The sequence below is a fragment of the Streptomyces sp. NPDC048338 genome (genome assembly GCF_043201055.1).
In the GTDB taxonomy this organism is placed as follows: domain Bacteria; phylum Actinomycetota; class Actinomycetes; order Streptomycetales; family Streptomycetaceae; genus Streptomyces.
In genome coordinates, this window is the sequence record NZ_JBICYQ010000012.1 from 115,343 (window position 1) to 215,568 (window position 100,226).

Here is a 100,226-nt window from a genome sequence, read left to right on the forward strand (position 1 = left end):
CTTCTTACCGGACGAACAGCACCGCCGACGAGTCCATTCTGGCGCGGTGATGCGACTCATATGGACGCAGGGGCACCCTGTACAGACACGGCGCGTCACTGGATTTCCGGACAAGTTCACCCGTACACCGGATCGGGTCGTTCGTGTCGTCCGAATGGCGAGACCTGCCGGAGAATTTCCGGCCGAACCGAGGTATCCCTGAAGAAGGTCCGGCCCTGAAGGACCGGCTCGTCGGGATCCGGGGGTCACCCGTTACCCGATTTTGACATGAAGGGCCGTCTGTTTGAGGCGGTCCGAATGGCAAGATGCCGTAATCACACGAGGTCGCGACACTCGAAGGTGCGTGCGCGACCTATGGCAACTCCCTCACACGCCGGAGGAACTCGACCATGACCGCACGCTCCACGCGCTGTACGACTGCCGCCAAGACCCGCACCTCCCGTCTTGCCGCGGTCGCCGCCATCGCGGTCGCCGGCTCGATGCTGCTGACCGCCTGCGGCGACCAGACCGAGGGCGGCTCGACGCCCGAGGGCGGTACGAAGACCGGCGCGGCCTCCACGGCCCCGCTCTTCTCGAAGCTCCCCGAGGACATCCAGAAGGCCGGCGTCATCAAGGTCGGCACGGACGCCACCTACGCCCCCATGGAGTTCAAGCAGGGCGCGACGATCGTCGGTGTCGACCCCGACATCGCCGCGGCGCTCTCCAAGCAGCTCGGCGTGAAGTTCCAGTTCGAGAGCGGCACCTTCGACACGCTGCTGACGGCCCTGCCGACCGGCCGCACCGACATCGTCATGTCCTCGATGACGGACACGAAGGCCCGCCAGGAGGGCCTGGACGACAAGGGCCAGAAGACCGGCACGGGCGTCGACTTCGTCGACTACTTCACCGCCTCCACCGGCATCCTGGTGAAGAAGGGCAACCCCGAGAACATCAAGTCGCTCGACGACCTGTGCGGCAAGAAGCTCGCGGTCCAGCGCGGCACGACGTACGAGCAGGCCGCCAAGGACCAGGCCGAGAAGTGCAAGAAGGACGGCAAGCCCGCCCTCACCTTCGAGTCCTTCCCGACCGACGCCGAGGCCCAGACCCGCGTCAAGGCGGGCGGCGCCGTCGCCGACCTGAACGACTCCCCGGTCGCCGCGTACATCGCGCAGACCGCGGGCGGCGGCAACGACTTCGAGGCCATCGCGAACAAGACCGACGCCGGCCTCTTCGGCATCGCCGTCGACAAGAAGAACACCCAGCTCCGTGACGCGCTGAAGGAAGCCCTGGACGCCGCCATCAAGGACGGCTCCTACAAGACCGCCCTCGAGAAGTGGAACGCCGGTGACGGCGCCATCCCCGCGGCCAAGATCAACGGCGGCTCCTGACTTCCCCGCACCACTGAAGGGCAGTCGTTGTGACTGACAAGTTCGACAAAGACAAGGTCGACAAGGTTCCCGCCGGGGCGTCCCCCGCCCCGGCGGAGATCCCGCCGGAGGCCATCAAGGCCATTCCGGTCCGCCACTACGGTCGCTGGGTCGCCGGCGTCGTCGTGGTGGCCCTGCTGGTGCTGCTCGGTGTCGCGTTCTCCCAGGGCGATGTCCGCTGGGCGACCGTTCCCGAGAAGCTGTTCGACCCGAGCATCCTCGAAGGCCTGGGGAACACGGTCCTGATCAGCGTCGCCTCGATGGCGCTGGGTCTGGTGCTCGGCGTGGTCTTCGCCGTCATGCGCCTGTCCAAGAACCCGGTGACGAGCACCGTCGCCTGGCTCTACATCTGGGTCTTCCGCGGCACCCCGGTCTACGTGCAGCTGCTGATCTGGTTCAACCTCGCCCTGATCTTCCCGATCTTCAACATCGGGTTCTACAAGGACGAGATGACCGATGTCATGACCCCCTTCCTGGCCGCCCTCCTGGGTCTCGGCCTCAACGAGGGCGCGTACATGGCGGAGATCGTCCGGGCCGGCATCCAGTCGGTCGACGAGGGCCAGACGGAGGCGTCGCACGCGCTGGGCATGAGCCAGGCGAAGACGATGCGGCGCATCGTGCTCCCCCAGTCGATGCGGGTGATCATCCCGCCGACGGGCAACGAGTTCATCAACATGCTGAAGACCTCGTCCCTGGTCGTGGCGGTGCAGTACCCCGACCTGCTGCGGGCGGCTCAGGACATCGCCTCGACCTCGTTCGCGGTGATGGAGATGTTCTTCGTCGCCTCGATCTGGTACCTGATCCTGACCTCCGTCTTCAGCGTCGGCCAGTTCTACCTGGAGAGGCACTACGCCCGCGGGTCGCTGCGCTCCCTGCCGCCCACCCCGTGGCAGAAGATCAAGGCGAACCTCTCCCGATTCTCCAACCGTGAGGCGGTGACCCGATGACCGCCATGGTGAAGGCCGAGGGCGTCCACAAGTCCTACGGCGCCGCGCACATCCTCAAGGGCATCGACCTCGAGGTGAACAACGGCGAGGTGTTCTGCCTGATCGGCCCGTCCGGTTCCGGCAAGTCGACCTTCCTCCGGTGCATCAACCACCTGGAGAAGATCAACGCCGGCCGGCTGTACGTCGACGGCGAGCTGGTGGGCTACCGCCAGAAGGGCGACAAGCTCTACGAGCTGAAGGACAGCGAGGTCGCCGCCCAGCGCCGCGACATCGGCATGGTCTTCCAGCGCTTCAACCTGTTCCCGCACATGACGGCCCTGGGCAATGTCATGGAGGCGCCGATCCAGGTGAAGGGCGAGTCCAAGGCCGTGGCCCGCGAGCGCGCCGAGCGGCTGCTCGACCGGGTCGGCCTGGCCGACAAGGCGGGGAACTACCCCTCGCAGCTCTCCGGCGGCCAGCAGCAGCGCGTCGCCATCGCCCGTGCTCTGGCGATGGAACCGAAGCTGATGCTCTTCGACGAGCCGACCTCGGCGCTCGACCCGGAGCTGGTGGGTGACGTCCTGGACGTCATGCGCGACCTCGCGGAGTCCGGCATGACGATGGTCGTCGTCACCCACGAGATGGGCTTCGCCCGCGAGGTGGGCGACTCGCTCGTCTTCATGGACGGCGGCGTCGTGGTCGAGTCCGGCCACCCGCGCGAGGTCCTGGGCAACCCGCAGCACGACCGGACGAAGGCGTTCCTGTCCAAGGTGCTGTAGGACGCGCGACGGCACGACACGGAGGGGCGGTACGGGCATCCCGTACCGCCCCTCCGTCCGCGTCGGGCTACTTCACCGCCAGGACCAGCGTGTCCGACGGCGACGCCCACACCGGGCGGGCCTCGGCGAAGCCCGCCGCGCGCAGGATCTCGGCGTGGCGGCGCGACGAGGGCATGTCGCCGTCCGCGTGCTCGCCGTAGATCTCGAAGCGCCGGGCGGTGGGCTCGGCGAGCACGGGGTCGGCGGCGGCCACCGCCCACCAGTCCGCCCAGTCCAGCGCCCCGTCCGTCCGGGCCCGGTCCATGGCGGCGTGGCGGTGGGCGCGCTCGGCCGCGTTGATGCGGGGGGTGGTCTCGTCGATCATGTGGTCGGCGTTCATGAGGACGCCGCCGTCGCGCACCAGTCCGGCCAGCTGCCCGTAGAGGGCGGTGAGGGGCTCGGTGTGGAGCCAGTGCAGCGCGGTGGCGGTGAGCACGGCGTCGTACGAGTCGTGCGGCAGGCCGTCCGTCCAGCGCGGGTCCTTCAGGTCGGCGGTCACGAAGGTCACGCGCTCGTCGCCGGCGAAGTAGCCCTCGGCGATGGCGAGCAGCGCGGGGTCGAGGTCGACACCGACGCTCGTCGCACCCGGGAACCTCCGGAGCAGCCGATCCGTGATACTCCCTGTACCGCACGCCAGGTCCAGGACGCGGGGCTCCGGTCCCACCACGGCCTCGACCATGTCGAGCATCACGCGGAACCGGTCCTCGCGGTCCGGCATGTACCACTCCTGCTGGCGGTCCCAGCTCCGCTGCCAGGCCGTCCAGTCGGTTCCGGTGGTCGCCGCGTCCGTCATCGCCGTACCTCGCCCTCGTCGTAATACCCTTAAAGGGGAAACAGCTGTTACCCCTCCCGCACCCGACCCTAGACTGCCAGCGTAAGGACTACAAGTGGAACTGGCCCATTACTCTGACTACGCCGTGCGTCTGGTCAACACGGAGGAGCCCGCACGCAACAAGGACTCCCTGACCTCGGTCGAGGTGATCCGCGAGCTCTTCGGCGCCGCGTCCCAGATGGCCCGGCGGGCCACCGACGCCGACATCACGCGCTTCCGCTCGGTACGCGCCCGGCTGCGGGCCGTCTTCACCGCGGCCGACGAGGGCGAGCACACCCAGGCCGTGGACCTGCTGAACTCGCTGCTGCTGGAGTTCCCGGTCAGCCCGCAGATCTCCGGCCACGACTACCTGGACGAGGAGGGGCGCCCGCGCTGGCACATGCATCTCGCCGACCACCCCTCGAACGCGACCGCGGGTTACGCGGCGATCGCCGCGATGGGACTCGCCTTCCACCTCACGGAGTTCGGCGCCGACCGGCTCGGCCTGTGCCAGGCGCCGCCCTGCCGCAACGCCTATCTGGACACCTCGACCAACCGCTCCCGCCGCTACTGCTCGGACCGCTGCGCGACCCGCGCCAACGTGGCCGCCTACCGGGCCCGCAAGCGCCTGGAGGCCGAGCGGACCGAGGACGCCGCGCCGGACGAGCGGCGGGACCCGACCGGACGGACGGACGAGAAGAGCCAGGACAGCAGCACGGCCGGCGAGCGCTGACGCCCCGGCGTGACGGGGCGGTAGCGCAGGCGCACCCGCCCGAGCACCAGCTCGGCGGGCACCGCCCCGAAGACCCGGCTGTCGCCCTCGGTGTCCCGGTTGTCGCCGAGCACCCACCAGGCGGGGCCCTGTCGCTCGGCCAGCCGCTTCACGATGAGCAGGTCCTGCTGGAGGGGATGACGCAGCACGGCGACGTCTCCCGGCCGCACCCGCGCCCCGTAGTGGACCAGCAACCGGTCACCGTGCAGCAGCGTGGGCACCATGGACACCCCCGTCACCTCGGCGATGCCGAACAGGGCGCCGGATCCGCGCCCCGCTTCCCGCCCCGACTCTGCCATCCGGCACCTCCCGGTCCGATCGTCCACGAGTCCCATGGTGACCCTGGACTTTTGTCCTAAGCCCCAGGGGGCGCTCGCGAAATCAGGCTTCTCACGGAGTAATGTCCCACCTGAGAAGACGATCACGAGGAAGGACAGCTGCATGCTCTCCCGCCTGTTTGCCCCCAAGGTGAAGGTCAGCGCCCACTGCGACCTCCCCTGCGGTGTCTACGACCCGGCCCAGGCCCGGATCGAGGCCGAGTCGGTCAAGGCCGTCCAGGAGAAGTACCAGGCCAACGAGGACGCGCACTTCCGCGCCCGCGCCACGGTCATCAAGGAGCAGCGCGCGGAGCTCGCCAAGCACCACATCTCCGTGCTGTGGAGCGACTACTTCAAGCCCCCGCACTTCGAGAAGTACCCCGAGCTGCACCAGCTCATCAACGACACCCTGAAGGCCCTCTCGGCCGCCAAGGCGTCGACGGACCCGAAGACGGGCGAGAAGGCTCTCGAGCTCATCGCCGAGGTCGACCGCATCTTCTGGGAGACCAAGAAGGCCTGACCTCCGGCCGGGCCGTCCGACCCGCACCCACGCGGGTCGCGTCGCCCACCTGTCCGCACCCGGTCCGCAGGCCGCCGAACACGGCGGCCTCGACGGCCCGGGTGCGGTCTTCTTTCTGCGCCGAGGCGGGGGCCCGGGCAGGTGGAGCCGCGCCCGTCAGTCCTCGAACGGTTCGTCGCTCCAGCGGAACCAGGCCTGGTCGCCGTCGACGTGCAGCAGGAACTCGGCCACCGGACCCGACGGGGACTCCAGCGTCACGGCGGCCCGTACGGCGTCGTACGCCGTCTCCCAGGCGTCGACCTGCTCGTCGGACGCCCCCTCCATGACCGGGCCGAGGAGCTCGATCTCGCGGGCGAAGAGGGACTTCACCGCGGCGAAGCCCGGGCCGGGGGCGAACGTGCCGGCGAGCCAGGGGAAGTCGGCCTCCTCGACGGCTATCTCGCCCACCGGGGTGTCCTCGCGGTCCCGCACGCGCCACACTCCGCCGGTCGCCGCGGACGCGTCGGACAGGGACTCCTCCGACGCGGTCACGGCGACTCCTCGACGGGGAGGAAGTAGCGGCGCTTCTCCAGGGAGGCGGCGCCCAGGCGGTCGTAGAAGCGGATCGCGCCCTCGTTCCAGACCGGGGTCTGCCACTGGATCTCGCTCAGCCCGAGCGCACGGGCCTCCTCGCGCAGGGCGGCCACGAAGAGCGGGCCGAGGCCCAGGCCGCGGTGGTCGGCCGAGAGGTAGAGGCAGTCCATGTGGAGGTACTCGGCGGCGTCCCAGGTGGAGAGTTCCGGGGAGCAGGTCGCGTAGCCCGCGAGGGTCCCGTCGGGGAGTTGGGCCACCAGGCAGCGCAGCCGGGCGGGTCCGGGCCCGAACAGCAGCCGCGCGAGCCGGTCCGCGAGCCCCGGCGCCGGAGGCGCGGACTTCTCGTACGCGGCGTGCTCCGCCGCCAGTTCGGCCACCCGGTCCAGATCGGCGGGAAGGGCGTGGCGGACGTGTGCGGCGCTCAACGCATCGCTCCCGCGCCGGTGTCCGCCGCCGGGGTCCGGAGCCGTGTGGCGGCCTTCCCGGTGCCCTCACGGCTGTGTCCGGAACGCAGCGCCGGGCGCCGTGCGCCGGGCGGGACGTTCCAGGCAGGGCCTCGTGCCGTCAGGGTGGCCGCGGCCACGGGATCCGTCATGCCGTCATCATGCACGGCCCCACCGACATCCCGTGGCGCCGCAGCCACTCGCGGTACGGCGCCGCCCGCAGTGCGGCCTCCTGGTAGGCCGCCGCGAGGTCCGCGAACAGCGGATCCAGTGGGGCCCCGACCCGGGCGTACAGCAAGAGGCGCACGCCCAGGGGGTCGTCGCGCAGGGGGCGGATCGCCATGTCCTCGCGGGGGCCCGAGGTGGGCTGACAGGGCGTCACCGCTTCGCCGAGCACGACCAGGGCGGCGGCCGTGTGGTAGTCCCCGTGCAGCAGCGGGGGGTCGATTCCGGCCTCGCCGAGGACCCGCCGCAGTCCGTCCCACTCGCCGTCCACGGTCGGATCGACCATCCAGCGGTCCTCGGCGAGCTCGGCCAGCTCCACGACGGGCCGGCGCGCGGCCGGATGGTCCCGGGCCAGGGAGATGAACTGCGGCTCCCGCTCGACCAGGACCCGCTCCTGGAGGCCGTGGGGGACGCGGAGCGGGCAGCCCTCGACCTCGTGGACGAAGGCCACGTCCAGCTGTCCGGCGGCGACCGACCGCAGCAGGGCGTTGGCGGAGACGTCCATGTGGAGCGCGATGTCGGTGCCGGGCCGGTTGTGGCGCAGCCGGCGCAGCCAGCCCGGCAGGGCCCGGCTCGCGGTCGAACCGACCCGCAGGCGCGGGCCGTCGCCGCCCGCCGCCGCGGCCCTGGTCTCGGTGATCAGCACGGCCATCTGGTCGACCAGTGGCCGGGCCCTGCTGAGGACCGCGCGGCCGAGCGGGGTGGGCCGGCAGCCGGTGCGGCCGCGCGAGAACAGTTCGGCACCCAGGGCGTTCTCGATCCGGCGCAGCTGCGTCGTCACCGAGGGCTGGGTCATGCCCAGCTGGCGTGCCGCCTTGTGCAGGCTGCCCGTGTCCGCGATGGCGCAGAGTACGCGCAGATGTCTGACCTCCAGGTCCATACGTCGAGCGTAGGACGGCGCCCTGAGTCGCACCAGACACCCATGTCACATCAATTCCCCGCCATTCGAAGGGAGTTGGGCATTCGTTTTCCTGACGGTGATGTGTTCGGACTATCCCCTGCTGCCATCATCCGCTGACCCCCGGGCTCCCTCCAGACTCTCCCCAACCCCACAGGAGGAGCCCCCCCATGACACACCCCAAGGTCCTCTCGACCACCCTGGCCGCCACCCTCGGCCTCGGACTCGCCATCGCCCTCGGAGCCGCCCCCACCGCCTCCGCCGCCTCCGCCGCACCGTCGTCCGGCTACACGGCCTACGCCGGCTCGCAGCAGGAGGCGAAGGCGAACAAGGCGTTCTACGAGGCCGTCATGAAGTCCGTGGCCGAGAAGCGGGCCGCCAACCCGGGCGCGCTCGCCGTCACCGTCGTGTACAGCGCCGCCAACGCCCCGTCGTTCCGCACGCAGATCTCGCGGAGCGCCCAGATATGGAACAGCTCCGTCGTCAACGTGCGGCTGGTCGAGGGCAGCAACCCCGACTTCCGCTACTACGAGGGCAACGACTCCCGCGGCTCGTACGCCAGCACCGACGGCCACGGGAACGGCTACATCTTCCTCGACTACCGCCAGAACCAGCAGTACAACTCCACCCGCGTCACCGCGCACGAGACCGGTCACGTCCTCGGCCTGCCCGACCACTACAGCGGTCCGTGCAGCGAGCTGATGTCCGGCGGCGGTCCGGGCACGTCCTGCACCAACGCCCAGCCCAACTCCCAGGAACGCTCCCGGGTGGACCAGCTGTGGCGCAACGGGATCGCCTCGGCCTTCAAGGTCTCCTGATCCACGGACCCGTTCCGTCGAGGGCCACCGGCAGCCGCTGCCGGTGGCCCTCGGCCGTGGGAGCGGGCGTGCCGGTGGACGTGCGGCGGCCGGCGGCTCCGGCGGGAACGACTGCCGCCGCCGGTCCGGGAAGAACGCGCCGAGGGCGAACATCCTTGGTGCGGAGCCCCGTTGCGTGAATCCTGGGTCGTGGAGCGCCCCGGCCGGGGTGTGTCCCACCGGGGCGGACGGCCCCGGCGCGCCTCGCCGCGCGCACTCGCACCCGAGGATCACGGAGGCGCACGATGACCGCCCAGCCAGAGAAGTCCCTGTACGAGGCGGTGGGGGGCGCCGACGCCCTGCGCCGGCTCTCCGACACCTTCTACGAGGCGGTGCTCACCGACCCGGTCCTCGCCCCGGTCTTCGCCGACTTCACTCCCACGCACGTGCAGCACGTCGCCGTCTGGCTCGCGGAGGTCTTCTCCGGGCCCGCGGACTTCACGGCACGCCTCGGCGGCCACCAGGCGCTGCTCCGCGCCCACCTCGGGCTCGCCATCACCGAGGAGCAGCGCCTGCGCTGGATGGAGCTGATGACGGTGGCGGTGGAGAAGGAGCTGCCGGACGACGCACTGCTGCGCCGCCGGGTCGTGGAGTACTTCGACTGGGGCACCCGGATCGCCAAGGACGTGTCGGCCTCGGCGCCGGGCACGGATCTGGGCGACCCGGGTCCGACCCCGCGCTGGGGGTGGGACGGCCTGGCCTGACGGGCCGCCGCGCGTCCCGCCCCCTGGCCGGGGCGGGGCGGACACGCCGACGCGGCCGGAGCCGCGGCGCGCCCGCTTCTCAGGCGGCCTGGAGGAGGCGGCGGGTGAAGGTGGCCCCGGACGGCAGTTGTCGCCGGAGCCGGTCGAGGGCCTCGTCGAAGTCGCCCCCGGCGATGCCGGATTCGTAGGCGGTGCCGCCGTAGTGGAGGGTCAGGCTCAGGTCGGCGCGCTCACCGAGCGTCAGCAGACAGCCGAGGGTGGCCTGTTCCGTCGCGCCGTCCGCGACGACGGGGAGCGGCAGGTCCCACTCCAGTACACATCCCGTGAGGGCTTCGACGCCCTCGCCGGCGGCGCGCAGGGCGTCGAAGGACGCGCCCGCGTACTCGATTCCCCTGATGCGGGTGGACACCCGCCTGCCGTCCGCCGTGATGACGATCGCTTCCGCGCCGCTGCGGTCCCGGTACCAGCCGGTCCAGACTTCCGTCGACTCCGATGACATGCGCGGACTGTAGCGGTATGACCGGCTCCGCCGCGCGGCCGGTCACCCCGTGGCCGGACTTCTCCCGGTCTCGCCGTTCTTGCCGGTCACGTGCGTGGTCGTGGCTTCCGCCCCCTCCTGTTCGACGCCGTGCGGCACCGCCGCGCCGGTGCTGTCGGCGGAGGGGGGCGCCGTGGCCTCCTCAGGGGCGTCCGGCTCCCCCTCGAAGAGGCTGCAGTCGCGGTTCCGGCACGGCTGCGTCTCCCAGATCGGCACCCAGACCCCCAGCGCCTTGTGCCGCCTGGCCGTCGTGCCGACGGGGCGGCCGCAGGCCGGACAGGACTGTTCGGCCCGGGGGTCGTGGGTGGTGCGACGCGCTTCGCTGCCCATACCTTCCAGGGTAGGGCGCGCCCCCTGTCACCGCTTCCTGGTGTACGTGCGGACGAGGACGCCGTTGTCGAAGGTGCGCACCTCGCCCAGCTCGAAGTCGCGGGGCTCGAAGTCGGCACCGAACATCGGCATGCCGGAGCCGTAGACCTGCGGGTAGGTCTTGATGACCAGTTCGTCGATCTCGTCGACGAGCGCGCCGGCGATGGTGGAGCCGCCGCAGAGCCAGATGCCGAGGGGGCCGTCCTCCGCCTTGAGGGCGCGGATCCGGCCGACCAGGTCGTCGGCGATCAGCTCGACGTTCGGATCGGGCGACTCGGTGAGGGACCTGGTCGCGACGAACTCCCTCAGGTGGGCGAACGGGCTGGTCACACCCACGTCCAGGGCGATCCGGTAGGACGCCAGCCCCTGGACGACGGTGTCGAAGTGCCGGTGGGGGGCGTCGATGCCGAGCGCCTCGCGCATGTGGGAGGGGGTCGTCTCCGGGTACTCGGCCCCCATCCACTCCAGGTACGCGGGGGTCGTGAACGCGTACAGGGAAGCGGCGTCGCCCTCGGGGTCACCGATGAAGCCGTCGATGGTGCAGGCGATGTAGTACGTGAGCTTGCGCAAACCGAACCTCTTCACTCTTCGGACGTGGCCGCGATCGCAACCACGACAGATATAGTGCTTCACTTGTAGTGGTTACGCAACCCCTATCTTCGACGAGCACGTAGAAATCACGGATGGAGCCCCAAGTGGCGAGAAACCCAGAGCGCCGCGCGGCACTGCTCGACGCGGCGATCGAGGTGATGGCGGACGAAGGCGCCCGCGGTCTGACCTTCCGGGCGGTCGACGCCCGGGCGGGCGTCCCCACGGGCACCTCGTCCAACTACTTCACCGACCGGGACCAGTTGCTCTCCCAGGTCGGGGAGCGGATCTTCGTCCGCCTGACCCCTGAGGCGGGCGCCCTGGACACGGCCATGCTCCCCGAGCCGAGCCGGGAGCTGGTGGTGGAGCTCATGCGCTGGCTCGCCCGGCGGATGGCCGCCGAGCGCAGCTGCTACCTGGGGCTCTTCGAGCTCCGACTGGAGGCCACCCGGCGCCCCGAGCTGCGCGGCCGGCTCACCGAGGTGCTGCGCGGGGACCTCGACGAGAACATCCGCCTGCACCTCGCCGCCGGGATGCCCGGCGACGAGGACACGGTCCTGCTGCTCTACTTCGCCCTCACCGGCCTGCTGGTGGACCACTTCACCGTGCCGGGCCTCCACGACGACCGGGAACTGGACACCCTGATCGAGACCGTGGTGAACCGCATCGTGCCGGCGGCCTGACCCCTCAGCGGCTGCGGCGGGTCACGAACTCCGCGAGGGCCAGCAGGTCGCCCGCGGCCGTGAGGTCCGGCACCGCGAGGGAGAGCTGGTGGACGGCCCGGGCCATCCGATCGGCCGCCTCGGCCTGCGCCCAGTCGCGGCCGCCCGCCCGCTCGACGGCCCCCGCCGCGGCGCGCACCGCGAACGCGTCGAGCGTCGGCCGGGCGTACAGCGCGGCCAGCTCCTCCCCCGCCGGTGAGCCCGAGGCCAGCGCCGCCACCACGGGCAGCGACTTCTTGTGCGCGGCGAGATCGGCGCCGGCCGGCTTGCCTGTGCGGTCCGGATCACCCCAGATCCCGATCAGGTCGTCGATCAGCTGGAACGCGAGCCCGGCCTCGCGGCCGAACGCGTCCATGGCCGCGACCTCCTCGGCCCCCGCGCCCGCGTAGAGCGCGCCCAGCGCGCACGCGCAGCCCAGCAGCGCGCCCGTCTTCGCGGTGGCCATCGCGAGGCACTCCTCCAGGGAGACCTCGCTCGGGGCACGCTGCTCGAAGGCGCAGTCCGCCTGCTGCCCGGCACAGATCTCGATCACGCAGGCGGCGAGCCGGGCCGAGGCCGCGGCGGACGCCGGGTGCCGGCCCTCCTCGGCGAGGAGCCGCAGGGCGAGCGCGAGCATGGCGTCGCCCGCAAGGAGGGCGTCCGGGACGCCGAAGACGGTCCAGGCCGTGGGACGGTGCCGCCGGGTCGGGTCCTCGTCGAGGATGTCGTCGTGCAGCAGCGTGAAGTTGTGCACGAGCTCCACCGCGGCGGCGGCCCGCGCCGCGGGCGCCGGTTCGGCGCCGAGCGCCCGCGCCGCGGCGAGCACCAGGGCCGGCCGGATGGCCTTGCCGGCGGCCCCGGCGGCGGGCGAACCGTCGGCGTGCTCCCAACCGAAGTGGTACATCGCCACCGAGCGCATGGAGCCCGGCAGGGACTCCACGGTCGAGCGCAGATGCGGGTCCACGACGGTGCGTGTCTGGTCGAGGAGTGCCACGGCGCCCTGGCCGTCGGTCGCGGCACCCGCGCTGGTCATGGTCACGGTCACCTCCGTCTCGTCCACCCCGAGCGGGCGCGTCGCGTGGCTCGACGGCCGCGCGCCCCCTCGGGTCGCTCGCTCTGTCACGGCGGATCCGGTGGCGACGGGGGCCGGATCGGGGCCCCCGTCGCCGGCCCGCCGGTTCAGCGCCAGCGACTGACCTCCACGTTCTCCAGGACGCCGAGGGCGTCCGGGACGAGCACGGCCGCCGAGTAGTAGGCCGTGACGAGGTAGGAGATGATCGCCTGCTCGTCGATGCCCATGAAGCGCACGGACAGGCTCGGCTCGATCTCGTCCGGGATACCGGTCTGGTGCAGGCCGATCACGCCCTGGTCGGCCTCGCCGGTGCGCATGCAGATGATCGAGGTGGTCCGGGCGTCGGAGACGGGGATCTTGTTGCACGGGAAGATCGGCACCCCGCGCCAGGTGGGGATCCGGTTGCCGTTGACCTTGATGGACTCGGGGACGAGACCGCGCTTGTTGCACTCGCGCCCGAAGGCGGCGATGGCACGCGGATGGGCGAGGAACATCTTCGATCCGCGGCGGCGGGAGAGCAGCTCGTCCATGTCGTCCGGGCTGGGCACGCCGTCGTGCGGCTGGAGCCGCTGACCGTAGTCGCAGTTGGCCAGCAGGCCGAACTCGCGGTTGTTGATCAGCTCGTGCTCCTGGCGCTCGCGCAGCGCCTCGACCGTGAGCCGCAACTGCTGCTCGGTCTGGTTCATCGGCTGGTTGTAGAGGTCGGCGACCCGGCTGTGCACCTTCAGCACCGTCTGGGCGACCGACAGTTCGTACTCGCGGGGCGAGGCGTCGTAGTCGACGTAGGTGTGCGGGACGACCGCCTCGCCGACGTGGCCGGCCGAGAGGTCGATCTCGGCCTCGCCGTACTTGTTGGTGCGCTGGTGGGGCAGGGCGGCCACGCCCGCGAGGTGGGTGGCGAGCGAACCGGCGCGCTCGGCGAGGTTGCGCACGTCGTCGCGGGTGAGTTCGAGGACCGTGCAGGCGGTGGCCGCGCGAGCGGTCCACGCCCACGTGGCGTCCGGATCCGTGAGCGCGTCGTCGCCGAAGTACGCCCCGTCGGCGAGGACTCCGAGGATCGCCTCGTCGCCGTACGGTCCCTCGCCCAGCTGCTCGACCTTGCCGTGGGCCAGGAGGTACACACGGTCGGCGCCCTCGCCCGCCGTGGTGATCACCTCGCCCTGCGCGAACTCGCGCTGCCGGCAGCGCTGGGCCAGCTCGGTGAGCGCCTCCTCGTCCTCGTACCCGCGCAGGGCCGGGAGTTCGCCGAGTTCGGCGGGGATGACCGCGACGCGCTCGCCGGTCTGCACGAAGGTGACGCGGCCGTCCCCCACGCTGTAGCTGAGCCTCCGGTTCACCCGGTAGGTACCGCCCTGCACCTGCACCCACGGCATCATCCGCAGCAGCCACCGGGAGGTGATCTCCTGCATCTGCGGGGCCGACTTGGTGGTGGTCGCCAGGTTCCGCGCGGCGGCGGTACCGAGACTCTGCTGCGGACCTGCCTGATCCGCGCGGACCTCGTCGCCAACCGAACCAACGGACATGGAACTCCCTCTCGATATGACTGAACTGCGAGAGGAAGCCTTTCAGCACGGAGAGTGCGCGCGCCATTACACAAATGAGTGGGAGTGGATCTCGTCCGGCTGGGCATGTCGCGCGCTTCCACTCGAACAGCCCAGCCGATCCCGTCACCTGGCGCAATGGCCTGATCGGCTCGCACACCCTCCGAACGGTGAACGGCGGAGCGGGACACTCCGTACTCGGGTGGGTCCCCCACCTCCCTCCCCCTCCCCTCCCTCGCAACCGATCCCCTCCCTCGCGCCCCTCCCCGCTCATCCCACTCCTCCTCTCCCCGTTCCGCTGATCCGAAGGAGTCGGTCGTGGCCTCACCCCTGTCCGCGAGCAGGTTCCTCGCCGCACTGCGCGACGAGGGCCTCTCGGTCGTCGAAGTCGGCAACTGGCGTACGCACAACCGCAACCACAAGGGCCCCTGGGGCCCCGTCCACGGCGTGATGATCCATCACACCGTCACCAAGGGCACCGCAAGCACCGTCCGGATCTGCCGCGACGGCCACGCCGCCCTGCCCGGTCCGCTCTGCCACGGCGTCATCGCCAAGGACGGCCGGGTCCATCTGGTCGGATACGGCCGCGCCAACCACGCGGGGCTCGGCGACGACGAGGTCCTGCGGGCGGTCATCGCCGAGCACCGCCTCCCCCCGGACGACGAGGCGACCACGGACGGCAACCGGCACTTCTACGGCTTCGAGTGCGAGAACCTCGGCGACGGGAAGGACCCGTGGCCCAAGGTGCAGCTGGACGCCATCGCGAAGGCGTCGGCGGCCCTGTGCCGGGCGCACGGCTGGACGCACCGCTCGGTGATCGGCCACCTGGAGTGGCAGCCGGGCAAGGTCGACCCGCGCGGCTTCACGATGGCCTCGATGCGGGACCGGATCTCCGAGCGCCTGCACGGGCGGCCCTGAGGCACCCGCTCGGGTCCGCACCGGCCCCTCCCGGCCCCGGTGAACCCGGCCCACCCGGCCACCGGCCGCTCCCGCCGATCGGCCGGCGGGGGCACGGCGGGCGCCCCCGCGCGGTGCGGCGGCGCCCGCGTCCGACAATGGACGCGTGAACGCGTCCGACCTCTCCCGCCTGCGGCCCCGGCTCCCCTCCCCCCTGGAACCGGTCGAGGACGAGCGCCTCGCCGGGCACGGCCTGCGCCTCCTGCTCAAGCGCGACGACCTGATCCACCCGGAGCTGCCGGGCAACAAGTGGCGCAAGCTCGCCCCCAACCTGGCCGCGGCGGACGGCCGCCCCGTGCTCACCTTCGGCGGCGCGTACTCCAACCACCTGCGCGCCACGGCCGCCGCCGGGCGGCTGCTCGGCTTCGACACGATCGGGGTCGTACGCGGCGACGAGCTCGCCGGCCGGCCGCTGAACCCCTCCCTGGCGCGGTGCGCGGCGGACGGCATGCGGCTGGTGTTCGTGGACCGCGGAACGTACCGCGCGAAGGACGATCCCCGGGTGCTGGCCGGACTGCTCGCCTCCTGCCCGCCCGGCACGTACGTCGTCCCCGAGGGGGGCAGCAACGCCCACGCGGTCCGGGGCTGCGTGGAACTCGGCCGCGAGCTGTCCGGCGCGGCGGACGTCGTCGCCGTCGCCTGCGGCACGGGCGGCACCCTCGCCGGCCTGGCGGCGGGGCTCGGCGAGGGCGCCCGGGCACTGGGCGTCCCGGTCCTCAGGGGCGGCTTCCTGGGCACCGAGGTCAGCACCCTGCAGTCCGCGGCCTTCGGTGGTCCGCGGGGCTCCTGGACGCTCGACGACCGCTTCCACTGCGGGGGCTACGCCCGTTCGACGCCTGCCCTGGAAGCGTTCGCTCAGGATTTCGAGGCGCGGCATGGACTCGCCATCGAGCGGCTGTATGTCGCCAAAATGCTCCTCGGGCTCCTCACCCTGGCGCAGGAGGGGGCCTTCCCCCGGGGCACCACCCTGGCGGCGGTGATCACGGGCGCCCCGGACGGGCCCGGCCGCCGGGACTGACCGCCGGATCCCGGACGGACCCACCGGGACGACCGCCGGCCCCCGGAGCCGTCGCCGGGACCGGGCGCCTCAGCCGCTCTCCTCCCGGTACGCCGCCGCCTCCTCCAGGTCCAGGCGGCGCAGCAGGGTGCGCATCATCTCGTCGTCGATCCGGCGCTCGTCGCGGAACCGGACGAAGACCTCGCGTTCGGCGTCGATCATCTCCCCGGCGAGCCTCCGGTAGGTGTCGTCGACCGTCTCGCCGGTGACCTCGTTGACGGCGCCGAGCCGTTCCCACACCGCGTTGCGGCGCCGCTCCAGGACCGTGCGCAGCCGGTCGGCCAGCGGCGGCGGCAGCGTGTTGCGCTCGTCCTCGAGCAGCGCGTCGAGGCGTTCCTCCGCGGCCTGGGACGCCTCGCTCTGGGCCTGGGCCTCGGCCAGGGTCTCGGCGTAGGTGTCGCGGCCCGGCAGCTTCAGGAACCGGATCAGCGGCGGGAGGGTGAGGCCCTGAACCACCAGCGTCCCGATCACCGTCGTGAAGGTGAGGAAGAGGACGAGGTTGCGGGCCGGGAACTCCTCGCCGTCGGTGACCACCGGGATCGAGAAGGCGATGGCGAGGGAGACCACCCCGCGCATGCCGGCCCAGCCGACGATCAGCGGTGCCCTCCAGTCGACCCCGGGTTCGCGTTCCCGGACCCGCTTCGACATCCAGCGCGGCAGGAAGGTCGCGGGGTACACCCAGACGAACCGCACCACGACCACGGCGACGAAGACGCCGGCCGCGTACCAGGCCGCCTCGCCCATCCCGTACTGCCCGAGCCCCTGGACCACGTAGGGCAGCTGGAGCCCGATGAGCGCGAAGACGGCGGACTCCAGGACGAAGGCCACCATCTTCCAGACCGCCTCCTCCTGGAGCCGGGTCGCGAAGTCGACCTGCCAGTTGCGGTGCCCGAGGAACAGGCCGACGACGACCACGGCCAGGACGCCGGAGGCACCGACCTCCTCGGCCGCCGCGTAGGCGACGAAGGGGATCAGCAGGGAGAGGGTGTTCTGCAGCAGCGCCTCGCCCAGATGGCGGCGCAGCCAGTGGATGGGGAGCATCAGCACCAGGCCGACGCCGATCCCGCCGAGCGCGGCGAGGGCGAACTCCTCGATGCCGCCGACCCAGCTCACGCCCTCCCCCACGGCCGCGGCGAGGGCGACCTTGTACGCGGTGATCGCGGTGGCGTCGTTCACCAGGGACTCGCCCTGGAGGATCGTGGTGATGCGGTTCGGCAGTCCGAGCTTGCGGGCGATGGCGGTGGCCGCGACGGCGTCCGGCGGGGCGACCACGGCGCCGAGCACCAGTGCCGCGGTGAGCGGCAGGTCGGGGACGAGGACGTAGGCGAGCCAGCCCACCGCGACCGTGGCGAACAGGACGTAGCCGACGGAGAGCAGGGCGACGGGACGGAGGTTCGCGCGCAGGTCCAGGTAGGAGGACTCGACCGCGGCGGTGTAGAGGAGCGGCGGCAGGATCAGCGGCAGCACGATGTGCGGGTCGAGCGTGTAGTCGGGGACTCCCGGGACGTACGAGGCGGCCAGGCCCGCCGCGACCAGGAGCAGCGGTGCCGGCACCGGTGTCCTGCGGGCGACGCCCGCCACCGCGGCGCTCGCCGCGACCAGTCCCACCAGCTGCAGTGCGTCCATGCCCGGTCCCCGTCTCGATCCACCACGTAGCCTGGCCATCATGACCGAGTGCCTGCACGTCGCCGAAATGCCGCGGCCCGAACCTCCGCCGCTCACCGACACCTGTCCGGAGTGCCTGAGCGCCGGTACGCATCCGGTGCAGCTGCGGCTCTGCCTGACCTGCGGGCACGTCGGCTGCTGCGACTCCTCGGCCGGGCGGCACGCCACGGGGCACTTCTCGACGACGGGGCACCCGGTGATGCGGACCTTCGAGCCCAACGAGCGCTGGCGCTGGTGCTTCGTGGACGGTTCGATCGTCTGACGGCTGGGTACGTCACCCCTCCGCGGCCAATCGACCGCCCGCCGCTCTCAATTGGGCCCCGCAGCCCTCTACCCACTGTGCGTGCTCATGGCCTTACCATGAGTGACGGACGCGGGAGGGGTCGTTGCCGGGGCCCACGGCGACAGGTCGGCGTGGATCGCGGTAGCGTCACGGCGGAATGCGCAACCGACTGCGTACCGCCCGGTTCGGGGGGCCTTCCCCCCGGGCCCCGAATGAGCTTGTGCCACCTTGGAGGTGAGGGTGTCCCAGATCGCAGGCGAGCCCGGGACCCAGGACTTCGTGGAAGTCCGGCTGCCCGCTGCGGGTGCCTACCTGTCCGTGCTGCGTACGGCCACGGCCGGCCTCGCGGCGCGCTTGGACTTCACCCTCGACGAGATCGAGGACTTGCGGATCGCGGTCGACGAGGCCTGCGCGATCCTGCTCCAGCAGGCCGTACCGGGGTCCGTCCTCAGCTGCGTGTTCCGCCTGATCGACGACTCGCTCGACGTGACGGTCTCCGCGCCGACCACCGACGGACGGGCGCCGGAGCGGGACACCTTCGCGTGGACGGTGCTGTCCGCGCTGGCCGGGAAGGTCGAGTCGTCCGTGGCGGAGGACCGTACGGTCTCCATCAGCCTGTACAAACAGCGCGGCGCGGGGCCAGGCCCGGCGTGAGGAGCGGGGACGCGACGGCCGGCATCCCTGAGCAGCAGGCGAGGCCGCATCCGGAGGTCGAGGTCGAGGTCGCTACGGAGCAGGCGGTCCACATGAGCGAGCACGAGCAGCACAACGCGGTTCCCGGCGTGCCCGGGGCCCCCGAGGACGCGCCGGGGCCCGAGACCCCCGTGGCGGTCGGGGTCGGCGAGGGCGCCGAGGTCCACGAGACGGCCGCGCCCGCCGAGGACCCCGAGCCGCGCGAGGCTCCGGATCCGCACGACCGGAGCGGGGCGCGTGCGCTCTTCGTGGAGCTGCGCAAGCTGCCGGAGGGTTCGCCGGAGAAGGCGGAGCTGCGCAACCGGCTGGTGCGGATGCACCTGCCGCTGGTGGAGCACCTGGCCCGGCGCTTCCGCAACCGCGGCGAGCCGCTCGACGACCTGACGCAGGTCGCGACGATCGGCCTGATCAAGTCGGTGGACCGGTTCGACCCGGAGCGCGGTGTCGAGTTCTCGACCTACGCGACGCCGACGGTCGTGGGCGAGATCAAGCGGCACTTCCGGGACAAGGGCTGGGCGGTCAGGGTGCCGCGCCGGCTGCAGGAGCTGCGGCTGTCGCTGACGACGGCGACGGCGGAGCTCTCCCAGCAGCACGGCCGCTCGCCGACCGTGCACGAGCTCGCGGAGCGGCTCGGGATCTCGGAGGAGGAGGTCCTGGAGGGTCTGGAGTCGGCGAACGCCTACTCGACGCTCTCCCTGGACGTCCCGGACACGGACGACGAGTCCCCGGCCGTGGCGGACACCCTCGGCGCGGAGGACGAGGCGCTGGAGGGCGTGGAGTACCGCGAGTCCCTCAAGCCGCTGCTGGAGGACCTGCCGCCGCGGGAGAAGCGGATCCTGCTGCTGCGCTTCTTCGGCAACATGACCCAGTCGCAGATCGCGCAGGAGGTGGGCATCTCCCAGATGCACGTCTCGCGCCTGCTGGCCCGCACGCTGGCCCAGCTGCGGGAGAGGCTGCTGGTGGAGGAGTAGGACGACGGAGAGCCCCGGCCGCCGGGCCGGGGCTCTCCGTCGTCCTCAGGCGCTGCTACGCGTCGCCGGGGCGCCGGATGCCGAGGGCCTGCGTCGTCGCCGGGCTCACCAGGAGCACCAGGCCCGTCACGGCGAGCACCGCGAGGGCGATGCCTGCCGGGATCATCGCGCTGTTCGCCTGGAGCAGCTGCCATGCGACCGGCAGTGCCAGGATCTGGGTGATGATCGCCGGGCCGCGGCTCCAGCCGCGGCGCAGCAGCAGTCCGCGGGCCGCCGCTCCGGGGATCAGGCCGAGCACGATCAGCGTCGCCCCGCCCATGACCGCCTGGGTCAGGTCGTCGGGGCTGCCCGTGAGACCGGTGACGAGGACGTACAGGCCGCCGGCCACCAGGGCCAGGGCCTCGATGCCGGCCACCGCGGCGGCGGCCGTCAGCCGGCCGGGACGGGACGGCTGCTCGGCGTTCTGCTCCGTACTGCTCATACCTGGCAGGGTAGCCGGGGCGGCCCTCCGCACTGTCCGCCAGGTGGCCGGGACTGGGCCCGGTACCGCCGGGTAGGTACCCTGGCGGCCATGCGCGCACTTCTCGTGGTCAACCCGGCAGCAACCACCACCAGTGCCCGCACCCGTGACGTGCTCATCCACGCCCTCGCCAGCGAGATGAAGCTGGAGGCCGTCACCACCGAGTACCGCGGACACGCCCGTGACCTGGGAAGACGGGCCGCCGAGTCCAAGGACGTCGAGCTGGTGGTCGCCCTCGGCGGCGACGGCACGGTGAACGAGGTCGTCAACGGCCTCCTCCACGCCGGACCCGATCCCGACCGGCTCCCGGGCCTCGCGGTGGTCCCCGGTGGGTCCACCAACGTCTTCGCCCGGGCCCTCGGTCTGCCGAACGACGCGGTGGAGGCGACCGGCGCGCTCCTCGACGCCCTCCGTGAACGCCGTGCACGCACAGTGAGCCTCGGGCTCGCGTCCGGCGCCCCGGGGACCGAGGACGAAGCGGTGCCGGCCCGCTGGTTCACGTTCTGCGCCGGCTTCGGATTCGACGCGAGCGTCATCGGCCGAGTCGAACAGCAGCGGGAGCGGGGCAAGCGTTCGACCCATGCCCTGTACCTCCGCCAGGTGTTCCGCCAGTTCCTGGAGGAGCCGCACCGCCGGCACGGCACCATCACCCTGGAGCGGCCCGGCGAGGACCCGGTCGAGGACCTGGTCCTGTCCATAATCTGCAACACCTCCCCCTGGACCTACCTGGGCAATCGCCCGGTGTACGCGTCCCCGGAGGCTTCCTTCGACACCGCGCTGGACGTCCTCGGACTGAGCCGGCTGTCGACTCCGGCGGTGGCCCGCTACGCCACTCAGCTGCTCACCTCGACGCCCGAACGCGGCCCGCACGGCAAGCACGCGAGGACTCTGCACGACCTGACCGACTTCACCTTGCATTCGAAGGTGCCGCTGCCCCTGCAGATGGACGGCGACCACCTCGGACTGCGTACGAGCGTGGCGTTCACAGGCGTACGCCGTGCACTGCGTGTGATTGTGTGAGTGGAAGGGCCCAAAGTCCTTTCACTCGAACGTTTAGGCTGCCATCCACCCCTTAGAAGTACGGCTGTGACCTAGCCGACACCGAGGAATCAAAAAAAACTTTCCGGAAGGGGTTGTATCCGCCGCCGAGGTTTGCGAATCTCTTCATGGCGATCGGGACGGCCCGCAAGACCGGCCTCCACTGAGAGCCAGAACCCCTCCTCAGTCTCAGGACCACACCAGTTCATCTGGCAGTCGGCCCTTCCGTTGCGGGGGGATTCGTGAAAGCGTTCACATTCACAAGCAACCTGCACGTAATACCAAGAGAGGTAGCAGCCATGGACTGGCGTCACAACGCCGTTTGTCGTGAGGAAGACCCCGAGCTGTTCTTCCCCATCGGCAACACCGGTCCTGCGCTGCTGCAGATCGAGGAAGCCAAGGCCGTCTGCCGCCGCTGCCCCGTCATGGAGCAGTGCCTGCAGTGGGCGCTCGAGTCCGGCCAGGACTCCGGCGTCTGGGGTGGCCTCAGCGAGGACGAGCGCCGCGCGATGAAGCGCCGTGCCGCTCGCAACCGGGCGCGTAACGCCAGCGCCTGACGCCACCCGCGACGAGCCTCAGGCAAGCGGCGCGTACATCGCGTACGCAATCACCGCCCTTGAGCCGCAGCGCGCAGCAGTAACCCACAGCATTCGAGCCCCGGACCGATCCACTCGGTCCGGGGCTCGCTGCTGTGCACACCGCGGAGGACCGCCGCCGGGTTCGGCGGGCTCTACTTCTGGGGCCGCACGGGGATGTCGAGGACGACCTTCGTGCCGCGCTCCGGGCCGGGCTGCATGTCGAACGTACCGCCCAACTCCCCCTCCACCAGGGTCCGCACGATCTGCAGACCGAGGTTGCCGGCACGCTGCGGGTCGAAGCCCTCGGGCAGACCGCGGCCGTCGTCCCGGACCGTGATCAGCAGCCGGGCGTCGGCCCGGGGCTCGCCCCGGACGGCCGCCACCTCGACCGTGCCCTGCTCGCCCGGCGCGAAGGCGTGCTCCAGGGCGTTCTGCAGCACCTCGGTGAGGACCATGGAGAGCGGGGTGGCGACCTCGGCGTCGAGGATGCCGAAGCGGCCGTTGCGCCGGCAGGTGACCTTGCCGGGCGAGATCTCGGCCACCATCGCGATCACCCGGTCGGCGATCTCGTCGAACTCGACGCGCTCGTCGAGGTTCTGGGACAGCGTCTCGTGGACGATGGCGATCGAACCGACCCTGCGCACCGCCTCGTTGAGGGCCTCGCGACCGCGGTCGGAGTCCATGCGGCGGGCCTGGAGGCGCAGCAGCGCCGCCACCGTCTGGAGGTTGTTCTTCACCCGGTGGTGGATCTCCCGGATGGTGGCGTCCTTGGTGATCAACTCGCGCTCGCGGCGGCGCAGTTCGGTGACGTCCCGGAGCAGGACGAGCGAACCGATGCGGGTGCCCTTGGGCTTGAGGGGAATCGCCCGCAGCTGGATCACACCGCCGTTGCCCTCGACCTCGGCCTCGCGGGGGGCGTAGCCGGAGGCCAGCTTGACCAGGGCCTCGTCGACGGGGCCGCGGGAGGGCGCGAGTTCGGCGGTGATCTGGCCGAGGTGCTGGCCGACCAGGTCGGCGGCGAGCCCGAGCCGGTGGTAGGCGGAGAGGGCGTTCGGCGAGGCGTACTGGACGATGCCGTCGGCGTCGAGCCTGATCAGGCCGTCTCCGGCGCGGGGCGAGGCGTCCATGTCGACGGCCTCGCCGGCGAACGGGAAGGAGCCGGCGGCGATCATCTGGGCCAGGTCGGAGGCGGACTGGAGGTAGGTGAGCTCCAGCCGGCTCGGGGTCCGGACCGTCAGCAGGTTCGTGTTGCGGGCGATCACGCCGAGCACCCGGCCCTCCCGGCGCACGGGGATGGACTCGACCCGTACGGGGACCTCCTCCCGCCACTCGGGGTCGCCCTCGCGGACGATGCGCCCCTCGTCGAGGGCGGCGTCGAGCAGCGGACGCCGGCCGCGCGGGACGAGATGGCCGACCATGTCGTCCTGGTAGGAGGTCGGGCCGGTGTTGGGCCGCATCTGGGCGACGGAGACGTAGCGGGTGCCGTCCAGGGTGGGAACCCAGAGCACGAGGTCGGCGAAGGAGAGGTCGGAGAGCAGCTGCCACTCCGAGACCAGCAGGTGGAGCCACTCGAGGTCGGACTCACTCAGAGCGGTGTGCTGGCGGACGAGGTCGTTCATGGAGGGCACATGTGCGAGCGTACCCGCGGAATTCAGGGGCGATGAACCTGGATCTCACGGCGTTCGTGTTGGAGGATGGGCCGGGAAGGACCCTGTCGATATGGATGGACAGACCAGAATGGTCTAGTCCACAATGACTGGGAGCATCATCAAGAGACCTCCACCCTCCCCGCACAGGAGGGTGGAACGAGGTACCCGGCGCTCTCTGCCCTGACTGCGTCGAGACCTCCTTCACGGCCGCGGGACCGCACACCCCCGGCCGGGCAACTCCGGGCTGCGGTGCCGGACGGGTTGAGGGTCCCGTCAGGCGCCGCGGCCCGCGGGTTTTTCCGGGCCCTCCCCCCTGGAGATACGGCCCCCGGGACCGATCCGCTCAACGCGCGCGGCCTTCCGCCGCCGCCTCCGGCCCCGGGACGGCGCCGGCCGCCCCGGACACCCGGGCACCGCCGGAAGCCCGCCCCGGGCCCTTCACGCCCCGTCGACGACGGCCCGTGCGCGAGGCCGCCTCCCGGTCCGGCGGGACGGCGCCGCGGGCCCGTGCGCGCGGGGCCCGGCCGGGTGGCTGGGCCGAGGGCGCCGATCGACCATGAGAAGAGGGTCCGTCCCGCGGACGGACCTGAGCGAAGGGCTCCCACTCTGCTAGATTGAAACTTAGATTGGTCTATACCACACAGGCCCCTCACCAGATCGGCAGGCACAGCGTGGAAGTTGTCATCGTCCCGGACGCCACGGCAGGCGGCGAGCTCATCGCGGACGGCATCGCCGGCCTCCTGCGCCGCAAGCCCGACGCGTTGCTCGGCGTTGCCACCGGCTCGACCCCGCTGCCCATCTACGAAGCCCTGATCGCCCAGGTCGCGGCCGGTTCCGTGGACGCCTCGCGCGCCCGGATCGCGCAGCTGGACGAGTACGTCGGGCTGCCGACCGGGCACCCCGAGTCCTACCGCTCCACCGTGCTCCGCCAGGTCGTCGAGCCGCTCGGCCTCTCCCAGGACGCCTTCATGGGCCCCGACGGCGCCGCCGAGGACGTCCAGGCCGCCTGCGAGGCCTACGACCGCGCCCTGGCCGCCGCCGGCGGCGTCGACCTGCAGATCCTGGGCATCGGCACCGACGGGCACATCGGCTTCAACGAGCCGTGCTCCTCCCTCGCGTCCCGCACCCGGATCAAGACGCTCACCGAGCAGACCCGGATCGACAACGCGCGCTTCTTCGAGGACGACATCGAGCAGGTGCCGCACCACGTCATCACCCAGGGCATCGGCACCATCCTGGAGGCCCGGCACCTGGTGCTGCTGGCCACCGGCGAGGGCAAGGCGGACGCCGTGGCGCAGACCGTCGAGGGCCCGGTGGCCGCGCTCGTGCCAGCCTCCGCGCTCCAGCTGCACCCGCACGCCACGGTCGTCGTCGACGAGGCCGCCGCCTCCAAGCTCAAGCTCGCCGACTACTTCCGCCACACCTTCGCCGAGAAGCCCGGCTGGCAGGGCATCTGACCGGAGCTCGAAACGACCCCCGGCACGAACCCCCGAGTACGCGAAGGAGGGCCGGTACCCCGCGGGGTACCGGCCCTCCTTCGCGTACTCGGGTCGCCCGGATCCGCACCGGCTCAGGCGCCGGCGATGACCTCCGCGGCCGCCCGGCCGCAGACCCGCGCGGCGCCGTGCGTGGCGATGTGCAGGGCTCCGCGGGGCGCCGCCTGGTTCAGGCCCATCTCCACCACGACGGTGTCCGGGCGGGCCGCCAGCAGGCCGTCCAGGGCCTCCGCCATCCACGGGTGCCGGTGGGCGTCCCGGACGACGGCGACGATGCGGCTCTCCCCCGCGGCGGCGAGCACGGCGTCCACCGAGGGCTCCGCGTACGAGCCGGTGCGCGTGCCGGGCAGCAGTCGCTCCAGCTCCGCGGCGACCCCCCACGGCGTCTCGTCGCCGACCGCGAAGTTGGCGACCGGGGTGAAGGAGGCCACGTAGGGAGCGCTGGTCATCGGCGTGTAGGGCCGCTCCCCCGAGGTCACCACCAGGGCCCGGCGGGCCGCGACGAGTCCGATGTCGGTGCCGGGCGCGGTCCCCTCCTGCACTGCCGCGCCCGGCCCCGAAACAGCCCCCCCGACCCGGTGCGCCTGGGTCCAGGACGCCAGGGCGCGCACGCGCGCCGCGGCGTCGGCCAGCCGTTCCTCGGGCAGTTCACCGGTCCGTACCGCGTCGACGAGGGCATCGCGCAGCCGCAGTACGGTGTCCTCGTCGGCCAGCCCGCCGCCGACGCAGATGGCGTCGGCGCCCGCGGCGATCGCGAGGACGGATCCGCGCTCGATGCCGTACGTCGACGCGATGGCCTGCATCTCCATGCCATCGGTGACGATCAGCCCGTCGAAGCCCAGCTCCTGGCGCAGCAGACCGGTCAGGATCTGCGGGCTCAGGGTCGCCGGACGGTTCGGGTCGAGCGCGGAGAGCAGAATATGCGCGCTCATGACCGCTTTGGAACCCGCTGCGATGGCGGCGCGGAAAGGCACCAGGTCACGGGCGTGCAGTGTGGCGAGGTCCACATCGATCCGGGGCAGCGCGTGGTGGGAGTCCACGTTGGTGTCGCCGTGCCCGGGGAAGTGCTTGGTGCAGGCGGCGACGCCGACGGCCTGGAGGCCCTCGACGTACGCCACGGTGTGACGCGCCACCAGGTCCGGGTCGGACCCGAAGGACCGGACGCCGATGACCGGGTTGTCGGCGTTGGAGTTCACGTCGGCCGAGGGGGCCCAGTTGAGGTCCACCCCGCACGCGGCGAGCCGGCGGCCGAGCTCCCGGGCGACGGCCCGGGTCAGATCGGTGTCGTCGACGGAGCCGAGGGCGTGGTTGCCGGGGAAGGAGGAGCCCTGCCGGACCTCGAGGCGGGTGACGTCCCCGCCCTCCTCGTCGATGGCGACCAGGACGTCGTCCCGCTCGGCCCGCAGCTGCGCGGTGAGCGCGGCGAGCTGCTCGGGGGTGTCGATGTTCCGGCCGAACAGGCCGACCGAGGAGAGTCCCTCCCCGATGCGGCGCAGCAGCCAGTCGGGCGCGGTGGTGCCGACGAAACCCGGCTGGAGCACCGTGAGTGCGTCGCGGGTCAGGGTGCCGGTGCCGCGTACGAGTGTGGTCATGGGCGGCTTTATCCCTTCACTGCGCCGGCCGTCAGACCCGCGGCCATCTTGCGCTGGACAAGGAGGAAGAGGATCACGATGGGGACGGCCATCATGGTGGAGCCCGCCATCATCGGTGCGTACTCGGTGCCGTTCTTGGTGATGAAGTTGCCGAGCCAGACGGTGGCCGTCTGGTTCTGCTGGCTCATCAGCATCAGCGCGTAGAGGTACTCGTTCCACGCCTGGATGAAGGCGTAGACGGAGGTGGCGACCATGCCCGGCGCCAGCAGCGGGAAGACGACCCGGAGGAAGGCGCCGGTGCGGGTGCAGCCGTCGACCTGGGCGGCCTCCTCCAGCTCCTTGGGGATGTTGACGATGAAGCCGCGCAGGGTCCACACCGTGAACGGGAGGATGAAGGTCAGGTACGTGATGATCAGGCCGGTGAGCCTGTCGTACTGGCCGAGGTCGTTGAGCAGCAGGAAGACCGGGATGATCATCGCGACGAGCGGCACCATCTGGACGGCGAGGATGCCGACGATCACGATCTTGCGGCCGCGGAAGGCGAAGCGGGAGATGGCGAGGGCGGCGAGCATGCCGACCGCGATGCCGATGACCACGACCACGAGGGAGACCACGAGGCTTCGGCCGACCGGGCCCCAGAAGTCCGCGATGTCCAGCGCGCGCCGGAAGTTCTCCAGCGTGAACGTGGTCGGGTAGAAGTGCGGGTCCGGGTCGATGGCGTCCTTGGACGGCTTGAACGCCGTGTTCACCATCCAGTAGACCGGGAAGCCGGCCGTGACGAAGACGAGCAGGCCGAGCAGGTTCCAGCCGAACTTGGACGTGCGGTGCGGCTTGACGGCGCGGGCCGCGGTGTTCGTGGTCACTCCACCTCTCCGATCTTCAGCATCTGGCGCATGTAGACGGCGACCACGCCGAGCAGCAGGACGACGGTGACGAGCGCGATCGCCGAGCCGGTGCCGTAGTCGTTGACGACGAACGCCCTGTCGAACGAGTACGTGGTGAGGATCTGGAACTCGGCCTCGGGGTGACCGTTGCGCATCACGTACACCTGCGGGAAGACGCCCATGTCCCAGATGACCGAGAGCGTCGTCAGCATGACGATGATCGGCTTGAGGATCGGCAGCGTGACGAAGCGGAAGACGCCCCAGGCTCCGGCGCCGTCGAGGCGGGCGGCCTCTTCGAGCTCCTTGGGCACCTGGGTGAGGCCGGCGCTGAGCGTGATCACGACGAACGGGACGGCGCCCCAGACGACGAGGAGCACGATCACGGCGAGGCCCTGCGGGCCGCTGGCGAACCAGTTGTGGCCGATCATGTCGACGCCGGGCAGCTTGTCGATCAGCCAGTTCAGGACGCCGTAGTCGGCGTCGAAGAGCCACTTGAAGATGGCCGTCGCGACGATGATGGGCATGCCCCAGCTCGCCACGAGGACGATGTTGACGAGCAGCTTGACCCAGCCGGAGACCTTCTGCAGCAGCAGCGCGATCAGCATGCCGAGGACCATGGTGAGGATCACGGCGGCGGCCGCGAAGACCACGGTGCGGAGCACGACGGTCCAGAACTCGGTGTCACCGAGGATCTTGGTGAAGTTGTCGAAGCCGGCCGACTGCGCTTCCTCGAAGCCCCAGAGCTGGGCCTGGCCGAAGTTCTGGAAGGAGAGGGTGACCAGGCGGACGAGCGGGTATCCCAGCACGAGCAGCAGGACGAGCAGGCATGGCGCGAGCAGCAGCCACGGCACTCCCGAGCCGTCCGAGGTCCCCTTCTTCCCCGGTCTCCCGGGCGTACCGGCTGCGGAGCCGGATGGTGGCGATTGCCGCACCGGCGGCACCTTCGCGGTGGTTGTGTCTGCGGCACTCATCCCGTGCTCCTCAGCGATCCCTCTCCTGCTTACGGGCGACAGGGCCCCGTCGCGGTGACGGGGCCCTGCCCACAGGTCACTTGGTGTTGATGACCTTGTCGATGGCGGCGTCCGCGTCCTTCGCGGCCTGCTCCACCGTCTTCTTGCCCTTGGCGATGTCGATGAGCAACGTCTTGAGGGTCTGCGCCTTCTCGACCTGACCCCAGCCCGGGGCGGTCGGGACGAACCAGCTGGACTCGGCCGCGGTGGCCGCGACCGCGGTGGCCGGGTCGCTCTTCAGCGGGGCGAGGTCCGTCTTGTTGTTCGGCAGGTTGCCCTTGCCGATCAGGCCCTTCTGGCCCTCGGGGCCGGTGAAGGCGGCGATCCACTCGGCCGCGACGCCCTGCGCCTTGGACTTGACCGGGATGGCCAGGTCCGAGCCGCCGAGGAAGACCGGGAGGTTCTTGCCGGACGGACCGGGGGTCACGAAGGTCTCCAGCTTGTCCTTCAGACCGCCGACCTTGTCGTTCTCGGGAGTGGCGGCGGTGCCACCCTCCCAGGCCGCCGAGAAGATCATCGCGGACTTGCCCTGGCCGAAGACGACGGGACGGTCGGACTCGTCCTTCGTCTTGTCGCCGTGCATGTACTTGTCGACGATGTTCTTGTACTCGGTGAGGCCCTTGATGGACTCCGGCGAGGACAGGTTCGCCTTCCAGGTCTCGCCGTCCTGCTTGGCGATCGAGCCGCCCTGCTCGTAGACGAAGGACATGGCCGCGTACCAGTCCGGCGACGGCTGGTACCAGGCGCTGAACTTGTCGCCCTTCTTCGCCTGGATGGCGTCCAGGGCGGCGGTCAGCTCGGCCCAGGTCTTCGGGGCCGCCTTGACGCCCGCCTCGGCGGCGACGTCCTTGCGCCAGGTGCCCACGCGGCCACCGGCGTAGTAGGGGACGCCGTAGGTCTTGCCGTTGTAGGTGACCGACTCCTTGAGGGCGTCCAGCCACTGGCCCGAGTTGTCGAACTTCGAGGCCTCGACCGGGGCGAAGGCGCCCTTGGCCATGTAGCTGATCATCTCGGAGTTGCCCATCTCGACAACGTCCGGGGCCTTGTCCGTGGCGAGCACCGCGTCGAGCTTGGTGTTCTTGTCCGGCCAGCCGTAGTACTCGTGCTTGATCTTGATGCCGGGGTGCTTCTTGGTCACCGCGTCGTCGGCCGCCTTGACCAGCTCAGGCCAGTTGTTCTGGGCGTCGACCGTCAGCCAGACGGTCAGCTCCTTGGCCTCGCCGCCGGCCTTGTCCCCACCCTTGTCGGCTCCGCCACACGCGGCAATGCCGACCATCATGCCCGCGACACCGATCGCCGCAATGAGCTTGCGCTTCACGCCACCCTCCTCAGGGATGCCTGCAAACCCTGCCCACCGCGCGAAGACATACGTCGAGTAGTGCTCGTGGGGCTGGGAGCTGGTCTTTAATGGTTTAGACCAGTACCCGGAGCTTGGCCTAGACCTTTAGGGGTGTCAAGGGTGTATAAGAAGGGCAGTCGGGTCCGTTATCGGACCGACACCTGAGGGAGGGCGACGACCCGTGACCGGTCCGTGCCACCATGTGAGCCGCTATAGACGGAGGAGCCGGTGACGGCAGCAACACAGGAGTCGGGAAGGCAGGCCATGGCCACGGACGCGGGCAACAGCGAGACAGAGGGCGGCGCCGCCACCCGCACCGCGCGCGTGCCCAAGTACTACCGACTGAAGCGGCACTTGCTCGACATGACGGAGACCCTGCCGCCCGGCACACCGGTCCCGCCCGAGCGCACCCTCGCCGCCGAGTTCGACACCTCGCGCACGACGGTGCGGCAGGCACTGCAGGAACTGGTCGTCGAAGGCCGCCTGGAGCGGATCCAGGGCAAGGGCACGTTCGTCGCCAAGCCCAAGGTCTCACAGGCGCTGCAGCTGACCTCGTACACCGAGGACATGCGGGCACAGGGCCTGGAGCCCACCTCGCAGCTGCTCGACATCGGGTACGTGACGGCCGACGACACGCTGGCCGGCCTGCTCGACATCGCCGCCGGCGGGCGGGTGCTGCGGATCGAGCGGCTGCGCCTCGCCAGCGGGGAGCCGATGGCGATCGAGACCACCCACCTCTCGGCCAAGCGCTTTCCCGCGCTGCGGCGTTCGCTGGTGAAGTACACCTCGCTCTACACGGCGCTCGCCGAGGTCTACGACGTCCACCTCGCCGAGGCCGAGGAGACCATCGAGACCTCGCTCGCCACCCCGCGCGAGGCCGGCCTGCTCGGCACCGACGTGGGCCTGCCCATGCTGATGCTGTCCCGCCACTCGCTGGACGCGAAGGGCGAGCCGGTCGAGTGGGTGCGCTCGGTGTACCGCGGCGACCGGTACAAGTTCGTCGCCCGGCTGCAGCGCCCCAACGGCTGACCGCCCGCGGACGACTCCCGGCCATCCGGCCGAAAGACTGAAAAGATTCCGCCACTTCGGCGTGAACCGGTGCCCCGACACATCCGTGAGGTGTGTCGGGGCACTGGCGTATCTCCGTGCGACGTCCATCGAGATTCGTCCGTTATCCGGACGGGGGTTCCATGGAGCGGACCAGTCCCCTAGATTGCACGCGCATTACCCGCGTGATCAACGGTGTTCAGCGAGGGGACGGAGTCGCCATATGTCAGAAGTGACGCAAGACAAACAACCGGTCGTGACACCGGTACGCGTGATCGTGGCGCTCTGTCTGGTCGCGCCCTTCGTGGCGATGCTCTGGGTGAGCTCGTACGCGAAGGTCGATCCGACCTTCATCGGCATCCCGTTCTTCTACTGGTACCAGATGGCCTGGGTCGTCGTCTCCACCGTGCTGACGATGGTCGCGTACAAGCTGTGGCAGCGTGACCAGCGCGCCCGCAAGGGAGGTGCGTCGCGATGAAGGACGGCGTGAACGGCGTCGCTCTGGGCGTCTTCATCTTCTTCTTCCTGGCCGTCACGGTCATGGGCTTCCTGGCCTCGCGCTGGCGCAGGGCCGAGAACGAGCACAGCCTGGACGAATGGGGCCTCGGCGGCCGTTCGTTCGGCACCTGGGTGACCTGGTTCCTGCTGGGCGGCGACCTCTACACCGCGTACACCTTCGTCGCCGTCCCGGCGGCCATCTACGCGGCCGGCGCGGCGGGCTTCTTCGCCGTCCCGTACACGATCCTCGTCTACCCGCTGATCTTCACCTTCCTGCCGCGGCTGTGGTCGGTGTCCCACAAGCACGGATACGTGACCACCTCGGACTTCGTCCGCGGCCGGTTCGGCTCCAAGAGCCTGTCGCTGGCGGTCGCCGTCACCGGCATCCTCGCCACCATGCCGTACATCGCGCTCCAGCTCGTCGGCATCCAGGCCGTCCTGGACGTGATGGGCGTGGGCGGCGGCGAGACGACGCACTGGTTCGTCAAGGACCTGCCGCTGCTCATCGCCTTCGGTGTCCTGGCGGCGTACACGTACTCCTCCGGACTGCGCGCGCCGGCGCTCATCGCCTTCGTCAAGGACACGCTGATCTACCTCGTCATCGCGGTGGCGATCATCTACATCCCGATCAAGCTGGGCGGCTTCGACGAGATCTTCGCCAAGGCCGGCGAGGCGTACGCCACGATCAACCCCGCCACCGACAAGCCGCGTGGCGCGCTGGTGCCGGGCGAGATGGGCCAGTGGGGCTACGCGACGCTCGCGCTCGGTTCGGCGCTGGCGCTCTTCATGTACCCGCACTCGATCACGGCGACGCTGTCCTCGCGCAGCCGTGACGTGATCCGCCGCAACACGACGATCCTGCCGCTCTACTCGCTGATGCTGGGCCTGCTCGCGCTGCTCGGCTTCATGGCGATCGCGGCGGGCGTGAAGGTGACCAACGGCCAGCTGGCCATCCCGCAGCTCTTCGAGAACATGTTCCCCGACTGGTTCGCGGGCGTGGCCTTCGCCGCCATCGGCATCGGCGCGCTGGTCCCGGCGGCGATCATGTCGATCGCCGCGGCCAACCTCTTCACCCGCAACATCTACAAGGACTTCCTGAAGCCGGACGCCACGCCGGAGCAGGAGACCAAGGTGTCCAAGCTGGTGTCGCTGCTGGTCAAGGTCGGCGCGCTGGTCTTCGTCCTCACCATGGACAAGACGGTCGCGATCAACTTCCAGCTGCTCGGCGGCATCTGGATCCTGCAGACGCTGCCGGCCCTGGTCGGCGGCCTGTTCACCCGCTGGTTCCACCGCTGGGCGCTGCTGGCCGGCTGGGCCGTCGGCATGGTCTACGGCACGGCGGCGGCGTACGGCGTGGCCAGCCCGACGCAGAAGCACTTCGGCGGCTCGTCCGCCGAGATCCCGGGCATCGGCGAGATCGGCTACATCGGCCTCACCGCCTTCGTGATCAACGTGGTGGTGACCGTCGTCCTGACGTTCGTCCTGAAGGCCCTCAAGGCGCCCGAGGGCGTGGACGAGACGTCCCCGTCGGACTACACGGCGGACGCCGGCGACGCGGGCGTGCAGACCGAGCTGCCGAAGGTGGGCGCGGGCCACTGACCCCGCCCGCAAGGTGACGAAGGCCGCCGCGCTTCCCCCGGGGAAGGCGCGGCGGCCTTCGCCGTCGTCACGAAAGGATGTGCGGATGAGAACCGGACCTCGCCTCTCCCTGCTCGTCCTGCTCCCCCTCGTGCTCGCCGTCACCGGCTGCGGCACCGAGGTCCCGGGCGGACCGGCGCCCGACCACGCGGAGCTGGAGGCGCGCGCCCACGCCGCGCAGACCCGCGTCGAGCACGTGTACGTCACCGAGGCCGAGGGGTTCCGGCCGGCCCTCCAGTCGGCCGGCGTCATCGGCGACGACGGCTTCCAGCTCACCTACGTCGGGCCCGCCGGCGAGCAGCTGACCCTCTCCGCGGAGCGGCGCCCCTTCACCGAGCGGGACTGCGCCGCCCCGCCGGCCGGCGACACCTGTGTGAGGGAGGGCGGCGGCTGGTACCGGCACTCCGCCGACCGGCACGCGTACCTGCGCAACGAGAACGGCCTGCGCGTCGAGCTGGCCGCCCCGCTGTCCGTGGGAAAGGACCTGCTGCGGGAGGCCGCCGCCGAGGCGCACCGCGCCGACGACGCCGAACTGGACGCGGTCCTGCCGCGGCGGACGAGCGGGAGCGGGCCCGTCGAGCGCGGCGACCTGCCACCGGTCGGCGACGGAGCCCCCGACAACGGAGTGGGCGCGAGCGGCTGAGCGCGGCACACTGCCTGGATGGACTTCACCATCAGGGCGGTACGGCCCGAGGAGTACGACGCCCTCGGCGAGGTCACCGCGCGGGCCTTCCTCGACGACGGGCACCTCGACTTCGGCGAGGACGACGACTACCTGCGCCTGTTGCGGAACGTGGCCCGGCGGGCCGCGGAAGCGGAGGTGCTGGTGGCGGTGGACCGCGCCGGCACGGTGCTCGGCGGCGTGACCTTCGTCGCCGGCGGGGAGTGGGCCGACATCGCGCGCGAGGGCGAGGCCGAGTTCCGGATGCTCGCCGTGGCGAAGGGCGCCCGCGGCCGGGGCGTCGGCGAGGCCCTCGTCCGGGCCTGCGTGGAGCGGGCGCGCAGGACACCGGGATGCCGGCGGCTGGTGCTCTCCACCCAGTCGCGCATGTCCGCCGCGCACCGGATCTACGAGCGGGCGGGCTTCGTCCGTACCCCTGACCGGGACTGGAGCCCGCTGGCCGACATGGATCCCCTGCACACCTACGCGTTGGAGCTCTGAGCACGGAACGACACAACATGTGGGGGGTGTCTCCAGGGGCGCCCCCCACATGTATGCTCGTGCTCGCTGTCGCCGCAGGGGAATCCGGTGCAAGTCCGGAACTGTCCCGCAACGGTGTGCTTATGGCGTTTTCATCCGCCAGGTGAGTCCGAAGACCTGCCGACAGTGCGCCCGGTCCGTCCGTTCCGGGTGTCACAGACGTCCGGGCCTCGCGGAGTGGGCCGGTGGCGCGGCGCACCCTGCGTACGGGTGCCCGGCTGCCCGCTTCCCCCGCCGGCCCCGAGCCGAGCGAGGGAGAGCCCCCACGTGACCATCGCGCCCGCCGATCCGGCCGCAGCGATCGAGAGCGACGGACCCGGGACCGTGCTGCTGCGGATCCTGACCGACCTCACCGCCGATCTCCCCGACACCGACCCCGGCAAGGTCGCCGCCGCCGCGCTGCGCGGCCGGAGCGCCGGCTCGGACGAGGCGGAACTGCGCGAGCTGGCCACCGAGGCGGCCGCCGGCCTGATCGCCGAGGACCCCGCGTACTCCCGGCTCGCCGCCCGGCTCCTGACGATCACCATCGCCGACGAGGCGGCGGGTCAGGGCGCGGTGTGCTTCTCGGCCTCCGTCGCCGTCGGCCACCGCGAGGGTCTGATCGCCGACCGTACGGCCGCGTTCGTCCGGCTGCACGGCGCGACGCTCGACGCGACGGTGGACCCGGCCGGCGACGACCGCTTCGGCTACTTCGGCCTGCGCACCCTGTACTCGCGCTACCTGCTGCGCCACCCGATCACCCGCAAGGTCGTCGAGACGCCCCAGCACTTCATGCTGCGCGTGGCCGCCGGGCTCGCCGAGGACAACTCGACGCGCGCGCTGGACGAGGTCACCGCGCTCTACGGCCTGATGAGCCGGCTCGACTACCTGCCCTCCTCCCCCACGCTCTTCAACTCCGGCACCCGCCACCCGCAGATGTCGTCCTGCTACCTGCTCGACTCTCCGCTGGACGAGCTGGACTCCATCTACGACCGGTACCACCAGGTCGCGCGTCTCTCGAAGCACGCGGGCGGCATCGGCCTGTCGTACTCCCGCATCCGCGCCCGCGGTTCGCTGATCCGCGGCACCAACGGGCACTCCAACGGCATCGTGCCGTTCCTGAAGACGCTGGACGCCTCCGTCGCGGCCGTGAACCAGGGCGGCCGGCGCAAGGGCGCCGCCGCCGTCTACCTGGAGACCTGGCACGCGGACATCGAGGAGTTCCTGGAGCTGCGCGACAACACCGGCGAGGACGCCCGGCGCACGCACAACCTGAACCTGGCGCACTGGATCCCGGACGAGTTCATGCGCCGGGTCAACGCCGACGCCCCGTGGTCGCTGTTCTCCCCGGCGGACGTGCCCGAGCTGGTCGACCTGTGGGGCGAGGAGTTCGACGCCGCCTACCGCGCCGCCGAGGCGAAGGGCCTGGCCCGCAAGACCATGCCGGCCCGTGACCTGTACGGCCGGATGATGCGGACGCTCGCCCAGACCGGCAACGGCTGGATGACCTTCAAGGACGCCTCGAACCGCACGGCCAACCAGACGGCGGAGCCGGGCCACACGGTCCACTCCTCCAACCTCTGCACGGAGATCCTGGAGGTCACGGACGACGGCGAGACCGCGGTCTGCAACCTGGGCTCGGTCAACCTCGGCGCGTTCGTGGACCTGGCGACCGGCGACATCGACTGGGAGCGGCTCGACGCGACGGTCCGCACGGCCGTCACCTTCCTCGACCGTGTCGTGGACATCAACTTCTACCCGACCGAGCAGGCCGGCCGGTCCAACGCCCGGTGGCGTCCGGTGGGCCTGGGCGCGATGGGCCTCCAGGACGTGTTCTTCCGGCTGAAGCTGCCCTTCGACTCCCCCGAGGCGAAGGCGCTCTCCACCCGGATCGCCGAGCGGATCATGCTCGCCGCCTACGAGGCCTCCGCCGACCTCGCCGAGCGCAACGGCCCGCTGCCCGCCTGGGAGAAGACCCGCACCGCCCGCGGTGTCCTGCACCCCGACCACTACGGCGTGGAGTTCACCTGGCCGGAGCGCTGGGCCGCGCTGCGCGAGCGGGTCGCCGCCGTCGGCATGCGCAACTCGCTGCTCCTCGCCATCGCGCCGACCGCGACGATCGCCTCGATCGCCGGTGTGTACGAGTGCATCGAGCCGCAGGTCTCCAACCTCTTCAAGCGCGAGACGCTGTCCGGTGAGTTCCTCCAGGTCAACTCGTACCTCGTCGACGAGCTGAAGAAGCTCGGTGTCTGGGACGCGCAGACCCGTGAGGCGCTGCGCGAGTCCAACGGCTCGGTGGCCGGCTTCACCTGGGTCCCGGCCGAGGTGCGCGAGCTGTACCGCACGGCCTGGGAGATCCCGCAGCGCGGTCTGATCGACATGGCGGCGGCCCGGACGCCGTACCTCGACCAGTCCCAGTCGCTGAACCTGTTCATGGAGACGCCGACCATCGGCAAGCTGTCGTCGATGTACGCGTACGCCTGGAAGCAGGGTCTGAAGACCACGTACTACCTGCGGTCCCGCCCGGCGACCCGGATCGCCCGCGCCGCCCAGGCGTCGACGGCCGCCGCAACCATCCCCGTCCAGCAGGTCGCCGACCCCGACGCGGTCGCCTGCTCCCTGGAAAACCCCGAGTCCTGCGAGGCCTGCCAGTAATGAGCGCGAACGAACAGAAGAACCTCCTCGACCCGGGCTTCGAGCTCACCCTGCGGCCCATGCGGTACCCGGACTTCTACGAGCGCTACCGGGACGCGATCAAGAACACGTGGACGGTGGAGGAGGTCGACCTCCACTCCGACGTCGCCGACCTCGCCAAGCTCACCCCCGGCGAGCAGCACATGATCGGCCGGCTGGTGGCGTTCTTCGCGACCGGTGACTCGATCGTCGCGAACAACCTCGTGCTCACGCTGTACAAGCACATCAACTCCCCCGAGGCGCGCCTGTACCTGTCGCGGCAGCTCTTCGAGGAGGCCGTGCACGTCCAGTTCTATCTGACGCTGCTCGACACCTACCTGCCCGACCCGGACGACCGCACCGCCGCGTTCGCCGCCGTGGAGAACATCCCCTCCATCCGGGAGAAGGCGCAGTTCTGCTTCCGGTGGATGGACTCGGTCGAGAAGATCGACCGGCTGGAGACGCAGGCCGATCGGCGTCGCTTCCTGCTGAACCTGATCTGCTTCGCCGCGTGCATCGAGGGCCTGTTCTTCTACGGCGCCTTCGCCTACGTGTACTGGTTCCGGTCGCGCGGCCTGCTGCACGGCCTGGCCACCGGCACCAACTGGGTCTTCCGTGACGAGACGATGCACATGAACTTCGCGTTCGAGGTCGTGGACACCGTCCGCAAGGAGGAGCCGGAGCTGTTCGACGACGAGCTCCGGGAGCAGGTCACCGCCATGCTGCGGGAGGCCGTCGAGGCGGAGCTCCAGTTCGGCCGCGACCTGTGCGGCGACGGCCTGCCGGGCATGAACACCGAGTCGATGCGCGAGTACCTCCAGTGCGTCGCCGACCAGCGCCTGACGCGCCTCGGTTTCGCCCCGGTGTACGGTTCCGAGAACCCGTTCGCGTTCATGGAGCTGCAGGGCGTCCAGGAGCTGACGAACTTCTTCGAGCGCCGCCCGTCCGCCTATCAGGTGGCGGTCGAGGGCTCGGTGGACCTCGACGAGGACTTCTGAGTGATCCGTACGCGGGTGGCGGCCGGCGCCGCCGCCCTGCTCACCGTCGCCGCGGGCCTGGGAATCAGGTCCGCGGCGTCGGGCGTCGTGGCGAAGTACGCGGGGGACGCCCTCTACACGGTGCTGGTGCTGACGCTGGTGGTGCTGCTCGCGCCGCGGGTCCGGCCCGCCGTGGCGGCCGGGATCGCACTGGGGTTCAGCGTGGCGGTGGAGTTCTTCCAGCTGACGGGGGTCCCGGCGGAGCTGGCGGCGCGCTCCGCGCTCGCCCGGCTGGTGCTCGGCACGTCGTTCAACGCGCCGGACCTGCTCTGGTACGCGATCGGCGCGGTGGTCGGCTGGGCCGTCCACCGCGCCGTGCGCCCGCGTGCCGACGCGGATCAGTCGTTGGCGACGACCGGGTAGCGCGGGGTGCCCTCGGCCATCTGGCGCAGGGCGTCCTTGCGGTCGCGCTTGGAGAGCCGGTCGATGTACAGGTAGCCGTACAGGTGGTCCGTCTCGTGCTGGAGGCAGCGCGCGAAGTAGCCGGTGCCGCGGACCTTGATCGGGTTGCCCTGGGCGTCCTGGCCGCGGACCACCGCGTAGTCGGGGCGGGCGAGTTCGGCGTAGGCCGTCGGCACGGAGAGGCAGCCCTCGTTGGACTCGTCCAGGGCGCGCAGCTCGGCCGGCAGCTCCTCCAGGACGGGGTTGCAGACGACGCCGACGTGGCGCACGCCCTCGTCGTCCATGCAGTCGTAGACGAAGACCTTGAGGTCCACACCGATCTGGTTGGCGGCGAGGCCCACGCCCTCGGCGGTCCGCTGGCTGGCGAACATGTCGTCGATCAGCGTCGCGAGCGCGTCGTCGAACTCGGTGACGTCCTTGCACTCCTTGTGGAGCACGGGGTTGCCCACGACCGTGATCGGACGCGACGTCCCCCGCTCGCGGTACGCGAGCTCGCGCGCCTCGCAGTCCTCCGTGTCGACGACGAACCCGTCGTTGATCTGCTCGTCAGTCTCCTGCTGCGCCATTCCGCCGCACGCCTTCCTCAGAACCCCAGTCGATGGTCGCGTACAGCCTACGGGCAGTGGTCAGCAGACTTCTTCGAGATCCCGCCACTCACGACTGTCGGGGCTGTCGGCGACCCAGCCGTCGAGCAGGCCGCGGACCAGTCCGGCCGGCGCGGCGATCCCGCACTCGCGCTCGGGGACCCACAGCTCGCCGGGCGAGCGGTGGCCGAGCGGCCCGGGGTGGCCGGGTTCGCTGTGGTCGTGCGGGTCGAGGTGCTCGCCCTCCCCCTCCGCGCTCGGCATCGTCGACTCGGAGCACGCGCGGCACAGCAGCCGTACCGACGAGGACCAGTCCTCGGCGGCGAAACCGGCGTCGGCGGCGAGCTTCTCCAGGGCGTCCCGGTCGTCCTCGGTGGCGGCCTCCAGGAGGACGACCCAGGTGGGGACGGGCGACGGCGCCCACAGCTCGATCTCGTCGAAGACGGGGTACGAGGGGCCGGCGCTGGTGGTCCGCTCGCCGTTGGGCACGCCGTCGTGGAGCACGACCTCGCCCCAGCGGCGGCCCGAGGAGGGCAGCGGGATGGAGAGCACCTCGATGCGGGCCGGGTCGAGCCGGCGGCCCCACACGACCTCCGCCTCGCCCTCGGGCGAGAGCCGTACGGCCGCGCTGCCCAGCTCCATACCGGCGGGCTCGCCCGTCCCGGCGGAGGCACCGGGGACCTTCAGCCCGTACGCCTGCCAGGCGCGGCGGGCGAGCGGCCAGTCCTGCAGGGCGGTGGCGGCGATGCCGACGTTCCACCAGTCGGGAGCGCCGGTCTCCTTGTCGAGCAGCGCGACGGCGCGCAGCCCCGCGGCCCGGGCCTGCTCCCAGTCGTGCCGGAACTTGTGCAGCAGCGCCAGGTTGAACCAGGACTCCGAGAGCCAGGGCTCCAGATCCGCCGCGCGTGTCAGCAGCGCGCCCGCGTCCTCGTACCGGCCGTCGCCGATCAGCGTGAACGCGCGGTCGGTGGCCTGCCGCCACGAGGCGGAGGGCCGATGCCGTACCTTCCCGAAGATCCTCACGATTCCCGCCTGCCGGTCGCTTCACCCTCTTGTTCGCATCCAACCATGCCCGGTTGCACGCGCGCTCATTACCCATGGGTTACCCAGGAGGAGCAGGAGCGACGCCGCCGCGCGCGAGGACTCTGGCGAGGGACTCCACGACCTCGGGGTGGTGGTCGCGGGCGGTGTCCAGCCGAAGGCGTTCGAGGGCCTTGAGGGCGCCGAGGGGGCCGGTGGCGGCGGATCCGGTGAGATCGTCGTACGCGTTGACGGTGCGGACGATCCGGGCGGGCAGGGGCTGGTCCCGGTACGGGTCGGCCTGGCGCTCCACGACCACGGCGACTTCGGCCGGCACCCCGGTCTGGCGGACGACGGCGCCGCCCAGGAGCGCGATCCGGCGCTGCTCCTCGGGCGCCAGCAGGGCGGTGGCGCCCTCGGGGACCGGGTCGACGAGGGAGAGCTGCCCGATGTCGTGCATGAGCGCGGCGTACTCCAGGACGGTCAGATCGGCCCCGGACAGCCCCAGCTCCCGCCCCACGGCCCCGCTCAGGGCGGCGACCCGGCGGGCATGCCCCGGTGGGGTGTACCCGGCGATCTCGGTGGCGCGGGCGAGGGAGGCGATGGTCTGCCGGTTCGTGGTCCGCACGGCCGCGTACCGCCGGAAGGACATCTGGGTCAGCAGGAGCGGCACGCAGAAGACGGGCAGCGCCCACAGCCCGGCGACGGCGACTCCGAGCGCCATCACGGCGCCGGTGGCGCACACCGCGGAGCCGATCCCGAGCAGGGCGCGCACCTCCTCGCGCAGCAGGGGGCCGAACGGGACGGGGGTGCCGCCGGTGGTGCGCGTGGCGGTGCGGGGGACGGTCCGCGCGCGGTGCATCAGGGCCGCGAGCACGGCGTCGCACAGCGCGGTGAGGACGAGCACGAGCAGCAGGAACAGGGCGTGCAGGGGACCCTCGCCGAGACGGCGGGTGAGTTCGCCCGTGTTGTAGAGGGGCTGGAAGCAGAGCCCGGCGAAGCCGACGGTGAGGATGCGCCGGGCCAGGTGGTCGAGGCCGGGCCCCCGGCCGGCGGCCACGTGCGGCACCACCCCGGCGAGCCCGCCGGCGACGACGACGGTCACGATCTGCGCGACTCCGTGCGTGGTGCCGGCCCCGGCGCTGGCGCCGAGCAGCGCGTAGGCGAGGGCACCGGCGGCGGCGAGCGGTGCGGGCTCCCTGCTCTGCGGCTCACCGGGGGCGGCGGCGGGGGTCCCCGCGCCCGCGGGGGCGCCCCAGCGGACGAGCTCGCCGAGGGCGATGAGGGTGCCGAAGGCGAGGGCGTGCGAGGGTTCGTCGATCCCCTGCCAGAGCGTGGCGGCGAACCCGGCGACGGTGAGCAGGGCCGCGGCCCCGTACACCGCCCCGACGGTGCCGGCCCCGGGCCTCATCGGCGGCCCCGGCGGCGGGCGAGCGCCTCGGAGCCGCCGCCGGACGCCGGACGCGGCACCGGGCCGGCCGCCCGGGTGCCGCCCGGCGCGGCGGACTTCGGCGGGGGCACGTTCTCCGCGGGCGGCACCGTCTCGTCCGCGGTGACCGCCGTCTGCCAGCCGTGCCGGTCCAGGGCCCGGGTCAGGGCGTGGACCATCCGGGGGTCGAACTGGGAGCCCGCGCAGCGCTCCAGCTCCGCCATCGCGGTCTCGACCGGGCGGGCCCGGCTGTAGGACCGGGTCGAGGTCATCGCGTCGAAGGCGTCCGCGACGGCGACCACGCGGGCGAACTCGGGAATCTGGCCGCCCCGGAGGCCGTACGGGTAACCGCTCCCGTCCATACGTTCGTGGTGGTGCAGGATCGCCGCCCGCGCCTCCCCCAGGAAGCCGATGCCCCGGACCATCTCGTGCCCGTACTCCGGATGCAGTTCGATGACCCGGCGCTCCTCCGGTGTCAGGGGGCCGTCCTTGCGCAGCACCCGGGTGGGCACACCGAGCTTGCCCACGTCGTGCAGGATGCCCGCGAACCGCACGACCTCCAGCCGCTCCTCGGCCATGCCGAGCTCACGGGCGATCAGCACGGAGGCCCGGCCGACCCGTTCGCTGTGGCCGCGCGTGTAGCGGTCCTTGATGTCGACGGCCTGGACGAGCGCGCGGATCGTCGCCTGGTGGGCGGCCCGCTCGCGGTGGTACTGGGCGAAGACCCAGCAGGAGAGGTACATGGGGAGCAGGACGAAGAGCGCGGCGACCGGTCCGTAGGTGCTGCGCCACAGGACGGCCATCATCAGTCCGGCGAGCCCGTGCACCGCGTGCGGGGCGAGCGCCCGGCCGTACTGGCCCTGCCAGGCGCCCCTCGTCGCGGCGACCCGCATGGCACCGTCGAGGACGGTCAGGACAAGGCAGAAGGTGAGGACCGAGGCCCCGGCGGGCACCAGCGTGTACGGGAAGTCGGGGGCGTGCGTCCCCCGGCCGAGCGCGGCGTCCGCTCCGAGGAGGCGGGCCACCAGTGCCGCCGCGCCGACGGCGAGGGCGAGCCGGGAGGCGCGCCACACCCGGCGGGGTCCGGCCGGGCGCTGCTCCACCCGGGCGAGCAGGGCCCCGGGCAGGGCGGTGAGCGCGGCGGCCGACGGCGGCAGGAGCAGCGCGGCGGCGAGCAGGACGGGGAAGAAGGGGCCGCTGCCCGTGGGGACCGCGCCGCCGAGCGCGCGGCCGAGCAGCCGGCAGCGGGCGGGCAGCTCGCACCCGGCGTACAGCACGGCGAGCAGCGCGACGGCGCTCCAGGGGGTCCGGGCGCCGGGGCCCAGCGCCGGCAGGACGCAGGCGGCTGCGCCGAGCGCGGCGCAGCCCACGTGGACGCGGGCCGCTCGCGGAATCACCATCACGGCCGTCACGCTAGCGACTTGCGCGGGGCGTGCGGGCCATCACCCGATGATTAGCACCATCGGGTGGTACAAGCTGATTTACGTCGGAGGGCCGCCGCGATCACTCGCGGCGGCCCTCTTCGTCCGTGCGTCCCGCACGGACGAGCGTCACTCCTGGGCGGTCGCCGTCACGTCCTGCTCGGGCACCGCGTGGCCCGAACGGATCAGGTCGATCCGGCCCATCACCTTGGCCCGCAGGTCGGTGGGCACGTCGTCACTGCCGCAGCAGCGCTTGACGAGCTTCTTCACCGCCTGCTCCAGGCCGTACTTCTCCAGACACGGGGAGCACTCCTCGAAGTGCACCTCGAACTTCGTGCAGTCACTGTCGGGCATCTCATGGTCGAGGAACTCGTAAAGATGATCCAGGACCTCTGAGCAATCCGTCTCGTGCGGCTCTCCGCAGCTCATGAGCCCGAGCCTTTCAGATCGTTCGACGACTCTCCGGCGCCCGCGGGTACCAGCCCGCGGTCGCGGGCGTAGTCCTCGAGCATGCCGCGCAACTGGCGGCGGCCCCGGTGCAGTCGGGACATCACCGTACCGATGGGTGTACCCATGATGTCCGCGATCTCCTTGTACGCAAAGCCCTCTACGTCCGCGAGATAGACGGCGATGCGGAACTCCTCGGGGATCGCCTGGAGCGCTTCCTTCACGTCGGAGTCCGGGAGGTGGTCGAGGGCCTGGGACTCGGCGGACCGCAGGCCGGTCGACATGTGCGACTCGGCACGGGCGAGCTGCCAGTCCTCGATCTCCTCGGCGGCGCTGCGCTGCGGCTCGCGCTGCTTCTTGCGGTACGAGTTGATGAACGTGTTGGTGAGGATGCGGTACAGCCACGCCTTCAGGTTCGTGCCCTCGCGGAACTGGTGGAACGAGCCGTACGCCTTGGCGTACGTCTCCTGCACCAGGTCCTCCGCGTCCGCGGGATTGCGCGTCATGCGCAGCGCGGCGGAGTACATCTGGTCGAGGAAGCCGAGGGCGTCCCGCTCGAAGCGCGCGTTGCGCTCCTCGGTCGTCTCCTCGGGGCCGTCGTCGGTCCCTGTGTCGGTCCCAGTGACCGGACCCACCTCCTCCAGCGCTGCGGCGAACCCGAAGGCGGACCCGCTCGTTTCGGAGGATAGACGAGGAACCGCTCCGCCCGCCGCCCGAATAGGGGCGGTCCGGGGCGCGGGCAGCACTGTCCAGTCGAGGTCAGCGGCCTGCGCGCGCTCGGGGCAGATGGTCGAACCCATGCGACGGACTCCCTCTTCCTTTGCTCTCACACCGATGTCCGTCACAACCGCCGCCGGGCCCGCCTCATTCCCGAAGTGACGTGAGCCACCCGGAGACTTCACGGACGACGAGCGCGAGGGCCTCGTCCTGCCCGAGAGGGGCGCGCTTGGCGACGGCGAAGCCGTGGTCGCCGTGCGGGACCTCGGCCAGCGCGTACGTCCCTTCGGGGAACTCCGCCGGCCCGCCGAAGGGGTCGTTGCCGCCCTGGACGACGAGGGTGGGCAGGCCGGTGCCCAGGAGCTCGTCGGCCCGGGACTTCTCGGGCCGGCCGGGCGGATGGAGGGGGAAGGCGAGTGCGAGCACGGCCAGGGCGCCGAGCTCCGCGCCGGTCCGGCAGGCGACCCGCGCCCCGGCGCTGCGCCCTCCGGCGACCACGGGCAGCCCGGGTGCGGCGAGGGCCGGCCAGACCCCGCGCCACCCGACGTCCAGGGTCTTCGGCGCGGGCGCGACCTTCTTCCCCGCCACCCGCCAGGGCTGCTCGACGAGCGCCACGGTCACCCCCTGCGCGGGCAGCGCGGCGGCCAGCTCCCGCAGGTCCCGCGCCTCGATCCCGCCGCCCGCCCCGTGCCCCAGGGCCAGTACCGCCCACGGCTCCGTACCGGCGTGCCAGGTGATCCGCGCGTCCCCGGCCCCGGTCTCCACGATCTCGCTCTTCGTCACCTCCCCATCCTGCCGCGCGGGGGCGGCGCGCACGGACAGGCGGGGTCAGAACAGCGTGCCGACCTCCGGGGCCGCCAGTTCCTCCAGCAGCTCCGGGCCGTTGTTGCGGACGTTGCTCACCGCCGTCGCCACCGGGTAGGCCCGCATCAGGCCCTCCGCCGGCGCCGCCAGCAGTCCCTTCAGCTCGTCCGGGTCGGTGCGGGCCGGATCCAGCCAGGCGTCCCAGTGGTCCGGGGTCAGCATCAACGGCATCCGCGGATGGATGTCGGCCAGCGAGCCGGGCCCCTCCGCGGGAGCCACGCCCAGCGGCCCCGTCTCGGCCTCGGTCGTGATCACGGAGCAGGTCACCCACCACGCCGAGGGGTGGTCGTCCGGCAGGGTCCGGTCGCGCCAGAACTCGTAGAGCCCCGCCATCGCGAACACCGAACCGTCCGCCGGGGTCACGAAGTACGGCTGCTTCCGCGGCCTCTTCCGCTTCCCCTCCACCTCCAGGTCCCGCTCGGCGCTCCCGGTCACCCACTCGTAATAACCGTCCGCCGGCAGGATGCAGCGCCGGGAGGAGAACGCCCGGCGGAACGACGGCTTCTCGTGCACCGTCTCCGACCGCGCGTTGATCATCCGGGCCGCGCCCTCGGGCGACTTCGACCAGGACGGCACCAGGCCCCACCTCAACGCCCGCATCTGGCGAACCGGGAGCCGCGATTCCGCGTCTTTCAGAGGACGCTCGAGTATCGCGTACACCTCTTTGGTGGGGGCCACGTTCCAGTCCGGAGCCAGTGTCTCCTCGGGCTCCCACTTCTCGACCTCGAAGAGCTCCACCAGATCCTCGGGTCGACGACTCGCTGCATACCGTCCGCACATACGTGCCACACTGCCACGGTCCACCCCCCACCCGAGGAGCCCGAGCCGGAAATGACCGAAGTCCTCGGTACCCAGACCGCGCCCGAGCAGTGGCTGGTGATCGCGACCGCGATAGCCGCCCTCGCCGCCGTCGTCCCGCGCCGCCTCTGGCGACTCTCCCGCAACGCGATCACCATCGCCCACGAGGGCGGCCACGGTCTCGTCGCGCTCGTCACCGGCCGCCGGCTCGAATCCATCCGGCTGCACTCGGACACCAGCGGCCTCACCGTCTCCCGCGGCCGCCCCACCGGCATCGGCATGATCCTGACCGCCGCCGCCGGCTACACCGCGGCCCCGCTGCTGGGTCTGGGCGGCGCCTGGCTGCTCACCGAGCACCGGATCACCCTGCTGCTCTGGCTGGCGACCGCGCTGCTGCTCGTCATGCTGGTGATGGTCCGCAACGCCTACGGGATCTTCACCGTCCTCGTCACCGGCGCCGCCTTCCTCCTGGTCTCCTGGCTGACCGGCCCGGACGTCCAGGCCGCGTTCGCGTACTCCGTCGTCTGGTTCCTGCTCCTCGGCGGCGTCCGCCCGGTCTTCGAACTCCAGGGCAAGCGCCGCCACGGCGGCGCGCCGGACTCCGACGCCGACCAGCTCGCCCGGCTCACGAACGTCCACCCGGTGCTCTGGCTCTTCCTCTTCCACGCCGTCTCGATCTGCTCCCTGATCGGCGCGAGCCGCTGGCTGCTGGGCCTCTGAGGCGTGCCGGCGACTTCCGGCCCGGGGCGCGACGCTCCCTCGCCGACGGGACCCGGCCCGTGCGTGCCCCACTAAAGTGAGGGCATGACCGAAAGCCCCGTGCACACCGCCCCGACCTCCGCCTCCGACCTCTGGCCCGCCCCGTACGCGGACGGAGCCGTCGACGCGACCGTCACCGTGCCCGGATCCAAGTCGGTCACCAACCGGGGTCTCGTCCTCGCCGCACTCGCCGCCGAGCCGGGCTGGCTGCGCCGTCCGCTGCGTTCGCGCGACACCCTGCTGATGGCCGAGGCGCTGCGCGCCCTGGGCGTGAAGATCGACGAGGGCGTCGGCCCCGACGGCACCGGTGAGGCGTGGCGGATCATCCCCGCCGGGCTGCGCGGTCCCGCGACCGTCGACGTCGGCAACGCCGGCACGGTGATGCGGTTCCTGCCGCCGGTCGCCGCCCTCGCCGACGGCCCGGTCCGCTTCGACGGCGACCCCCGTTCCCACGAACGCCCGCTGCACGGCGTGATCGACGCCCTGCGGGCGCTCGGCGCGCGGATCGACGACGACGGGCGCGGCGCCCTGCCGATGACGGTGCACGGCGGCGGCGGCCTGGAGGGCGGCACCGTCGAGATCGACGCCTCCTCGTCCTCCCAGTTCGTGAGCGCCCTGCTGCTCTCGGCGCCCCGCTTCAACCAGGGCGTGGAGGTGCGCCACGTCGGCGGGAAGCTGCCGTCCATGCCGCACATCCGGATGACCGTCGACATGCTGCGCGTGGTCGGCGCGCAGGTCGACGAGCCCGAGACCGGCGGCGAGCCGAACGTCTGGCGCGTCGCCCCCTCCGCCCTGCTCGGCCGGGACCTGGTGGTGGAGCCGGACCTGTCGAACGCCCAGCCGTTCCTGGCCGCGGCGCTGGTCACCGGTGGCCGGGTCACCGTCCCCGACTGGCCGTCCCGGACCACCCAGCCCGGTGACGCGCTGCGCGAGATCTTCACCGAGATGGGTGGCACCTGCGAGCTGACCGACGCCGGCCTCACCTTCACCGGCACCGGCCGGATCCACGGCATCGACGTGGACCTCGGCGAGGTCGGCGAGCTGACCCCCGGCATCGCGGCCGTCGCCGCCCTCGCCGACTCCCCCTCCACCCTGCGCGGTGTCGCCCACCTGCGCCTGCACGAGACGGATCGCCTGGCCGCCCTGACCAAGGAGATCAACGAGCTCGGGGGCGACGTGACGGAGACCGAGGACGGTCTGCACATCCGGCCCCGGCCCCTGCACGGCGGTGTCTTCCACACCTACCACGACCACCGGATGGCGACGGCCGGGGCGATCATCGGCCTCGCCGTCGCGGGCGTGCGGATCGAGAACGTGGCGACGACGGCGAAGACCTTGCCGGACTTCCCGCTGATGTGGACCGAAATGCTCGGAGTCTGAGGCATGCGGCGTTACGGCAAGCACACCGACGAGGACGACATCCGCCAGCGCCCCAACCGCAAGGGCAACCGTCCCCGGACCAGCATCCGCCCCAAGCACGAGGACGCGGTCGAGGGCATGGTCCTCACCGTGGACCGGGGCCGGCTCACCTGCCTGGTGGACGACCGGATCGTCCTGGCGATGAAGGCGCGCGAGCTCGGCCGCAAGGCCGCCGTCGTCGGCGACCGCGTCTCGATCGTCGGCGACCTCTCCGGCGAGAAGGACACCCTGGCCCGGATCGTCCGGATCGGCGAGCGCAGCTCGGTGCTCCGGCGCACGGCCGACGACGACGACCCGTACGAGCGGGTGGTCGTCGCCAACGCCGACCAGCTGGCGATCGTGACCGCGCTGGCCGACCCCGAGCCGCGCCCCCGGCTGATCGACCGCTGCCTGGTCGCCGCGTACGACGGCGGCCTCACCCCGCTGCTCGTGCTGACCAAGTCCGACCTGGCCCCGCCGGACGAGCTCCTGGAGATGTACGGCGCCCTGGGCGTCCCCTATGTGGTGACCACGCGCGACGAGTTCGTGGACGGGGCGGCCGCCGACCGGGTCCACGAGCACCTGACGGGGCGGACCACCGCCTTCGTCGGACACTCGGGTGTCGGCAAGACGACCCTGGTCAACGCCCTGGTGCCGGAGGACCGCCGACGGACCACGGGGCACGTGAACGCGGTGACGGGCCGCGGCCGGCACACCACCACCTCGGCGCTGGCGCTCCCGCTCAACGCCGAGGAGGGCGGCTGGGTCATCGACACCCCCGGCGTGCGGTCCTTCGGCCTGCACCACGTCGACCCGTCCCGGGTGATCCTCGCCTTCCCCGACCTCGTCCCGGGGACGGAGAACTGTCCGCGGGCGTGCAGCCACGACGAGCCGGACTGCGCGCTGGACGCCTGGGTGGCCGAGGGCCACGCCGATCCCGCGCGGCTGTTCTCGCTGCGGCGGCTGCTGTCCACCCGGGAGCGACGCGAGGGCGACTGAGCGGCGTACGTTTGCCGCCCACCACCATTGGTAAGTGCATAATCGCACCCAGTGGGACGAAGCAGTCGAACGAGCAGTCACCGACGGCGTGGGAGGCACTGACGATGGCGTGGCTGCTGGTGGTGGTCGCCGGGCTCCTGGAGACGGGGTTCGCGGTCTGCCTGAAGCTGTCCCACGGTTTCACGCGGCTGTGGCCGACCATCGCCTTCGCGGCCTTCGCCCTGGGCAGCTTCGGCCTGCTGACCCTCGCCCTGCGCAAGCTGGACGTCGGCCCCGCGTACGCGGTGTGGACCGGCATCGGCGCGGCGGGCACCGCGATCTACGGGATGATCTTCCTCGGCGACGTCGTGTCGACGCTGAAGATCGTCTCGATCACCCTGGTGATCGCGGGGGTCATCGGTCTCCAGCTGTCGGGTTCGGCCCACTGAGCGTTCCGTCGAGCACCCTGCGGACGAGCGGTCCGACACCCTGGGGGTCCGGGGCGACCAGGTGCGAGAGGGCGAGCCGCACCGTGAGTTCACACGTCCCGGCCCAGCGGTCGTCCGCGCAGGCGAGGGTGGCGGCGACGAGTTCGGAGGGCGCGGGCGGACCGGCGTCGGCCCGGCGCTGGGCGGGCACTCCGGAGCGCAGCGCGCCGGCCCGCGCGGGCCGCGGGACGGGGAGGCGTTCGCCCCAGCAGCCGGTGAGGAGCGCGCGCAGCAGGGGGCGGGTGCATGCCTCGGCGACGATCCACTCGGCGACCCCGGCGAGCCGGTCGGGCATGCCCGCGGGCTCGGCGAGGCGCTGCTGGACCCCCGCGAGGTAGGCGTCGGCCTCGCGCCGCAGAAGGGCGCGGGCCAGACCCTCCTTGCTGCCGAACTCGTTGTAGAGGGTCTGCCGCGAGACACGCGCGTCGGAGGCGACGTCGACCATCCGGACCGCGGACCAGGGCAGCCTCCTCAGAGCCACGAGCGCGGCATCGAGCAGGGCCTCACGGGCAGTCGGCATCGTCGCCTCCCGGCCAGAACGGTTCTTCGCTCAGAGTTGACGGGCGGCCACGCTCTGTCAAGGACTCCCGCAGGGGCACGCCGCTTCGAGGGATAGAGTTCCGACCATGGCCGACTACCACGATGACCTTCGTCTCGCCCATGTCCTCGCGGATGCCGCGGACGCGGCCACCATGGACCGCTTCAAGGCGCTCGACCTGAAGGTCGAGACGAAGCCGGACATGACGCCGGTGAGCGAGGCGGACAAGGCCGCCGAGGAGCTGATCCGCGGTCAGCTCCAGCGCGCACGGCCCCGCGACGCGATCCTCGGCGAGGAGTACGGCGTGGCGGGCACGGGCCCGCGCCGCTGGGTGATCGACCCGATCGACGGCACCAAGAACTACGTGCGCGGGGTGCCCGTCTGGGCCACGCTGATCGCGCTGATGGAGGCGGGCGACACCGGCTTCCAGCCCGTGGTGGGCGTGGTGTCGGCGCCGGCGCTCGGGCGCCGCTGGTGGGCGGCGAAGGGGGCGGGCGCGTACACCGGCCGCAGTCTGACGTCGGCGACCCGGATCGGGGTCTCGCAGGTGTCGGAGCTCTCCGACGCCTCGTTCGCCTACTCCTCGCTCAGCGGCTGGGAGGAGCAGGGCCGCCTCGACGGCTTCCTCGACCTGACCCGGGCGTGCTGGCGCACCCGGGCCTACGGCGACTTCTGGCCGTACATGATGGTCGCCGAGGGGTCGGTGGACATCTGCGCCGAGCCGGAGCTGTCGCTGTGGGACATGGCGGCCGTGGCGATCGTCGTGCAGGAGGCGGGCGGCACGTACACCGGCCTGGACGGGCAGCACGGTCCGCACAGCGGCAACGCGGCGGCCTCGAACGGCCTGCTCCACGGCGAGCTCTTGAGCTATCTGAACCAGCAGGGCTGACCGCCCCGCCGACGTCCCCACGGCGTCCCGGCCGCACGCGCGCGGGCGCCCGGGACGCTCCCGCACACGCCACGCGCGCCCCCTTGTTGAGTCCGGGCCCCGGTGTCACTCTGAGAGTCCCCCCACTTGTGAACTTGTGAATCCCTTCTCGTTGAAGGCGGGACGGGATTCCCCAAGGAGGTGGCTCCATCCATGCTCGTCCGTGACGCCATGAGCACGGTGGTCCTCACCATCGGACCAGCCCACACCCTGCGGCAGGCCGCGCGACTGATGTCGGCGCGCCGCGTCGGCGCGGCCGTCGTCCTGGACGCCGACACCAGCGGCCTCGGCATCATCACCGAACGCGACATCCTCAACTCGATCGGCGCGGACCAGAACCCCGACCACGAGACCGCGGGCGCCCACACCACCACCCACGTGGTGTTCGCGGCGCCCACCTGGACCCTGGAGGAGGCCGCGGAGGCCATGACGCACGGCGGCTTCCGTCATCTCGTCGTCCTGGACGACGCCGGCCCCGTCGGGGTCGTCTCCGTACGCGACATCATCCGCTGCTGGACGCCGGCGCATCGGCGCGCGGCGACCCTGACCGGCTAGGGGGCGCCCGGAAAGCGGCGCAGCAGGATGTGAAGGAGGGCCGGACCTCCGCGGGGAAGTCCGGCCCTCTCTCTTCGACGGCAAGCGTCGTCAGCCGCGCAGGGCCTGGACGGCGGCCTCCAGCCGCTTGCCGAAGTCGCCGTCCGCCTGACGGAAGTTGTCGATCGCGCGCTCGACGATGTCGTCGCGCGAGACCTTGGCGATGAAGCCCGCCAGGTTCCCGACGAGGCGGCCCTTCTCGTCCTCGGACATCAGGCGGTAGAGGTCGCCGGCCTGGACGAAGTCGTCGTCCTCGGCGTGCACCGGGGCTGCGTGGCCGCCCGTGCCGCCGCTGACCGGGGTGGACTGCCACAGCGGGCGGTCCGTCTGGAAGGGGCCGCCGAAGCTGTTCGGCTCGTAGTTCTTCGCGCCCTTGTGGCGGCCGTCGTAGAGGAAGCCGTCACGGGAGTGGGTGCGCGCCTCGGTGGCGTGCGGGCGGTTGACCGGCAGGTGGTCGGCGTTGATGCCGACGCGGTAGCGGTGCGCGTCGCCGTACGCGAAGAGGCGGCCCTGGAGCATCTTGTCCGGGGAGGGGCCGATGCCCGGCACGAAGTGCGCGGGCGAGAAGATGCTCTGCTCGACCTCGGCGAAGACGTTCTCCGGGTTGCGGTTGAGCTCCAGCGTGCCGATCTCGATCGGCGGGTAGTCCTCGTGCGGCCACACCTTGGTGAGGTCGAACGGGTTGAACCGGTAGGCCGACGCGTCGGCCGCGGGCATGATCTGCACCTGCACGGTCCAGGTCGGGAAGTCGCCGCGCTCGATGGCCTCGCGCAGGTCGCGCTGGTGGCTGTCCGGGTCCTCGCCCGCGAGCCTGTTGGCCTCGTCCTGCGTGAGGTTCTTGATCCCCTGGTCGGTCTTGAAGTGGTACTTGACCCAGAAGACCTCGCCGGCCTCGTTGTTCCACTGGAAGGTGTGCGAGCCGTAGCCGTTCATGTGGCGGTACGAGGCCGGGATGCCGCGGTCGCCGAAGAGCCAGGTCACCTGGTGGGTCGACTCCGGGGACAGCCCCCAGAAGTCCCAGACGTTGTCCGCCTCCTGCGAGCCCGTGTAGGGGTCGCGCTTCTGGGTGTGGATGAAGTCCGGGAACTTGATGGCGTCCCTGATGAAGAACACCGGGGTGTTGTTGCCGACGAGGTCGTAGTTGCCCTCTTCGGTGTAGAACTTCAGCGCCCAGCCGCGCGGGTCGCGGACCGCGTCGGCCGCACCGAGGTTGCCCGCGACCGTGGAGAAGCGCAGGAACGTCTCGGTCTGCTTGCCGACCTCGGAGAGGAACGCGGCACGCGTCCACTGCGAGACGTCACGGGTCAGCGTGAAGGTGCCGTACGCGCCGGCGCCGCGCGCGTGGACCACGCGCTCCGGGATGCGCTCGCGGTTGAAGTGGGCGAGCTTCTCGAGGAGGAGCTGGTCCTGGACGAGAACGGGACCGCCGACGCCCGCCGTCTCGCTGTTCTGGTTGTCGGCGACCGGCGCGCCGGCCTCCGTCGTGAGCGGTCCCTGCGTCACGTGCGCCTCCTGCGTCATGTCCTGCGAGTCCTGTCCTTTTTCGGCCGCGCGTCCTGGACACTCGACCAATGCCGGGACCGATCCTACAATGGACATTGTCTAAGTCAAGCAACCATCCAAAGTCACACCCGTTCGGGACGCGAGTCCCCGACTGTTAGGCTGACCCCCATGAGCGACCTGTTGGAACGACTGCGCGGCCGCGGCTGGCGGATGACCGCGCAGCGGCGCGTCGTGGCCGAGGTCCTCGACGGAGACCACGTCCACCTGACCGCCGACGAGGTGCACGCCCGCGCGGTGGACAGGCTCCCCGAGATCTCCCGGGCGACCGTCTACAACACGCTGGGAGAGATGGTCACGCTCGGCGAGGTGATGGAGGTCGCGACGGACGGCCGCGCCAAGCGGTACGACCCGAACGCCCACCGCCCGCACCAGCACCTGGTCTGCGGCCGCTGCGGCGCCATCCGTGACGTCCACCCGGTGGGCGACCCGCTGGCGGACCTCCCGGACACCGAGCGCTTCGGCTTCACGATCTCCAACGTCGAGGTCACCTACCGCGGCCTCTGCCCCAGCTGCGCGACGACCGCCTGAGAGACGGCGGGACAGAACGGCCCGAGGCCCCCGACCCCTGCGGTCGGGGGCCTCGCGCATGCCTCGGACGGGCAGCCGGCGCCGGCGACCGGCCAGGGAGACGACGGACCAGGGAACGACGAAGGCCCGGATCCAAGAGGATCCGGGCCTTCGTTGCTACTGAGTAGCGGGGACAGGATTTGAACCTGCGACCTCTGGGTTATGAGCCCAGCGAGCTACCGAGCTGCTCCACCCCGCGTCGGTGAAGCCAACCTTACGGGACCCCCTCCACCAGCGCAAATCACTTGGGTCCTGCCCCCCCCGGACGCCCCTACGCGGTGAGCTCCTGGTGCAGCGCCTCGCTCAGTCGGGCCGCCCGCTCGGCCACCTCCGCCGGCCCGAGCTCCACGGCCCGCGCGCACCAGCGCCGCCCCTCCGAGAGCTCTCCGCGACGGGCCGCGAGCAGCCCGAGGCGGAGCGCGGCGCGCCCGTGCCCGGCATGGGCCGCGCGGGTCCACCAGAGGGCGGCCTCCCGCTCGCTGCCCTCGCGGGCGAGCAGCAGCCCGAGGTTGAAGGCGCCGTTGCGGCTGCCCGCCTCGGCCGCCTCGCGGTACCAGCGGGCCGCGTCCGCGATGTCACCGCGCGCGGCGGCGAGCATGCCGACACGGACCTGGGCCCTGCGGTGGCCCTGCTCGGCGGCCCGCTCGTACCACTCCTCGCACTCGCTCTTCTCCTCACGCGAGGCACCGAGCGCCGGCGGACCGGGCTCGGGCCGGCGCGCGTCCAGCACCGTGGCGAGCCGGAAGGCCGCCTCGGCGCTGCCGCCGCCCGCAGCGCACCGGAGGTGCCGCTCGGCGGCCTGCTCGTCGCCGTCGCGCAGGGCCGCGATGCCGACCTGGAGCGCGGCCTCGGTGTGCCCGGCGGCCGCGGCCCGCTCGTACCAGCTCAGCGCGGTGCGGTCGTCGTCCCGTCCGGCGTAGAGGATCCCGAGGTTGAAGGCCGCGTCGACGCTGCCGGCCTCGGCGGCCTTGGAGAACCAGGGCTCGGCGCCGTTCGCGTCGCCGGCCTGCAGGAGCAGCACGGCGAGCGCGTTGGCGGCCTCGCGGTGACCCGCGTACGCGGCGCGGCGGTACCACTGCTCGGCCTGCGGGGTGCGGTCCTGGGCGGCGCAGAGCAGGCCCAGGTTGTACGCCCCGTTGACGTCGCCGGCGTCCATGGCGGCCCGGTACCAGCGCTCGGCGGTCTGCTGCTCGCCGCGGGCGGCGTGCAGGGCACCGAGCGCGTTGGCCGCGTTGCCGTCGCCGTCCTGGGCGGCGCGCAGCCACCACACGGCGGCGCTCTCCTCGTCGCCCGCGTCGCGCAGCAGGAAGCCGAGCGCGCAGGCGGCCTTCGCCTCGCCCTCCTTGGCCGAGCTGAGGTACCAGCGGCCCGCCTCCTTGAGTTCGCCGCGCTGCTCCAGGATCGCGCCGAGGTGCAGCGCCGCCCGCCGGTGGCCGCGCGCGGCCGCCTGCCGGTACCACTGCTCGGCCTCTCCGGCCTCGCCGGTCTCCCCGCCGGGCCGCGGGCCCGTCGCGACGCCGGAGCCGCCCGGGGCCCCCGCCCCGTCCGTCAGGACCTCACGGGCGGAGCGGAGCCGGGTGCCGGTGTCGTAGAGCGAGGCGTGCCCCGGCTCCGCGCCGGCGGCGCGCTTCTCCACGGCCCGGGCGAGGCGGTAGGCGGCCTCCCGGTGGCCCTGCTCGGCGGCGGCACGCAGCCAGCGCTCGGCGCCGACGTCGCTGCGGTGCTCCAGCAGGTCGGCGAGGGCGTACGCGCCGAGCGCGTGGCCCTGCTCGGCGGACTGGCGCAGCCAGTACTCGGCGGCGGGCTCGTCCCCCCGCTCGCGGTGGTGCCGGCCGAGCGCGTGGGCGGCCGGCGCGGAGCCCGCGACGGCGGCGACCCGCCACCAGCCGGCGGCCTCGTCGGCGTACCCCCGCTGGTGCAGCAGCACACCCAGGTTGTTGGCCGCGGCGCGGTCCCCCTCCGCGGTGGCGCCGCGCAGGTACGGCTCGGCGCCGTCCAGGTCGCCGCGGCGCAGCAGCAGCGCGCCCAGCATGCTCATCGAGGCGGTGTCGCCGCTCTCGGCGGCGCGCCGGTGGCGCGCCTCGGTCTCGGTCTCGCTCTCGGCGGTGGTGTCGACGGTCGCATCGACGGCCACGACGGCCTCGATGATGTCATCTACGGCATTCTTGGCATACCGCTGCACAAACCGCCCTGTCTCCAACAGAGTTGCCCTGTCCCCCATAAATTCCATCGTCGCACCACCCGCAACGCCCGTACACCTGGTATACCGCAGCCAGTGAGGTCACTTCAGCGTTTTGTCGACATGCCCACAGAGAGATAAGTCAAACACGTTCCGGCCCAACTCACCCCCTCCGAACGGCTCTTCGGGTCGCGTGATGTGCCCCCGGACATGACGAAGGCCCGGATCCTGATGGATCCGGGCCTTCGTCTTCAGTAGCGGGGACAGGATTTGAACCTGCGACCTCTGGGTTATGAGCCCAGCGAGCTACCGAGCTGCTCCACCCCGCGTCGTTGTGTTGCAACCGTACCACGACGCGGGGGTGGGTCCTGTCAGCCGCTCGGCGGGCTCGCGCTGGTGGACGGGGTCGCCCCCGGCTTGGGCGTGTTCCCGGCGGGCTTCTGGTCCGCCGGCTTCTGGTCCGACTTCAGCTTGGCGCCCGCGTCCGCGGCCCGCTGGAGCGCGTCCTGCAGGGCCTCCTGCGACTTGCCGTACGCGGTCCAGTCACCCTTCTTCAGCGCGGCCTCGCCCTCGTCGTACGCCTTCTGGGCGTCGGCGATGGCCTGCTTCAGCGCGGCGTCGTTGGTGGTCGGCGGCGTCGTGCCCGGCTGCTCGGGCTGGGGCGGTGTGACGCCCTCCACCCCGAAGACGGCGTTCAGCGCGAGGGTGAGGTTGTCCTCGAACACCGTGGTGTCCTTGGTCGTGTCACCGTCCGGCTGGTCCGCGTCCACGTACGACACCGCGACCTTCTTCAGCAGCGGGTAGTGCGCGTTGCGGCCCTGGGCGTACACCGGCTCGACGTAGAGGAAGCCTCCGTCGAGCGGGACCGTCAGCAGGTTGCCGTACTGGATGTCGGAGTCGGCGCCCTTCATGTCCCGGACGAACGTGGCCACGGACGGGAGGCTGTTGAGCTTGTTCTGCACCTGCTCGGGTCCGGGGACCTCCGAGGTGACCCGCAGCAGCCTTATGCGTCCGTAGTCCTTGCTCGTGGCGTCGGCCTCGACCGCCATGAAGGCGCCCAGGTTGGGCCGCCCGTTCGGGGTGAACGTCGTCGTCAGCGAGAACTGCTGGCGGGCGTCACCGGGCATCTTCATGCTCAGGTAGTACGGCGGGACCGCGTTGCCGTCCTTGTTCGTCGGGTCGTCCGGCACCTGCCAGGCGTCGGAACCGCTGTAGAACTGCGCCGGGTCCTGCACGTGGTACCGGGTGAGCAGCTCACGCTGGACCTTGAACATGTCCTGCGGGTACCGCAGGTGCTGCATGAGGCTGTCCTTGATCGCCTCACGCGGCTGCACGGTGTCCGGGAACGCCTTCATCCAGGTCTTGAGGACGGGGTCCGCCTTGTCCCACTGGTACAGCGTGACCGTGCCGTCGTACGCGTCGACGGTGGCCTTCACCGAGTTGCGGATGTAGTTGACCTGGTTCTGCTGGGCGACCACCGCGCGCTGCTGGTTGCCCACGGTCAGGGAGTCCGCCGTGGTGTCGCCGAGCGTGGTGCGCGAGGCGTACGGGTAGCCGTTGGTCGTCGTGTACGCGTCGACGATCCACTGGATCTTGCCGTCCACGACCGCCGGGTAGGCGTCGCCGTCGATGGTCAGCCACGGGGCGACCGCCTCGACGCGCTCCTTGGGGGTGCGGTTGTACAGGATCCGCGAGCCGTCGCCGATGGCTCCCGAGTAGAGGATCTGCGGCTCGCTGAACGCGACCGCGTAGGCGGCGCGGTTGAAGGTGTTGGAGAGGTTGACCCCGCTCTTGCCCTGGTAGCTGGTGGTCTTCTCGCCGTTCTCCTCGTAGTCCAGCTCCTTCTGCGGGCCGCCGACGATCGAGTACTGGTCCGTCTTCTCGCCGTAGTAGACCCGCTGCTGGTACGGGCCGAGCTGCCCGGTGGTCGGCAGGCCGGCCTCGGTGAAGACCGGGGAGCCGTTGGCGTCCGTCTGCGTACCCCGGGCCATGATCGCGCCGTAGCCGTGGGTGTACGTGAAGTGGTCGTTGATCCAGTTCCGCTTCGGGATGCCCTTGATGTTGAGCTCACGCAGGCCGACGACCGTGTCCTGGCCCTTGTAGCGGTCCACGTCGAGGGTGGTGGGGAACTGGTAGTACTTCCGCTTCTGCTCCAGCTGCTGGAACGTCGGCGAGACGATGTTCGGGTCGATCAGGCGGTAGCTGGCGGCCGTGTCGGAGTTCGCTCGGAGCTGCTCCTTGTTCTTGACCGTCGACTTGCCCGAGTAGTTCTCCGGGTTCGTCGAGTCGATCGCGTACGCCTTGCGGGTCGCGTCGATGTTCTTCTGGATGTACGGCGCTTCCTTGGCCTGCTCGTTCGGCTGGACCTGGAACTTCTGCACGATCGCCGGGTACAGGCCGCCGATCAGGATCGCCGACAGGACCATGAGGCCGAAGCCGATCACCGGCAGCTGCCAGGTGCGGCGCCACAGCGTCGCGAAGAACAGCACGGCGCAGATCACGGCGATGCAGAAGAGGATCGTCTTCGCCGGGAGGTAGGCGTTGGCGTCGACGTAGCGCAGGCCCGTCCAGTTGCCGGCGGCCTTGAAGTCGCTGGACTTCACGGCCAGGCCGTACCGGTCGAGCCAGTAGGCCACGGCCTTCAGGGAGACGAAGACACCGAGCAGCACCGACAGGTGACCGGTCGCGGCGGCGGTGGCCCGGGCGCCGGGGCTGGTGACGCGGAGTCCGCCGTACAGGTAGTGGGTCAGCGCGGCGGCGATCAGCGAGAGCACGGCCGCGGCGAAGCCGAAGGCCAGCAGGAAGCGGTACCAGGGCAGGTCGAAGGCGTAGAACGACACGTCCAGCTGGAACTGGGGGTCCTTCTGGCCGAACGACACGCCGTTGACCCACATCAGCCAGGTGCGCCACTGGCCGGAGGCCGAGGCACCGGCGATCAGGCCCACCAGGGCGGTGATCGCCAGGAGCACCCACTTCTTGTAGGGCGCCAGACCCATCCGGTACCGGTCGAGGCTCTGCTGCTCCAGCGACATCGCGCTGAGCGGCGGCCGCAGCCGGTGTGCCAGCCAGATGTTCAGGCCGACGGCGAACGCCATCAGCAGGCCGAAGACCAGGAACAGCCCGATCTTGGTCCACAGCGTGGTGGTGAACACGGACGAGTACTGCACCGAGCGGTACCAGAGCCAGTCGGTCCAGAACCCGGCGAACATGACGAACGCCATCGCCAGAACGGCCAGCACGCCCAGGGTCATGAGCAGCGTGCGGGCGCGCCGGGACGGCCGGCCGACCCTCATCCTTGGCCCGGTCGGGCCCCCGCCGCCTCCGCGGTCCGGCATCTGGAAAGCCAACGTGCGCCCCTCGAGGTTGATGCGTCGTAATGCAGGCCCCGCGATCGTAGAGCCCACTGATGCAACTTACTGAGGCTTTACCTAGTTCCCGCCTTCGGGGGATGAGGAGGCAGGATGTTGGTCATGTCCAACGTTTCCCCCTCCGGTCCCCCGATGGCCGCGAGCCCCCTCACCCGCGCGGTGCTCGAGATCGACGAGTACGCCTCCGGTCTCGGCTGGGACCGTCCGGCCCGCCTCTTCGCCCTCGTCGACACCGCCAGGCTGCGCGCCCAGGAGCCGGGACTGGCGTCCCAGCTGGGCCTGGCCGACGCCGAGGCCGCCGCCTTCACCCCCATCGAGCAGGAGGAGCTGCCGGCCGGCAAGCCCCTCGACGAGTTCCTCGGCAGGATCGCCTGGCCCGACGCGGTGGCCGGCTGCGCGCTGACCGTGGAGCGCCTGATGCTGCCGCCGTCCGCCGAGGCGTCCGTGCCCGACGGCCTCGACGAGGCCGGTCTGGTCAAGTGGGTGGCCCGGCACCCCGACCGTCAGGAGGTCCGGATGACCGTCGCGGTGCTGCGGAACGGCACCCGCGAGGCGGCGATCCGGCTCCGCGCCAAGGACTCGCCGAACGAGGTGCTGACCGGCGCGGACCTGGTGCCGGGGCTCGCGGAGGCCCTGGCGGCGACCTTCGAGTCCTGAGCCGTACGCACGGGAAGGGGCGCCCCGGTCGGTGGACCGGGGCGCCCCTTCCCGTGCGACGGGTGGGATCAGCCCTTCGCGCAGGCGGGCAGGGAGGCGGTGTCGCCCTTGCGGAGCTTCTCCAGCGACTTCGTCGCGTCGTCGATGGTGTCCACCTTGATCAGCGTGAGCCCGGCGGGGGTGTCGCCGGCCGCCGCCTCGCAGTTCTCGGCCGGGGTGAGGAAGTACCGGGCGCCGGCGTTGCGGGCGCCGACGAGCTTCATCTCGATACCGCCGATCGGGCCCACCTTGCCCTTCTCGTCGATCGTGCCCGTACCGGCGATGAACTTGCCGTCGGTGAGGCTCTCGGGCGTCAGCTTGTCGACGATGCCGAGCGCGAACATCAGGCCGGCGCTCGGGCCGCCGACGTCGTCGAGCTTGATGTCGATGGCGAACGGGAAGACGTGGTCGGTGCCGGCCTGGATCCCGACGATGGCCCGGTCGCCCTCCGGCGACTTCACCGTGGTGATCTCGACCGTCCGGGTGGCGGTGGGCTCCTTGCCGGCCTTCTCGGCCGCCGCAGCCTCCTTGGCCGGGACGATCGTGAAGGCGACCTTGTCGCCCGGCTTGCGCTTGGTGACCTGCTCGGCGACGTCGCCGGGCTCCTTCACCGCGACGCCGTCGACGGCCTTCACCACGTCGCCCGCGTGCAGGACGCCCTGGGCGGGGCTGTCCTTCACCACGGAGGCGACGATCACCCGGGTGGTGACCGGGATGCCCAGCTCGCTGAGGGCGGCGACCTTCGCGGCCTCCTGCGACTGGCTGAACTCCTCGGCGTTCTCCTGGGTCGACTCCTCCTCGGTCTTCCCGTCCGGGTAGATCGTCTCCCGCGGCACCACCACGCTGTCGTGGGCCAGCCAGCCGTAGACGGCCTCGACGGCGTTCATCCGGTAGTCGGCGCTGGTGACGCGGACCGTCGTCATGTTGAGGTGCCCGGAGGTGGGGTACGTCTTGCGACCGTCGATCTGGAGCACCGGCTCACCCCGGGCTTCCCCGAGGGTGTTGAAGGTGGGTCCAGGGCTCATCAGCGCGTACGGCACCGGGAGGAGAACGCCCACACAGAGCAGAGTGATCAGGACCAGGGTGGAGGCGAGCATCGTCACAGTGCGGCGTGGCATGGAACGACAGTACGGGACGGGCCTGTGAGTGCACCCGCGGGGCGGGTCCGTACGAGGCGGCCGGCGGGAGGTGGTCAGCCGGAGACTTGGCTACTGCGTACGGAGGAGGGCGAGGCCGCGGGGGCCATCTCGATCTCGACGTCGGCGGTACCGGAATGGGACCGCTCCATCGCGTCCCGGAAACGGGCGTAGCCGGCGAGTTCGGCGACGTCCCCGATGGTCTTGTTCCTCGATGCCCAGCTTCCCCATATCGCCGCGCCGACGACTGCGAAAAGCGGAATCAGCAACCAGGCGAGCACTGCCATCCCGACCTCCCATCCCCAATGAGCGACCGCAACCGACCGAGTCCGGTCGATCAGCAGATTAACGATCTGCAGCAACAACGCTGCTGCCAGGGTGCCGGTTACGCAAATCGGGCCGTTCGACTACAGGACGTCGGCGCGTCGCTGGACAGGAGCGGCGACGCCGTGCGAAGGACGCCCGCGGAGTGCGGGAGGCTCAGCAGGCCCCGACCCTCCCCCGGACTCCGTCCGGGGGGACCCCCACACCTGTGCGGAGGCTCAGCAGGCTCCCACCCTCCCCCAGACTCCGTCCGGGGGGACCCCCACACCTGTGCGGAGGCTCAGCAGGCTCCCACCCACTCCTCGGTGCCGTCCGAGAAGGTCTGGTGCTTCCAGATGGGGACCTCGTGCTTGAGGTCGTCGATGAGCTTGCGGCAGGCCTCGAAGGCCTCGCCGCGGTGCGGGCAGGAGACCGCGACGACGACAGCGAGGTCGCCGACCCTCAGATCGCCCACCCGGTGGACGGCGGCCAGGGCGCGGACCGGGTAGTCGGCGACGACCTTCTCGGCGACCCGGCGCAGCTCGGCCTCCGCCGAGGGGTGGCAGGAGTAGCCCAGCGCGTCCACGTCCGCGCCGCCGTCGTGGTTGCGCACGGTGCCCACGAAGAGGGTGGTGCCCCCGGAGGCGTCGTCGCCGACCGCCCGGAAGACCTCGTCGAGGGAGAGCGGCGTGTCCCGGATCGCCAGCAGCTTGATCGGGTCGGCTGCGGCCTGCTCGCCGGGGTGGTCGTGGGTGCGTGCCATGGTGCCCATGGTGCCGTACTCCCCGGACATCCCGGAATAGCGGATTCGACCGGCTGCGCGGAGTCTCCCTCGGAGAGACCTACAGGCCGCGCCGCTTCCGCATCTGGCGGACCAGCGCCGCCGTGCCCAGCAGCGCCACCGTCGCACCGGCCGCTCCGGCCGCCGTCGCGTCCTTGCGCCCGAGGCGGCGGCCCGCGACCGTGTGGCGGCCCTCCACCTCCTCCAGGAGCGCGGCGAGCACCTCCTCGTTGGTCCACCGCGGGCGCCAGCCCGCGTCGTGCAGCCGGCCGACGCTGACCACCCACGGATGCATCGTGTAGGCGAGGTCGCCCGCCGGCGACGGGGTCAGCCCGATGCGGTGCAGGCGGGCCGCCGCGCCCAGGGCGACGGCGGAGGGCAGCTCCATGCGCCGGATCCCGGAGAGCTCCTCGACCTCCTCCTGCTCCAGCCAGCCGTCGCAGCCGACCGCGAACTCCCCGTCGACCTTCCCGAGGGCCGCGTACTCCAGGGCACCGACCAGGTCCTCGACGTGGCAGAACTGCCAGGTCGGACGGGATCCGGCGACCACCAGCAGCCGGGGGGACTCGAAGTAGCGGGTCAGCGCGGTGTCCGTCCCGCCGACGAGGACGGCCGGGCGCACCACGGTGACGTGGAGGCCGGGGTGGGCGCGCGGCGCCCGGCGGCCGAGCCGCTCGATCTCCAGCATGTCGCCGACCCCGGTGGCCTCGGCGGTGGCCCGCAGCTCGGCGTCCTCGGACAGCGGGATGTCGTTGTCGGGCAGGGCGCCGTAGACCATGGCGGAGGTGCAGAGCACCACGCGGTGCACGCCGGCCGCGGCGGCGGCCGTGAGGACGGTCTGGGTGCCGCGCACGTTGTACGCCGTTCGGGCGGCGGCGTCCGCCTCCAGGTCGAGATCGACGGCGAGGTGCACGACGACGTCGGCGCCCCGCAGCTTCTCGGCGATGGCGGGGTCGCGGACGTCGAGGATGTGCCACTGCGCCTCGGAGACCTCGCCGCGGCGCTCGTCGATCGCGATGACCTGCTTGATCTCCTCCGAGGCCGCAAGCCGCCTGGTCAGCAGGTCGCCGACTCCGGAGGCGGCACCGGTGACCGCGACCACCGGGCCGCGCCCGGCGGACCGGGTCGATGGGTTTCGCGCTGCGCGAACCTGAGGATCTGGGGAACTCACCGGGCGTCTCCAGCGGTTGTCTTCAGTACGTGCACGAATGACGCGTACGTACCAGGTGGCGTCCATCCTGCCGCAGGCCACGGCCCGGCGGAGCACCGAGCCCATATCCGGCCCGGATGTCTACGCTGGTGGTGTGTATCGGGCACCGAGGCGAGCCGATGGGGCGCGCCGGGTGAGCAGGGCCGAGCGCGCAGCCCCGAGCGACGAGGGGGCGAGCACGTACGGGCCTGTGAGTCCGGCACAGGGCGCCCCGGAGGAGAGCAGAGCCGGGACAAGTCGCCGTCGGCAGGAAGCCGGCGGCCCTACGAGCCGAGGAAACCTGTGAGTGACACCCCATTCGGATTCGGCCTTCCGCCGGAGGAGCCGGAGAACGGCGACGAGGGCAAGAAGAAGGACCCCGCCGGAGGTGGCCAGGGGTCCGGTGGCCAGGGCGGCGGTAATCCGTTCGGTGCCAATCCGTTCGGGTTCGGCGGTCTGCCCGGCGGAGCCGGCGGTGGCGACAACCCGTTCGCCGCGATGTTCGGCTCGCTGAACCCCAACGACCTGGGCGCCGCCTTCCAGCAGCTCGGCCAGATGCTCTCGTACGAGGGCGGCCCGGTGAACTGGGACATGGCCAAGCAGATCGCCCGGCAGGTCGTCGCCCAGGGCACGGCCGACGGCACGAAGGACTCCAGCGTGGGGCCGGCCGAGAAGACGGCGGTCGAGGAGGCCGTGCGACTGGCCGACCTGTGGCTGGACGGCGTGACGTCGCTTCCCTCGGGCGCGCACACGGCCGTGGCGTGGAGCCGCGCCGAGTGGGTCGAGGCGACCCTGCCCGCGTGGCAGCAACTGGTCGACCCGGTCGCGGAGCGGGTCGGGGCGGCGATGGGTGACGTCCTGCCCGAGGAGATGCAGGCCATGGCGGGCCCGCTGATCGGCATGATGCGCTCCATGGGCGGCGCGATGTTCGGTCAGCAGATCGGCCAGGCCGTCGGCGCGCTCGCGGGCGAGGTCGTCGGTTCGACGGACGTCGGTCTGCCGCTCGGTCCGGCCGGGCGCGCCGCGCTGCTGCCGCTGAACATCGAGGCCTTCGGCAAGGACCTGGGCGTCCCCAAGGACGAGGTGCGGCTCTACCTGGCCCTGCGCGAGGCCGCCCACCAGCGGCTCTTCGCCCACGTGCCGTGGCTGCGCTCGCATCTGTTCGGTGCGGTCGAGGGCTACGCCCGCGGGATCAAGGTCGACACCTCCAAGCTGGAGGACGCCGTCGGCCAGCTGGACCCGACGCACCCGGAGCAGCTGCAGGAGGCCCTACAGCAGGGCATGTTCCAGCCGGAGGACACGCCGGAGCAGAAGGCCGCCCTGGCGCGGCTGGAGACGGCGCTCGCGCTGGTCGAGGGCTGGGTCGACGCGGTGGTCCACGAGGCCGCCAAGTCGCGTCTGACCTCGGCGGACGCGCTGCGGGAGACGCTGCGGCGGCGCCGGGCGAGCGGCGGACCCGCCGAGCAGACGTTCGCCACCCTGATCGGTCTGGAGCTGCGTCCGCGCCGGCTGCGGGACGCCTCTCGGCTGTGGGCCTCGCTCACCGACGCGCGGGGTGTCGACGGCCGCGACCACCTGTGGGAGCACCCCGACATGCTGCCGACGGCGTCCGACCTGGACGACCCGGACGGCTTCGTGCACCGTGAGCAGCTCGACTTCTCGGAACTGGACAAGATGCTCGGAGAGGCGGCCGGCAAGCAGAACCGCGCCGAGGACGCCGGCGAGGACCAGGGCAAGGGCGACGAGACCGGCAAGGACGACAGCGACAAGTGAGCCTCCACGACGACGCCGTCCTCGTACTGAAGTCGTACGCGCCGGACGGAGCGCAGGACGAGCTGCGCGGGACGTACCTGGACCACCTCGCCGCGCACGAGGACGCCATGTGGAAGGCCTGCGGGGCCGGGCATCTGACGGCCAGCGCCCTGGTCGTCGATCCGGAGCGCGGCCGGGTGCTGCTGACGCTGCACCGGAAGCTCGGCCTGTGGCTGCAGATGGGCGGCCACTGCGAGCCCGGTGACACGACGCTGGCCGCGGCGGCGCTGCGGGAGGCGACCGAGGAGTCCGGGATCGCGGGGCTGACGCTGCTGCCGGGCGGTCCGGTGCGCCTGGACCGGCACCCGATTCCGGCGCCCTGTCACTGGCATCTGGACGTCCAGTACGCGGCGCTGGCTCCGGCCGGCGCGGTGGAGGCGATCAGCGACGAGTCGTTGGACCTGCGCTGGTACGCCTACGACGAGGTGGCCGACGTGGCCGACGCCTCCGTGGTGCGGCTGGTGGAGGGCACCCGGGAGCGCCTCGGCTGACCGGGGGACGACGAACGGAACGGACGAGGGGCGGTCGCCGTGGCGACCGCCCCTCGTCCGTGTCCTCCCGGCCGGTCCGGCCCGCCGCCTTCGCGGCGGCCGGTCCCGGGCGGTGCGTCAGTTCCAGGCGTTGTTCTGGTTCTGCGCGTGCGAGCCGTGCTGTCCGGCACCGAACTGGGCGGCGAGGCCCTGTCCGATGGCGGCGTTCTGCGGCGGCATGACCTCGCTGGGCTGGACGAGGGCGAAGCCCTGGCCGAGGAAGCTCAGTTCCCAGCCCTCGCCGGTGTCGCCGCGGCGGCGGCGGACGCTGGAGCTGTGCGTCTGGGCCTGCATCTGCACCCGCAGCCCGGTGGACCAGGCGACGATGGCGTCCGCGTCGGCGCTGACGTACTTCTCCGGCGTGACCTGCATCATCAGCGGCTGCCCCGAGGTCATCAGGGCGACCTTGCCGCGGCCGGAGATGTTGAGCTGGTACTTGCCGGTGCCGGAGACGCCGTACTGGCTGTCCACGGCGATGACCTCGGTGTGCAGGGTCGAGTCCAGCGCCAGCACGTAGGCGCTGTCCACGGTCATGCCCTCCTGCTCGACCTCCACGACGTGGATGTACTGGGCGAGGTTGGCGAAGTAGACCGTGCCCTGGCCGGAGCAGCGCATGAGGTCCAGGCCCTCACCGGTGCGGGCGCGGGCCCGGCGCTGGCTCGCGTTCTGGTACTCGCCGTCGAAGTCGACGAGGCCCTGGTAGGCGACCATCGCGCCCTTGCGGGCGAGGACGTCGTCCTGGCCGTTGAGCGCCACCCGCAGCAGCTGCGGGTTCTGGACGACGTACCGGTCCTGGCTCTGCTGCTCGGCGTAGTTGAAAAGCGGGCTCTGCATGGTGTTCTCGCTCCCCCTCAGCCCCGGACCCGCAGGCGGTCGGTGCTGTCCTCGCTCGGCTGTACGACGACGATGCCCTGGCCGGAGAAGGCCATCTGGTAGGCCTCGCCGCTGCCCCGTCCGATGAGGGAGGAGGCCTTGAAGCTGCGCTTGCCCTTGACCTTGAGCGCCGGGGACCAGGCGACGAGCGCGTCCGGGTCGACGTAGGTCTCGTCCTCGCCGCGACCGCAGTCGACGACGATCGGGGTGCCGCGCGAGGTCAGGGCGACCCAGCCGGTGCCGGCGATCTCGACGTTGAACAGGCCCTGGCCGGCGAACTTGGCGAGGCCCTTGACCCGCTCCACGCCCCACTGGAGGTGCGCGTCGAAGGCGAGGAGGTTGGTGCCGTTCACCGACAGCGAGTCGTTGTTGAGGTTGATCACGACGACGTCCGCGCCGTAGTCGGCGAGGTAGAGCAGGCCGTCGCCGGAGCACTTCATGACGGGCGCGCCCTCACCGGTGGCCCAGGCCTGCGCGACCTGGCGGACGGCGGGCGGGTTGGGCTCGTAGGTGATGAAGCCCTCGTAGGCGACCATCGAGCCGGTGCGCGCGTACAGGTCCTGGCCGGAGGCCATGGCGACCTTGAGCATGGAGCGCCCGTGGTTCTCCATCCGGGCGGCCATCGGAGTCGGGGCGTAGCCCGCGAGTTGCTGGTTCATGGTTCGGGCTCCCTCAGACCTCGTACGGCTGGACGACGATGAAGTTGCCGGGGGCTCCCCGGAACTGGAGGTTCACCGTCTCGCCGCTGTGTCCGGGGTACGCGTTGCGGCGCAGCCGGACCTGGCTGGAGAGGATCACCTGGGACGCGGACGACCAGGCGACGACGGCGTTGCAGTCGGCGAAGGTCGTCGGGGTGACGGGCAGGACCACCGGAACGCCGTGCGTCTTGACGACGACGGTGCCGGTGCCCTGGAACTGCATGGTGAACAGGGCGCCGCCGGGGATGCCGTGACCCTCGATCCGCCGGACCTCGTACTGCAGCGACTCGTCGAAGGCGAGGACGTTCTCGGCGGAGACGCAGATGCCGTCGCCCTGCAGCTCGATCGGGTGCAGGTGGGCGCCCTCCTCGGCGAGGAAGACCTGCCCGCGGCCGGTGCAGCGCATGAGCTGCATCTCCTGGCCGGTGGCGTTGCCGACGATCCGGCCGGCGAAACCGGCACCCTTGTGGCTGAAGTCGACCTTGCCCTGGTACATCACCATGCTGCCCTGGCGGGCGAGGACGGGGACGCCGCCCATGCTCAGGTCGACCCGCATGAGCTGCTGGTTCTGCGGTGCCCAGCGCGCGCCGGTCGCGGTCTCCTTGTACGGCTGGAGCGCGGCGGCGAGTCCGGCGCCGGCGGCCGGGACGCCCTGGGGCACTCCCTGCGGGACACCCGGCTGGCCGGGCATGCCGGGCGGCTGCTGACCGTACGTCGGCTGGCCGTAGGGCGCGGGCTGACCGTACGGGGCCGGGGCCGGCTGACCGTAGGGCGCGGGCGCGGCCGGCGGCTGCGCCTGGCCCGGGACCTGGCCGTACTGCGGCTGCTGGGGCGGCTGGGGCGCCTGCGGCGGCTGGCCGTAGGGCGCGGCCGGCGGGGCCAGGGGCGCCGCCATCGTGGGCGCCGTGTGCATCGGCTGGGCCGGTGCGGGCGGGGCACCGAACGACGGGGCGGGCTGAGGCGCCGGCGGCGCGGCGGGCGCGCCGAAGGCCGGCGGCGCGGTGGCCTGCGGGGGCGGTGCGAAGCCGGGGGTGCCCTGGGCCTGCGGGGCCTGGGCCTCGGGCTGCTCCTCCGCGACCTCTCCGCCGAAGTTCTTCAGCAGCGCGTCGAGGCCGCCGTCGAAGCCCTGGCCGACGGCGGCGAAGCGCCACACATCCTTGAGGTAGAAGTCGCCGAGCATCACCGCGCGCTCGGTGGAGAACTCCGAGCCGGTGAAGGCGTACCGGACGACCTCCTCGCCGCCGGCGACGATCCGGATGTAGCCGGGGCCGATCTGCGACATCTGGCCGGCGCCGTCGACGGTGGCGGTGAAGGACAGCTTGTGGATGTTCGCCGGGACGCGGTCGAGCGTGACGCGGAAGGACTCCGTGTCGCCGGACTGCGCGCCGAGGAGCTGGATGGACTCCTCCGGCGATTTCGGCTGGTTGAAGAAGATGAAGTACCGGTCGTCCGAGAGCTGCTCGTTCGCGTCGAGGCCGAAGCAGCTGATGTCGAACGTCAGCCCGGGGGCCGCGATCTGCACACCCACGTACAGATCCGTTCCCGGTGTCAGATCACTGATCTTGGCCTTGTGGCCGCGTTGGAATTCCCTGGCCATGCGTAACGACCGTCCCCCATCCCGAATGTGAATGCGTCGCGCCAGGCTAACGGCTGGATGCGACATTGAGGCAAGCCGGTACACATTCGGTACAGGACTGGCGGGATCGACGGGCCGGGCGGCGGGTCACGCCTCGCGGGCCGCCGGCAGGTGGGGCGGACGGTCCGCCGCGACCACGCCCTCCAGATAGCCGCGCGCCCTTTCCGTCCGCGGATACGCCTCCAGGAGCCGCCAGAACCGGGGCCCGTGACCCGGCACGAGGAGGTGCGCCAACTCGTGGACGAGGACGTAGTCGACGACGTACTCGGGCATCCCCTGGAGCCGGTGGGACAGCCGGATGCTGCCTTCCGAGGGGGTGCACGAGCCCCAGCGGGTGTTCTGGTTCGTCACCCAGCGCACCGACGCCGGGCGGGCGCGGCCGGCCAGGTACTGCTCCGACAGCCGCTGCGCGCGGGCGTTCAGCTCGGTGTCGCCGAGGACACGGCGGCTCTCCTGGGCGGCGAGCTTGTCCAGCATGACCGTCACCCAGCGTTGCTCCTCGGCCTCGGACATCCGGGCCGGGATGAGCACGATGGTCCGGTCGCCCTCGCGGTACGCGGAGACGGTTCTGTTCCGTCGCGCGCTCCTGCGGACCTCGACCGCACTCGTCGCCGCGGGGCGGGGCGGCTTTCTCGTCACGCTGCGCTGTGGATCGGCGGGCACGGCCCCGACGTTACCCGTAGCCGGTACGGGAAGTCCCGCCTCCGGGCGGTTGTGCCGCGATCCCGCACCGTGCCGCATTCAAATGATGAGAACACCGGTGCTGTGGACAACTTTCGACGACGTGGACGCGGTCCGGGCAATCTGACGACGGCTCGGGAAGAAGGTCCGGGACGGAAGAAGATCGACATCGGGAATCTACGGGGGCGGAAATGCATCCGATGGTGAAACCCGCGCTGCGGCGCGCCTGGCGGAATCTGCGGCTCGTCCAGTTCGGCGCCACTCCGGCCCACGCGGTGGTGGTGGGTCCGGTCGACACGGCCACCGGCGGCATGATCGCGTTGCTCGACGGCACGCGCGGCATGGAGCTGCTGCGGGCGGAGGCCCGGGCGCTGGGGCTGCCCGACGGCCGGCTGGAAGGACTGCTCGGCCGGCTGGCCGCCGCCGGGCTGATCGCGGACGCCTCGGCGCAGCGGCCCGGGAGAGCCGGCGCGCCGGGGCCCGCGGACCCGCGGCTCGACCCGCTGCGCGCCGACCTGGCCTCCCTCTCCGTGGTCCATCCGGAAACGGACGGCGCGCCGCGGCGGCTGACCGCCCGGCGCGCCCGGCGGGTCCAGGTCAGGGGCGCCGGACGGGTCGGCGCGGCGGTGGCGGCGCTGCTCTCGGCGTCGGGCGTGGGCCGGGTGGACGTGCTGGACTCCGGTGTCGTGGAGCCGTGGGAGGTGTCACCGGGCGGGCTGCCGGCCGAAGCGGTCGGTGAGCGCCGGGCGGTGGCCGCGCACCGGCTGGTGGGCCGGGCCGCTCCCGGCGGGCGGCTGCCGCGCGCGGCGCGGGCAGGTCCGGGTGAGCGCGGGGGCGAGCCCGGGATCTCACTCGTCGTGGTGACACCGAGGGACGGGCTCGGGGCGTACGTGCCCGATCCGGTGCCGGCCCACGGATGGCTGGAGACCGGCACACCGCATCTGTACGCGGGCGTCCTGGAGGCCACCGGCGTCGTCGGGCCGCTGGTGCTGCCCGGCGCGACGGCCTGCGCCGGCTGCGCGCAGGAGGAGCGGACCGATCGGGAGCCGTACTGGCCCAGGATGCTGGCCCAGTGGCGCTCGGGACCGCCCCCTCCGCTGCCGGCCTGCGACCTGGCCCTCGCCACGACGGTCGCGGGGCTCGCGGCGGCCCACGCGCTGGCCTTCCTGGACGGGGGGCTGCCCGCGAGCACGGGGGCGCGGTGGGAGACGTCGCTCCCGCTGCTGGAGTGGCGGACGGAGCGATTGAGGCCGCACCCGGCGTGTCCGTGCGGTGCGGTACGTCACGAAGAGGGGGAGCATGCCTCGGGGGTCACCACCCCGCAGGACACAATGGCGGGGTAACGGCCCTGCGCGGCACGGCGGGCGGGGCAACAGCCCTGCGCGGCACGGCAGTCTGGGAACTGGAGGGGCGCATGTCTGATCTTCCCCGGAAGGCGGTCACTCGGACCGCCAAGTTGGCCGCGTTGCCCCTGGGCTTCGCCGGCCGGGCCACCTGGGGCCTGGGCAAGCGGATCGGAGGGAAGTCCGCCGAGATCGTCGCCCGCGAGCTGCAACAGCGCACGGCCGAGCAGCTGTTCAAGGTCCTGGGCGAGTTGAAGGGCGGGGCGATGAAGTTCGGGCAGGCGCTGTCCGTCTTCGAGTCCGCGCTGCCGGAGGAGGTGGCCGGCCCGTACCGGGCGGCGCTCACCAAGCTCCAGGAGGCGGCGCCGCCGATGCCGACCCGCACGGTGCACGGCGTCCTGGAGGAGCGGCTCGGCGCGGAGTGGCGGGAGCTCTTCCTGGAGTTCGAGGACAAGCCCGCCGCGGCGGCCTCGATCGGGCAGGTGCACCGGGCGGTGTGGCACGACGGCCGCGAGGTCGCGGTGAAGGTGCAGTACCCGGGGGCGGGCGAGGCGCTGCTGTCCGACCTGGCGCAGCTGAGCCGGTTCGCGCGGCTGCTCGGTCCGCTGATCCCCGGTATGGACATCAAGCCGCTGATCACCGAGATGCGCGACCGGGTCTCCGAGGAGCTGGACTACGCGCTGGAGGCACGGGCCCAGCGGGAGCACGCGGAGGAGTTCGCGGACGACCCCGACGTCGTGGTGCCCGGGGTGGTGCACCAGTCGGACCAGGTGCTGGTCACCGAGTGGATCGACGGGATCCCGCTCTCGGAGGTGATCGCGGACGGTACCGAGGAGCAGCGGGACAGGGCCGGTCAGCTCCTCGCGCGGTTCCTCTTCTCCGGGCCGGCGCGCACGGGGCTGCTGCACGCGGATCCGCACCCCGGCAACTTCCGGCTGCTGCCCGGCACGGGCGAGTCGCCGGACCCGGAGGACTGGCGGCTCGGAGTGCTGGACTTCGGCACGGTGGACCGGCTGCCGGGCGGGCTGCCCGAGACCATCGGCACCTGTCTGCGGATGACGCTGGAGGGCGACGCCGAGGGGGTCTACGGGCTGCTGTGCGAGGAGGGGTTCGTCAAGAAGTCGATCGACCTCGATCCCGACGCGGTGCTGGAGTACCTCCTGCCGATCATCGAACCGGCCGAGGCGGACGAGTTCGGCTTCACCCGCGGCTGGATCCGGACCCAGGCCGCGCGTATCGCGGACCCGCGCTCCCCGGCGCACCAGCTGGGCAAGCAGCTCAACCTGCCGCCCTCGTACCTGCTGATCCATCGTGTGACGCTCAGCACGATCGGGGTGCTCTGTCAGCTGAACGCGACGGTGCGACTGCGCGACGAACTGGAGGAGTGGCTGCCCGGCTTCGTCGCGGCGGAGTGAGCCGGCCGGCCGGTCACCACCAGTCGGAGTCGAGGCGGCCCTCGATGGAGCGGATGTTCTCGCGGGCGCACGTGTCGCAGATGTAGTGGCGGCTGCCGTTCTCCACGGAGCAGGTCCAGGTCACCGGGAGTTCCTCGGCGGTCTTGCCGCAGCGGGCGCAGACGATGGGCTGCTGTTCGGGGCGGGCGTCGTTCACCCCTGTGACGATAGCCCGGCCCGGGTCCGGCCGCAGGACAACGCACCGCGGGGGCCGGTCCGTTCGGACCGGCCCCCGCGAGGGTTCATCGAGTGGAACCTGTGCCCTGGGGCACTCAGTGCATGACGGCCATGGCCAGCGCGCGGCGGGCGCGCAGGGACACGCGCTCGGCACGCCGCTGCATCCGCCGGGCGGCGACCAGGCGCGCGGCCTGGCGTTCCGCGTCGGCTTCCCGCATGCGGTCGTGCATATGAGCACGAGCCAGGGCTTCTGGGATGAGTTGCATTTCACGGGTCCTGTTCTGACGCGAGGCGTTCGCGCCGGTGATGTACATGTCTGGGGTCGCGGAGCCGGAGGGCTCGCTGGTGGAGGAGGTCATCGGGGCCAGCTTCTGGGGATCGTGCGTGAGGGGTCGGTCGATGGTTCCGGTGACGTTCATGCCGCGACCGGGTTCTTGCGCGGGCGGCCACGCGGCCGCTTGCGGGCGACGACGACACCCTGGACGAACAGCTCCCCGCCCCAGACACCCCACGGCTCACGCCGCTCCTGGGCACCGGCGAGGCACGCGGCCATCAGCGGGCAGGTACGACAGAGGGACTTGGCGTACTCGACGTCCGCCGGGGACTCGGCGAAGAAGACCTCCGGGTCGTACGAACGGCAGGGGACGGGTACGCCGAGGTTCTCGATGGCGTCGTCGAGCGCGGTGAGCGTCGTGAGGGGGGTCAAGGTGGAGTCCTCCGTGAGGCCGGGCGGGGAGATCGTTTCGGAAGGCGGTACGGACGGGGCGTGCGCTTCGAGTTGCACGGTGGTCGTTCCTCGTCTGGTTGTTCCGGCCTGTTGGCCGGGGTTTCGGCTGGTACCGGGTGTTGCTTGTCCCGAGGCCCCTTCGGTCCGTCATCCCCGTTCGAGGACAAACAGAAGGGCCGCGGATCCCGGGTGGGGTTCCGCGGCCCTGAAGGCGCCGGCCTGATCGAAGATCAGACTGGATCACTCCAGGGTTCGAGCCCACGGATGGCCCACATCGTGTAGTGCTTCGTCGTCTGCTGCTCGGTTCCGGCACCGGTCGCCGCAAAGGCATGGGCCGAGGCCTTGCCCGCTGCTACTCCTGCTTCCAGTGCCTTGGTCGGTCGCTCGTCGCGCTCCATGACGGGAAGACCCGTCAGAACGGCCGCCGGACGCAGGGACGCGTAGCCGGGCATGGCGGTACCGGACATACCGGTGCCGACAAGACCGCTGCCGATGAACGCCGAGGCGGAGACGCCGAGCGAGCAGGCGGAGACGACCGAGCGATCGGTCATTTTGTTGATGCCGACGAAGCGGATGCTGCTGTTGCTGTCGGTGTAGCTGATCACTGGAATCGCCTCCTCTCGGCGTCTCGGAGGGCTCGGCTGTGAACCGGGCCCTCATGTATTCGGATAAGTACAGCACGAAGACAGGGCTTCGAAGAAGCCGCCGTGTCCGTGGTTAAGAACCTATGGGGCTTGACGGGGCGGGCGCAAACTATTTTTCCGACGAGTTTTCCTCAGGCGCTCTCGTCGTCTCCTCCAGGCTCCTCGCCTGCGCAGATGGCCAGGACATCGGCCCCGAACCGGTCCAGCTTGCGCGCGCCGACGCCGGAGATCCCGGCGAGCTCGCCGTCGGTCGACGGCACGCACTCGGCGATCGCCATCAGCGTCTTGTCGGTGAAGACGCAGTAGGCCGGCTGCCCCAGCTCCTTCGCCTGGTCCGAGCGCCACTCGCGCAGCCGCTCGTACAGCGCCTCGTCCATGTCCGAGGGGCAGTCCTCGCAGCGCATCAGCTTCATCTCGCCGGCCTCGGTGAGCGTGGAGCCGCAGACCCGGCAGAGCACGGGACCACGGCGCTTGCGCCGGCCGCCGCCGCCCCGCTCGACGGAGCCGCCTCCCCCGGCCCCCGCGGCGCCCAGGGACCCGGAGCCCGGTCGCAGCCCCTTGAGGAAGCGGGTCGGCCGCCGGGAGGCACGGCCGCCCGGGGAGCGGGAGAGCGCCCACGACAGCGAGAGGTGGAGCCGGGCCCGGGTCACCCCGACGTAGAGCAGCCGGCGCTCCTCCTCGACCTGCTCGTCGGTCTTGGCGTAGGTGATCGGCATCATGCCCTCGGTGAGGCCGACCAGGAAGACGGCGTCCCACTCCAGACCCTTGGCGGCGTGCAGGGAGGCCAGCGTCACGCCCTGGACGGTGGGCGCGTGCTGGGCCGCGGCCCGCTCGTCCAGCTCGGCGACGAGGTCGGAGAGGGTGGCCCCCGGCTTGGCGCGGGCGAAGTCCTGCGCAAGGCGGACCAGCGCGGCGAGCGACTCCCAGCGGTCGCGGACGGCGCCGGAGCCCGCGGGCGGCTCGGTGGTCCAGCCCTTCGTGGAGAGCACGGCGCGGACCTGCGCGGGCAGGTCCTCGGCGTCGTCGAGCAGCGGGTCGTTGCCGCCGGCGCGGGCCGCGCCGCGCAGGGCGACCCCGGCCTCGCGGACCTCCTGGCGCTCGAAGAAGCGCTCGGCGCCGCGGAGCTGGTAGGGCACCCCGGCGTCCGAGAGGGCCTGCTCGTAGACCTCGGACTGGGCGTTCACGCGGTAGAGCACGGCGATCTCGCCGGCCGGGACGCCGGCGGCGATCAGGTCGCGGATGCGGCGGGCCGTGCCCTCGGCCTCGGCGGGCTCGTCGGCGTACTCGGTGTAGGCCGGGTCGGGGCCGGGGTCGCGCTGGGAGATCAGCTCCAGCCGGTGCTCGGCGGCCCGGCCGCGGGCCTGGCTGAGCAGCCCGTTCGCGAGGTGGACGACCTGGGGCGTGGAGCGGTAGTCCCGCACCAGCTTCACGACCGTGGCGTTCGGGTGCCGGGTGCGGAAGTTCAGCAGGTGGTCCGGGGTGGCGCCGGTGAAGGAGTAGATGGTCTGGCTGGCGTCGCCGACGACGCAGAGGTTGTCCCGGTCGCCGAGCCAGAGGTCGAGCATCCGCTGCTGGAGCGGGGAGACGTCCTGGTACTCGTCCACGACGAAGTGCTGGTACTGCCGGCGGATCTGGTCGGCGATGTCGTGGCGGTCCTGCAGGATGCCGACCGTGAGAAGCAGCACATCCTCGAAGTCGATCACCGAGCGGTCCCGCTTGAGCTGTTCGTACATCGCGTAGATCTGGCTGATCTCCGCGGGGTCGCGGGGGGCGTCGCGGACGGACTTGGCGACGCTCGCGGGGTAGTCGGCGGGAACGGTCTGGGTGACCTTGGCCCACTCGATCTCGCTGGTGACGTCCCGCAGCTCGTTGCGGTCGAGCCGGATGCGGCAGCGCGCGGCGGCCTCGGCCACGAGCTGGATCTTGCGCTCCAGGAGCCGGGGAAGATCGCCACCGACGGCTTTCGGCCAGAAGTACTGGAGCTGGCGCAGGGCCGCGGAGTGGAAGGTCCGGGCCTGGACGCCGCCCGCGCCGAGCTCCCGCAGCCGCCCTCGCATCTCGCCGGCGGCGCGGTTGGTGAAGGTGACGGCCAGCACGCTGGCGGGCTGGAGGATCCCGGCCCGCACTCCGTAGGCGATGCGGTGGGTGATGGCCCGCGTCTTGCCCGTGCCGGCTCCCGCCAGCACGCACACCGGGCCGTGCAGGGCGAGCGCCACCTCACGCTGCTCGGGGTCGAGCCCGTCGAGCACCGCGTCGGCCGAGTCGGGGACCTGCGGGAAGAGAGAGGAGTGCGTTGCTGCTGTCACCCCGCCATGCTGCCAGGTTCAGGGGGGTGGATGCGGCGGCTTGTCCACAGGCCCCGGTCTCCGGTCGTACGAATGCGGGAATGGCGGGGCCGGGGCGTACGTTCACTCCTTCGGCACCCACCAGCGAACAGAGGAGCGCCAGGCCATGCAGGGCACTGTGACGATGTACAGCACCACGTGGTGCGGCTACTGCCGTCGGCTGAAGAGCCAGATGGACCGCGAGGGCATCGCGTACACGGAGATCAACATCGAGCAGGACCCCGACTCCGCCGCGTTCGTCGAGAAGGCCAACGGGGGCAACCAGACCGTGCCGACCGTGCTCTTCGCCGACGGCACGACGCTGACGAACCCCTCGCTCGCCCAGGTCAAGCAGAAGGTCGGCGTCTGAGTCCACGCCTCCCGGCAGCTGGGGCGCCCCTCAGCGGCGCGTACGGGAAGAGCCCCTGTCCGAGGGTCCGGACAGGGGCTCTTTTCGGCCGCCGGGCGGGGTCGTCAGACCACGTCGCCCGGCTTCGGCAGCGGCCTGCCGTACCAGAGCTCGATCAGCCGGGAGGCGATCGAGATGCCGTACGGCGGCAGCACCTCGCCCGACTCGAAGGCGGCGGCCAGCTCCTCGCGGGAGAACCAGCGGGCCTCGTGGATCTCCTCGCCGTCCACGTTGATCTCCGAGGAGGTGGCGCGGGCCATGAAGCCGAGCATCAGGCTGGACGGGAAGGGCCAGGGCTGGCTGGCCACGTACTCGACCTCGCCGACCGTGACGCCCGCCTCCTCGAAGACCTCGCGTGCCACCGACTGCTCGATCGACTCGCCGGGCTCGACGAAGCCCGCGAGCGTGGAGAAGCGGCCCTCGGGCCAGTGCACCTGGCGGCCGAGGAGGGCGCGGTCCTGCTCGTCGGTGACCAGCATGATCACGGCGGGGTCGGTGCGCGGGTAGTGCTCGGCACCGCAGGCCTGGCAGCGGCGGATGTGGCCGGCGGCGGCGATGACGGTGCGCTCGCCGCAGCGGGAGCAGAAGCGGTGGAGCCGCTGCCAGTTCTCCAGCGCGACGGCGTGCACCATGAGTCCGGCGTCGCGGGGCGACAGGAGCAGGCCGGCCTCGCGCAGCCCGGCCGGCCGGGCGGACTGGTCCATGCGGCCGGGCAGCGCGTCCTTCTGCAGGGCGAAGTAGGAGACTCCCTCGACGTCGGTGCCCAGGAAATAGCGGTGGGTCTCGGTGACCGGGGCCTCGAAGGCCGGCGTCATGACGAGTTCGGTCCGGCCGTCGGGGGTGTCGTCGATCAGCACCTGTCCGCCGGAGACCACGAAGACGCGCGTGGTGGGGTGGCTCCAAGCCGCCGCCAGCCATGCCTCGTCGAGGCGGTGGTGCGCCGCGCGGTCGATGCCGCTCGGGGCGGTGAGCCCGATCGGCCGGTCCGCGGTCTCGTCGTTCTTGGTGCTCACAGGTGCTTCCAACTCCCCCGGTTCGGTGATGGGTGCGGCGTTCAGCGCTGCGGAACGGCCGCCGGCAGGGCGGCGGGCAGGTCGCCCCACAGATGAGCGGTGGTCTCGACGCCCTTCATGAGCAGGTCGAGTTCGACCTTCTCGTTCGGGGCGTGCCAGCCGTCGGACGGCACCGAGATGCCGAGGAACAGGACGGGGGCGTCCAGGACGTCCTGGAGGTCCGCGGCGGGGCCCGACCCGCCCTCGCGGGTGTACCGGACCGTGGCGCCGTCGAAGGCGGTGCTCATGGCCCGGGCGACCGACCGGAGGGCCGGGTGGTCGAGCGGGGTCAGGCAGGGCCGGGTCGGGGCTCCGAAGACGATCTCGTACCGGATGCCCGTGGGGACCAGGGCGGTGAGCCAGTCGCGGACCGCGAGCTCGATCTTCTCCGGATCCTGTCCGGCGACCAGCCGGAAGGACAGCTTGAGCTGGGCGGAGGCGGGGACGATCGTCTTGCCGCCGGGGCCCTGGTAGCCGCCGCCGATGCCGTTGACCTCGGCCGTGGGCCGCGCCCAGACGCGCTCCAGGGTGGAGTAGCCCGCCTCGCCGAGGGTGCCGTGGGACTTCGCGGTGCGCAGCCAGGCGGCCTCGTCGAAGGGCAGCTCGGCGACGAGGGCCCGCTCGGCCTCGGACAGCTCGGTGACGCCGTCGTAGAAGCCGGGGATGGCGATGTGCTCGTCCTCGTCGTGCAGGGCCGCGACGATCCGGCCGGCGACGGTGGCCGGGTTGGGCACGGCTCCGCCGAAGGATCCCGAGTGGATGTCCTGGTCGGGGCCGTACAGCTCGATCTCGCAGTCCGCGACGCCGCGCATGCCGGTGCACACGGTCGGGGTGTCCTCGGACCACATGCCGGTGTCGGAGACGATCACGGCGTCGGCGGCGAGCCGGTCGGCGTGGGCCTCGACGAGGGCCCGGAAGTGCGGGGAGCCGGACTCCTCCTCACCCTCGACGATCAGCTTGAGGTTGACGGCGGGGGCCGTGCGGCCGGTCGCGGCGAGGTGGGCGCGGACGCCGAGGGTGTGGAAGAAGACCTGGCCCTTGTCGTCGGCGGCGCCCCGCGCGTACATCCGGCCGTCGGTCACGTGCGGCTCGAACGGGTCGGTGTGCCAGCCGTCCTCGCGGGCGGCGGGCTGGACGTCGTGGTGGCCGTAGACCAGCACGGTCGGGGCGTCGGCGTCCCCGGAGGGCCATTCGGCGAAGACGGCGGGCAGGCCGTCGGTCTCCCAGACCTCGACCGTCTCGAAGCCGGTCTCGGTGAGCGTGGCGGCCAGCCACTCGGCGCTGCGCCGCACGTCCCCGGCGCGGTCGGGCTGCGCCGACACGGACGGGATGCGCAGCCACTCGGCGAGGTCGTCGAGGAAGGCGGCGCGGTGCTGCTCGATGTACGTGCGGACCGCCTGCACGCGTGCGGTCTGGACGGCGCTGTCCGGGGTGTCGCTCATGCTCCTGAGCCTATCCGGCCTCGGGCGGGGGTCCGTCCGGGGCCCTCAGAGCCGGACGGCGCCGTCCGGGGGCTCCTCGGGCGCCGTTCCCAGCAGGATCTCCTCCAGCTCGGCGCGGTCCGGGAGACGGGCGGGGCGTACGACGTCCCCGGTCCGCACGTAGACGAAGCAGGCGGCCACCTCGTCGGCGGACAGGCCGTGCTGCTCGGCCCAGGCGAGCCGGTAGAGGGCGAGCTGGAGCGGGTCGGCGGTGCGCTGGTGACTGGTCTTCCAGTCGACGATCTCGTACGCGCCGGTCTCCGGGTCCCGGTAGACCGCGTCGATCCGGCCGCGGACGACACGGCCGGCGAGGGACAGGTGGACGGGGACCTCGACGCGGTACGGGGTGCGGTGGGCGTACGGGGTGAGCGCGAAGGCGTCCTTGAGGGCGTCGAGGTCGCGCTCGTCGGCGATCTCGGGTTCGCCGGCGAAGTCCTCGCCGCCGGGGAGCTCGTCGGGGCCGAGCATGGGCAGGGGCAGTTCCTCGAACCGGGACTCGACCCAGGCGTGGAACCGGGTGCCGCGCCGGGCGGCGGGCTGCGGCGGGCGGGGCATGGGCCGGGCCAGGTCCTGGGCGAAGCCGTCGGGGTCGGCGGCGAGGCGGAGGACCTGGGAGGCCGAGAGGTAGGCGGGCAGGACGACGTCGCGGGTGGTGGCGCGGGCACGGCGGAGCTCGGTGGTGAGGGAGTCCAGGTCGCGGTCCCAGGAGGCGAGCGTGCGGGCCTCCTCGGGGGTCAGGCCACGGGTCTCCGCCGTCGCCCGGGTGCCGTCGGGGTCGCGCGCCGGGTCCCGGGGCGCCGGTACCCGGCTCCCGTGACGGCCGGGACCGCCGTCGGGGTCGCCGGACGGCGGTCCGGCGGAGGCGTCGGCGGGTACGGCCGCCGGGGCCTCGGCAGGGGACCCGGCGGGCGCGGCCCCGGTGCCCTCGCCCGACTCGTCCGCGGGGTCGGACCACGCGTCGTCCGGCCACGCCTCCTCGTCGTTCCACGCCTCCTCGCACGGCCAGGGCTCGTCCTGCGGCCAGGGCTCCTCCTCGGGCCAGGGAGCGTCGTCGACGGCGCCGGCCGCGGCGGGGAAGGGCCCGGCGGAACCGGCGGCCGGGTCGTCCCGGAGCGACTCGTCCTCCCGCAGGGCCGCGAGGACCTGCTCCGCGGCCCTGCGGCGGCGCAGCATGCCGTCGGGGTCCAGCGGGAGCGGCCACGCCTCGTCGGGACGGCGCCCGCTGAGCGAGGGGTTCCCGGCGTCCTTCTCCGGTTCGTCCGCCCACGCCTCGATCTCGCCGAAGCCGGCCGCGCAGTGGTCGTACAGCGCCCCGAGGAACGCGGAGGGCCCGCGGGGCTTCTTCTGCGCCGGGCCCCACCAGTGGGCCGAGCCGAGCAGCAGGGAGCGGGGGCGGGTGAAGGTCACGTAGCCGAGGCGGAGTTCCTCGGTGTGCTGGTGCTCCCGCATGGCGTCCTTGAACGACGCGAGGGCCTTGGCGTCCCAGCCGTCGACCGCCGGCAGCGTGGGGGCGTCGCCGCGCAGGGCGTGCGGCAGTACCTGGGGCTGCGAGGTCCACGCCTCGCGGGCCCGGGTGCTGGGGAACTGGGAGGCGACCAGGCCCGGTACCGCGACCACGTCCCACTCCAGGCCCTTGGACTTGTGCGCGGTCAGGACCTTCACCGTGTTCTCGCCGCCCGGGAGGGCGTTGTCGAGGCCCTTCTCGTACTGCGCGGCGGTGCGCAGGAAGCCGAGGAACGCCAGCAGGGTCGCCTCGCCGTCCAGGGACGCGAAGCCGGCCGCGATGTCGAGGAAGTGGGACAGGGTCTCGCGGCGGCGGGCGGCCAGGGCGTGCGGCGAGGCGGAGAGCTCGACCTCCAGGCCGGTGGCCGCGAGCACCCGGTGCAGGACGTCCATGAGCGGGTCGGCGAGCGAGGAGCGCAGCGCGCGCAGTTCCGTGGCCAGGCGGGCGAAGCGGACCCGGGCGTCGGCGGAGAACGGCAGGCCGTCGTCCTCCCCACCGGACTCCAGGAAGGTGTCGAGCGCGTCGGCGAGCGAGACGACCTCGGCCGGATCGACGCCCTCGACCGCCGCCGCGAGCCGCTCGTCGGCGTCGGCTCCGTCGATGCCCCGCTCGCGGTGCACGAGGAGGCGGGCACGGCGGCCGAGGAGGGCCAGGTCACGGGGGCCGATGCGCCAGCGGGGGCCGGTCAGGAGCCGCACCAGGGAGGCGTTGGCGCCGGGGTCCTGGAGGACCTCGCAGACGGCGACCAGGTCGGCCACCTCGGGCAGGTGCAGGAGTCCGGAGAGCCCGACGACCTCGACCGGCACGTCGCGGGCGACGAGCGCGGCCTGGATCGCCGGGAAGTCGGTGGCCGTCCGGCACAGCACGGCGATCTCGCCCGGCTCCTTGCCGGTGCGGACGAGGTGGGCGAGGGAGTCGGCGAGCCAGTCGATCTCCTCGGCGTGGGTGGGGAGCAGGGCGACGCGGACCATGCCGTCGCGCTCCGCGCCCGGCGCGGGGCGCAGGGCCTCCACACCCTCGTGCATGGCCCGCAGGGGCGCGGCGAGCCCGTTGGCGAGGTCGAGGAGCCGGCCGCCGCTGCGCCGGTTCTCGGAGAGGGCGTACCGGGTGGCGGGGCTGCCGTCTCGGTACGGGAAGTGGTCGGGGAAGTCGTCGAGGTTGGCGACGGAGGCGCCGCGCCAGCCGTAGATCGCCTGGCAGGGGTCGCCGACCGCGGTGACGGCGTGGCCGGTGCCCTGGCCGAACAGGCCGGAGAGCAGCAGCCGCTGGGCCACCGAGGTGTCCTGGTACTCGTCGAGGAGCACGACCCGGAACTCGTCCCGCAGGATCGCGCCGACCTCGGGCCGGGTGGTGGCGAGCTCGGCGGACAGGGCGATCTGGTCGCCGAAGTCGAGGAGGTCGCGGGAGCGTTTGGCCGCGCGGTAGCGGACGACGAGGTCGAGCAGCTCGCGACGCCCGGAGGCGGTCTCGGGCACCTTGCGCAGGTCGGCGTTGGTGAGCTTGGCGCCGGCCAGCACGGCGAGCAGCTCCGTGTCGTGGGCCGCCAGGTCGGTGGGGCGGACGAGGTGCTCGGCGAGTTCGGCGTCGAGCGCCAGCAGGTCGCTGACGAGGTTCGGGAAGGACCGGGTCAGCGCGGGGTACGGGCCGGGCGCCTCGCGCAGGACGCGTGCGGCGAGCTGGTAGCGGGTGGCGTCGGCCAGCAGGCGGGAGGTGGGCTCCAGGCCGATGCGCAGGCCGTGGTCGGTCAGCAGTTGCCCGGCGAAGGCGTGGTACGTGGAGATGCGGGGCTCGCCCGGCGGGTTGTCGGGGTCGATGACGTCCGGGTCGGTGACCCCGGCCCGTACGAGCGCGGTGCGGACGCGTTCCGCGAGCTCGCCCGCGGCCTTGTTGGTGAAGGTCAGACCGAGGACCTGTTCGGGGGCGACCTGGCCCGTGCCGACCAGCCAGACCACCCGGGCGGCCATCACCGTCGTCTTGCCGGAGCCGGCTCCGGCCACGATGACCTGCGGGGCGGGCGGCGCGATGATGCAGGCCGTCTGCTCCGGGGTGAACGGGATGCCGAGGAGCTCCTTGAGCTGCTCGGGGTCGGTGATGCGTGCGGTCACCCCAAAGAGGCTAACGGGGACCACCGACAGCTCCGACCGCCCGGCGCCGGAGAGGTGGTGCCCGTCGCGCGTCCGCCGCCGGTCCCGGCGGTCGCGCCCTGTGTGGTCAGACGCTCGTACCGGGGTCCAGCTTGGTGAGGTCGACCGTCTCGTCCTCCGGGGGCACCACGACCTTCACGGGCTTGTCGTAGGCGGACAGGACCATCGTCCCGGGCTCCTCTCCGCCGGTCTTGACGATCTTGAGGATGTGGGGCTTGCCCACCTGGGAGACGGACACCGTGGTCGTCTCGCCCGTGGGCCGCTTCTTCACCAGGGTGGCGACGGGCGTGCCGGCCACCTCGGCGTCCGGCCCCCGGGTCATTCCGCGGCGGTCGGCCTCGTCCTTGTCCAGGTCCGCGAGCAGGGCCTTGAGGTCGCAGACGCCGCCGAGTTCGCCGCTGCCCGCCTGGCCGGGCGTGATCTTCAGCCAGCGGCCCTGGATGAGCTCGATGGTGGCGTCGATCTGGGGCTCGGGCAGGCCCTGGGAGGTCATGGAGGTGCGCCAGAACTTCTCGTCACCCTTCATGTACGTGACGCCGTCGACCTGCCGGAGCTCGGCGCCGCCACCGCCGATCCGGAGCTTGCCCGTGCACTCCTTGTGGTCGTTGACGGCGAAGTCGACGTCCAGCGGCTGCCCCTCCGTCACGACGCGTCCGGTCATCCGCAGCGAGGTCGCGGACTGGGTGGCGGCGACGGCCCGGTCGGCGATCCGGTCGGCGGTCAGGCCCGCGAAGGGATCGGGCGAGGGGCTGGGGGCGAGATCCGCGAGCCCCACGGTGGCGGAAGCGGCGACGGCGGCCGGCGCGAAGGCGGGCTGCGCCGGACCGGCCGGGGAGGCCGCGGCGGCCCAGCCCGCCGGGCCCGCGCCGGCCAGTACGGCCGTGCAGAGCGCCGTCGCGATCCGGAGCTTTCGATGGGTGGCCATGCGGGCCTCCTCGCGCCTGCCCCCGACCACCAGGGTGACCCCGGGGGCCTGCTCACGCGACCGCACGGACCGGCCGCCGGAGGTCGCACGGCCCACCGGGAGGGGATCGGACCGGCCGCCCGGGTTCCCCCGGCCCACCGGGAGCGCTCGGAGATCCGCGGCTCCCCGGCCACGGTGCCGGGTCACTCCACGATGTGGCGGCCCTCCGGCTGCGCGCTGCACGAGGCGCGGAAGGTGCACTGGGCGCAGTGCTGGCCGGTGCTGGGGGTGAAGCGCTCGTCCAGGACCCGGCCCGCCGCGGTGGCCAGCAGGTCGCCGACCCACTCCCCCGCGAGCGGCTCCTGCGCCTGGACCTTGGGGAGCGCCTCCCCACCCTCCTTCTTGGGCGCGGGCTGGCGCAGCTGGACGAGCTCGGCGCCTCCCGGCTCGGGGCGGTGGCCGTCGAACGCCTCGTCCAGGGCGCCCTCCCGCACCGCCAGCTGGTAGACGGCCAGCTGGGGGTGGTGGGCGACCTCGTCCCTGGTGGGCGCGGACTTGCCGGTCTTGAAGTCGACGACGTAGGCGCGGCCGTGCTCGTCGGCCTCGACGCGGTCCATGGAGCCGCGGATGCGGACCTCGTACGCCCCGGCTTCGAGGGTCACGTCGAAGTCGTGCTCGGTGGCGGCGGGCGTCCGACCGCCGCGGTCCATGACGTGCCAGCGCAGGAAGCGTTCGAGCGCCACGCGCGCGTGCTCCTTCTCCTGCGAGGACTTCCAGGGGGCGTCGAAGGCGAGGGCGTCCCAGACGGAGTCCAGGCGGGCCATGAGCACGTCGAGGTCGGCCGGGGTCCGGCCGGAGGCGACCTCGTCGGCCAGGACGTGGACGACGTTGCCGAAGCCCTGGGCGGCGGTCGCGGGGGTGTCGGCCTTGACCTCGCGGCCCAGGAACCACTGCAGGGCACAGGTGTTGGCGAGCTGGTCGAGGGCCGAGCCGGAGAGGGCGACGGGGCGGTCGCGGTCGCGGAGGGGCACCTTGCTGTGGGTGGGCTCGTACAGACCCCACCAGCGGTCCGGGTGGGCGGCGGGGACGAGCGGCTGGCCCTCGTCGTCGGTGAGTGCGGCGAGCCGGGCGAGGCGCCGGGCGGCGGCCTCGCGCAGCGCGTCCGAGGCCTCCGGGTCGACGGTGGTCGCCCGGAGTTCGGCGACGAGCGCGGCCACGGCGAGGGGACGGCGGGGTCGGCCGGTGACGTCCCTGGGCTCGGCGCCGAGTTCGGTCAGGAAGCGGGAGGGCTGGTCGCCGTCGTCGGCCGGTGCCTTGACGGCGGTGACGACGAGGCGGTCGCGGGCCCGGGTGGCGGCGACGTAGAAGAGGCGGCGCTCCTCGGCGAGGAGGGCGCCGGGGGTGAGGGGTTCGGCGAGGCCGTCGCGGCCGATGCGGTCGGCCTCGAGAAGCGAACCGCGTCGGCGCAGGTCGGGCCAGAGGCCCTCCTGGACACCGCAGACGACGACCAGGCTCCATTCGAGGCCCTTGGAACGGTGGGCGGTCATGAGGCGGACGGCGTCGGGGGCGGCCTGGCGCTTGGAGAGGGTGTCGGCGGCGATGTCCTGGGCGTCGAGCTCTTCGAGGAAGTTGAGGACGCCCCGGCCGCCGACCCGGTCCTCGGCGCGGGCGGCGCTCTCGAAGAGGGCGCAGACCGCGTCGAGGTCACGGTCCGCGTTGCGGCCGGCGGCGCCGCCGCGCAGGGCCGCGCGCTCCAGGCGGCCGGGCCAGGGGGTGCCGTCCCAGAGCAGCCAGAGCGCTTCCTCGGCGGTGCCGCCGGCGGCGAGCCGGGCACGGGTGCGGCGGAGCAGCTCACCGAGCCGGCGGGCGCCGCGGGCGAAGGACTGGTCGTGGGCGACGAGCCGCTCGGGCTCGGCGAGGGCCCGGGTGAGCAGGACGTCGGAGGCGGGCGGCACCTTGTTCCCGCCGGCCCGCTCCTCGTCCCGCAGGGCCCGGCCGAGGCGGCGCAGGTCGGCGGGGTCCATCCCGGCGAGGGGCGAGGCGAGCAGGGCGAGGGCGGTCTCGGTGTCGAGCCAGCCGGAGGAGTCACCGGTGTCGTCGCCGGACACCCCGATGCCGTCGGCCGGCACATCAGCGTCGTCGCCGGACACGCCGGTGGTGGGCGGATCGGCGTCGTAGCCGGGCAGGCCGGCCGACGTGCCCGGCTCCACGGCGTCCTCCGCGCCGCCCGACCCGGCCGCCGCCTCCCCCGCCCCCGGCTCCCCGTCGGGCGGCGTCGCCGCCGCCCGCAGGGCCAGCAGGAGCGGCGCCACCGCCGGCTCGTGCCGGAGCGGGGTGTCGGCGGAGTCCGTCTCCAGGGGGACGCCCGCGGAGGTGAGGGCCCGGCGCAGCACCGGGATCGGCGTGCCGGAGCGGACCAGGACGGCCATGGCGTGCCAGGGCACGCCGTCCTCCAGGTGGGCGCGGCGCAGCAGGTCGGCGATGTTGTCGAGTTCGGTGGAGGCCGTGGGGTAGGTGTACGTCTCCACCGAGCCGCCGCCCCGCAGGGGCGCGAGCTCGCGGTGGGCGCGCACCTTGTCGGCGGGCAGGCGCGGCAGCGGCATGCGCTGGGTGAGCAGCCGGGTGGCCTGCAGCAGACCGGCGCCCGAGCGGCGGGAGGCCGTCAGGACCCGGACGTCGGCCGGCCGTCCGTCGCCGTGCGGGAAGGCGTCGGGGAAGTCGAGGATGCCGTTGACGTCGGCGCCCCGGAACGCGTAGATCGACTGGTCGGGGTCTCCGAACGCGACCACCGTGCGTCCCGCGCCGGCCAGCGCCCGCAGCAGGCGCACCTGCGCCGGGTCGGTGTCCTGGTACTCGTCGACGAAGACCGCGTCGTACGCGGGCAGCGTCACGCTCTCGGAGAGCAGCACCGCGCGGTGCACCAGTTCCGTGTAGTCGAGCACGCCCTGGAGGTCCAGGACGTCCAGGTACTCGGCCAGGAACCCGGCCGCCGCCTTCCAGTCGGGCCGGCCCACCCGCTGGGCGAAGTCGGCCAGCGCCCGCGGCCCGAGGCCGAGCTCGCGCGAGCGGGCCAGCACGGCGCGCACCTCGTCGGCGAAGCCGCGCGTGGTCAGGCAGGCCCGCAGTTCGTCGGGCCACCGGACCCGGCCGAGGCCCGAGCGCTCCAGGTCGATCTGGCCGGCGAGCAGCTCCCGGACGGCCAGGTCCTGCTCGGGTCCGGACAGCAGCCGCAGGGGCTCGGCGAACAGCTCGGCGTCCTGGTGCGCGCGGATCAGGGCGTAGCAGTAGGAGTGGAAGGTCGTCGCCTGCGGCGGGCGTACGCCGCCGAGGCGCGCGGCCATCCGGTCGCGCAGCTCCACGGCGGCCTTGCGGCTGAAGGTGAGGACGAGGATCCGTTCCGGGTCCGCCCCCTTCTCGATCCGCGCCGCCACCGCCTCGACCAGCGTCGTCGTCTTGCCGGTGCCGGGTCCGGCCAGGACGAGCAGCGGTCCGCCCGCGTGGTCAACCACTTCCCGTTGTGCTGCGTCCAGCACAGGGGGATCCACCGGAACCGGCGCGGTACGCACCAGTCGGTACGCGCCGGGGCCCCGTCGCGTACGTCGGGTGGTGGAGGAGGTGCTCACGTGGATCGCCGGTCCTGGAGGAGTGTGCGGTGCGGGTGCCGGGGCACGGTGTGCGGGACGGACGTCGACGTTACGGGAAGAGGGCGGCGCCCGACGCGCACTCCGTACGGTCGGCACAGCGCCCGCCCGGTCCCCCCATGGCCGAAGCTGTCAGGTGTGAGCTCCGCCATCCCACCGTGCCCGGCGCATGTCGAGCTTCGGCATGTGCCCCTCGGCGCTGCGTCCCGCCTCGCGGAGCGGGGTGTTCTCCTCGCGGTAGTGGCCGAGGGCGCTCAGTTCGTGGCCCGGCAGCAGGGCCCCGTCGGCGCGCACCACGCGCCACCACGGCACCGCCCCGCCGTAGAGGGCCATCACCCGGCCGACCTGGCGCGGACCGCCCTCACCCAGCCATTCGGCCACGTCACCGTAGGTCATCACCCGGCCCGGCGGGATCAGCTCGGCGACCTCCAGGACCCGTTCCGCGTACTCCGGAAGCTCCTCGACGCTCATCCGCCCCATCCTGCCTCACCCCACCGACAACCCCCTGATGCCTCCGTGAGGCGCCGCTTCGTGCCACCATCGTCCGGGCGGTGACTGGTGATACGAGATCAAGAGCGACAAGAACACCAAGACGGACTAAACAGAGAAGACAGACAAGCGACGCGAGTGGCACAGGCAGAGACGGACATGGTGATGGGGCACGACGCTCGGCCTCCTGGGGAGGAGGCTCACCCCGGCGTGCCCGGCACACCCGAACCCGAGCGGGTGTCCGGCGACGAGCCGCTGCTCGCCGCCCGCGTCCACCGGCCCTCCGACCTGATGCGGCTCCTGGTGGGTCTCCTCGCGATCGCGGTCGTCATCGGTATCGCCGCCTTCGCCCACGGCACCACCTCCGGCCTGGAGCAGGACATCAACAAGGGCGCCGGCGGCGCCCCCGACGTCTTCGTCAAGATCGCCGGTCTGGTCTCCAGCATCGCCGTGCTGCTCGTACCCGTCGCCTTCGCCATCGAGCGCCTGATCAAACGGGACGGCCTCCGGATCGCCGACGGCGTCCTCGCCGCCGTCCTCGCCCACGGCGTGACCCTCGCCATCGACCTGTGGGTCGCCAAGGCCGCCCCCGGCACCATCCAGGACGCCCTCACCCAGCCGCAGTCCGGGGGCGGGCTCACCGACCCGGTGCACAACTACCTCGCCCCCGTCATCGCCTACATGACGGCCGTCGGCATGGCCCGCAGACCCCGCTGGCGGGTGATCCTGTGGATGGTGCTGCTGCTCGACGCGTTCACGATGCTGGTGGCCGGTTACACCACCGCCCTCTCGATCATCCTGACCGTGCTGATCGGCTGGACCGTCGCGTACGGGACGCTGTACGCGGTCGGCTCCCCCAACGTCCGGCCCACCGGCCAGACCCTCCTCGCCGGTCTGCGCAGAGTGGGCTTCCGTCCGGTCTCCGCCCTGCGGGCGGAGGGCGTACCGGACTCGGCCGACAGCGGTGACCGCGGACGCCGGTACATCGTCACCCTGGAGGACGGACCACCGCTCGACGTCACCGTCGTCGACCGGGAGCAGCAGGCGCACGGCTTCTTCTACCGCGCCTGGCGCCGGCTCACCCTGCGCGCCATCACCACCCGCCGCTCGATCGTCTCGCTGCGCCAGGCGCTCGAACAGGAGGCCCTGCTCGCGTACGCGGCGATCGCCGCCGGCGCCAACGCCCCGAAGCTGATCGCCACCTCCGAGCTCGGCCCGGACGCCGTGATGCTCGTCTACGAGCACCTGGGCGGCCGCACCGTGGACTCGCTGGACGACTCGGAGATCACCGACGACCTAGTGCGCAGCGCCTGGCGCCAGGTACGGGCGCTCCAGTCGCGCCGCATCGCGCACCGCAGACTCGCGGGCGACGCGATCCTGGTGGATCGTTCCGGCAACGTGATCCTGACCGATCTGCGCGGCGGCGAGATCGCCGCCGGCGATCTCGTGCTGAGGATGGACATCGCCCAGCTCCTGACCACCCTCGGCCTGCGGGTGGGCGCCGAGCGGGTGGTCGCGGCGGCCGTGGAGATCCTCGGTCCGGACCCGATCGCCGACTGCCTCCCGCTCCTCCAGCCGATCGCGCTGAGCCGCTCGACCCGGGCGACGCTGCGCAGGCAGGCACGGGAGCGCTCGCAGCGGGAGCGCGAGGCCGTCCTCGAAGCCTCGGAGGCCGCGAAGCAGGCCCGGGCCGAGGCCGCCGGCCACCCGACGGACACCAAGGCGGACCGCAAGTCCGACCGGAAGATCGAGAAGGCGGAGAAGCAGGCCGAGAAGCGGGCCCTGGACGAGGCACGCGACGAGGCGCGCGAGGAGGACCTGCTGGCGCAGATCCGCCAGCAGGTCCTGCTGATCCGCCCGCAGGCGCCGGTGGAGCCGGTCCGCCTGGAGCGGATCAAGCCGCGCACGCTCGTCAGCCTGATCGCCGGCGCCGTGGCCGCCTACTTCCTGCTCTCGCAGATCGCCCGCACCCCGCTCTCCACGGTCAGCCAGGCCGACTGGAGGTGGGTCGCCGCGGCCGTGCTGTTCTCCGCTCTGAGCTACGTGGCGGCGGCGATGAGCCTGCTCGGCTTCGTGCCGGAGCGCGTCGGCTTCTGGCGGACCGTGGCGGCCCAGGTGGCCGGATCGTTCGTGAAGATCGTCGCCCCGGCGGCCGTCGGCGGCGTCGCGCTGAACACCCGCTTCCTCCAGCGCTCGGGCGTACGGCCCGGGCTGGCGGTGGCGAGCGTCGGCGCCTCCCAGCTGTTCGGCCTCGGCTCGCACATCCTGCTGCTGCTGCTGTTCGGCTACCTGACGGGGACCGAGAAGTCGCCGTCCTTCACCCCGTCGAGGACGGTCATCGCCGGTCTGCTGACCGTGGCGGTGCTGGTTCTCGTGGTGACCGCGATCCCGTTCATGCGGAAGTTCGTCTCCACCCGGGTGCGCTCCCTGTTCGCCGGCGTGGTGCCGCGCATGCTGGACGTGCTCCAGCGGCCCATGAAGCTGGTCACCGGCATCGGCGGCATGCTCCTGCTGACCGGCGTCTTCGTGCTCTGCCTCGACGCCTCGATCCGCGCGTTCGGGCACGACAGCGAAGGCCTCAGCTACGCGAGCGTGGCCGTCGTCTTCCTCGCGGGCAACGCGCTGGGCTCGGCGGCGCCGACCCCGGGCGGCGTCGGCGCGGTCGAGGGCGCGCTGATCGGCGGCCTCCTCGCGGTCGGCCTCCCGCTGGAGGTCGCCACCCCGGCGGTGCTGCTCTACCGCCTCCTGACGCTGTGGCTCCCGGTCCTGCCGGGCTGGCTCTGCTTCAACTGGCTGACCAAGCGGGGCGACCTCTAGGGCCTGTCCTCAAAGTAGCGCCGGTCGGGCTCGCGGTGTCCGGTGCCGTGCATCGCAAGGCGGAGGGTCGCCCTCGTACTGGGCGTACTCGGGCGATCCCGGCAACGCGGCGTGGGGGCCCCTCCCGTGCCCGAAGGGCTACGGGGGAGTGCGTGCCAGGCGCCGCGAGCTGGGGGCACCTCCCGGGCGAAGCCCAGGGGGAGGGACTTTCGCCACACGCCCTAGGGGGCGTCCGGGGGCCGTACGCGCCCCCGGACGCCGCGGCGGGGCGTGCCACCCGCGTGGCCCACTCGCCCGCGCGGGGGCCCTGCGCACGGCCCACCATGGCTCTATGCCGATCTCCGCCGCGCAGCGCGCCGCCCTGCTCACCGCGACCACCGTGCTGCTCGCCGCCGGATGTTCGGACAGCGGCGACTCGGCCTCCGAACCGGCCCCGCCCTCCGGCTCCGCCGGACTGGCCGGACTCGCCTCGCAGAAGCTGGAATGGGCGCCGTGCCCGCCTCCCTCCCCCGCCGAGGGCGGCGGCCCCGCCCCCTCGCCGCTGCCCGGCGGCACGCCCTGGGAGTGCGCGTTCATGAAGGCGCCGCTCGACTACAGCGAGCCCGACGGCGAGACGATCGAGCTCGCCCTGATCCGGGCCCGGGCCCGCGACCAGAACCGGCGGATCGGCTCCCTCGTCTACAACTTCGGCGGCCCCGGCGGCTCCGGTGTCACCGGGCTGCCCGCCTTCGCGGGCGACTACGAGAAGCTCCGCTCGCGCTACGACCTGGTCTCCTTCGACCCCCGCGGCGTGGGCCGCAGCGAGGGCGTCGAGTGCGCGACCGACAAGGAGCTGGACGCCTACTACGCCCTGGACTTCACGCCCGACGACCTCGCCGAGGAGCGGACCCTGTCCACGGCGCAGAAGAAGTACGCGAACGGCTGCGAGAACGAGTCGGGCCCGATGCTCCCCCGCGTCGGCACCGAGAACGCCGCCCGCGACATGGACCTGATGCGCCAGGTCCTCGGTGACGACAAGCTCCACTACTTCGGCATCTCCTACGGCACCGAACTCGGCGGCGTGTACGCCCACCTGTTCCCGAAGAACGTGGGCCGCGCCCTGTTCGACGCCGTCGTCGACCCCGACGCCGGCACCGAGGAGGGAGCGCTGGGCCAGGCGCGGGGGTTCCAGCTCGCGCTCGACAACTTCGCGAAGGACTGCGTGGACCGCGGCGACGCCTGCTCGCTGCCGGGCTCGACGGTCGCGGAGATCGAGGCGTTCATCGTCGGCCTGCTCGCCGAGCTCGACAAGAAGCCGATCCCCGGCATCGGCGACCGCAAGCTGACCCAGACGCAGGCCACCAACGGCATCGCGCAGGCGCTGTACTCCAAGGAGTACTGGCAGTACCTGGAGCAGGGTCTGGACGCGGCCGACGGCGGCGACGGAGCGCTGCTGCTCGCTCTGTCCGACTCCATGAACGGCCGTGACCAGAACGGCAGTTACAGCAACATCCAGGCGGCGAACGCGGCCATCAACTGCGTGGACTTCAAGGAGCGCTTCACGCTGGGTCAGGCCAAGGAGCGGCTCCCGGAGTTCCGGGAGGCGTCCGCGGTGTTCGGCGACTACATGGGCTGGGCCCTGTCGAGCTGCTCGCAGTGGCCGGTGCCCGGCACCTGGGAGCACCCGGACGTCTCGGCGCCCGGCGCCGCCCCGATCCTGGTGGTCGGCACCACCGGCGACCCCGCGACCCCGTACGAGGGGACGAAGGCGATGGTGGAGGCGCTCGGCGACGGCGTGGGCGTGGAGCTGACGTACGAGGGCGAGGGCCACGGCGCCTACAACAGCGGCAGCAAGTGCGTGCAGAACGCGGTCGACGCGTACTTCCTGGAGGGGAAGGTGCCGGCCTCCGGAACCCGCTGCAAGTGACGGGAGGGGCACACGAGCCCGCAGTGACCCACGAGCCGCCCCCTAGGATGACGGTCCGGTCCGGAATGCGGGGGGTCTCGTCACACATGTCGATACGGATACGGGCGGCGGCGTTCGCCGCCGCCGCACTGCTCGTCGCCGGCTGCTCCGCCGGCACCGACCCGGCCGGCCCGGCCCCCGCGACCCCGTCGCGCGGCGACGCCAAGGCGCCGGACGACTCCGGACTGCCGCAGGCCCTCGTCTCCCAGCGTCCGGACTGGAAGCGGTGCGAGGCGCCGCGGGGCGGCGAGAGCCCCGGCTCGGCATGGCGCTGCGCGAGTGTCCGGGTGCCCCTCGACTACGCCGAGCCCGACGGGGAGACGATCCCGGTCGCGCTGATCCGCAAGGAGGCCCTGGACAAGGGCGAGCGGATCGGGTCACTGCTCTTCGACTTCGGCGGGCCCGGCGCGTCCGGCGTCGACATCCTGCCCCGGGCGGCCGCGGAGTACGGCTCCCTCAACCGCCGCTACGACCTGGTCGGCTTCGACCCGCGCGGGGTGCAGCGCAGCGCCGGTGTCGTGTGCCGGGACGACGAGGAACTGGCCGCCGCCGAGGCCCGGGTCGACCTGACGCCCGACACCCCGGCCGAGGAGGCCGCGTACCTGAAGGACGGCGCCGACTTCGGCGCGGGCTGCGCCCGCCGCTCCGGCAAGGTCATCCCGCACACCACGACCACGAACACCGCCCGCGACATGGACCTCGTGCGCCGGGTGCTCGGTGACGACAAGCTCCACTACTTCGGCATCTCCTACGGCACCGAACTCGGCGGCGTGTACGCCCACCTGTTCCCGAAGTCGGTCGGGCGCACGGTCCTCGACGCCGTCGTCGACCCGACCGCGGACTCCGTCGGGCACGCCCGCAACCAGACCATCGGCTTCCAGCGGGCCCTGGACAACTACCTGAAGAGCACCGACGCCGACCCGAAGTCCGGCACCGACCGCATCGTGCGGCTGCTGGGCAGGCTGGACCGCGACCCGCTGCCGGTCGGAGAGCGGAGGCTGACCGAGGGTCTGGCGCTCACCGGCATCGCCGTGACCCTGTACGGGCAGGGCAACTGGCCCCTGCTCACCTCGGCCCTGCGCGAGGCGGAGAACGGCAACGGCGCGGAGCTGCTCAGCCTCGCGGACTCGTACAACGACCGTGACGCGACCGGGCACTACAGCACGCAGTCCCATTCCCAGCGGGCGATCTCCTGCGCCGACTCCTCGACGCGCCCCACGGCCGCCCAGGCGAAGGCCCTGGTGCCGGAGTTCCGCGCACTGTCGCCCGTCTTCGGCGCCTTCCTGGCCTGGGACACGGCCGGCTGGTGCGCGAACTGGCCGGTGGCCGGCGAGTCGGCGACCCCCGGGGCGAGCGCGCCGGGCGCGGGCCCGATCCTGGTCGTCGGCACCACCGGCGACCCCGCCACCCCGTACGAGGGCGCCGAGCGGATGGCGAAGGCGCTGGGCCCCGGCGTCGGCATCCTGGTCACCAACAAGGGCGAGGGCCACGGCGCGTACGGCGAGTCCGCCTGTGTGACGCAGATGGTCGACGCCTACCTGCTGGACGGCAAGGTCCCGGCCTACGGCACCACCTGCGGCTGAGGCCGCGGGCCGCGCACGGCCGAGGGCCCGGACCTGTTCCCAGGTCCGGGCCCTCGCCGGTGCGCCGTTGCCGCGGACTCCCGCGGGCGGCCGTCTAGTAGATCGGCTTCTCGGGCTCGATCTGGTTGACCCAGCCGATCACGCCGCCGCCGACGTGCACCGCGTCCGCGAATCCGGCGGACTTGAGCACGGCGAGGACTTCCGCACTGCGGACACCCGTCTTGCAGTGCAGGACGATCCGACGGTCCTGCGGCAGGTCCTGGAGGGCGTTGCCCATCAGGAACTCGTTCTTGGGGATCAGCTTCGCGCCCGGGATCGAGACGATCTCGTACTCGTTCTGCTCGCGGACGTCGATGATCTCGATCTTCTCGTCCGTGTCGATCCACTCCTTGAGCTGCCGCGGAGTGATCGTGGAGCCGAGCGCCGCCTCCTGCGCCTCCTCCGACACGACGCCGCAGAAGGCCTCGTAGTCGATGAGTTCGGTGACGGTGGGGTTCTCGCCGCAGACCGCGCAGTCGGGGTCCTTGCGGACCTTGACCTGGCGGTACTGCATCTCCAGGGCGTCGTAGATCATCAGCCGGCCGACCAGCGGGTCGCCCACGCCCGCCAGGACCTTGATCGCCTCGGTGACCTGGATGGAGCCGATGGACGCGCAGAGCACGCCCAGGACGCCGCCCTCGGCGCAGGACGGGACCATGCCCGGCGGCGGGGGCTCCGGGTAGAGGCAGCGGTAGCAGGGGCCGTACTCGGACCAGAAGACGGACGCCTGACCGTCGAAGCGGTAGATCGAGCCCCAGACGTACGGCTTGTTCAGCAGCACGCAGGCGTCGTTGACCAGGTAGCGCGTGGCGAAGTTGTCCGTGCCGTCGACGATCAGGTCGTACTGACCGAAGATCTCCATCACGTTCTCGGCCTCGAGCCGCTCTTCGTGGAGGATCACGTTCACGTACGGGTTGATGCCGAGGACCGAGTCCTTGGCGGACTCGGCCTTCGAGCGGCCGATGTCCGCCTGGCTGTGGATGATCTGGCGCTGCAGGTTCGACTCGTCGACCTCGTCGAACTCCACGATGCCGAGCGTGCCCACACCGGCCGCGGCCAGGTACATCAGGGCCGGCGAACCGAGACCGCCGGCGCCCACACAGAGCACCTTGGCGTTCTTCAGGCGCTTCTGTCCGTCCATCCCGACATCCGGGATGATCAGGTGGCGGGAGTACCTGCGGACCTCGTCTACGGTGAGCTCGGAAGCCGGCTCGACCAGGGGTGGCAGCGACACGGGGGCTCCGTTGGTCGGTATGTCAGTACGGTTGTTCTCCCCGTAACACTGCCACGCCCCTTCTCATTCCGAGACACCCGGTCCAATGCGCGAGACGATTTCGTCCCAGTAGCCGGGCAGCGTTTGGAATGGATCGGTTTGTCCGGAGCGGTCACCGTGGTCGGTGAAGAAGATCGTCCCCGCCCCTTGCCAGCGCGCGATCCGCATCGCCTCCTCCAGGTGACTGCGCGGGACCCCGTGGACGAGGTGCACGAACTTCTCCGGCGGGTGGTCGGCGGTCCACTCCGCCACCTGCGACCAGCGGTAGTCCGTCCACGGTCCGGAGAAGGTGACCACCTGGTCGGCGGCCTCGGCGTAGCCCGCGTACGGATGGGTGCCGTGGCCGAGGACGAGGTGCGCCTCGCCGTCGAGGACCGCCTCCAGGGTGGCCGTGACGCGCCGCACCTCGGGCAGGTCGACCCGGTCCGTGGGACAGCGGTCGAGGTAGTAGCCGTCGACCTTGTACCAGTCCAGGAAGCGGTGGGCGTCCGAGACGATCTCGCCGAAGTCCCGGGAGCCGTGGCGCAGGTCGAGGTGCCCGAGGACCCTGACCCCGGCGTTGCGGAGCCGGCCGGCGGCCTCCAGGCAGTGCGGGTCCGGCCGGTCGCCCGGCCCGTCGGCGACGTTGAGGACCGCCCAGTGCAGCGGGGTGCCGGGCCGGGTCAGCTCGGCCCACTCGACGGGGGCGAGCAGCGGGTGGGCGTAGCCCGGGACGCCGAACCCCATCGCCCGCACGGCACCGCTGGTACTCGTACTCGTGGTCAGATGCGACACGCCGCCTCCATCCAGATGTCGGCGAGGGACTCCTCGAGGTTGATCCGGGGCCGCCAGCCGAGCCGGTCGCGGGCGGTGCGGACGTCGGCCTGCTGCCAGCTGCCGCAGCCGTCGGGGTACGGGAAGGGGGCCGCGGCCAGCTGCTCGGCGATGGTCTCGGTGCGCGGGGCGCCGATGACCGGCCGCTGCGGCGGACCGTCGAGCTCGTGCAGGGTCCCGGCGTATCCCGCGACCCGGGCGAGGACGGCGGCGGCGTCGCGGAGTTTGACCGCGCGTCCGGTGCCGATGTTCACGACGCCCTGGGCCGCGGAGAGCGAGGCCGCGTGGACGGCTCGGGCCACGTCGCGCACGTCCACGAAGTCGCGCTGCACACCGAGGCCGCCGAGCTTGAGCTCGCCGTCGCCGGCCTGGATGGCACGGCGCATGGCCTCGGCGAGGCGGCCGAGCGGGGAGCCGGCGGGGGTGCCCGGACCCACCGGCGAGAACACCCGCAGCACCACGGCGTCGAGGCCGGATCCGAGGACGAGTTCGGTCGCGGCGAGCTTGGACACGCCGTACGGGCCGCCGGGGCGGGGCACGGCGTCCTCGGCGGTGGAGGACCCCGGCTGGGAGGGCCCGTACTCGGACGCGCAGCCGACCTGGACCAGGCGGGCGCCGCAGCCGCTGCGGCGCAGGGCCTCGCAGACCGTGGCGACGGCGACGGTGTTGTGCCGGGTCAGCTCGCGGGCGCCGCCGCGGGTGGCGCCCGCGCAGTTCACCACGACGCCCGGGTGGACGGCGTCCAGGAACCGGGTCAGCGCCCCGGGGCTGCCGCCCGCGAGGTCGAACCGTACGTCGGCGTCGTCACCCCGCCCGAGGGCGGTGAGGTGCACGGCCGGGTCGGCGAGCAGGCGGTCGGCGACGTAGCGGCCGATGAATCCGTTGGCTCCGAGCAGCAGCACCCTCATCGTGCGGCCCCTTCGTGCCGACCGGCCGGTGCGGTGGATGGGGAGGTCATGTCCTTTTCGTCTCCTTGGAATGGGTCCTGCGTGTGGGCACGCCCGAGGCGTCGGCTCCGCGGGTGTGCCGGGGGGTCAGGGGGTGTCGTGGGCCGGGACCCGCGCGTGGGCCGAGGCCCGGGAGAGGGCGGCGGTGGCATGGGCCAGGAGGCCGAGGGCGGCGGCGCCGCAGATCACGGCGGGTACGGCTCCGGGGCCCCAGGTGTCGACCAGGGTGCGGACCGGTGCCGCGAGGAGGTCGCAGCCGGGGAGCCGGGCGGCAAGGACGGTGGCGAGGGCGAGCGCCTGGGCCGCGCAGACGCCGGCGAGGGCGTCGGCTGCGGTCCGGGCGAAGCCGTGGGCGGCGAGGAGCCGGGCGACGAGCAGCAGGGCGCCGAGGGCGAGGGCGCCGGGGGCGAAGCCGGTCAGGGCGAGCAGGCCGGCGAGGACGGCGGTGTGCAGGGCGACGGTGGCGAGGAGCAGCGGGCGGGTGCCGGCGGCGAAGTCCTCCAGGCCCCGGCTGGCGGCGAGCCGGCGGCGGGCCCGGGTGGCGAAGAGATGAGCGCACCAGGCGCCGGGGGCGACGGAGAGGGCGAGTCCGAGGACCGGACCGGGGGTGAGCGCCCAGCCGCCGTCGGGTCCGCCGGTGAGCAGTTCGCCGAGCAGGCCGTCCCCGCCGAGCGCGTACGCGAGGAGCCAGAGCGTCCAGACGCGGGCGGCGGGGACGCCGCGGCCGGCGGTGCGCAGCGGGCCTCGCCGGACGGCGAGGGCGAGCGCGACGGTCAGGCCGAGGGCTCCGGCCACGCCGACGGCGAGGCGCACGGACCCTTCGGTGAAGGCGAGTCCGGTGCCCGCGAGGGCGGCGACGGCCCCGGGCGCGACGGCGGCCGTCGCCCAGCCCGCCCACCCGGTACCGGCGCCGTCCTCGGGCGCGGGGCGCGCGGCTGCTCCGGTGCCGCGCGGCACGCGTGCGTACAGCTCCTCGGCGAGCGAGAAGACGTCCCGGTGGCGGAATCGGGCGGCGGTCCGGTCGGTGACCCCGTGGACCTCGAGTTCGGCCGCGATCTCCAGGGCGTCCACGGCCCGTTCGCACAGGTCCCGGTGACGGTGCATCAGCGCCCTGACCGGGTCGGCGGGCCCGCGGCGCACGGGCCGGGCGGGCGTGGTCTGCGGGGTGTCGTGGGCGGTGTCCGCCGGCGGGCGGGGCCGGCCGGTCTCCTGTGCGGGGGCGGTGTCCGCCGGTTCGGGGTGCTCCGCGTCCGTCGCCTGCCCGGCGGTCAGGGCCTGGGCCGCCAGAAGGGCCTCGGAGCGGGTGTTCCAGGGGCCGGGGCTCGTGGGGGCAGCGGAGCCGCGCATGGGGGTGCCTCCTTCAGGCATCGGGGTCTCCCGCCCGGCCTGCCGCGCTCACCGGCCGGCCCGCCAGGATGCCGGGGACGTGGGACTCGGCCGGGTGTCCGAAGGGGATGCCGTCGGCGGCGCGGCGGCGGACCGGGGAGCGGGAGAGGAGTTCCAGGTAGATGCCGCGAAATGCCGCGATGTTCTGTTCGACCGTGAAGAGTTCGAGCGCGCGGGCGCGGGCGGCGGCGCCGAGCCGGTAGCGGCGCTCCGGGTCGCGCAGCAGGGCCAGACAGGAGTCGGCGAGCGCCCGTGGATTGCGCGGGGGGACGACGAGCCCGGTGCCGCCGATGACCTCGACCACGGCCCCGACGTCCGTCGAGACGGTCGCGCGGGCGCAGAACATCGCCTCGACGAGACTGATCGGGAAGCCCTCGACGACGCTGGAGAGGACGACGACCGCGCCGGCCGCGTAGGCGTCGGCCAGGGTGGGCGCCTCCGGCCCCCCGATCTCCTCGAAGGTGACCGGGTTCTCGCCGACGTCGTGCGCGCCGGCCGCCTCGTCGGGGAAGAGCTGGGCCGCGAGCGAGCGGCAGTGCGCGAGGTAGGTCTCGGCGCCGGGCTCGCGCACGGGGGCGGCGATGATCCGGAGCCGGACCTCGGGCTGGGCCTTGCGGACCTCGGCGAAGGCGTGGAGCAGCGCGATGAGGTCCTTGGCGGGCTCGACGCGGCCGACCCAGACGAGCGTGGCCGGGTCGCCGCTCTCCTCGTCCTCGCCGACCTCGGTGAAGCGCGCGGACTCCATGCCCGGGTAGACCGTGCGGATCCTGGCGCGGTCGGCCCCGCACCGCTCCTGCCAGCGGCGGGCGTGGGTGTTGCCGGGGGTGAGCAGCGCGGCCTGCCGGTAGACCTCGCCGGCCAGGCTGCCCTGGAAGGCGGCGAGCAGGGCGCGGACGGGGGCGGAGAGGGGCGCGTCGCCTGCCGAGAGGTAGTGGGCGCGCAGCTGGACGCCGTACTCGGTGACGAGGAGCGGGGTGCCGAAGAAGCGTTTGGCCAGCAGGCCGGGCAGGGCCGCGGATCCGCCGGAGGCGGCGTGGCAGAGGTCTGCGGCGCCGAGCGCGTCGTCGCCGTACCAGTCGAGCGACAGAGGGCGCAGGGCCCGCTCGAGCTGGTCGACGAAGGCCAGGTAGTCGGGGACGGTCGCGGCGGACACGCCCCTGCGCACGCCGGGCGCCCGGCAGGCCGATTCGAGGGTGCGGACGGCGAGTTCGGAGCGGAGGGCGGCGTGCAGTCCGCCGCGCTCGCGGGCGAGCTCGGCCAGTCCGTAGAGCCCTTCGGCGAAGTCCTCCGCCGCCTGCGGGAGCGCGCCGGACAGGACGCCGCCGGGGGCCGCGATGCCGGTCGCCTCGGGTCCGGAGGCATCCGGCTCGGCGCAGATGCCGTGCGCGAGCGACCGGAAGTGACCGGCGAACCGGCGGCGGTCGCGCCTCCCGTGGGTGCGGCCGTCGTCCTCGGGCGCCCACAGCGGGGCGGTCCGGACACGGCGCACGTGCGGTGGCAGGACGACGTGGCCGCCGGCCTCCTCGCGGGCGGTGCGGCTCAGGGCGTAGAGGTCGAACTCGTGCGGGGCGAGCCCGCGCACGAGCCGGTCGCACCAGAGTCCGGACTCACCCGTGGCGTACGGGTAGCCACCCTCCGTCAGCAGTCCGATCCGCATGAGTACACCCCCGATCTCCCTTGACGGCAGCCGTCGTTCGTCCGGCTATTCGCAGCGGGAAGAAACGTAAGCGGACATGCCGGTGGCGGGGGGGGGGGGGGGGGGGGGGGCGCCCCCCCCGCGGGGGGGGGGGCGTAAATTTCAACCCCCCCCGCGGGGGGGGGGGGGAGCCGGGCCCCCAGGGCGGCGCGTGGAGGCCGGGCGCCGGGGCC

At 72.3% G+C, this 100,226-nt stretch carries 93 protein-coding genes, 2 tRNA genes, 1 pseudogene and 1 riboswitch; of the genes and pseudogenes, 40 read left to right on the forward strand and 56 right to left on the reverse strand.

What is annotated here, in order from left to right; all coding sequences use genetic code 11:
* Window positions 1-389: 389 nt before the first annotated feature.
* The 3 genes from ACGFZF_RS26585 to ACGFZF_RS26595 are packed head-to-tail and all read left to right on the forward strand — an operon-like array spanning window position 390 to window position 3,111.
* Complete coding sequence (locus tag ACGFZF_RS26585; RefSeq protein ID WP_356608217.1) at window positions 390-1,367, forward strand: ABC transporter substrate-binding protein; 978 nt, start codon at window positions 390-392, stop codon at window positions 1,365-1,367.
* A 29-nt stretch (window positions 1,368-1,396) separates the two neighbouring features.
* Window positions 1,397-2,353, forward strand: coding sequence for an amino acid ABC transporter permease (locus ACGFZF_RS26590; RefSeq protein ID WP_393558064.1), 957 nt, complete (start codon window positions 1,397-1,399; stop codon window positions 2,351-2,353).
* Window positions 2,350-3,111: an amino acid ABC transporter ATP-binding protein gene (locus tag ACGFZF_RS26595; RefSeq protein ID WP_393558066.1), complete on the forward strand. Its 762-nt coding sequence runs from the start codon at window positions 2,350-2,352 to the stop codon at window positions 3,109-3,111. Before ACGFZF_RS26590 ends, ACGFZF_RS26595 begins: the two co-directional genes overlap by 4 nt.
* A gap of 67 nt (window positions 3,112-3,178) precedes the next feature.
* On the opposite strand, the gene ACGFZF_RS26600 is transcribed toward ACGFZF_RS26595, so the two are convergent.
* Window positions 3,179-3,943, reverse strand: a complete 765-nt coding sequence (locus ACGFZF_RS26600; RefSeq protein WP_393558068.1) for a class I SAM-dependent methyltransferase — start codon at window positions 3,941-3,943, stop codon at window positions 3,179-3,181.
* Window positions 3,944-4,037: 94 nt separating this feature from the next.
* Here ACGFZF_RS26600 and ACGFZF_RS26605 point away from each other — a divergent pair, with 94 nt between their 5' ends.
* Window positions 4,038-4,694 carry a CGNR zinc finger domain-containing protein gene (locus tag ACGFZF_RS26605; protein ID WP_356608211.1) on the forward strand — a complete coding sequence of 219 codons (657 nt, stop codon included), beginning with the start codon at window positions 4,038-4,040 and terminating at the stop codon, window positions 4,692-4,694.
* A 32-nt stretch (window positions 4,695-4,726) separates the two neighbouring features.
* On the opposite strand, the pseudogene sodX reads toward ACGFZF_RS26605, so the two are convergent.
* Window positions 4,727-5,176, reverse strand: a pseudogene (gene sodX / locus ACGFZF_RS26610) (nickel-type superoxide dismutase maturation protease); the annotation flags it as partial.
* Between sodX and sodN the strand changes: the two are divergent.
* Window positions 5,175-5,570, forward strand: a complete 396-nt coding sequence (sodN, locus tag ACGFZF_RS26615) for a superoxide dismutase, Ni (RefSeq protein WP_137993403.1) — start codon at window positions 5,175-5,177, stop codon at window positions 5,568-5,570. The pseudogene sodX and the gene sodN sit on opposite strands and share 2 nt — an antisense overlap.
* A gap of 156 nt (window positions 5,571-5,726) precedes the next feature.
* Here sodN and ACGFZF_RS26620 read toward each other — a convergent pair whose 3' ends face one another.
* From ACGFZF_RS26620 to ACGFZF_RS26635, 4 genes are read right to left on the reverse strand one after another with little or no spacing between them, the layout of a single operon-like run.
* Window positions 5,727-6,101 (reverse strand): hypothetical protein, encoded by a 375-nt coding sequence (locus tag ACGFZF_RS26620; protein WP_393558071.1) that lies wholly within the window; start codon window positions 6,099-6,101, stop codon window positions 5,727-5,729.
* Window positions 6,098-6,568, reverse strand: coding sequence for a GNAT family N-acetyltransferase (locus ACGFZF_RS26625; RefSeq protein ID WP_393558073.1), 471 nt, complete (start codon window positions 6,566-6,568; stop codon window positions 6,098-6,100). Before ACGFZF_RS26625 ends, ACGFZF_RS26620 begins: the two co-directional genes overlap by 4 nt.
* Window positions 6,565-6,738 (reverse strand): hypothetical protein, encoded by a 174-nt coding sequence (locus ACGFZF_RS26630; RefSeq protein WP_393558075.1) that lies wholly within the window; start codon window positions 6,736-6,738, stop codon window positions 6,565-6,567. The genes ACGFZF_RS26625 and ACGFZF_RS26630 overlap by 4 nt, the downstream gene beginning before the upstream one ends.
* Window positions 6,735-7,691 carry a LysR family transcriptional regulator gene (locus tag ACGFZF_RS26635; protein WP_393558077.1) on the reverse strand — a complete coding sequence of 319 codons (957 nt, stop codon included), beginning with the start codon at window positions 7,689-7,691 and terminating at the stop codon, window positions 6,735-6,737. Before ACGFZF_RS26635 ends, ACGFZF_RS26630 begins: the two co-directional genes overlap by 4 nt.
* Before the next feature lie 188 nt (window positions 7,692-7,879).
* On the opposite strand from ACGFZF_RS26635, the gene snpA reads away from it, so the two are divergent.
* A complete protein-coding gene (gene snpA / locus ACGFZF_RS26640) occupies window positions 7,880-8,527 on the forward strand; it encodes a snapalysin (RefSeq protein ID WP_393558079.1) in 648 nt (215 codons plus the stop codon).
* A 284-nt stretch (window positions 8,528-8,811) separates the two neighbouring features.
* Entirely contained in the window at window positions 8,812-9,270 is a 459-nt protein-coding gene (locus ACGFZF_RS26645) for a group II truncated hemoglobin (protein WP_393558081.1), read from the forward strand.
* 79 nt (window positions 9,271-9,349) lie between these two features.
* Here the strand turns inward: ACGFZF_RS26645 and ACGFZF_RS26650 are convergent, their stop codons facing one another.
* From ACGFZF_RS26650 to ACGFZF_RS26660, 3 genes are read right to left on the reverse strand one after another with little or no spacing between them, the layout of a single operon-like run.
* On the reverse strand, window positions 9,350-9,769 hold the full coding sequence (locus ACGFZF_RS26650; protein ID WP_393558083.1) for a DUF6304 family protein: 420 nt from the start codon (window positions 9,767-9,769) through the stop codon (window positions 9,350-9,352).
* A 42-nt stretch (window positions 9,770-9,811) separates the two neighbouring features.
* Window positions 9,812-10,138 carry a hypothetical protein gene (locus ACGFZF_RS26655; protein WP_393558085.1) on the reverse strand — a complete coding sequence of 109 codons (327 nt, stop codon included), beginning with the start codon at window positions 10,136-10,138 and terminating at the stop codon, window positions 9,812-9,814.
* Between the two features lie 27 nt (window positions 10,139-10,165).
* Window positions 10,166-10,747, reverse strand: coding sequence for a dihydrofolate reductase family protein (locus ACGFZF_RS26660; protein WP_393558087.1), 582 nt, complete (start codon window positions 10,745-10,747; stop codon window positions 10,166-10,168).
* A 125-nt stretch (window positions 10,748-10,872) separates the two neighbouring features.
* On the opposite strand from ACGFZF_RS26660, the gene ACGFZF_RS26665 reads away from it, so the two are divergent.
* Window positions 10,873-11,448: a TetR/AcrR family transcriptional regulator gene (locus tag ACGFZF_RS26665; RefSeq protein WP_393558089.1), complete on the forward strand. Its 576-nt coding sequence runs from the start codon at window positions 10,873-10,875 to the stop codon at window positions 11,446-11,448.
* Window positions 11,449-11,452: 4 nt separating this feature from the next.
* Here the strand turns inward: ACGFZF_RS26665 and ACGFZF_RS26670 are convergent, their stop codons facing one another.
* Both ACGFZF_RS26670 and ACGFZF_RS26675 read right to left on the reverse strand, forming a co-directional pair.
* Window positions 11,453-12,499 (reverse strand): family 2 encapsulin nanocompartment cargo protein polyprenyl transferase, encoded by a 1,047-nt coding sequence (locus tag ACGFZF_RS26670; RefSeq protein WP_393558379.1) that lies wholly within the window; start codon window positions 12,497-12,499, stop codon window positions 11,453-11,455.
* A gap of 146 nt (window positions 12,500-12,645) precedes the next feature.
* Window positions 12,646-14,061, reverse strand: coding sequence for a family 2B encapsulin nanocompartment shell protein (locus ACGFZF_RS26675; RefSeq protein ID WP_393558091.1), 1,416 nt, complete (start codon window positions 14,059-14,061; stop codon window positions 12,646-12,648).
* 336 nt (window positions 14,062-14,397) lie between these two features.
* Here ACGFZF_RS26675 and ACGFZF_RS26680 point away from each other — a divergent pair, with 336 nt between their 5' ends.
* Both ACGFZF_RS26680 and ACGFZF_RS26685 read left to right on the forward strand, forming a co-directional pair.
* Window positions 14,398-14,997 (forward strand): peptidoglycan recognition family protein, encoded by a 600-nt coding sequence (locus ACGFZF_RS26680; protein ID WP_356608187.1) that lies wholly within the window; start codon window positions 14,398-14,400, stop codon window positions 14,995-14,997.
* Window positions 14,998-15,142: 145 nt separating this feature from the next.
* Window positions 15,143-16,054, forward strand: a complete 912-nt coding sequence (locus ACGFZF_RS26685) for a 1-aminocyclopropane-1-carboxylate deaminase/D-cysteine desulfhydrase (protein ID WP_393558094.1) — start codon at window positions 15,143-15,145, stop codon at window positions 16,052-16,054.
* A 69-nt stretch (window positions 16,055-16,123) separates the two neighbouring features.
* On the opposite strand, the gene ACGFZF_RS26690 is transcribed toward ACGFZF_RS26685, so the two are convergent.
* On the reverse strand, window positions 16,124-17,719 hold the full coding sequence (locus ACGFZF_RS26690) for a Na+/H+ antiporter (RefSeq protein ID WP_393558096.1): 1,596 nt from the start codon (window positions 17,717-17,719) through the stop codon (window positions 16,124-16,126).
* 40 nt (window positions 17,720-17,759) lie between these two features.
* Here ACGFZF_RS26690 and ACGFZF_RS26695 point away from each other — a divergent pair, with 40 nt between their 5' ends.
* The 3 genes from ACGFZF_RS26695 to ACGFZF_RS26705 all read left to right on the forward strand — a co-directional run bounded on the left by ACGFZF_RS26695 (window position 17,760) and on the right by ACGFZF_RS26705 (window position 19,705).
* Window positions 17,760-18,020 (forward strand): UBP-type zinc finger domain-containing protein, encoded by a 261-nt coding sequence (locus ACGFZF_RS26695; protein WP_393558098.1) that lies wholly within the window; start codon window positions 17,760-17,762, stop codon window positions 18,018-18,020.
* A gap of 261 nt (window positions 18,021-18,281) precedes the next feature.
* Complete coding sequence (locus ACGFZF_RS26700; protein ID WP_123457481.1) at window positions 18,282-18,695, forward strand: anti-sigma regulatory factor; 414 nt, start codon at window positions 18,282-18,284, stop codon at window positions 18,693-18,695.
* Window positions 18,584-19,705, forward strand: coding sequence for a SigB/SigF/SigG family RNA polymerase sigma factor (locus ACGFZF_RS26705; RefSeq protein WP_393558100.1), 1,122 nt, complete (start codon window positions 18,584-18,586; stop codon window positions 19,703-19,705). Before ACGFZF_RS26700 ends, ACGFZF_RS26705 begins: the two co-directional genes overlap by 112 nt.
* A 55-nt stretch (window positions 19,706-19,760) precedes the next feature.
* Here the strand turns inward: ACGFZF_RS26705 and ACGFZF_RS26710 are convergent, their stop codons facing one another.
* A complete protein-coding gene (locus ACGFZF_RS26710; RefSeq protein ID WP_356606703.1) occupies window positions 19,761-20,186 on the reverse strand; it encodes a hypothetical protein in 426 nt (141 codons plus the stop codon).
* A gap of 90 nt (window positions 20,187-20,276) precedes the next feature.
* Between ACGFZF_RS26710 and ACGFZF_RS26715 the strand changes: the two genes are divergently transcribed.
* Both ACGFZF_RS26715 and ACGFZF_RS26720 read left to right on the forward strand, forming a co-directional pair.
* Window positions 20,277-21,245: a diacylglycerol/lipid kinase family protein gene (locus ACGFZF_RS26715; protein WP_393558103.1), complete on the forward strand. Its 969-nt coding sequence runs from the start codon at window positions 20,277-20,279 to the stop codon at window positions 21,243-21,245.
* 317 nt (window positions 21,246-21,562) lie between these two features.
* A complete protein-coding gene (locus tag ACGFZF_RS26720) occupies window positions 21,563-21,820 on the forward strand; it encodes a WhiB family transcriptional regulator (RefSeq protein WP_003953983.1) in 258 nt (85 codons plus the stop codon).
* Window positions 21,821-21,993: 173 nt separating this feature from the next.
* Here the strand turns inward: ACGFZF_RS26720 and ACGFZF_RS26725 are convergent, their stop codons facing one another.
* Window positions 21,994-23,460, reverse strand: coding sequence for a sensor histidine kinase (locus tag ACGFZF_RS26725; RefSeq protein WP_147981357.1), 1,467 nt, complete (start codon window positions 23,458-23,460; stop codon window positions 21,994-21,996).
* A gap of 701 nt (window positions 23,461-24,161) precedes the next feature.
* Between ACGFZF_RS26725 and nagB the strand changes: the two genes are divergently transcribed.
* Entirely contained in the window at window positions 24,162-24,947 is a 786-nt protein-coding gene (gene nagB, locus ACGFZF_RS26730) for a glucosamine-6-phosphate deaminase (RefSeq protein WP_393558105.1), read from the forward strand.
* A 113-nt stretch (window positions 24,948-25,060) separates the two neighbouring features.
* Here the strand turns inward: nagB and ACGFZF_RS26735 are convergent, their stop codons facing one another.
* The 4 genes from ACGFZF_RS26735 to ACGFZF_RS26750 all read right to left on the reverse strand — a co-directional run bounded on the left by ACGFZF_RS26735 (window position 25,061) and on the right by ACGFZF_RS26750 (window position 29,790).
* On the reverse strand, window positions 25,061-26,578 hold the full coding sequence (locus ACGFZF_RS26735; RefSeq protein ID WP_393558107.1) for a glycoside hydrolase family 3 protein: 1,518 nt from the start codon (window positions 26,576-26,578) through the stop codon (window positions 25,061-25,063).
* Window positions 26,579-26,586: 8 nt separating this feature from the next.
* Entirely contained in the window at window positions 26,587-27,441 is an 855-nt protein-coding gene (locus ACGFZF_RS26740; protein ID WP_393558109.1) for a carbohydrate ABC transporter permease, read from the reverse strand.
* Complete coding sequence (locus tag ACGFZF_RS26745) at window positions 27,438-28,433, reverse strand: carbohydrate ABC transporter permease (protein WP_393558111.1); 996 nt, start codon at window positions 28,431-28,433, stop codon at window positions 27,438-27,440. Before ACGFZF_RS26745 ends, ACGFZF_RS26740 begins: the two co-directional genes overlap by 4 nt.
* 76 nt (window positions 28,434-28,509) lie before the next feature.
* The gene (locus ACGFZF_RS26750; protein ID WP_393558113.1) at window positions 28,510-29,790 is read right to left on the reverse strand and encodes an extracellular solute-binding protein; all 1,281 of its coding nucleotides are present in this window, start codon (window positions 29,788-29,790) and stop codon (window positions 28,510-28,512) included.
* Between the two features lie 285 nt (window positions 29,791-30,075).
* Between ACGFZF_RS26750 and ACGFZF_RS26755 the strand changes: the two genes are divergently transcribed.
* From ACGFZF_RS26755 to ACGFZF_RS26790, 8 genes are all read left to right on the forward strand, one after another.
* Window positions 30,076-30,840 (forward strand): GntR family transcriptional regulator, encoded by a 765-nt coding sequence (locus ACGFZF_RS26755; protein WP_393558381.1) that lies wholly within the window; start codon window positions 30,076-30,078, stop codon window positions 30,838-30,840.
* A 241-nt stretch (window positions 30,841-31,081) separates the two neighbouring features.
* Window positions 31,082-31,336 (forward strand): DUF3311 domain-containing protein, encoded by a 255-nt coding sequence (locus ACGFZF_RS26760; protein ID WP_147981156.1) that lies wholly within the window; start codon window positions 31,082-31,084, stop codon window positions 31,334-31,336.
* Window positions 31,333-32,955, forward strand: a complete 1,623-nt coding sequence (gene mctP, locus ACGFZF_RS26765; RefSeq protein WP_393558115.1) for a monocarboxylate uptake permease MctP — start codon at window positions 31,333-31,335, stop codon at window positions 32,953-32,955. The genes ACGFZF_RS26760 and mctP overlap by 4 nt, the downstream gene beginning before the upstream one ends.
* A gap of 85 nt (window positions 32,956-33,040) precedes the next feature.
* On the forward strand, window positions 33,041-33,637 hold the full coding sequence (locus ACGFZF_RS26770; RefSeq protein WP_393558117.1) for a hypothetical protein: 597 nt from the start codon (window positions 33,041-33,043) through the stop codon (window positions 33,635-33,637).
* An 18-nt stretch (window positions 33,638-33,655) separates the two neighbouring features.
* Window positions 33,656-34,156: a GNAT family N-acetyltransferase gene (locus ACGFZF_RS26775; protein WP_393558119.1), complete on the forward strand. Its 501-nt coding sequence runs from the start codon at window positions 33,656-33,658 to the stop codon at window positions 34,154-34,156.
* A 40-nt stretch (window positions 34,157-34,196) separates the two neighbouring features.
* A riboswitch (cobalamin riboswitch) is annotated at window positions 34,197-34,335 on the forward strand.
* A 127-nt stretch (window positions 34,336-34,462) separates the two neighbouring features.
* Window positions 34,463-36,829, forward strand: coding sequence for a ribonucleoside-diphosphate reductase subunit alpha (locus ACGFZF_RS26780; protein WP_393558121.1), 2,367 nt, complete (start codon window positions 34,463-34,465; stop codon window positions 36,827-36,829).
* Window positions 36,829-37,845, forward strand: coding sequence for a ribonucleotide-diphosphate reductase subunit beta (locus ACGFZF_RS26785; protein ID WP_356606680.1), 1,017 nt, complete (start codon window positions 36,829-36,831; stop codon window positions 37,843-37,845). Before ACGFZF_RS26780 ends, ACGFZF_RS26785 begins: the two co-directional genes overlap by 1 nt.
* Window positions 37,846-38,247, forward strand: coding sequence for a DUF2809 domain-containing protein (locus ACGFZF_RS26790; RefSeq protein WP_393558124.1), 402 nt, complete (start codon window positions 37,846-37,848; stop codon window positions 38,245-38,247). It begins immediately after the preceding gene.
* Here the strand turns inward: ACGFZF_RS26790 and def are convergent.
* The 8 genes from def to ACGFZF_RS26830 form a co-directional block, all read right to left on the reverse strand.
* Window positions 38,223-38,852 carry a peptide deformylase gene (gene def / locus ACGFZF_RS26795; protein ID WP_147981150.1) on the reverse strand — a complete coding sequence of 210 codons (630 nt, stop codon included), beginning with the start codon at window positions 38,850-38,852 and terminating at the stop codon, window positions 38,223-38,225. The genes ACGFZF_RS26790 and def overlap by 25 nt on opposite strands.
* A 60-nt stretch (window positions 38,853-38,912) precedes the next feature.
* On the reverse strand, window positions 38,913-39,893 hold the full coding sequence (locus ACGFZF_RS26800; protein WP_147981149.1) for a hypothetical protein: 981 nt from the start codon (window positions 39,891-39,893) through the stop codon (window positions 38,913-38,915).
* Between the two features lie 79 nt (window positions 39,894-39,972).
* Entirely contained in the window at window positions 39,973-41,301 is a 1,329-nt protein-coding gene (locus ACGFZF_RS26805) for an HD-GYP domain-containing protein (RefSeq protein WP_393558127.1), read from the reverse strand.
* Window positions 41,298-42,719 carry an HD-GYP domain-containing protein gene (locus ACGFZF_RS26810; RefSeq protein WP_393558129.1) on the reverse strand — a complete coding sequence of 474 codons (1,422 nt, stop codon included), beginning with the start codon at window positions 42,717-42,719 and terminating at the stop codon, window positions 41,298-41,300. Before ACGFZF_RS26810 ends, ACGFZF_RS26805 begins: the two co-directional genes overlap by 4 nt.
* Before the next feature lie 150 nt (window positions 42,720-42,869).
* A complete protein-coding gene (rsrA, locus tag ACGFZF_RS26815) occupies window positions 42,870-43,169 on the reverse strand; it encodes a mycothiol system anti-sigma-R factor (protein WP_393558131.1) in 300 nt (99 codons plus the stop codon).
* The gene (locus ACGFZF_RS26820; RefSeq protein WP_187282890.1) at window positions 43,166-43,822 is read right to left on the reverse strand and encodes a sigma-70 family RNA polymerase sigma factor; all 657 of its coding nucleotides are present in this window, start codon (window positions 43,820-43,822) and stop codon (window positions 43,166-43,168) included. Before ACGFZF_RS26820 ends, rsrA begins: the two co-directional genes overlap by 4 nt.
* A gap of 229 nt (window positions 43,823-44,051) precedes the next feature.
* Window positions 44,052-44,687: an alpha/beta family hydrolase gene (locus tag ACGFZF_RS26825; RefSeq protein WP_393558133.1), complete on the reverse strand. Its 636-nt coding sequence runs from the start codon at window positions 44,685-44,687 to the stop codon at window positions 44,052-44,054.
* A gap of 45 nt (window positions 44,688-44,732) precedes the next feature.
* Window positions 44,733-45,548 (reverse strand): SOS response-associated peptidase, encoded by an 816-nt coding sequence (locus ACGFZF_RS26830; protein ID WP_393558136.1) that lies wholly within the window; start codon window positions 45,546-45,548, stop codon window positions 44,733-44,735.
* Window positions 45,549-45,599: 51 nt separating this feature from the next.
* Here ACGFZF_RS26830 and ACGFZF_RS26835 point away from each other — a divergent pair, with 51 nt between their 5' ends.
* The 4 genes from ACGFZF_RS26835 to ACGFZF_RS26850 all read left to right on the forward strand — a co-directional run bounded on the left by ACGFZF_RS26835 (window position 45,600) and on the right by ACGFZF_RS26850 (window position 49,150).
* Window positions 45,600-46,286: a M50 family metallopeptidase gene (locus ACGFZF_RS26835; RefSeq protein ID WP_393558138.1), complete on the forward strand. Its 687-nt coding sequence runs from the start codon at window positions 45,600-45,602 to the stop codon at window positions 46,284-46,286.
* Window positions 46,287-46,370: 84 nt separating this feature from the next.
* A complete protein-coding gene (gene aroA / locus ACGFZF_RS26840; protein ID WP_393558140.1) occupies window positions 46,371-47,705 on the forward strand; it encodes a 3-phosphoshikimate 1-carboxyvinyltransferase in 1,335 nt (444 codons plus the stop codon).
* A gap of 3 nt (window positions 47,706-47,708) precedes the next feature.
* A complete protein-coding gene (gene rsgA, locus ACGFZF_RS26845; protein WP_393558142.1) occupies window positions 47,709-48,722 on the forward strand; it encodes a ribosome small subunit-dependent GTPase A in 1,014 nt (337 codons plus the stop codon).
* Between the two features lie 104 nt (window positions 48,723-48,826).
* Complete coding sequence (locus ACGFZF_RS26850) at window positions 48,827-49,150, forward strand: multidrug efflux SMR transporter (protein WP_147981139.1); 324 nt, start codon at window positions 48,827-48,829, stop codon at window positions 49,148-49,150.
* Here the strand turns inward: ACGFZF_RS26850 and ACGFZF_RS26855 are convergent.
* The gene (locus ACGFZF_RS26855) at window positions 49,116-49,709 is read right to left on the reverse strand and encodes a TetR/AcrR family transcriptional regulator (protein ID WP_393558145.1); all 594 of its coding nucleotides are present in this window, start codon (window positions 49,707-49,709) and stop codon (window positions 49,116-49,118) included. The two genes, ACGFZF_RS26850 and ACGFZF_RS26855, sit on opposite strands and share 35 nt — an antisense overlap.
* A gap of 106 nt (window positions 49,710-49,815) precedes the next feature.
* On the opposite strand from ACGFZF_RS26855, the gene hisN reads away from it, so the two are divergent.
* Complete coding sequence (gene hisN / locus ACGFZF_RS26860) at window positions 49,816-50,616, forward strand: histidinol-phosphatase (protein WP_393558147.1); 801 nt, start codon at window positions 49,816-49,818, stop codon at window positions 50,614-50,616.
* Between the two features lie 192 nt (window positions 50,617-50,808).
* Window positions 50,809-51,210, forward strand: coding sequence for a CBS domain-containing protein (locus ACGFZF_RS26865; protein ID WP_356606657.1), 402 nt, complete (start codon window positions 50,809-50,811; stop codon window positions 51,208-51,210).
* 90 nt (window positions 51,211-51,300) lie between these two features.
* Here ACGFZF_RS26865 and ACGFZF_RS26870 read toward each other — a convergent pair whose 3' ends face one another.
* Window positions 51,301-52,770 (reverse strand): catalase, encoded by a 1,470-nt coding sequence (locus tag ACGFZF_RS26870; RefSeq protein WP_393558150.1) that lies wholly within the window; start codon window positions 52,768-52,770, stop codon window positions 51,301-51,303.
* Window positions 52,771-52,920: 150 nt separating this feature from the next.
* Between ACGFZF_RS26870 and ACGFZF_RS26875 the strand changes: the two genes are divergently transcribed.
* Window positions 52,921-53,340, forward strand: a complete 420-nt coding sequence (locus tag ACGFZF_RS26875; RefSeq protein ID WP_393558152.1) for a Fur family transcriptional regulator — start codon at window positions 52,921-52,923, stop codon at window positions 53,338-53,340.
* Window positions 53,341-53,504: 164 nt separating this feature from the next.
* On the opposite strand, the gene ACGFZF_RS26880 is transcribed toward ACGFZF_RS26875, so the two are convergent.
* From ACGFZF_RS26880 to ACGFZF_RS26895, 4 genes are all read right to left on the reverse strand, one after another.
* Window positions 53,505-53,578: transfer RNA gene (locus tag ACGFZF_RS26880), tRNA-Met, on the reverse strand.
* Window positions 53,579-53,650: 72 nt separating this feature from the next.
* On the reverse strand, window positions 53,651-55,609 hold the full coding sequence (locus ACGFZF_RS26885; protein WP_393558154.1) for a tetratricopeptide repeat protein: 1,959 nt from the start codon (window positions 55,607-55,609) through the stop codon (window positions 53,651-53,653).
* 204 nt (window positions 55,610-55,813) lie between these two features.
* Window positions 55,814-55,887: transfer RNA gene (locus ACGFZF_RS26890), tRNA-Met, on the reverse strand.
* 42 nt (window positions 55,888-55,929) lie between these two features.
* Window positions 55,930-58,893 carry a UPF0182 family protein gene (locus ACGFZF_RS26895; RefSeq protein WP_393558156.1) on the reverse strand — a complete coding sequence of 988 codons (2,964 nt, stop codon included), beginning with the start codon at window positions 58,891-58,893 and terminating at the stop codon, window positions 55,930-55,932.
* Between the two features lie 135 nt (window positions 58,894-59,028).
* Here ACGFZF_RS26895 and ACGFZF_RS26900 point away from each other — a divergent pair, with 135 nt between their 5' ends.
* Window positions 59,029-59,583 (forward strand): PPA1309 family protein, encoded by a 555-nt coding sequence (locus ACGFZF_RS26900; protein WP_393558158.1) that lies wholly within the window; start codon window positions 59,029-59,031, stop codon window positions 59,581-59,583.
* A gap of 68 nt (window positions 59,584-59,651) precedes the next feature.
* Here the strand turns inward: ACGFZF_RS26900 and ACGFZF_RS26905 are convergent, their stop codons facing one another.
* The 4 genes from ACGFZF_RS26905 to ACGFZF_RS26920 all read right to left on the reverse strand — a co-directional run bounded on the left by ACGFZF_RS26905 (window position 59,652) and on the right by ACGFZF_RS26920 (window position 63,013).
* Window positions 59,652-60,740 carry a PDZ domain-containing protein gene (locus ACGFZF_RS26905; protein WP_393558160.1) on the reverse strand — a complete coding sequence of 363 codons (1,089 nt, stop codon included), beginning with the start codon at window positions 60,738-60,740 and terminating at the stop codon, window positions 59,652-59,654.
* Window positions 60,741-60,814: 74 nt separating this feature from the next.
* A complete protein-coding gene (locus tag ACGFZF_RS26910; RefSeq protein ID WP_147981130.1) occupies window positions 60,815-61,045 on the reverse strand; it encodes a hypothetical protein in 231 nt (76 codons plus the stop codon).
* A 317-nt stretch (window positions 61,046-61,362) separates the two neighbouring features.
* Window positions 61,363-61,824, reverse strand: coding sequence for a molybdenum cofactor biosynthesis protein MoaE (locus ACGFZF_RS26915; RefSeq protein WP_393558162.1), 462 nt, complete (start codon window positions 61,822-61,824; stop codon window positions 61,363-61,365).
* Between the two features lie 79 nt (window positions 61,825-61,903).
* Window positions 61,904-63,013 carry an SDR family oxidoreductase gene (locus ACGFZF_RS26920; protein ID WP_393558164.1) on the reverse strand — a complete coding sequence of 370 codons (1,110 nt, stop codon included), beginning with the start codon at window positions 63,011-63,013 and terminating at the stop codon, window positions 61,904-61,906.
* A 321-nt stretch (window positions 63,014-63,334) separates the two neighbouring features.
* On the opposite strand from ACGFZF_RS26920, the gene ACGFZF_RS26925 reads away from it, so the two are divergent.
* Window positions 63,335-64,804 carry a zinc-dependent metalloprotease gene (locus ACGFZF_RS26925; protein ID WP_393558167.1) on the forward strand — a complete coding sequence of 490 codons (1,470 nt, stop codon included), beginning with the start codon at window positions 63,335-63,337 and terminating at the stop codon, window positions 64,802-64,804.
* Window positions 64,801-65,334: an NUDIX hydrolase gene (locus tag ACGFZF_RS26930; RefSeq protein WP_393558169.1), complete on the forward strand. Its 534-nt coding sequence runs from the start codon at window positions 64,801-64,803 to the stop codon at window positions 65,332-65,334. The genes ACGFZF_RS26925 and ACGFZF_RS26930 overlap by 4 nt, the downstream gene beginning before the upstream one ends.
* A 117-nt stretch (window positions 65,335-65,451) precedes the next feature.
* On the opposite strand, the gene ACGFZF_RS26935 is transcribed toward ACGFZF_RS26930, so the two are convergent.
* The 4 genes from ACGFZF_RS26935 to ACGFZF_RS26950 form a co-directional block, all read right to left on the reverse strand.
* A complete protein-coding gene (locus ACGFZF_RS26935) occupies window positions 65,452-66,207 on the reverse strand; it encodes an AIM24 family protein (protein ID WP_393558171.1) in 756 nt (251 codons plus the stop codon).
* A gap of 17 nt (window positions 66,208-66,224) precedes the next feature.
* Window positions 66,225-66,905, reverse strand: coding sequence for an AIM24 family protein (locus ACGFZF_RS26940; RefSeq protein ID WP_393558173.1), 681 nt, complete (start codon window positions 66,903-66,905; stop codon window positions 66,225-66,227).
* A gap of 13 nt (window positions 66,906-66,918) precedes the next feature.
* Complete coding sequence (locus ACGFZF_RS26945) at window positions 66,919-68,541, reverse strand: TerD family protein (protein WP_393558175.1); 1,623 nt, start codon at window positions 68,539-68,541, stop codon at window positions 66,919-66,921.
* A 126-nt stretch (window positions 68,542-68,667) separates the two neighbouring features.
* The gene (locus ACGFZF_RS26950; protein ID WP_393558177.1) at window positions 68,668-69,243 is read right to left on the reverse strand and encodes a M48 family metallopeptidase; all 576 of its coding nucleotides are present in this window, start codon (window positions 69,241-69,243) and stop codon (window positions 68,668-68,670) included.
* Between the two features lie 209 nt (window positions 69,244-69,452).
* Here ACGFZF_RS26950 and ACGFZF_RS26955 point away from each other — a divergent pair, with 209 nt between their 5' ends.
* Both ACGFZF_RS26955 and ACGFZF_RS26960 read left to right on the forward strand, forming a co-directional pair.
* Window positions 69,453-70,604: a TOMM precursor leader peptide-binding protein gene (locus ACGFZF_RS26955; protein ID WP_393558179.1), complete on the forward strand. Its 1,152-nt coding sequence runs from the start codon at window positions 69,453-69,455 to the stop codon at window positions 70,602-70,604.
* 71 nt (window positions 70,605-70,675) lie between these two features.
* Window positions 70,676-72,019 carry an ABC1 kinase family protein gene (locus tag ACGFZF_RS26960; protein ID WP_393558181.1) on the forward strand — a complete coding sequence of 448 codons (1,344 nt, stop codon included), beginning with the start codon at window positions 70,676-70,678 and terminating at the stop codon, window positions 72,017-72,019.
* Between the two features lie 13 nt (window positions 72,020-72,032).
* On the opposite strand, the gene ACGFZF_RS26965 is transcribed toward ACGFZF_RS26960, so the two are convergent.
* The 5 genes from ACGFZF_RS26965 to ACGFZF_RS26985 all read right to left on the reverse strand — a co-directional run bounded on the left by ACGFZF_RS26965 (window position 72,033) and on the right by ACGFZF_RS26985 (window position 75,912).
* Complete coding sequence (locus ACGFZF_RS26965) at window positions 72,033-72,215, reverse strand: hypothetical protein (RefSeq protein ID WP_147981120.1); 183 nt, start codon at window positions 72,213-72,215, stop codon at window positions 72,033-72,035.
* A 115-nt stretch (window positions 72,216-72,330) separates the two neighbouring features.
* Window positions 72,331-72,654 carry a hypothetical protein gene (locus ACGFZF_RS26970; RefSeq protein ID WP_393558184.1) on the reverse strand — a complete coding sequence of 108 codons (324 nt, stop codon included), beginning with the start codon at window positions 72,652-72,654 and terminating at the stop codon, window positions 72,331-72,333.
* On the reverse strand, window positions 72,651-73,019 hold the full coding sequence (locus tag ACGFZF_RS26975) for a WhiB family transcriptional regulator (RefSeq protein WP_393558186.1): 369 nt from the start codon (window positions 73,017-73,019) through the stop codon (window positions 72,651-72,653). The genes ACGFZF_RS26970 and ACGFZF_RS26975 overlap by 4 nt, the downstream gene beginning before the upstream one ends.
* Window positions 73,020-73,192: 173 nt before the next feature.
* On the reverse strand, window positions 73,193-73,567 hold the full coding sequence (locus ACGFZF_RS26980) for a hypothetical protein (protein ID WP_356778844.1): 375 nt from the start codon (window positions 73,565-73,567) through the stop codon (window positions 73,193-73,195).
* A 170-nt stretch (window positions 73,568-73,737) separates the two neighbouring features.
* Window positions 73,738-75,912 (reverse strand): ATP-dependent DNA helicase UvrD2, encoded by a 2,175-nt coding sequence (locus tag ACGFZF_RS26985; RefSeq protein ID WP_393558189.1) that lies wholly within the window; start codon window positions 75,910-75,912, stop codon window positions 73,738-73,740.
* A 145-nt stretch (window positions 75,913-76,057) separates the two neighbouring features.
* Here ACGFZF_RS26985 and ACGFZF_RS26990 point away from each other — a divergent pair, with 145 nt between their 5' ends.
* On the forward strand, window positions 76,058-76,300 hold the full coding sequence (locus ACGFZF_RS26990) for a mycoredoxin (protein WP_147981115.1): 243 nt from the start codon (window positions 76,058-76,060) through the stop codon (window positions 76,298-76,300).
* Between the two features lie 104 nt (window positions 76,301-76,404).
* Here the strand turns inward: ACGFZF_RS26990 and nudC are convergent, their stop codons facing one another.
* From nudC to ACGFZF_RS27020, 6 genes are all read right to left on the reverse strand, one after another.
* Window positions 76,405-77,352, reverse strand: a complete 948-nt coding sequence (gene nudC, locus ACGFZF_RS26995) for an NAD(+) diphosphatase (RefSeq protein ID WP_393558191.1) — start codon at window positions 77,350-77,352, stop codon at window positions 76,405-76,407.
* A 41-nt stretch (window positions 77,353-77,393) separates the two neighbouring features.
* Window positions 77,394-78,833 carry a dipeptidase gene (locus ACGFZF_RS27000; protein ID WP_393558193.1) on the reverse strand — a complete coding sequence of 480 codons (1,440 nt, stop codon included), beginning with the start codon at window positions 78,831-78,833 and terminating at the stop codon, window positions 77,394-77,396.
* A 45-nt stretch (window positions 78,834-78,878) separates the two neighbouring features.
* Window positions 78,879-82,481: a UvrD-helicase domain-containing protein gene (locus tag ACGFZF_RS27005; protein WP_393558195.1), complete on the reverse strand. Its 3,603-nt coding sequence runs from the start codon at window positions 82,479-82,481 to the stop codon at window positions 78,879-78,881.
* Between the two features lie 106 nt (window positions 82,482-82,587).
* Window positions 82,588-83,445: a hypothetical protein gene (locus ACGFZF_RS27010; RefSeq protein WP_393558197.1), complete on the reverse strand. Its 858-nt coding sequence runs from the start codon at window positions 83,443-83,445 to the stop codon at window positions 82,588-82,590.
* Between the two features lie 182 nt (window positions 83,446-83,627).
* The gene (locus ACGFZF_RS27015; RefSeq protein ID WP_393558199.1) at window positions 83,628-87,047 is read right to left on the reverse strand and encodes an ATP-dependent helicase; all 3,420 of its coding nucleotides are present in this window, start codon (window positions 87,045-87,047) and stop codon (window positions 83,628-83,630) included.
* A gap of 150 nt (window positions 87,048-87,197) precedes the next feature.
* Window positions 87,198-87,545, reverse strand: a complete 348-nt coding sequence (locus tag ACGFZF_RS27020) for an MGMT family protein (protein ID WP_393558201.1) — start codon at window positions 87,543-87,545, stop codon at window positions 87,198-87,200.
* A 168-nt stretch (window positions 87,546-87,713) separates the two neighbouring features.
* Here ACGFZF_RS27020 and ACGFZF_RS27025 point away from each other — a divergent pair, with 168 nt between their 5' ends.
* From ACGFZF_RS27025 to ACGFZF_RS27035, 3 genes are all read left to right on the forward strand, one after another.
* Window positions 87,714-90,371 (forward strand): lysylphosphatidylglycerol synthase domain-containing protein, encoded by a 2,658-nt coding sequence (locus ACGFZF_RS27025; protein ID WP_393558384.1) that lies wholly within the window; start codon window positions 87,714-87,716, stop codon window positions 90,369-90,371.
* Window positions 90,372-90,702: 331 nt separating this feature from the next.
* Window positions 90,703-92,277: an alpha/beta fold hydrolase gene (locus ACGFZF_RS27030; protein WP_356778850.1), complete on the forward strand. Its 1,575-nt coding sequence runs from the start codon at window positions 90,703-90,705 to the stop codon at window positions 92,275-92,277.
* An 86-nt stretch (window positions 92,278-92,363) separates the two neighbouring features.
* The gene (locus ACGFZF_RS27035) at window positions 92,364-93,899 is read left to right on the forward strand and encodes an alpha/beta hydrolase (protein ID WP_393558203.1); all 1,536 of its coding nucleotides are present in this window, start codon (window positions 92,364-92,366) and stop codon (window positions 93,897-93,899) included.
* 94 nt (window positions 93,900-93,993) lie between these two features.
* Here the strand turns inward: ACGFZF_RS27035 and moeZ are convergent, their stop codons facing one another.
* The 5 genes from moeZ to ACGFZF_RS27060 all read right to left on the reverse strand — a co-directional run bounded on the left by moeZ (window position 93,994) and on the right by ACGFZF_RS27060 (window position 100,014).
* Complete coding sequence (moeZ, locus tag ACGFZF_RS27040; RefSeq protein ID WP_393558205.1) at window positions 93,994-95,172, reverse strand: adenylyltransferase/sulfurtransferase MoeZ; 1,179 nt, start codon at window positions 95,170-95,172, stop codon at window positions 93,994-93,996.
* Between the two features lie 63 nt (window positions 95,173-95,235).
* Complete coding sequence (locus tag ACGFZF_RS27045; RefSeq protein ID WP_393558207.1) at window positions 95,236-95,985, reverse strand: spherulation-specific family 4 protein; 750 nt, start codon at window positions 95,983-95,985, stop codon at window positions 95,236-95,238.
* A complete protein-coding gene (locus ACGFZF_RS27050; protein WP_393558209.1) occupies window positions 95,973-96,932 on the reverse strand; it encodes an NAD-dependent epimerase/dehydratase family protein in 960 nt (319 codons plus the stop codon). The genes ACGFZF_RS27045 and ACGFZF_RS27050 overlap by 13 nt, the downstream gene beginning before the upstream one ends.
* Before the next feature lie 126 nt (window positions 96,933-97,058).
* A complete protein-coding gene (locus tag ACGFZF_RS27055) occupies window positions 97,059-98,318 on the reverse strand; it encodes a hypothetical protein (protein WP_393558211.1) in 1,260 nt (419 codons plus the stop codon).
* A gap of 13 nt (window positions 98,319-98,331) precedes the next feature.
* Window positions 98,332-100,014, reverse strand: coding sequence for a DUF3492 domain-containing protein (locus ACGFZF_RS27060; protein ID WP_393558213.1), 1,683 nt, complete (start codon window positions 100,012-100,014; stop codon window positions 98,332-98,334).
* Window positions 100,015-100,226: the final 212 nt, after the last annotated feature.

Coding starts and splice junctions, on each gene's coding strand:
- ACGFZF_RS26855 (WP_393558145.1), bottom strand. CDS start 49,709: ATGCCGACTGCCCGTGAGGCCCTGCTCGATGCCGCGCTCGTGGCTCTG.
- ACGFZF_RS26850 (WP_147981139.1), top strand. CDS start 48,827: ATGGCGTGGCTGCTGGTGGTGGTCGCCGGGCTCCTGGAGACGGGGTTC.
- rsgA (WP_393558142.1), top strand. CDS start 47,709: ATGCGGCGTTACGGCAAGCACACCGACGAGGACGACATCCGCCAGCGC.
- ACGFZF_RS26830 (WP_393558136.1), bottom strand. CDS start 45,548: ATGTGCGGACGGTATGCAGCGAGTCGTCGACCCGAGGATCTGGTGGAG.
- ACGFZF_RS26675 (WP_393558091.1), bottom strand. CDS start 14,061: ATGTCCGTTGGTTCGGTTGGCGACGAGGTCCGCGCGGATCAGGCAGGT.
- ACGFZF_RS26955 (WP_393558179.1), top strand. CDS start 69,453: ATGCATCCGATGGTGAAACCCGCGCTGCGGCGCGCCTGGCGGAATCTG.
- ACGFZF_RS26935 (WP_393558171.1), bottom strand. CDS start 66,207: ATGCAGAGCCCGCTTTTCAACTACGCCGAGCAGCAGAGCCAGGACCGG.
- ACGFZF_RS26760 (WP_147981156.1), top strand. CDS start 31,082: ATGTCAGAAGTGACGCAAGACAAACAACCGGTCGTGACACCGGTACGC.
- def (WP_147981150.1), bottom strand. CDS start 38,852: ATGGCGCAGCAGGAGACTGACGAGCAGATCAACGACGGGTTCGTCGTC.
- ACGFZF_RS26990 (WP_147981115.1), top strand. CDS start 76,058: ATGCAGGGCACTGTGACGATGTACAGCACCACGTGGTGCGGCTACTGC.
- ACGFZF_RS26725 (WP_147981357.1), bottom strand. CDS start 23,460: ATGAACGACCTCGTCCGCCAGCACACCGCTCTGAGTGAGTCCGACCTC.
- ACGFZF_RS26940 (WP_393558173.1), bottom strand. CDS start 66,905: ATGAACCAGCAACTCGCGGGCTACGCCCCGACTCCGATGGCCGCCCGG.
- ACGFZF_RS26715 (WP_393558103.1), top strand. CDS start 20,277: ATGCGCGCACTTCTCGTGGTCAACCCGGCAGCAACCACCACCAGTGCC.
- ACGFZF_RS26595 (WP_393558066.1), top strand. CDS start 2,350: ATGACCGCCATGGTGAAGGCCGAGGGCGTCCACAAGTCCTACGGCGCC.
- ACGFZF_RS26915 (WP_393558162.1), bottom strand. CDS start 61,824: ATGGCACGCACCCACGACCACCCCGGCGAGCAGGCCGCAGCCGACCCG.
- ACGFZF_RS26720 (WP_003953983.1), top strand. CDS start 21,563: ATGGACTGGCGTCACAACGCCGTTTGTCGTGAGGAAGACCCCGAGCTG.
- ACGFZF_RS27035 (WP_393558203.1), top strand. CDS start 92,364: ATGTCGATACGGATACGGGCGGCGGCGTTCGCCGCCGCCGCACTGCTC.
- ACGFZF_RS26870 (WP_393558150.1), bottom strand. CDS start 52,770: ATGACGCAGGAGGCGCACGTGACGCAGGGACCGCTCACGACGGAGGCC.
- ACGFZF_RS26745 (WP_393558111.1), bottom strand. CDS start 28,433: ATGAGTGCCGCAGACACAACCACCGCGAAGGTGCCGCCGGTGCGGCAA.
- ACGFZF_RS26895 (WP_393558156.1), bottom strand. CDS start 58,893: ATGCCGGACCGCGGAGGCGGCGGGGGCCCGACCGGGCCAAGGATGAGG.
- ACGFZF_RS26695 (WP_393558098.1), top strand. CDS start 17,760: ATGACCGAGTGCCTGCACGTCGCCGAAATGCCGCGGCCCGAACCTCCG.
- ACGFZF_RS26600 (WP_393558068.1), bottom strand. CDS start 3,943: ATGACGGACGCGGCGACCACCGGAACCGACTGGACGGCCTGGCAGCGG.
- ACGFZF_RS26865 (WP_356606657.1), top strand. CDS start 50,809: ATGCTCGTCCGTGACGCCATGAGCACGGTGGTCCTCACCATCGGACCA.
- ACGFZF_RS26585 (WP_356608217.1), top strand. CDS start 390: ATGACCGCACGCTCCACGCGCTGTACGACTGCCGCCAAGACCCGCACC.
- ACGFZF_RS26910 (WP_147981130.1), bottom strand. CDS start 61,045: ATGGCAGTGCTCGCCTGGTTGCTGATTCCGCTTTTCGCAGTCGTCGGC.
- ACGFZF_RS26775 (WP_393558119.1), top strand. CDS start 33,656: ATGGACTTCACCATCAGGGCGGTACGGCCCGAGGAGTACGACGCCCTC.
- ACGFZF_RS26650 (WP_393558083.1), bottom strand. CDS start 9,769: ATGTCATCGGAGTCGACGGAAGTCTGGACCGGCTGGTACCGGGACCGC.
- ACGFZF_RS26645 (WP_393558081.1), top strand. CDS start 8,812: ATGACCGCCCAGCCAGAGAAGTCCCTGTACGAGGCGGTGGGGGGCGCC.
- ACGFZF_RS26735 (WP_393558107.1), bottom strand. CDS start 26,578: ATGACCACACTCGTACGCGGCACCGGCACCCTGACCCGCGACGCACTC.
- ACGFZF_RS26690 (WP_393558096.1), bottom strand. CDS start 17,719: ATGGACGCACTGCAGCTGGTGGGACTGGTCGCGGCGAGCGCCGCGGTG.
- ACGFZF_RS27010 (WP_393558197.1), bottom strand. CDS start 83,445: ATGGCCACCCATCGAAAGCTCCGGATCGCGACGGCGCTCTGCACGGCC.
- ACGFZF_RS27025 (WP_393558384.1), top strand. CDS start 87,714: ATGGTGATGGGGCACGACGCTCGGCCTCCTGGGGAGGAGGCTCACCCC.
- ACGFZF_RS27000 (WP_393558193.1), bottom strand. CDS start 78,833: ATGAGCGACACCCCGGACAGCGCCGTCCAGACCGCACGCGTGCAGGCG.
- hisN (WP_393558147.1), top strand. CDS start 49,816: ATGGCCGACTACCACGATGACCTTCGTCTCGCCCATGTCCTCGCGGAT.
- snpA (WP_393558079.1), top strand. CDS start 7,880: ATGACACACCCCAAGGTCCTCTCGACCACCCTGGCCGCCACCCTCGGC.
- ACGFZF_RS27020 (WP_393558201.1), bottom strand. CDS start 87,545: ATGGGGCGGATGAGCGTCGAGGAGCTTCCGGAGTACGCGGAACGGGTC.
- ACGFZF_RS26945 (WP_393558175.1), bottom strand. CDS start 68,541: ATGGCCAGGGAATTCCAACGCGGCCACAAGGCCAAGATCAGTGATCTG.
- ACGFZF_RS26770 (WP_393558117.1), top strand. CDS start 33,041: ATGAGAACCGGACCTCGCCTCTCCCTGCTCGTCCTGCTCCCCCTCGTG.
- ACGFZF_RS26670 (WP_393558379.1), bottom strand. CDS start 12,499: ATGACCAGCGCGGGTGCCGCGACCGACGGCCAGGGCGCCGTGGCACTC.
- ACGFZF_RS26805 (WP_393558127.1), bottom strand. CDS start 41,301: ATGAGGCCCGGGGCCGGCACCGTCGGGGCGGTGTACGGGGCCGCGGCC.
- ACGFZF_RS27050 (WP_393558209.1), bottom strand. CDS start 96,932: ATGAGGGTGCTGCTGCTCGGAGCCAACGGATTCATCGGCCGCTACGTC.
- ACGFZF_RS26630 (WP_393558075.1), bottom strand. CDS start 6,738: ATGACGGATCCCGTGGCCGCGGCCACCCTGACGGCACGAGGCCCTGCC.
- ACGFZF_RS27030 (WP_356778850.1), top strand. CDS start 90,703: ATGCCGATCTCCGCCGCGCAGCGCGCCGCCCTGCTCACCGCGACCACC.
- ACGFZF_RS26810 (WP_393558129.1), bottom strand. CDS start 42,719: ATGGTGATTCCGCGAGCGGCCCGCGTCCACGTGGGCTGCGCCGCGCTC.
- ACGFZF_RS26710 (WP_356606703.1), bottom strand. CDS start 20,186: ATGAGCAGTACGGAGCAGAACGCCGAGCAGCCGTCCCGTCCCGGCCGG.
- mctP (WP_393558115.1), top strand. CDS start 31,333: ATGAAGGACGGCGTGAACGGCGTCGCTCTGGGCGTCTTCATCTTCTTC.
- ACGFZF_RS26655 (WP_393558085.1), bottom strand. CDS start 10,138: ATGGGCAGCGAAGCGCGTCGCACCACCCACGACCCCCGGGCCGAACAG.
- ACGFZF_RS26635 (WP_393558077.1), bottom strand. CDS start 7,691: ATGGACCTGGAGGTCAGACATCTGCGCGTACTCTGCGCCATCGCGGAC.
- aroA (WP_393558140.1), top strand. CDS start 46,371: ATGACCGAAAGCCCCGTGCACACCGCCCCGACCTCCGCCTCCGACCTC.
- ACGFZF_RS27055 (WP_393558211.1), bottom strand. CDS start 98,318: ATGCGCGGCTCCGCTGCCCCCACGAGCCCCGGCCCCTGGAACACCCGC.
- ACGFZF_RS26900 (WP_393558158.1), top strand. CDS start 59,029: ATGTCCAACGTTTCCCCCTCCGGTCCCCCGATGGCCGCGAGCCCCCTC.
- ACGFZF_RS26885 (WP_393558154.1), bottom strand. CDS start 55,609: ATGGAATTTATGGGGGACAGGGCAACTCTGTTGGAGACAGGGCGGTTT.
- ACGFZF_RS27060 (WP_393558213.1), bottom strand. CDS start 100,014: ATGCGGATCGGACTGCTGACGGAGGGTGGCTACCCGTACGCCACGGGT.
- ACGFZF_RS26875 (WP_393558152.1), top strand. CDS start 52,921: ATGAGCGACCTGTTGGAACGACTGCGCGGCCGCGGCTGGCGGATGACC.
- sodN (WP_137993403.1), top strand. CDS start 5,175: ATGCTCTCCCGCCTGTTTGCCCCCAAGGTGAAGGTCAGCGCCCACTGC.
- ACGFZF_RS26835 (WP_393558138.1), top strand. CDS start 45,600: ATGACCGAAGTCCTCGGTACCCAGACCGCGCCCGAGCAGTGGCTGGTG.
- ACGFZF_RS26755 (WP_393558381.1), top strand. CDS start 30,076: ATGGCCACGGACGCGGGCAACAGCGAGACAGAGGGCGGCGCCGCCACC.
- ACGFZF_RS26960 (WP_393558181.1), top strand. CDS start 70,676: ATGTCTGATCTTCCCCGGAAGGCGGTCACTCGGACCGCCAAGTTGGCC.
- ACGFZF_RS26970 (WP_393558184.1), bottom strand. CDS start 72,654: ATGAACGTCACCGGAACCATCGACCGACCCCTCACGCACGATCCCCAG.
- ACGFZF_RS26785 (WP_356606680.1), top strand. CDS start 36,829: ATGAGCGCGAACGAACAGAAGAACCTCCTCGACCCGGGCTTCGAGCTC.
- ACGFZF_RS26905 (WP_393558160.1), bottom strand. CDS start 60,740: ATGCCACGCCGCACTGTGACGATGCTCGCCTCCACCCTGGTCCTGATC.
- rsrA (WP_393558131.1), bottom strand. CDS start 43,169: ATGAGCTGCGGAGAGCCGCACGAGACGGATTGCTCAGAGGTCCTGGAT.